Raw genomic sequence first — 112,996 nt, 5'->3', positions numbered from 1 at the left:
CGGCAGCCCGACGAGGCCCTCACCGACCCCTGGGTCGGCGAGCGCGTCACGCTCGTCGCCGAGCAGCGCCGCGCCGTCGTGGCCGCCGCCCACCTGCTGCGCTACCGCGACGGCCAGGAGGTCGGCGACACCTACCGGGACGCCGGGGAGATCGACTGGTTCGTCCACTGGCCGCCGGCCTCCTTCAGGCCGGACCCGGAGACGGCCGCGGACGGGCTGATGGCCGCGTGCCTGGCCCAGTTCGCGCGCTGGGACGTCCGGGTCCGCCGTGCCGACGGCGCTCTCCCGGCGCCCGGCGTCTACGGCCTGCCCCGCAACTGGCCCCACATCCGCGCCCTCTACGAACGCTCCGGCTTCCGGCACGTCGGCGACACGGAGGCGGTCCTGATCGCGCGGGTCGCCGACCTGCCGCGGCCCGAACACCTCGCGGGCCTGACGTTCACGCGCACGGTGGGGGAGTGCGGCACCCGTCTCACGGCGCACGACGGCACGGGCGCCGCCCTCGGCTTCATCGAGGTCGACACCGCCCTGGCGCGCCCCGAGCGGCATGTCCGCGCGACCGGTCTCGCCGACATCGGCAACCTGCACGTCGCCCCCGCCTCGTACGGAGCGGGTCTGGAGGGGCACCTCCTCGCCGAGGCCGCCGAGTGGCTCCGCCTGTGCGGCGTCGACCGCCTTCTCGCCTACGAGTCCGCCGGCGACGAGCGGGCGATCGGCCTGCTGCTGGCCGGCGGCTTCCGGGAGCTGACCCGCACCGACCGCCGCTGGGAGCATCAGACGCCGGGCCGGTAGCGGATCGGATGGTCCTCCGGCACCTCCACGAGCACGATCCGCGTCCCGTCCGGGTCCGCGATCCACATCTCGACCAGCCCCCAGGGCTCCCGCACGGGCTCCCGCACGATCTCGACGCCCCTGGCCAGGAGCTCCTCGTGCGCCGCGCCGGCGTCCGCGACCTGCAGCCACAGCCGCACGGCCGGGGAGGGTCCGGCCGCCGACCGTCCGGAGACCTCCAGGAAGCCACCGCCCAGGAAGTACACGGTTCCGCGTTCGGGTCCGGTACCGAACTCGCGGTACACGGCGAGGCCGAGCTGCTCGCCGTAGAACCGGCGCGAGCGCTCGGGGTCGGTGGGCTGGAGAAGGGTCCGGCTGCTCAGCACATGCACCATGCGTCCGGAGCCTAGCCGCGGCGTTACCCTCTACGGTGCCCGCGCCGCGCCGGAGAACGTGCCGGAGAACGCGCCAGAGATCGGAGAGCCGCCCCATGGACACCGCCGCCACCGGACTGACCTTCCGCGACGCCGCCGACGCCGACGTGGACGTCCTGGTCGCGCTGATCGAGTCGGCGTACCGCGGCGACGCGAGCCGGGCCGGCTGGACCACCGAGGCGGACATCCTGCAGGGGCAGCGCACCGACGCGGAGGGCGTGCTGGCCGTCATCAAGTCGCCCGACAGCCGGCTGCTGACCGTGGAGCGGGACGGCGTCGTGATCGCCTGCTGCCAGCTCGAACACCGCGGCGAGTACGCCTACTTCGGGATGTTCGCCGTCAGCCCCCGGCAGCAGGGGACGGGCCTCGGCAAGGTGATCATCGCGGAGGCGGAGCGGGCGGCGCGCGAGGCGTGGGGCGTGCGCGAGATGCACATGACCGTGATCTCCGTGCGCGAGGACCTCATCGCCTGGTACGAGCGCCGCGGCTACCGCCGTACGGGAAGGATGACGCCGTTCCCGTACGGCGACGAGCGCTTCGGCATTCCGCAGCGCCCCGATCTGCAGTTCGAGCTGCTGGTCAAGGAACTGGTGTGACGCCCTGGCGGCCGGTCACGCGGTGAAGCGGCCGGTGCGCTTGATCTCCGGGAAGTCGGTGGTCGCGCCGTCCAGCTGCAACGCCCGTACGAGACGGAGATGGTCCTGGGTGTTCACCACCCAGCCGATGACCCGCAGATCCGCCGCGCGGGCCATGTCGACGATCTCCAGCGTGAGGCGGCGGATGTTGAGACAGAGGGCCGAGGCGCCGGCCTCGCCGGCGCGTTCCACGATGTCGGTGCCGTATCTGCTGCCGATCAGCGCGGTGCGCACGCCGGGCACCAGCCGGGCGATCTCGGCGATCGCCTCGTCGTGGAAGGAGGAGACCTCCACCCGGGAGACCAGGTCCCGCGCGAGCATGACCTCGGCGAGCGCCCTGGCCGCCTGCACGTCCTTGATCTCGGCCTGGAGCGGAGAGTCCACCGCCTCCAGGACCTCCTCGAAGACCGGTACGTGCTCCCCGCGGCCCGCGTCCAGGGAGCGCAGCTCGGCGAGGGTCTTCTCGGCGATGGGGCCGGTGCCGTCGGTCGTGCGGTCGACGTCGGAGTCGTGCATGACGACGAGAGCGCCGTCCTTGCTCAGGTGCAGATCGAGTTCGATCACGTCGAGCCCTGCGTGCTGGGCGGCGACGAAGGAACGGAGGGTGTTCTCGGGTTCGACACCCATGACCCCGCGGTGACCGATGGTAAGGAAGTTCAAGGTTCAACTCGCTTCCGTCGACGGCGGCTCGGCCTGCGCGCGGACCGGAGCGGACGGCCACACGGGCAGAGCCGCAGCCTAACGGCCCGGTCTCGCGATGAACCCGCTCCTACACGGGCGGATCGGCGTGGCGCGCGGGGCGGATCCGGCCCGTGCGGCCGGGCGCGGTCACCCCGGCGTGGGCGAGTCCCGCGGGTGTTGACCCCAGGGACGTGCCCACGGGACACCGCGTATACCCGGAATCGCGGCCTTCACCGCATCCGGCAGCAAAAACTTCGGTGACCATGCGATAGCACAGGATAATCTCCCGAGGGGCCCCTTGCTGGAAGGAAGCTCGTATGTATACGGTCGCGTTACGCGAGCTTCTCCGGTGGAGGATGGGACATGACGGAAATTCTTGTGCAGGCGGCCTCGGAGGAGCAGGTTCCTCCCGCGACCAGGGTGGTCGAGCACCCGGCGTGGCCGGTGCTCAAGGATGCCGTGGAGCGGATCCGGCCATGGCAGTCCAAGGACGGGTCGATCGGCTTCGGGGCCGAGGGCGCCCCCGCGCGCGCCGACGCCGAGGCCGCCGTGCGGCGTGTCGTCGAGGCGGTGCGGGAGCTCTCCCCGCTGCTTCCGCACGACCGCGACTACCACGAGGCCCTGGCCAAGGACCTGGACCGGTGGGCGGAGGGCGGCTTCGAGGTGCCCGACTTCCTCGACTCCCTGCTGGCCTTCCAGCCGGCGGCGCACCGCGCGGACGGCCTGCAGCACCTGGTCGTCTTCCCGATGTACACGCAGAACGGCAACCCCGACCGCAACCTGGAGGCGGTCGTGCTGCGCATGGTGTGGCCCGACTGGCTGGCCGAGCTGGAGCGCACCCGCTACGACAACCCGCTGTTCTGCGGCATCACGTTCGAGGACTTCACGGCCGGCTACGACACCAACTCCGCCGTCCTCTTCCCCGAGACCATCGCCGTGCGCGAGGCGCCGGAACGATTCTCCTGGGGCGGCATCTTCTGCGACCGCGAGGCCGCCCGCTTCCGCCGGGTCACCGGGGCCGCCGTCGACATCCTGGGCGTCGAGCTGCCCGAGGACGTCGCCGCGATGGTCCACGACCAGACGCGCTGCGAGGAGGCGTTCGTACTGTGGGACATGGTCCACGACCGCACCCACAGCCACGGCGACCTGCCCTTCGACCCCTTCATGATCAAGCAGCGGCAGCCGTTCTGGATGTACGGCCTCGAGGAGCTGCGCTGCGACCTCACCGCCTTCCGGGAGGCCGTGAAGCTGGAGGCCGACGGTGTGCCGCAGGCGCGTGACGTGCAGTACGCGGTGCTCTTCGACCGTATGTTCCGCTTCCCGGTCACCGGCGAGCGGGTGCGCAACTACGACGGCCTCGGCGGTCAGCTGCTCTTCGCCTACCTGCACAGGCACGACGTCGTCCGCTGGACCGACAACAAGCTGTTCATCGACTGGCAGCGCGCCCCGCAGGTCACCAACCAGCTGTGCGCCGAGATCGAGACGCTCTACCGCGACGGCATCGACCGGCCGAAGCTGGTGCACTGGTTCGCCGGGTACGAGCTGGTCTCCGCCTACCTCGCGCCGCACCCCGGCTCCCGCTGGGCCAAGGGCCCCGACGCCCTGGACCTGACGTTGCCGCCGCGAAAACTCGTCGACGACGTGCTTCCTGACGAGTTTCCGCTGAGCATGTTCTATGAAGCCCTCTCCAAGAAGCTGAAGAACGTGATCGCCTCCACCAGGGGCATCACCGCGGAGAGTGCCGAGCGGGTCGCCGCGTGAGCGACCGCACCACCGAGAACCTGGCTCAGGAGGCGAAGACCATGGCGGGGAACGGAGCTCTCAGCGGTGCGGTGATCGCGGTCGCCGGCGGAGGCGGACCCGCCGGACGCGCGGCACTGCTCAGGCTGGCGGAGGCGGGGGCGACCGTGGTCGCCGCCGACAACGATCCCGAGCGGCTCGCGGAGGCCGTGGACGCGGCCCGGTACGCCTCGGGCGGTGCCACCGTCACCGGCGAGCCCGTCGATCTGCTGGACCTGGACGCCACCAAGGAGTGGGCCCAGAACATCGAGAAGGAGTTCGGGCACGTCGACGGGCTGGTCCACCTCGTCGGCGGCTGGCGCGGCAGCGAGACCTTCATCAAGACCAGCCTCGACGACTGGGACTTCCTCGAGCTGCTGCTCATCCGCACGGTGCAGAACACCTCGCTGGCCTTCTCCGAGGCACTGCAGCGCAGCGACCGCGGCCGCTACGTCCTGATCAGCGCGGCCGGCGCGAGCAGGCCGACCGCGGGCAACGCCGCGTACGCCGCCGCCAAGGCCGCCGCCGAGGCGTGGACGCTGGCCCTGGCCGACTTCTTCCGCAAGGCGGGAGGCGCCGAGGGGCCGACATCCGCGGCTGCGATCCTGGTGGTGAAGGCGTTGGTGCACGAGGCCATGCGGGCCGAGCGCCCCAACGCGAAGTTCGCGGGCTTCACGGACGTCGAGGACCTGGCCGAGGCCATCGTCGGCGTCTGGAGCAAGCCCGCCGCCGATGTGAACGGAAGGCGTCTGTGGCTGACCGAGAAGCCGTGAACCCCCCGAAGACCGACGCGCGTCGCCACCACGACCCGGAGGTCCGCGGTTTCGCCAGTGACAACTACGCCGGGGCTCACCCGGAGGTGCTCGCCGCGCTGGCCCTGGCCAACGGCGGGCACCAGGTCGCGTACGGCGAGGACGACTACACCGAGAACCTCCAGAACGTCGTCCGCAGCCACTTCGGCGCCACGGCGGAGGCGTTCCCGGTCTTCAACGGCACCGGCGCGAACGTCGTCGCGCTGCAGGCCGTCACCGACCGCTGGGGCGCGGTGATCTGTGCCGAGAGCGCGCACATCAACGTCGACGAGGGCGGGGCGCCCGAGCGCATGGGCGGCCTGAAGCTGCTCACCGTGCCCACCCCCGACGGCAAGCTCACGCCCGAGCTGATCGACCGGCAGGCGTACGGCTTCGACGACGAGCACCGTGCGATGCCGCAGGCCGTCTCGATCACCCAGAGCACGGAGCTCGGCACGCTCTACACGCCGGAGGAGATCCGGGCGATCTGCGAGCACGCCCACGCGCACGGCATGAAGGTGCACCTGGACGGCTCCCGGATCGCCAACGCGGCCGCGTCGCTCGACGTCCCGATGCGGACGTTCACCAACGCGGCCGGCGTCGACATCCTCTCCCTGGGAGGGACGAAGAACGGCGCGATCTTCGGCGAGGCGGTCGTCGTCATCAACCAGGACGCCGTCAGCCACATGAAGCACCTGCGCAAGCTGTCGATGCAGCTCGCCTCCAAGATGCGTTTCGTGTCGGTGCAGTTGGAGGCGCTGCTCGCCAAGGACCTGTGGCTGCGCAACGCCCGCCACGCCAACGAGATGGCGCAGCGGCTGGCCGAGGGCGTGCGGGCCGTGCACGGGGTGGAGATCCTCTACCCGGTGCAGGCCAACGGTGTCTTCGCCAAGCTCCCGCACGAGGTCAGCGAGCGGCTGCAGAAGCGGTTCCGGTTCTACTTCTGGGACGAGACGGCCGGCGTCGTGCGCTGGATGTGCGCCTTCGACACGACCGAGGACGATGTGGACGCGTTCGTGGCGGCGGTCAAGGAGGAGATGGCCCGGCCGTAGGCATCGATGCATAGTTATGCGATCATTCGAAAAGTCATTGCCCGTCGAGTGATCGCATTCCTATGCTCTGCGGGCATGGAGCTGATCCAGAACAACCCCGACCTGTCCGCATATCTGGCCGCCGACGAGGTCATCGACCATCACCACCCGCTGGTGCGGCAGACAGCCGCCGAGCTGGCCGGTAAGGCAGCGGATTCGTATGCCTATGCGCGCCTTGCCTTCGAGTTCGTGCGCGACACGATCCCGCACTCGCAGGATTCGGGGGATCCGCGGGTCACCTGGCGCGCCTCCGACGTCCTGGAGCGGCGCACGGGCATCTGCCACGCCAAGGCGCACGCGCTGACGGCGCTGCTGCGGGCCGAGGACATCCCGACCGCGCTCTGCTACCAGAAGTTCGACGTGCTGCACGGCCTGGTCGCCGTGCGCTTCGACGGCGCCTGGCACCGGCAGGACCCCCGGGGCAACAAGCCGGGCGTGGACGCCCGCTTCTCCCTGGACGGCGAGCGGCTGGCCCGGACGCCCGACCCGCGCTGCGGCGAGCTGGACCATCCGGTCCTCCACGCCGCACCGCACCCTGCCGTCCTGAGCGCTCTGCGTGCGGCGCGGGACCTCGAGCACCTCTGGCGAACGCTCCCCACCGGCTTCTGAGGCCGCCCGGCGTGACGATTCAGCCCCCGGCCGCCTTCAGCTGCTCCGGCGTCGGTGCCGTGCCGCCGAGGTGGGCCGGCATCCACCAGGTGTCGCCGGGGCCCTTGGGGCGTACGGGATAGGCGCGCTGCGCGGCCTCCAGCAGTTCCTGGACGCGCTCGCGCAGCCGCCGGGTGATGGCGCCCGCGTACTGGTCCTGCGGCGCCTGCATCGGCTCGCCGACCCGGATGGTGATGGGGGTGTGACTGCGTTTGAAGTTGCGCGGGTGGCCCTTGGTCCACAGTCGCTGCGTGCCCCACAGGGCCATCGGGACGAGCGGGACGCCCGCCTCCTGCGCCATGCGCGCGGCACCCGACTTGAAGCTCTTCAGGGTGAAGGACTGCGAGATGGTGGCCTCGGGGAAGACGCCGACGATCTCGCCCGACCGCAGCGAGTCCAGCGCGTGGTTGTACGCCTGCTCACCCTGCTTGCGGTCCACCGGGATGTGCTTCATGCCGCGCATCAGCGGGCCGGAGATCCGGTGCCGGAAGACGGACTCCTTGGCCATGAAACGCACCAGGCGCTTCTGCGGCAGCGCCGCGAGCCCGTCGAAGATGAAGTCCAGGTAGCTGATGTGGTTGCTCACCAGTACGGCGCCGCCCGAGCGCGGGATGTTCTCCGACCCCTTGCAGTCGATCTTGAGGTCCCAGATCTTGAACATGGTCTTGGCGAGGCCGATGACGGGACGGTAGACAAGCTCAGCCATGGGCGGGTCGGGCCCTTCTCTCTGCCTGGGCAGGGTTCTCCCGGCGCGGAAGTTACGCAGCCGTAGGTTTACGGCATTGCGCAGATCGTGCCCCAAGTAACGAGCGGGTGGCCAGTCCTGGTGCCGCGGAGTGGCGAGATCCTCATCACGTGGTGAGGCGGCGCACCACCAGGCGTATCTCGCGCCCCAGGGGTATCCGGAAGGCGGCGCGGGGGAACGGGGCGGCCGGCGCGGCAGGTCCGCCGCCGGTCCCGGCCGGATCACTTCGCCGCGTGCTTGTGCGGCGGCCGGCCGGTCTGGTGGTGTGGGGAAGGGCGCACGCGGCCGCGTGCGCGAACGGAGTGCCGCGTCGGCGGCGAAGCGGAGGGCGAGCGTGGGCGGGCGCGAGGACGGCAGGCGGCTCGGGGCGGCCGAGCTGGGCGGCGAGCTCGGCGGGCGCGCCACGCTCGTGCAGTTCTCCAGCGCCTTCTGCGCCCCCTGCCGGGCCACCCGGCACGTCCTCGGCGAGGTGGCGGACATGGTGCCGGGCGTGACCCACGTCGAGATCGACGCGGAGGACCACCTGGACCTCGTACGCGAACTCGAGATCCTCACAACACCGACCGTGCTCGTCCTCGACGCCGACGGCCGGGTCGTCCGGCGCGCCACCGGCCGGCCGCGCAAGGCCGACGTGATCGCCGCACTCGGAGAGGCGGTCCGGGGGGCCGCCGGAGCGGGGTGAGGCATCTCCCAGATGCCGGGACGTACTTGACTGTGCGCGCCACGTATCGTCAATCTGACTGTATGTCTACGGAACTCCTTCTCCACGGGCGGGCCCACGTCGATCCGGCGCGTACCGCGAGCGCGTGCTGTCCGGGCTGTTGAGCAGCCACGGACCAGCTCGCCCCACTCCTCAGAAGGACAACTCCATGACGGCCCCCTCCGACCTCGCCACCCGTACCCCCCAGCTCGCCTCCCCCGACCTGCTGCGCTCCGTCTTCCGCCGGCACGCCGCGGGCGTCGCCGTGATCACGGCGCGCGGCGACGCCGGGCCCGCCGGGTTCACCGCCACGTCCCTCACCTCGGTCTCCGCCGAGCCCCCGCTGCTCTCCTTCGGCGTCAGCACCGGCGCCTCGAGCTGGCCGGCGATCTCCTCGGCCGAGCACATCGGCGTGCACATACTCGGTGAGCACCAGCAGGAGCTGGCCGCCACCTTTGCCCGCAGCGGCGCCGACCGCTTCGGCGCGCCCACGAGCTGGCGCGAGGGCCCCGAGGGGGTGCCCGTCCTCGACGACGTCCCCGCCTGGCTGGTGTGCCGGGTGGTCGGACGCGTGCCCGCGGCGGACCAGCGCATCGTGGTGGCCGAGGTGGTGCTCGGCGATCCCTCCGGTCCCGGCCGTCCGCTCCTCTACCACCAGGGCGGCTATCACGGCCTGCGTGACTGACCGGGTGCCCGCTCCCGCTGCGAAGCGGTCGAGTTCCGATTACGCTGCGTTGCAAAGGTCACAGTTCAAAGCGCTTGCTTAGCGGGAACGTACTGGGTGTACTGACGAGTAATATTTCGCTCGGAGCGCGGGTCGCCCCGATCGGGATCGGCCGCTTGAGGCGCCTATGCTGCCTGAACATAGGCAGCACCGAAATGACGATTGCAGTAGGAGAGCCGGCGTGAGCTTGAGGATCGTTGTCACTGTGAAGTACGTGCCCGACGCCACTGGCGACCGGCACTTCGCCGATGACCTGACCGTCGACCGGGACGACGTGGACGGTCTGCTCTCCGAACTCGACGAGTACGCCGTCGAGCAGGCGCTGCAGATCTCCGAGAACTCCGACGACGACGTGGAGATCACCGTCCTGACCATCGGCCCCGAGGACGCCAAGGACGCGCTGCGCAAGGCGCTGTCGATGGGTGCGGACAAGGCCGTCCACGTCGAGGACGACGACCTGCACGGCACGGACGCGATCGGCACCTCGCTGGTGCTGGCCAAGGCGATCGAGAAGGCCGGCTACGACCTGGTGGTCTCCGGCATGGCCTCCACCGACGGCACGATGGGTGTCGTGCCCGCGCTGGTCGCCGAGCGGCTGGGCGTGCCGCAGGTGACGCTGCTGTCCGAGGTCTCGGTCGAGGACGGCACCGTCAGGGGCCGCCGGGACGGCGACTCCGCCACCGAGCAGCTCGAGGCCTCCCTCCCGGCGGTGGTGTCGGTCACCGACCAGTCGGGCGAGGCGCGTTACCCGTCCTTCAAGGGCATCATGGCGGCGAAGAAGAAGCCGGTGGAGTCCTGGGACCTCTCCGACCTGGAGATCGACGCCGAGGAGATCGGTCTCGAGGGCGCCTGGACCAAGGTCGAGGCCGCGAACGAGCGTCCGGCCCGGACCGCGGGCACGATCGTCAAGGACGAGGGCGAGGGCGGCAAGCAGCTCGCCGAGTTCCTCGCGAGCCAGAAGTTCATCTGAGCCGCGCGGCTCAACTCGCTCACCGCCGCTTACGACTTCGCACATCCGCAAGGAGTTCTCTTCCCATGGCTGAAGTTCTCGTCTACGTCGACCACGTGGACGGTGCCGTCCGCAAGCCCACCCTGGAGCTGCTGACCCTGGCCCGCCGCGTCGGCGAGCCGGTCGCCGTCGCCCTCGGCAACGGCGCGGGCGACACCGCCGCCACCCTCGCCGAGCACGGCGCGGTCAAGGTCCTCACCCACGAGGCGTCCGAGTACGCCGACTACCTGGTCGTGCCGAAGGTCGACGCGCTGCAGGCCGCCGTCGAGGCCGTGTCCCCGGCCGCCGTCCTCGTCCCTTCCTCCGCGGAGGGCAAGGAGATCGCCGCCCGCCTCGCGCTGCGCATCGGCTCGGGCATCATCACCGACGCCGTCGACCTGGAGGCCGGCGACGAGGGCCCGGTGGCCACGCAGTCGGTGTTCGCCGCCTCCTTCACCACCAAGTCCCGCGTCTCCAGGGGCACCCCGGTCATCACGGTCAAGCCCAACAGCGCGGCCGTCGAGGCCGCCCCGGCCGCGGGCGCGGTCGAGGCGCTGTCGGTGTCCTTCTCGGAGAAGGCGACCGGCACCAAGGTCACCGGCCGCACCCCGCGCGAGTCGACGGGCCGTCCGGAGCTGACCGAGGCCGCGATCGTGGTCTCCGGTGGCCGCGGTGTCAACGGCGCGGAGAACTTCGCGATCATCGAGGCGCTCGCCGACTCCCTCGGCGCCGCTGTCGGTGCCTCGCGTGCCGCGGTGGACGCCGGCTGGTACCCGCACACCAACCAGGTCGGCCAGACCGGCAAGTCGGTCTCCCCGCAGCTGTACATCGCCTCCGGCATCTCCGGCGCGATCCAGCACCGGGCCGGCATGCAGACCTCCAAGACCATCGTGGCCATCAACAAGGACGCCGAGGCCCCGATCTTCGAGCTGGTCGACTACGGCGTGGTCGGCGACCTCTTCGACGTCGTCCCCGCCCTGACCGAGGAGGTCAAGGCCCGCAAGGGCTGACCGCCGCACGGCCGTCCGGGGCCCCCGCGACCGCACGAACGGCCGCGGGGGCCCCGGCTCGTCCGGGAGCGCTCACGCCAGGCTCAGGGAGACCTGTACGGGCAGGTGGTCGCTGGGGAACCGGCCGTGCTCGGAGAAGGTGTCGATCGACGCGCGGTGCGTGGTCACCCACGGCGTGGTCAGGATCCAGTCGATGCGCTCGCCGTCCGGTGTGAGCCCCTTGTAGCCGTGGAACGTCCCGTACAGGGGCCCGCGCCGCCCGGCCGCGTCCCAGGTGTCGACCAGACCCGAGTTCACCAGGGTGTCGTGGACCGGGTTCCAGTGCGCGGGCACGTTGAAGTCGCCGGTCACCACCGCCGGCAGCGAGCGGTCGAGCTGCCCGATCCGCTCGGTCAGCAGCTGGGCGCTGCGCTCGCGCGCGTACTGGGCGGCGTGGTCGAAGTGCGTGTTGAGGACGTAGAACTCCCGTCCGCCGTCGGCGAGGTCGCGGAAGCGGACCCAGGTGACGATGCGCGGGAAGGCGGCGCCCCAGGTGTTGGAGCCGATGACCTCCGGGGTGTCGGAGAGCCAGAAGGTGTAGTGCTCGACCGGGGCCAGGCGCCGGGTGTCGTGGAAGACGGCCGTGGCCTCGTCGCGGCTGCCGCCCTCGCGGCCGGTGCCGATCCACGCGTAGTGCGGGCCGAGGTCGGACGCGATGTCACGCAGCTGCTGGTACAGGCCCTCCTGCGTGCCGATGACGTGGGGGTGCGCCCGGCGCAGCAACGCGCGCATCACGGGTCTGCGCTCGCGCCAGCTGTTCGGCTCGGCGGTGCCGGCGAAGCGCAGGTTGAAGGTCATGACCTCCAGACGGGGTGCCCGGCCCGAGGCCGGCGCCGACGAGGCGGACGAGGCGGAGACCGCGGCGCCGGAGAGCGGCACGGCGACCGCCGCGGCCAGCGCCGCCTGCAGACCCAGACGGCGGGTGACTCGGTGGTGGTTCGGCACGGAGACTCCTTGGTGGCGGCCGGACGAGTCCTGCGTGGGGCGAGTCGTGCGTCGGGAAGTGTCCTACCCGGTGGTGAGATGGGCGTGAACATGCCGGGATCACGGGGTCGCTCCCCGTGGACAGGGTGTTGACCTTCCCGAAGGAGCCCGGATAACTTCATTCTACGGATTGTTGATTCCGTAGTGCGGAAAATCGGAGGGTGTGGGATGGGCCAGGGCCGGCAGGAGAAGGTCACGAGGAGCCTCGCGGGCGCCGTCAGCGAGGAGATCAGCGCCTCCCTCGCCCCGGTCGACGCCGAGCTGGAGCGCCGCTACCCGGGCGACCCGGGCACCCGTCAGCCCGTCCACACCGTGTACGTACCCGGTGACGTCTTCGCCGCCGACACCGTCCGCTCCTGGGGCGGGAAGGCCCTCGCCGCCCTCGACGAACACGCCCCCGACGCCGCCGCCTTCGCGGCCGTCCTCGGACTGTCCGACGAACTCGCCGAGCCCGTCCACGCGCGCGTGCGGGCCAAGCTGGAGCGCGAGCCCGTCGAGGACCTGCGGGTCGACTTCGAGGACGGCTACGGCCCCCGGCCCGACGCCGAGGAGGACGAGTCGGCCGCCCGCGCGGCCCGGCTGATCGCCGAGGCGTACGGGAGGGGGACCGCGGCCCCGTACATGGGCATCCGCATGAAGTGCATGGAGGCCGCCGTGCGCGACCGCGGCATCCGCACCCTGGACATCTTCCTCAGCGGTCTGATGGAGGCCGGCGGACTGCCCGGCGGACTGGTGCTGACCCTGCCGAAGGTCACCTACCCCGAGCAGGTCACCGCCATGGTGCGGCTGCTGGAGGAGTTCGAGAAGGCGCGCGGGCTCGAGCCCGGCCGGATCGGCTTCGAGATCCAGATCGAGACCAGCCAGGCCATCCTCGCCGCCGACGGCACCGCCACCGTCGCCCGCATGATCCAGGCCGCGGAGGGGCGCGCCACCGGACTGCACTACGGCACCTTCGACTACAGCGCCTGCCTCGGCGTCTCGGCCGCCCACCAGGCCGGCGACCACCCGGCCGCCGACCACGCCAAGGCCGTGATGCAGGTCGCCGCGGCCGGGACGGGGGTGCGGGTGTCGGACGGTTCGACCAACGTGCTGCCGGTGGGCCCGACCGAGAAGGTGCACGAGGCCTGGCGCCTGCACTACGGCCTCACCCGCCGCGCCCTCGCCCGCGCCTACTACCAGGGCTGGGACATGCACCCCGGCCACCTGCCCACCCGCTACGCGGCCGTCTTCGCCTTCTACCGCGAGGGGTTCGAGCAGGCCGCGGCCCGGCTCGCCCGGTACGCCGGCCGCAGCGGCGGCGACGTCATGGACGAGCCCGCCACCGCCAAGGCGCTCAGCGGCTACCTGCTGCGCGGCCTGGACTGCGGCGCCCTCGACCTCGCGGAGGTCACCCGCCCCACCGGGCTGAGCCGGGCGGATCTGGAACGCTTCGCCTCGCCCCGGCGCGGGGACCTGACGGCGTCCGCCACGTAGCGGGGCCGTGCCAGCCGTCCCGACGGCCGGCGCCGCCACCCCGTCCCGGGGCGCCCGGCACACGCAGAGGAGTGTGCCGGGGCGCGCGTCCACGTCGGCGACGTCTACCGCAGGGGCGGCGGCACCGGCGGGCCCGTGCCGGGGCCGCCGGTGGGCCGACCGCGCACGAACCGCTCCAGACCGGACGTCGTGACCAGCTTCTCCTCGGCCAGCACCCGGGTGCCCAGCTCGCACAACCGGGCATCGGCGCTCGCCCGTGCGCAGAACTCCCCGGGCGTCACGCCGAACAGCTGCCGCAGCCGCGGCACGGACGTGAGCAGTTCGGTGAGCAGCTCCCGCTGACCGGGATGCCCGCGCGGGACGTCCGAGCCGTCGTGCAGCACCCCGCGCCGGTTGACATAGGTGTACGCGCCGGGCAGCTCCGTGCCGTCCGGCAGCTCGATCCGCACCACCGGCGCCGGCAGCCAGGCCCGCCGGTAGTTGCCGTACGGCAGCGGCACGCCCTCGCTCGCGTCGATCACCGCGAGCTGTTCGGCGTCGAACCAGGTCACGAACAGCTCCCGTACGGCGCCGGGCGCCTCGACCGGTGAGGCGGAGATGTAGCCGAGGCGGCTGACATGGGCGGAGACGCCCACCGCGAGGCCGGTGACCCGGGTGCGCACCATCGGGACGGGCGAGCCGATCCCGCTCCGGCGCATCTTGTGGCGCAGCTGTCCCGGGCAGGCGTTGGAGCCCACGGCGAGCACCGGGACGCGGTCCTCGTACACCAGGCGGTCCAGGGGCAGCAGCAGGTCGCCGTCGAGCAGCCCGGACTCGGCGGGCCAGGCGCCCGGGTAGCGCAGCGGGTCCGTGGCCGGGGCCTCTCCCAGGCCGAGCGCCTCCAGGGTGCGTTCCGTGGGGCCGTCCACGGGCAGCTCAGTCCGCGGGCGGCAGCTCACCCGAACCGCGGGTGATCAGCCGGGTCGGCAGCTCGATGCGTTCCGGCTGCAGCTGGGAGCCGTCGAGCTGGCGGAAGAGGCGGTCGGCGGCGGTGCGGCCCAGGGCCGCCGCGTCCTGGGCGACGACGGTGACACCCGGCTGCAGCAGGTCGGCGAGTTCGATGTCGTCGAAGCCGACCAGGGCGACCGGGCGCTGCTGCTCGGCCAGGACGCGGACCACGGTGACCGTCACACGGTTGTTGCCCGCGAAGATGGCGGTGACGGCGGCGGGGCCGGAGAGCATCTCCTCCGTCGCCCGGCGCACCCGCTGGGGATCGGTGACACCGAGGGACATCCAGGAGTCCTCCACCGTGATGCCCGCGTCCTCCATGGCCGCCCGGTAGCCGCGCAGCCGCTCGGCGGCCGTGTGGATGCGGGGCATGTCGCCGACGAAGCCGATGCGGCGGTGACCGTGGGCGATGAGGTGGGCCACGCCGTCGCGGGCGCCGCCGTAGTTGTCCGACAGGACCACGTCGGCGTCGATCCTCCCGGCCGGGCGGTCCACGAACACCGTGGCGACGCCCGCCCTGATCTCGGGCTCCAGATAGCGGTGGTCGTCGCCGGCCGGGATGATCACCAGCCCGTCCACCCGCCGGGCGCACAGCGCCAGGGCCAGCTCCTGCTCGCGGTCCGGGTCCTCCGCGCTGGAGCCGTTGATCAGCAGGGCGCCGTGCGCGCGGGCCACCTCCTCGACCGCGCGGCTGAGGGGGCCGTAGAACGGGTCGGCGAGATCCTCCAGGACCAGGCCGATGCTGGCGGTGCGGCCCTTGCGCAGCACACGCGCACTGTCGTTGCGCCGGAAGCCCAGCGCGTCGATGGCCTCCTGGACGCGGCGCTCGGTCTCCGGCGTGACACCGGGCTCGCCGTTGACCACGCGGGAGACGGTCTTGAGGCCGACTCCGGCGCGCGCCGCCACGTCCTTCATGGTCGGACGGTTGCCGTAACGCGTTCCTGGAAGGGGGTTTGTCCGGCGTGCGGTCTCGGGCACGATGCGCTGTCCTGTCCTGTCTCGTCCACGGGGATGCGTCGACCATGAGTTTGTATGAGGATGTGGCGTCGAGCATAGGGCCTGGACAACGTTGTCATATGCACGAGAGACTGTCCACCGCAATCTCCGGCCCCCGCCCCCACTGCGGGACCGGCTCAGTCTTCTCCACGGTTGAAGGGGGAACTTCCCCCGGATGTCCGGAGAACCGATGGTTTGACGGGGAGATCCGACACAGATGCACACCGACCTCGTGGCCGCGCTGGACATCGGCGGCACCAAGATCGCCGGGGCGCTGGTGGACGACCACGGCCAGATCCTGGTGCGTGCACAGCGTGCCACGCCCGCGCAGCAGGACGGCGAGACCGTGATGGGCGCGGTGGAGGAGGTCCTCGGCGAGCTCACCGCCTCGCCCCTCTGGGGCCGCGCCACCGTGCTCGGCATCGGCAGCGCCGGCCCGGTGGACGCCTCCGCGGGCACGGTGAGCCCGGTGAACGTGCCCGGCTGGCGCGACTACCCGCTGGTGCGGCGGGTGCGGGCAGCGGCCGGGGGACTGCCCGTCGAGCTGATCGGGGACGGTGTGGCGATCACGGCGGCCGAGCACTGGCAGGGCGCCGCCCGCGGCCACGACAACGCGCTGTGCATGGTGGTCTCCACGGGGGTGGGCGGCGGACTGGTCCTGAACGGCTCGCTGCACCCCGGTCCCACGGGCAACGCGGGCCACATCGGCCACATCAGTGTCGACCTGGACGGCGACCTGTGTCCGTGCGGCTCACGCGGCTGTGTCGAGCGCATCGCGAGCGGCCCCAACATCGCCCGCCGCGCGCTGGAGAACGGCTGGCTGCCCGGCCCCGACGGCGACACCTCCGCCGCCGCGGTGGCCGCCGCCGCCCGCGCCGGCGACCCGGTCGCCGTGGCCTCCTTCGAGCGGGCCGCGCAGGCGCTGGCCGCCGGCATCGCGGCCACCGCCACGCTCGTCGAGATAGACATCGCCGTGATCGGCGGGGGAGTGGGCAAGGCCGGCGACGTCCTGTTCACGCCGCTGCGCAAGGCCCTCGGCCAGTACGCGACGCTCTCCTTCGTGCAGCGGCTGGAGATCACCCCGGCCCAGATGGGTACGGACGCCGGACTGGTCGGTGCGGCCGCGGCCGCGCTCGCCAGGAGGGCGGACGCGGCCGCGGTCTGAGGGGCGGGGGAACGGGGAAGGAACGTTCAGCCGGGTGGCCGGGCCGCGCACCGGAACGTTCACCCCTGGCGCCGGTCCGGCGCGGGCTCAGCAGGTCAGCTGCGCGTCCGCCCAGTCCGCGTGGTCGGAGTCGATGCCGTCGCCGCCGTCGGTGACGACCAGGCGGACCACCTGGGCGCCGGTCACGTCCGCGGTGATCGGCTGCGCCGGCATCGCGTTCGTCAGGACGCCGGTGGAGGCGACCTCGGTGCCGTCGGCCCAGATCTCGAAGGCGACGCTCCCGTTCGCGCCCTTCTCGTCGTCGACGCCCACGTCCGCGCCGACCTTCTCGCACGCCCCGCCGGTGTAGTACTCGACGGCGCTCGGCGCGTGGACGCCCAGTCCCCTGCCGTAGACGACTCCGCCGATGGTGAGGGGGTGGCCGTCGCCCGCGGCGCTCTCGCCGTTGCTGGTGTTGCGCTCGACCGGCCCGTAGCCGTTCGTGGCCGACAGCCAGGGCAGGTCGCCGAGGCCGGAGGTGCCCGCGGGCGGCGGTACGACGACGGACGCCGTCAGCGCCGTCGTGACGGCGGCACGGACACCCGTCGGCGAGCGGTAGGCGGCCCTGAGCGTGAGGTCGTAGGAGCCGGTCGGCGTCCCGGGCGGAGCGGTGACCGACCAGGTGGTGCGCAGGGAGCGGCCCGTCGGCACGGCGGCGGAGGCGCTCGGCGACGTCGCCCTGACCGTCCAGCCGGCGGGTCCCCGCAGCCGCACCGAGACGTGCTCGGCGGGCGTACGGCCGAGATCGGTGACGGCGGAGGTCAGCGTCGTCGCCTTGCCGGCCACCGTCAGCGGGCGGCCGTCCACGCCGAGTTCGACGGCGGGCGGATGCGCCGCCCAGCGGCGGTCGGTGCCGACGCGCACCAGGACCGTTCCGTGTGCCGGGACGGTCGCCGCGATGCTGCCCGCGGTGTTGTAGGCGCGGTGCCGCCACAGGTCGCGCAGGGTGTAGGCGGGCGCCCGGGGCAGGCCCACGGCCCTGGCGGTCGTGGCGATGCGCTGGGCGGTGCCGGACTCGTTGAAGAGGGCGACCGCGCGGCTGCCGTCCTTCATCCGCTTGGCGACGACCCAGCGTCCGCCCTCGGACGAGACGACCCTGCCCTGCTCGCCCAGCGGGTCCTGGTCGACGGCGATGACCTCCTTGTTGTCCAGGATGTCGAAGGTCGCCGGGGAGGCCTTGCGCAGGTCGGAGCCGATGAGCAGCGGAGCGGCCATGACCGACCACATCGAGAAGTGGGAGCGGTACTCGGTGTCGGTCATCCCGCCGTTGCCGACCTCCAGCATGTCGGGGTCGTTCCAGTGGCCGGGGCCGGCGTAGGGGGCGAGGGGCAGGTTCTGCTTCAGGATCCCCAGCATGGAGCCCCAGCTGTCGCTGATGTCACCGGTCGTGCGCCACAGGTGGCCCACGTCGGACGCCCACTCCCAGGGCTTGTTCTGGCCCCATTCGCAGATGCTGTAGACGATCGGCCGGCCGGTCGCCCTGAGGGCGTCGCGCATGGTCGTGTAGCGCAGTCTGGCGTCCACGCCCTGGTTGTTGCAGTTGTCGTACTTGAGGTAGTCGACGCCCCAGTCCGCGAACTGCCGGGCGTCGCTGTACTCGTGACCGAGCGCCCCGGGGAACCCGGCGCTGTTGCACGTCTTGGTGCCCGCGCTGGTGTAGATGCCCAGCTTGAGGCCCTTGGAGTGCACGTAGTCGGCGACCGCCTTGATCCCGTGGGGGAAGCGGACCGGGTCCGGTACGAGCTTGCCGTCCGCGTCCCGGTCCGGCAGGGCCCAGCAGTCGTCGAGGTTGACGTACCGGTATCCGGCGTCCTTGAGGCCCTTGTCGACGAAGAGGTCGGCGATGCCCTTGACCATGGACTCGTTGAACTCGGCACGGCAGTGCGTGGAGTTCCAGTTGTTGAAGCCCATGGGCGGGGTGAGCGCGAGGCCGTCGGCCAGGGCGGGCGCGGCGGGCTGTGCGGCGGGCGCCGCCACGGCCGGCGCGGCGAGTCCCGCCGTGCCCAGCAGCCCCGCGGCGAGCGCGCCGAGGACTCTTCGGCGGGAGGTGCGGGTGTGAAGGTGACGCATCGTTACGTTCCTCCGAACACACGTGAAGTGGGGGGTGGCGTCATGACGTCATGTCCGCGTCATTACTGCGCGTTTACGGTAAGACGTGTCGGAGTGTGTTGGAAGAGGGGCGGTAGCGGTTGTTCGGTTGTGTCGATTCTCCGTGGCGGGCCGGTCCGGCGCGGAGTGTGTCCGGCGCGCGTGACCCCCTGGCGGGTCCGGCAGTTGAACGGGGCATGAAGAAGCGCAGCATGATGGCCATCGCCTCCCTCGCCACCGGGTTCGTCGTGGCGGCGATCACTCCCTCGCACGGTGCGGACCACCGGGTCCTGGGGGATCAGCGGTCGCAGAGCGACCTCGGGGTCGACGACACGCTCGGCACCGTCGCCCAGACCGTCGGCGACGGCGCCCTGCCCGGCGCCGACCAGGCTCTCGACTAGACCGGACGGCAAGGTTCCGGCCCGGCGGGCGCCGGTGCCCCGCGCCCGGCGGGCACCGGCGCCCCCTTTTTGTGCGCCCTCAACTGGGGCTGGTTTCCGTGGCAGGGTGGAACGGGCAAGCCACAGGGGGCCAACAGAAGAGGGGGAGTCCGTGATCGTCTGGATCAACGGCGCGTTCGGTGCGGGGAAGACCACCACCGCACGGGAACTGATCGAACTGATCCCGAACAGCACGCTCTTCGACCCCGAGGTCATCGGCGCGGCGCTCACGCACCTGCTGCCGCCCAAGCACCTCGCCGAGGTCGGCGACTTCCAGGACCTGCCGATCTGGCGGCGGCTCGTGATCGACACGGCGGCCGCGATGCTCGCGGAGCTCGGCGGGACCCTCGTGATCCCCATGACGCTGCTGCGCCAGGAGTACCGCGACGAGATCTTCGGCGGCCTCGCGGCGCGCCGCATCCCCGTCCGGCACGTCCTCCTCGCCCCGGCGGAAACGATCCTGCGCGAGCGAATAGCGGGCCGGGAGGTACCGCCGGACCTGCCGGACGGCGAGATGCGGGTACGGCAGTGGTCCTACGACCACATCGAGCCCTACCGCGCCGCCCTCGGAACCTGGCTGACCGCCGACGCCTACCTCGTCGACACCGGCGCGCTGACGGCGTATCAGGCGGCCCTGCGCATCGCGGAGGCCGTCGGCAGCGGTGAGGCCGCCGTACGCGACATCGTGCAGACGCCCGAGCCCACCGCCGAGACGCTCGCCTCCGGCGTCCTGCTCTTCGACGAACAGGACCGGGTCCTGCTGGTCGACCCCACGTACAAGGCCGGCTGGGAGTTCCCCGGCGGCGTCGTCGAGCCCGGTGAGGCGCCCGCCCGCGCCGGCATGCGCGAGGTCGCCGAGGAGACCGGGATCGAACTCGCCGAGGTGCCGCGGCTCCTCGTCGTCGACTGGGAGGCGCCCGTACCGCCGGGCTACGGCGGCCTGCGCCTGCTCTTCGACGGAGGCCGGGTCGGCGCCGCCCGGGCGGCCCGGCTGCTGCTGCCCGGACCGGAACTGCGCGACTGGCGCTTCGTCACCGAGGAGGAGGCCGCGGACCTGCTGCCGCCGGTGCGCTATGAACGGCTGCGCTGGGCGCTGCGGGCGCGCGAGGACGGGGCGGCGCTGTATCTGGAACAAGGCGTTCCGGTCGGCTGACACCCCGTCAAGGCGTTCCGGTCGGCTGACACCCCGTCGCACGGGTCCGGGCGGGAGGCGTTGGCGTGAAGCCGTCGCTTGCTGACTCGCCATCAGCTCACTTTGCCCCGGCTAGACCTTCCCTGGGGGAAACCGAGGGGCAATCGTCGCCGTCCCGGTATCAACGGGAGTCCGAACGCGGGGCACTCAAGTCCTACGGTCGGTGCGCAGCCCAGTTCTCTCGCGGCCGATCGGCCGCCTCGTCACACGCCGCGGGATCTCCGGCGGCCGAAGGAGGGACATGCGCGCGCAATCATCCGCCCTCACAAGGGGCTTCACCCTCTCAGCCGGGCTCGTGCTGGTCCTGGCCGCCTGCAGCGGCGGCGGGGGCGGCAATTCGGACAACGGCGGCTCGGCGGGACTCTCGGCCTGCAACACCCAGGGCAAGGCCAACACCTGCAACTCCGGTGCCACAAAACCCGGAGGGACGCTCACCTACACGCTGGAGAAGAACATCCAGCAGTGGAACATCCAGGACACCAACGGCAACACCTTCGAGAACGCCGAGGCCATCGAGCCCGTCCTGCCGATGGTCTTCGTCCCGCAGCCGGACTTCAGCGTCTCGCTCAACAAGGACCTGGTGACCTCGGCGGCCCAGACCGGCACCAGCCCGCAGACCCTCGTCTACAAGATCAACCCGAAGGCGGCGTGGAACGACGGGACCCCCATCACCGCCGACGACTTCGTCTACTACTGGCGCACCAACAACGGCAAGGACTGCCCGCCGCCCCCGGCCGGCGACAGCACGCAGACCAAGGGCTGCCTGCCGCAGAGCACCGCCGGCTACGACCGCGTCAAGTCCGTCACCGGTTCCGACGGCGGCAAGACGGTCACCGTCGTGATGGCCAAGCCCTTCTCGGACTGGAAGCAGCTCTTCGGCGCGGGCTATCCGCTGTACCCGGCGCACGTCGCCGAGAAGGTCTCCGGAGCGAAGTCCGGTGACGCCGCCCATATGACGGCCGCTCAGATGGCCAAGGGCTGGCAGTACTTCCAGAAGAACCCGCCGAGCAAGTACCCGACGGCGGGCCCGTACAAGATGAAGGACTGGGTCGACAACGACCACGCCACCTACGTGCCCGACCCCAAGTGGTGGGGTGCCCACAAGGCCTCGCTGAACCGGCTGGTCTTCCGGGTGATCACGGACGCCACCCAGGAGCCGGTCGCCCTGCAGAACAACGAGGTCCAGGGGATCTACCCGCAGCCCGAGGTGGACCTGGTCAACCAGGTCAAGAACATCCCGAACGTCACCTACAGCATCGGCAACGGGCTGACCTGGGAGCACTTCGACCTCAACCTGCACAACCCCGTCATCGGCAGGTACAAGGCCCTGCGCCTCGCGATGTTCACGGCGATCGACATCAAGGACATCGTGGCGAAGACGGTCGGCCAGTTCGACCCGAAGGTCAAGCAGCTCGGCAACCACAACTTCGTACCCGGCCAGAACGGCTACCAGGATCTCGTGACCTCCACCGGGCAGGGATCGGGCGACCTGGCCAAGGCGAAGAAGTATCTGACGGACGCGAAGTTCACCGGTGTGGGCACGGCCCTGAAGACCCCTGACGGCAAGGCCGTCGGCCCCTTCGACTGCCGCTACACCACCGGCAACCAGATCCGCCAGAACGAGTGCCAGATCCTGCAGAGCGCCCTGCGCGGCCTCGGCATCAAGGTCGGCATCAAGCCCATCGGGGCGGCCGACCTCGGCACGGTGCTGGTCGGGCACCAGTACGACATCATCGTGTTCGCCTGGGTGGCCTCGCCGTTCCCCAGCGCCAACGCCCAGCAGACCTGGACCACCGGAGGCGGCGGCAACTACGGCGGTTACAGCAACAAGCAGGTCGACTCCCTGATCAACCGGGCCCTGGGCGAGACGAGCCAGACGAAGGCCGCCTCGCTGCTGAACCAGGCCGACAAGATCATGGTCGGGGACGCCTACGTCCTGCCGCTGTACCAGAAGCCCACCTTCCTCGCGGTGCAGAAGCGGTTCGTGAACATACGCAACAACTCCACCAACGTCGGACCGCCCTACAACGTGGGTGAGTGGGGCCTGCGGAAGTAGCCCCGGCAGCCGCTCCGACGCGCGCCCGGTCCCGGCGATCCCGGGCCGGGCCCGCCCCGGCACCAGTCCGTCGGCCCCCGAGAGAAGACCGCATGCTCGCCTACACCGTGCGCCGCATCCTCGTCTCCATACCCGTCCTCATCGCCTCGACGTTCATCGTGTTCCTGGTCGTCGTCGACTCCGGCGACCCGGTGGCGAACTACGCCACCTCCCGCCAGCCTCCGCCCAGCAAGGCCGCCGTCGCCGCGTTCGCCCGGCACATCCACGCCGACCAGCCGGTCGTGGAGCGCTACTGGAACTGGATCACCGGAGTGCTGCACGGCGACTTCGGCCCCTCCGTACAGCCCAACCTCGACATCGGGCACGACCTGTTCAGCCGCTTCCAGGTCACCGTCACGCTGGTCGCCTCCGCCATGGTCATCGCCCTGGTGCTGGCCGTCCTGTTCGGCGTCTTCAGCGCGATCCGCCAGTACTCGGCCGCCGACTACACCATCACCTTCCTCGGCTTCCTGTTCCTGTCGATGCCGGTGTTCTGGTTCGCGGTCCTGCTCAAACAGGCCGGGATCTGGGTCAACAACGCGACCGGCAGCGACTTCCTCGGCACGATCGGCGAGAAGTCGACCTACCTCAACAACGACACCCTGTGGAACGAGTTCACCGACCGCGTCGGCCATCTCGTCCTGCCCACCATCACCCTCGCCCTGGTCTCGTTCGCCTCCTGGACCCGCTACACCCGCGCCTCGATGCTGGAGGTGCTCAACAGCGACTACGTACGCCTCGCCCGGGCCAAGGGGCTGCGCCGCGCCCGGGTGATGACGCGCCACGCCCTGCGCACCGCGCTGATCCCGCTCGCCACGGTCACCGCACTCGACGTCGCGATCATCCTCGGCGGAGCGGTCATCACAGAGACGATCTTCCAGTGGCACGGCATGGGCGAGATGCTGGTGCAGGCGGCGACGACACTCGACGTCTACCGCACCATGGCCTGGCTGCTGCTGTCCGCCGTCATCGTCATCGGATTCAACCTGGTCGCCGATCTGCTGTACGCCGTACTCGACCCGAGGATCCGCTATGACTGACACCAGGCCGCACGGCTCCTCCGGCACCGAAGCGCCCGGCACCGAGCACGAGTTCACGGTGCGGCAGCGCACCCAGACCCAGCTGATCCTGCGCCGGTTCCTGCGCCACCGCGCGGCCATGGCCAGCCTCGCGGTGTTCGTCCTGATCGTGCTGTGGGCGTTCATCGGCCCCCACCTGTGGCACTACTCGTACCGCAAGTACACCTCCGACAACTCCCAGCCGCCGTCCTTCAAGCACCCGTTCGGCACCGACTCCTCCGGCTACGACGCCTACGCACAGGTCATGCGCGGCACCCAGACCTCGGTGAAGATCGCCATCATGATCGCGCTGGGGTCCACCGTGGTCGGTTCGGTCTGGGGCGCCGTCGCCGGTTTCTACCGCGGTGTCTTCGACGCCGTCATGATGCGTGTCGCCGACCTCGTCCTGACCCTGCCGCTGTTCGCCATCGCCCTGGTCATCTCCTCGCACAGCGGCGGCTCGTGGTACTGGATCGCGGTCGTCGTCGCGGGACTGACCTGGGCGTACGTCTCCCGCGTGGTGCGCTCCACCGTCCTGTCGCTGCGGGAGAAGGAGTTCATCGAGGCGGCCAGGGCGCTCGGTGCCTCCGACGCGCGGATCATCTTCCGGCACCTGCTGCCCAACTCGCTGGGGCCGATCATCGTGAACGCCACCGTGCTGGTGGCCACCGGCATCCTGACCGAGACGGCCCTGTCCTTCCTCGGCTTCGGCGTCCAGCCGCCCGACACCTCCCTGGGGCTGCTGGTCTCGCACGCGAGGACCGCGGTCGACACCCGGCCCTGGCTCTTCTACATCCCCGGCGCGTTCATCATCGCCATCGCCCTGACCATCAACTTCATCGGCGACGGACTGCGCGACGCCTTCGACCCCCGGCAGCAAAGGGTGCGACAGTGACGGTCACAGCAAAGGGAGAAGGCTCGGGGGCCGTCCTCGAAGTCGAGGACCTCAACGTCGAGTTCCCGACGGAGGACGGGATCGTACGGGCCGTGCGCGGTGCCGGCTACCGCCTCGAGCGCGGCGAGTCGCTCGGCATCGTCGGCGAGTCCGGCTCCGGCAAGTCCGTCACCGCGCTCGCCGTGATGGGCCTGCTGCCGGCCACCGCACGCGTGCGCGGCTCGGTCCGCTTCGACGGCGGCGAACTCCTCGGGCTGTCCGACGCGCGGCTGTCGGAGGTACGGGGCAGCGGCATCGCGATGATCTTCCAGGACCCCATGACCTCCCTCAACCCGGTGTACACCGTCGGCTACCAGATCGCGGAGACACTCCGGCGCCACCACCCCGGCCTGAAGGCCCGCGCCGCCCGCGACCGGGCCGTGGACCTGCTCGGCAGGGTCGGGATCCCCGGCCCGGAGCGCCGCGTCGACACCTACCCGCACGAACTGTCCGGCGGCATGCGCCAGCGCGTGGTCATCGCCATCGCCATGGCCAACGACCCGGAGGTGATCATCGCCGACGAGCCGACCACCGCTCTCGACGTCACCGTCCAGGCGCAGATCCTCGACGCCCTGGAGGCCGCCCGGGCCGAGACCGGCGCCGCGCTCGTGCTGATCACCCACGATCTGGGAGTGGTCGCCGGCCACACCGACCGGGTCGCCGTCATGTACGCGGGACGGATCGTGGAGACGGGCTCCGTGGGCGACATCTTCTACACCCCGCGCATGCCCTACACCCTCGGGCTGCTCGGCTCCATGCCCCGTCTCGACCGCGAGGAGGAGCGGCTCATCCCGATCAGCGGATCACCGCCCTCGCTGCTGAACCTCCCGCCGGGCTGCCCGTTCGCCCCGCGGTGCCCGCTGCGCCGGGAGGTCTGCGACCGGGTGGAACCGCCGCTCCGGCCCTCGGACCACGCACACCACCTCAGCGCCTGCCACTTCGCCGGCGAACTCGTCGACGCCCGCGCCGAGGACCTGTTCGCCGTGGCGGGCGCCGACTCCGAGCTGCTGGCCCGCTTCGCCGACACGGCACCCGGGAGCGACACCGAGGAGGACTCCGCATGAGCGCCCCCGCGCGGGCCGCCGCCCCGCTGCCCCCGCTGCCCGGTCACGGCGGCACCGGCGAACCGGTCCTGCAGGTCCGCGACCTCGTCAAGCACTTCCCGGTCATGTCCCACGGCGTCGTACGCCGCCGGGTCGGCGACGTGCACGCCGTGTGCGGGGTCTCCTTCGATCTGTTCGAGCACGAGACCCTCGGCCTGGTCGGCGAGTCCGGCTCCGGCAAGACGACCACCGCGCGCACCGTGCTGGGCCTGGAGACCGCGACCTCCGGCCAGGTCCGCTACGGCGGCCACGAACTGACCGCGCTGTCCCGGCGCCGGATGCGGCCGCTGCGCCGCGAGCTCCAGATCGTCTTCCAGGACCCGTACGCCTCCCTGGACCCGCGCATGTCCGTCCACGAGATCGTCGCCGAACCGCTGCGCATCCACGGCCGCTACGACGCCGGCGGCGCCGGCGAGGTGCGCCGGCTGCTGCGGCTGGTGGGCCTCAACCCCGAGCACGGCAACCGCTACGCCCACGAGTTCTCCGGCGGGCAGCGCCAACGCATCGGCGTCGCGCGGGCGCTGGCCCTGCACCCCAAGGTGCTCGTGCTCGACGAGCCGGTGTCGGCGCTCGACGTGTCGATCCAGGCGGGCGTCCTGAACCTGCTGATGGACCTGCAGAGCGAGCTGGGTCTGTCGTTCCTGTTCGTCGCCCACGACCTGTCGGTGATGCGCCATGTCGCGGGCCGGGTGGCGGTCATGTACCTGGGCCGCCTGGTCGAGGTCGCCCCCGCGCGCCGTCTGTTCGCCGCCCCGGCCCACCCCTACACCCAGGCCCTCGTGTCCGCCATCCCGCTCCCCGACCCGCGCAAGGAACGCGCCCGCAGGCGGATCCTCGTCCAGGGCGACGTGCCCAGCCCGGTCCACCCGCCCAGCGGCTGCCGCTTCCGCACCCGTTGCCCCAAGTTCGCGAACCAGCTGACGGACAGCGAACGCACGGCCTGCGTCGAGGACGTCCCCGCGCTGGTCGACCGGGGCGGCGGCAACCCGGTCGCCTGCCACTACGCGGAGAGCGTGGAACTGTTGTAGGCCAGCCGCAGCTCCTCGTACGGGTAGGCCGTCCGCCTGCTCTCCTGCCGCAGCCTGCCGAAGAAGCGGTTCAGCACCGCGGTCAGGGGGGCGTCACGGGAGATGATCGCGGCGGCGGTCTCCGGGACGCCGTCCGCGTGCGCGCCGATCGCGCAGGCCCGCACGAACGCCTCGCGCTCCTGGCGGTCGTAGCCGTACAGGGCCGTGACGAGCCAGTTGACCAGGTGCGCCCGGGTGTAGACCAGGTCGAAGTCGCGGTGCCGGTCGAAGAAGGCGCGCTCCTGCCGGGTGAGGCGGAACCGGGGACTGAGCGCGAGGCCGTAGTCGGCGAGGAAGAACTCCTCGCCGTCGGTGAGGACGTTCTGGAAGTGGGCGTCGCAGTGCAGCAGCCCGCGGTCGCGCAGGAAGGGGGTCAGCGCGCCCAGCCACCGCTCCACCCGCGCGCAGGTCCCGTCCGGGTCACCGGTGCGCAACTGGGCGCCGAACCAGTCGTGGAGGGTGTGCGGGAAGTACTCCAGGAAGAGGGTCAGGCTCGCCGAGGCGGTCCGCAGGGCCTCGACGCGCTCGCGCACCTGCGGGGCGCCGCCCCAGTACGCCACCACCTCCTCCACGTCGGCCAGTTCGCCGGGCAGGGGCTGCGCGGTGTCCGGCAGGACCCGCCAGTGGTGCATCAGCGGGAAGCCCGGGAAGCGGTCGGCCAGCACCCAGTTCGTGGTCATCGTGTGCGCGGCCAGCTCGCGCCAGGCGCCGAAGCCCGGGCCGCCGATGCCGTAGTGGCAGAAGGACGGCAGCTCGAAGACGTTCGCCGTCGATCCCGTGTTCCCGGGCAGCCGCTCGACGTCCGTCAGCGGCACCCGTTTCACGAAGACCCGGTGGCCGTCCACGTCGATCAGCACCGAACGCCCGCCGATCCCGGCGCCTGCGGGCGTCCCCTTCGCCAGCAGGTCCGCCAGCTCCAGGTCGCTGAGCAGGCCCAGGGAGACGGCGAGGTCGGTGTGCGTGGCGCGGCGCGCGGCGGAGGACATGACCTCCATGCTCAGGGCGGAAGCGGGTGCGTGTCTGCCGATCGGCGAAGTGCGGCGTCCGCGTCCCCGACCACCGGGTCGCCGTGCCCGAAGCAGGCGATGTCCGTGCGCAGCGCCGCGAGCAGGTGGAAGGAGGCGAGGCGCCGCTCCCGGTCGACGTTGAACACGCCCGGCAGCACACGGCCGTCGACCGGCGACGCCGCCACCGTGTCACCCGTGAACAGCACGCCGTGACGAGGGAGGTGCACCGCGATGCTGCCGGGGGCGTGACCGGGGGTGTGGATCACCCGTGCTCCCTCGCCGAGTCCGAGGACGTCGCCGCCGGCGAGTGCGGTGACCCGCGACGGCCGTACGAGGCCGCCCGCGGGGAGCCGCCGGACGGCCTCGGCGTGGACGGGGCGCTCCCAGTCCTCGAACACCGGGGGCGGGCCCGGGACTTCGCCCGTCACCGCGGGGGCGTCCAGGTGATGGGCCAGCACCTCGGCGCCGGTCAGGGCGGCGAGCTCGCCCGCCCCGCCCGCGTGGTCCTCGTGGAAATGGGTGAGCACGATGCGGCGGACGGTCCCCAGCCGTGCCGCCACGGCGGCGACGGGGGCTCCCGAGCCCTTGGGGCCCGCGTCGATCAGCGTCAGTTCCTCGCCGTCGCGCCACACGTACGCCTGGCCGACGTCGAAGCGCAGGAGGTGCAGACGGGGGTGCAGTTCCACGATGTCCATGGCAGCGACCGTAGAAGGGCCCCCGTCCCGGGACGAGGGCCCTTCGCCGACGGCAGAGCCGTCAGCTCGCGGCGTAGTTCTGCAGGAAGAGCGCCTCCGCCACCGACAGCCGCTCCAGCTCCTCGGGTGAGACGCTCTCGTTCACCGCGTGGATCTGCGCCTCCGGCTCGCTCAGGCCGATGAGCAGGATCTCCGCGCGCGGGTAGAGCGCGGCGAGGGTATTGCACAGCGGGATGGAGCCGCCCTGGCCGGCGTACTGCATCTCCTGGCCCGGGTAGGCGACCGCCATCGCCTCGGCCATCGCCGTGTAGGCCGGGCTGGTGGTGTCGGCGCTGAACGCCTGGCCCTGGCCGGTCTGCTCGGTGCGGACCCGGGCGCCCCACGGCGTGTGCGCCTCCAGGTGGGCCTGGAGCAGCTTGGTCGCCTCGATCGCGTCGACGCCCGGCGGGACGCGCAGGCTGACCAGCGCGCGGGCGCTCGCCTGCACGGACGGGGTGGCGCCGACGACGGGCGGGCAGTCGATGCCGAGGACGGTGACGGCCGGACGCGCCCAGATGCGGTCGGCGACGGTGCCCGAGCCGATCAGCCGGACGCCTTCGAGGACCTTGGCGTCCTGGCGGAACTGCTCCTCGTCGTACTGCAGGCCCTCCCAGCCGGTCTCCGGGGCCAGCCCGTCGACGGTCGTCGAGCCGTCCTCGGCGCGCAGTGAGTCCAGGACGCGGATCAGCGCGCCCAGCGCGTCGGGGGCGGCGCCGCCGAACTGGCCCGAGTGCAGGTTGCCTTCGAGGGTGTCGACCTGGACGCGGACCAGGGTCATGCCGCGCAGGGTGGTGGTCACCGTCGGCAGGCCGGCGCGGAAGTTGCCCGCGTCGCCGATGACGACGGTGTCGGCGGTGAGCAGGTCCGGGTGCTCCTCGGCGTAGCGCTCCAGGCCGCCCGTGCCCATCTCCTCCGAGCCCTCGGCGATGACCTTGACGTGCACCGGCACGCCGCCGTTGGCCTTCAGGGCGCGCAGCGCCAGCAGGTGCATGATGACGCCGCCCTTGCAGTCGGCGGCGCCGCGCCCGTACCAGCGGCCGTCCCGCTCGGTCAGCTCGAACGGCGGTGTCGTCCAGGCGGCCTCGTCGAGCGGCGGCTGGACGTCGTAGTGGGCGTAGAGCAGAACGGTCCTGGCGCCCTCGGGGCCGGGCAGGTAGCCGTAGACGGACTGCGTGCCGTCGGGGGTGTCGAGCAGCGCGACGTCCTGGAACCCCTCGGCGGTCAGCGCGTCGGCGACCCACCGCGCGGCGCCCTCGCTCTCGCTCCGGGGGAACTGGTCGAAGTCCGCCACCGACTTGAAGGCCACCAGTTCGGCGAGCTCCGCCCGCGCTCTCGGCATCAGAGAGGCGACGGTCCCGGCGACCGGGTTCGACGACATGGGCACGCTCCTTGTGGGTGCGACGTTGAACGTGGATATCCGGATCCTCCCACAGTGGCCTGCGGCGACGTCCGCCGTAGGATGCCTGGGACAGGTGTGGCAGCGGCGTGATCGGGAGCGGCAGACCATCGTGAGCAGCGAGAACTCTTCGGCGGACGACGTGCAGCGGGTGTGGGACGTCGTCGTGGTGGGCGCGGGACCCGCGGGGGCCTCGGCCGCCTACGCGGCGGCGGTCGCGGGACGCAGGGTCCTGCTGCTGGAGAAGGCGGAGCTGCCGCGGTACAAGACGTGCGGTGGCGGGATCATCGGCCCCTCCCGGGACGCGCTGCCGCCCGGCTTCGACCTGCCGCTGCGCGACCGGGTGCACGCGGTGACCTTCTCCAGCAACGGCCGCTTCACCCGCACCCGGCGCTCCCGGCAGACCCTGTTCGGGCTGATCAACCGGCCCGAGTTCGACCAGCAGCTGGTCGAGCACGCGCAGAAGGCGGGCGCCGAGCTGCGCACGGGGGTCGGCGTGCAGCGCGTCGAGCAGCACGGCTCGGCGGTGCCGGACCGGCGCACGGTCGCGGTCGTCACGCAGGGCGGCGAGACGCTGCTGGCCCGTGCGGTCGTGGGCGCCGACGGCAGCGCCGGCCGCATAGGAGCGCACGTCGGGGTCAAGCTCGATCAGGTGGATCTCGGCCTGGAGGCGGAGATCCCGGTGCCGGACACCGTCGCCGAGGACTGGCGGGGCCGGGTGCTCATCGACTGGGGGCCGATGCCCGGCAGCTACGGCTGGGTGTTCCCCAAGGGCGACACACTGACCGTCGGCGTCATCTCGGCGCGCGGGGAGGGCGCGGCCACCAAGCGGTATCTGGAGGAGTTCATCGGCCGGCTCGGCCTCGCCGGCTTCGAACCGAGCATCTCCTCCGGCCACCTGACCCGCTGCCGCGCCGACGACTCGCCGCTCTCCCGCGGGCGGGTGCTGGTGTGCGGGGACGCGGCGGGGCTGCTGGAGCCGTGGACCCGCGAGGGCATCTCCTTCGCGCTGCGCTCCGGGCGGCTCGCGGGGGAGTGGGCCGTGCGGATCGCCGAGGCGCACGACGCCGTGGACGCCCGGCGCCAGGCGCTGAACTACGCCTTCGCGGTCAAGGCGGGACTCGGCGTGGAGATGAGCATCGGCAGGCGCATGCTGGCGGTGTTCGAGCGCCGTCCCGGGCTCTTCCACGCGGCGCTGACGGGGTTCCGGCCCGCGTGGAACGCGTTCAGGGACATCACCCGGGGCTCGACCAGCCTCGCCGAGATCGTGCGCACCCACCCGATGGCCCAGCGCGCCCTGACCGTGCTGGACCGGCGGCAGGACGGCGACCGGTCCACCGTGAGCGGCGAGTCTCCGGCCGGCGGGTCTCCGGTCGGCGGGTCCGCGGCGGGCGGCGACGTCACTTCGTGACGGTGACGCGGAAGACGGGGTGGTCGGGGGCGATGCGGCGCAGGTCGGCGTCGGGGGAGTCGGGTCCGACGCCGTTGAAGAAGACGCCGACCTCGGCCTTCCAACGCTTGAGGTAGGCCCGCAGCAGCGGCACCTTGTCGTCGTCGGGGACCTCGGTGGCGGTGAAGACCTCGACGGTCCTGCCGAGGCGCAGCTCGCCGCCGCCCGCCGCCCGCATGTTGTGCGTCCACTGCACGTGACCGCGCGGGGCGAGCAGGTACTGCCGCCCGTCCACCGTCAGCAGGTTCACGGGAGTGGTCCGCCACTCGCCGCTCTTGCGCCCGCGGACCGCCAGGACCCGGGAGCCCCAGACGCTGATGCCGCGGCGGGTCATCCAGGCGACGGCGCGGTTGAAGACGTTGACGGTGAACCAGCCGGGCTTCTGCACGTGCGTGGACATGGGGACCCCTGTCGTTGGGAGAGCGCTGCCCGTTTTTGTGAGCACTGCTCTCGCTTGGTGGAGAGTCTGCACCGGATCGCCGCCCGGCGCAAGAGCGGTGCTCTCTTTTCAGTGCGCCGATCTCTTTTCGGTTCCCTGCTCTCTTCTGTGTGCACCGCTCTCGTTTCATGGGAGACTGCCCTCCATGAGCACCGCACACAGCGCCCGCGCCCGCGCCCGGATCGAGGTCACCGCCGCCATCAAGGACGAGGCGCGCAGACGGCTCGCGTCCGAGGGTGCCGCGAAGCTCTCGCTGCGGGCCGTGGCGCGTGAGCTCGGGATGGTCTCCTCGGCGCTCTACCGCTACTTCCCCAGCCGTGACGACCTGCTGACCGCGCTCATCATCGATGCCTACGACTCCGTCGGGGAGGCGGCCGAGGCGGCCCTCGCCGCCGCGGGCGACGCCGGCCCCGTCGAGCGCTGGACCGCCATCTGCGCGGCCGTACGGGAGTGGGCCCTCGCGCACCCCCACGAGTACGCACTCATCTACGGATCGCCGGTCCCCGGTTACGTCGCGCCCGACACCACCGTCCGGGCCGCCTCCCGCGTCGCTCTCGTCCTGATCGGCATCGTCCGCGACGCCCACCAGGGCCCCGGCCTGACGCTGCCCCCGCTCCCCGCGGACCTGGAGGCCGAGGCGGACCGCATGGTCGCCGACTTCGCCTCCGACCTCCCGCCCGCCGTCGCACCGGCCCTCGTCGCTGCCTGGGCGCAGCTGTTCGGGCTGATCGGCTTCGAGGTGTTCGGCCAGTTCCACCGGGTCGTGGAGGAGCGGGAGGCGTTCTTCCGCCGTGCGGCCGGGCGGCTCGCGGGGGAGGTCGGGCTGACGTGAGCGCCGGTCGGGTGCCGTACTTCCCGGGGAGTACGCGTGATCACCCCGTCCGTGGGACGCCTCGCGGGCCCGGCCGCGTCTAGCGTGGCGGACATGGACGAGCAGGTTGCGCACGGCGGCGGGCCGCCCCGGTGGTGGCGGTACGGACCGCCGTGGAGGAACCGCTGGGGCGAGGAGCACCGCCCGCCCCGCTGGCCGTGGCGCTCCACCGTGCTGCTCACGGTCTTCGTGCTCGTCGGCTCCCACTGGGCGGCCCACCAGCAGGAGGGCCGGCGGGCCGCGCTGGACGCCTTCGCGCGCGTGCTGCTGCTGGCGGGCTCCGGGCTGCTGCTGTGGCGGCAGCGGTACCCGGTCCCCGTCGTGTTCGGCACCGCGGCGGCCGCGATGGTCTACCTGGGCGCCGGATATCCCTACGGGCCGGTCTTCCTCACCGTCGCGGTTGCCTGCTTCAGCGCCGTGGTCGCCGGACACCGGCGGGCCGCCTGGGGCGCCGTGGCCATGCTGTGGGCCGGGCACATGCTGGCGGCCCACTGGCTGTACCGCCGGCTGCCGCCCCCCGGGGACTCGGCACCCTCCTGGGGGCAGGAACTGTTCATCGCCGCCTGGGTGGTGGCGATCGTCGCGCTGGCGGAACTGACCCGGGCCCGGCGCGAGCAATGGAGCCGGGAACGCGCCGAGCGCGCCCAGGCGGCCCGGCGGCGCGCCGACGAGGAGCGGCTGCGGATCGCCCGCGAGCTGCACGACGTCCTCGCGCACAGCATCTCGGTGATCAACGTACAGGCGGGTGTCGGCCTCGCCCTGCTCGACACCGACCCCGAGCAGGCGCGCACCGCGCTCACCACCATCAAGGCGGCCAGCAAGGAGGCGCTCGGCGAGGTCCGTCAGGTCCTCGACACACTCCGCGCGCCGGGAGACCCGCCGCGCGCTCCGGCGCCCGGACTGGGCCGGCTGCCCGAACTCGTGGAGCAGGCGGCCGGCGCGGGTCTGACGGTGGAGGTCGAGGGGGAGCCGCCCCGGCTCGCGCCCGGCACCGACCTCGCCGCCTTCCGCATCGTGCAGGAGGCGCTGACCAACGTCGTGCGCCACTCCGGCTCGCGCCGGGCACGGGTGCGCCTGGGCCACGACGGGCAGACGCTGCGGCTGCGCGTCGACGACGACGGGCCCGCGACCGGTGCCGACGCGGGCGGCAGCGGCAACGGCCTGGCCGGAATGCGGGAGCGGGCCGCCGCGCTGGGTGGCACCATCGAGGCGGGCCCGCGCACGGACGGCGGGTTCCGGGTGCTCGCCGTTCTGCCGTTGCAGGTGAAGGCCAAGGAGGACGACCGGTGATCCGCGTACTGCTCGCCGACGACCAGTCGCTGGTGCGGGCCGGCTTCCGGGCGCTGCTGGACGCGCAGCCGGACATCGAGGTGGCCGGCGAGGCCGCCGACGGTGCGCAGGCGCTGAGCAAGGTGCGCGAACTGCGCCCGGACGTCGTCCTGATGGACATCCGCATGCCGGCGCTGGACGGGCTGGCGGCGACGCGCCGGATCACCGGCGAGGAGGAGCTGCGGAGCGTGAAGGTGGTCATGCTCACCACCTTCGAGCTCGACGAGTACGTCTTCGAGGCGATCCGCTCCGGTGCCTCCGGCTTCCTGGTCAAGGACACCGAGCCGGAGGAACTCCTGCGTGCGGTGCGGGCGGTGGTCGAGGGCGACGCGCTGCTCTCCCCCGGGGTGACCCGCCGCCTGATCGCCGAGTTCGCGGCCCGCTCCAAGGAACCCGCGGCCGCCGGCGTCCTCGGCGAACTCACCGAGCGGGAACGGGAGGTGATGGCGCTGGTCGGCATCGGCCTGTCCAACGAGGAGATCGCCCGGCGCCTGGTCGTCAGCCCTCTCACCGCGAAGACCCACGTCAGCCGTACGATGGTCAAGCTGGGCGCCCGCGACCGGGCCCAACTGGTCGTCCTCGCCTACGAGTCGGGGCTGGTCCGCCCCGGCTGGCTGGGCTGAGCGGGCCGCCGGTAACGGCGCAGAACGCTCACGACGCGGACCACGAACAGCACGGGCGCGAGCACCAGTCCGGTGTGCCGCAGCAGGTTCTCGACGAGGTGCGGCAGCCGGAAGAGGAGCGCGGGAGCGACGATCGCCCCGTAGACGACCAGGGCCGCGAACGCCGCGCTGCACAGCGCGTATCCCACCTCGACGGTGAACGCGTCCCGCTCGGCCTTGTTGCTGCGTCCCCCGCTGTCCGTCATGCCTTCCCCCGCTCTCCGTTCCCCCGTCATTTCACAGCGATACGCCCGGCGGGGCAACCAGCCCCGCCGGGCGCGCCGTCGGCGGACGCCCCTCAGTCGCGCACCCCCACGGGCTCCGCCTCCAGGGAGTCGGACCCGGCGACCACGATCGACCGCTGCGTACGGCGGGTCCGCAGGCCGGTGAGCGTGATCAGCAGCCCGGCGAGGGCGACACCGGTGACCACGATCAGCCCGGGACGGTAACTGTCCAGCACGGCCTGGGCACTCGCGTGCTCGGGGGCGTCGGCGGTCACCACCGCCGTCACGACGGCCAGGAAGATCGCGCCGCCCACCTGCACCGAGGTGTTGAGCAGACCGGAGACCATGCCCTGCTCGTGGTCCTCGACGCCGCTGGTGGCCTGGATGTTGAGCGAGGGGAAGACCAGCGCGCAGGCCGCGCCGATCAGCAGCATCGACGGCAGGACGACGGCGGCGTAGACCGGGTCGAGGTTCACCCGCAGGAACAGCGCGTAGCCGGCGACCATCAGCGCGAAACCCACGGCGATCAGCCGCTGCGTGCCGAACCGGTCGACGATCGAGCCGACCTTGGTCGAGGACACCGCCACCAGCGCGCCGGCCGGCAGGAAGGCGAGCGCGGTGTGCAGCGCCGACCAGCCCAGCAGCGACTGCATGTAGAGCGTGGTCAGGAACTGGAAGCCGACGTACGACCCGAAGAAGGCCAGCGCGCCGAGCTGGGCGCGGATCTGATTGCCGGAACGCAGCACGCCGAGCCGGATCAGCGGACCCGGCGAGCGGTGCTCCACCAGGACGAAGGCGGTCAGCAGCACCGCGACGGCCAGGAAGGACAGCAGGGTGCGGGCCGAGGCCCAGCCGGCCTGCGGGGCCTGGACGACGGTGAAGACCAGCAGCAGCATCGACGCGGTGCCGAGGACGGCGCCGGGGACGTCGTAGCCGTTGTGGTCCTTCTCGCGCTCGCTGCGCGGCAGCAGCCTCAGGCCCGCCAGCAGGGCGATCAGCGCGATGGGCGCGGGCAGCAGCATGGTCAGGCGCCAGCTGGCCTCGGTGAGCAGGCCGGAGAGGACCAGGCCCATCGAGAAGCCGGTGGCCGCGCAGGTGGTGTAGATGGAGAGGGCGCGATTGCGCAGCGGGCCCTCGGCGAAGGTCGTGGTGATGATGGACAGGCCCGCGGGCGCGGTGAAGGCTGCGCTCAGGCCCTTGACGAAACGGCTCGCGATCAGCAGCGGGCCGGAGTCGACCAGGCCGCCGAGCAGCGAGGCGAGCGCGAAGACGCCCAGCGCGACCAGGAAGACCCGGCGCCTGCCGAGCAGGTCGGCGGTGCGTCCCCCGAGCAGCAACAGGCCGCCGTAGCCCAGGATGTAGCCGCTGACGATCCATTGCAGCGCCGAGGTGGACAGGTCCAGGTCCGCGCCGATGGACGGCAGGGCGACGCCGACCATCGACACGTCGAGCGCGTCCAGGAACATCGCGGCGCAGAGCACCAGCAGGGTGCCCCACAGCCGTGGGGTCCAGCGGACCGCCGGGCCCGGGGCCGCGGAGGTGGTGAGCGGAGAGGTCATGGCGAAGAGACTACATGCGCATGCATGAAATGCAAGCGCATTTAATTCTGCTGCAATAATTTCGCCTCTCTGCTACGGTGCGTCCATGGCGGCGAAGAAGGCCGAGCGGGCCCTCGTGGACCAATGGCGGGACATCCTGGCGCTGCATGCGCGCACCCAGTGCGAACTGGACCGGGAACTGCACCGGCACGGCCTGTGCGGCAGTGACTTCGAGGTGCTGGACGTCCTGTCCGGGCAGTCGTGCGCCTACCGCGTGCAGGAGATCTCCGAGCGCGTCCATCTCAGCCAGAGCGCGCTGTCGCGGCTGGTCGCCAGACTGGAGAAGGACGGGCTCGTCGAGCGCACCATGTGCCCGGAGGACCGGCGCGGGGTCCGGGTGGCCCTGACCGGGAAGGGACGCGCGCTGCACCGCGAGGTGCTGCCGGTGCAGCGTGCGGTGCTGAGCCGGATGCTCGCGGACCCCGCCGGCCCCGAGTAGCCGGTCTCCCTCCGGCGGCCTCAGCTTCAGGTGACGGCGGACCGCTCGCGCCACAGGCCGGCGACCGCGGCGTCCCCGGTCACCCGCGGGAACGGCCGGCGGTTCCACAGTGCCAGGTACAACTCCGCCGCGGGACCGGCCACTTCGCAGTCCGTAGCGCCTTCCGCGCCCCGCGTCGCCGCCGGCGGCTCCTGGGACAGCCGTACGGTCCACACCGCGTCGTCCGTGTCCGTCGCCCGCACCCGCAGGCTCCGGGGCCCGTCGGTGCGGACCCTGCTCCTGGCGCGGGCGTGGAAGCCGAACAGCAGCTCTTCGATGCCGTCCGCCGCGAAGGCGGCGGGGATCGGGGACGGGGCCCCGCCCCGCGCCGACTCCGCGTCGAAGCGGTGCACCGCGGTCTCGTGCGCCTGCCGCCGCGCCCAGAAGGCCAGCGGCGAGGGCGCGGGCAGGAAGTGCCAGCACTCGAGGTCCGGCTCGGCGCGGGCGAGGGTGTCGACGAGATGCCGGTGCCCCTCGCGGAACCAGACCAGCAACTCCGGGCCGTCCAGGTCGGGCAGCCCGCCGTCCGGCCGGGGGGAGCTGTGCCCCTCGGCCACGAAGGCGGCCGCCCACCGGTGCACCGTCCCGGTGTGCCGCACCAGGTCGCGTACCTGCCAGCCCGGACACGTCGGAACCTTGGCGTCCGTCCCGGCCGCCTCGGCGGCCGCGGCCAGCAGTCGGCCCTCGCGGTCCAGGGTCTGCACGAACTCGGCTGTCTCCATGGGGTCGAGTCTGCCGGACGGAGTGCGGTCCGGGGAGGAGCGGGGTCCGTGCCGCCTCCCGGCCTCCGGTCCCCCGGGCACCGTGATCTCGCGGCCGCCGCGCGGCAGGGGCGCCCTCCCACGCGGCCGCTCCGGGGCCGACGGCGACGCCTTCCCGCCGGGCGTCAGCCGGGCCCGCGCCTTTGGTCGCGCACCCCGCCGGCCGTGCGCGCGCCGCCCGCCTGCCGGGGGAGCCAGACCTGGCCCGTCGCCGTGCCGGTCCGGCAGGAGCCGGTCGGGCAGTACGCGACGTACTGACGCACCGCCTCGTGGACGCGGTAGCGGGCCCGGCCGTCTTCGGTGGCTGTGTCGGCGTGGATCATCTGGCGGTCCAGGAGCTCGTCGAGGAGATCCGCCGCGAGCCCTCGCGACGGCGTCACGTGGGTCGTCATCTCCTCGACGCCGAACGCGCCGCGCACCGTCCTGAGCCGCTGCAGGGCGGCCCGGGCCGGGGCCGGCAGCACGCCGAAGCAGGCCGCCACGCTGGCCTGCAGCGACAGGTCCCCGATGTGCAGGAACCGGAGCCGGTCCTGCTCGGGCTCCAGGCGGTCCGCCAGATCGCGCAGTGAGCGGTGCGGTCGCGCCGAGAGCCAGAGCCCCGCGATGTGCAGGGCGAGCGGCAGCCGCGCGCAGGAGCGCACCACGCTCAGCGCGCAGTCCCGCTCCGCGCGGGTGCGCGCGGCTCCGAGCAGATCCTCCAGCACCTGGAAGGACTCCCACTCGCTCAGGGCGCCGATCCGCCGGCGCAACTGCCCTGTGAGCGCCGGGAGTTCCCGGCGGGCGGCCACCAGCACGGCGCTGCGGGCGCCGTCCACCAGCAGCGGCCGGACCTGTGCCTCACTGTCGACGTTGTCCAGCACGACCAGGACGCGCCGTCTGCTCAGCGCGTCCCGCAGCCGTGCGCCCGCCTCCTCCGGACGGTCCACGCCGGGCGCGGTCCCCAGGGAACGCAGCACGCGGCGGACGAGTTCGTCGGGGGTCAGCGGCGCGGCGGCGGAGCCGGGGTGGAGGTCGACGTGGACCTGCCCGTCCGGGAACCGTCCGCGCACGCCGTGCGCGGCCTCGAGGACCAGCGAGGTCTTTCCCGCGCCGGGCGGCCCGACGACGACCGCGGGCCTTCCGAGGCCGTCGGGCCGAGCGGCCGACAGGTGGGCGCGCAGGGAGCCGACGTGCGCCGCCCGGCCGGCGAGGCGCTGGCGGGGGGCCGCGGGGAGTTCGGCGGGCACGGGCCCGGGTGGTTCCCGGTGGCCGCCGGCGAGCGGGCGGCGCACCAGCCGGCCCACCTCGCCCGGCGGCAGCCCGAGGGCCCTGGCGATGAGCACCAGCGACTGCTTGCGGGGCCGCGAGGTGTGGCCGGTCTCCAGGTTGCGGATGGCCCGCACGCTGACGCCGGACCGTTCCGCGAGGTCCTCCTGGGTGAGGCAGGCCGCCTCGCGCGCGGTGATCACGGCCTCCGCGAGCGTCGCCGGCGACGTCGTCGTATCGGTCACGGCAGGCCTATCTCCGGGTCCGGGCCGGTGGCCCCTGCCCGGTCGGTCGTCCGGTCGGTCGTCCGCTCGGCAGTTCGGTCAACTGTCCTGTCGGCTGCTTTGTCGGCGTGGCCGCGGCGTGCGGGAACACCCTGTTGTGTCACGGCTTTTCCCAGGGTCGACGGTGCGGGCCGGGCCCGTGGGGCGCGGCGGTCATCGAGAGCAGAGGCGGGGACGGGACGTCCGGCGAGCCTGGGGGGAGGACTCACGTCGCCGGCCCCGGACCGCGGCACGGCCTGTCCGCGGTTCGGTCGCGCGATCGCCGGGCCGCGGTGACCGCGGCCGCCGTGAACGTGGGGGGCGCGAGGGGAGAACGGCCGTGGCCGGCCGGGGAGTCAGTCCGCCGTGGGCACCAAGGTCACCACGAACTTGTAGCGGGAGCCCCGGTACACGGAGCGGACCCACTCCACCGGCCTGCCCTGCGCGTCGAGCGAGTGGCGCGACAGCAGCATCACCGGCACGCCCACTTCCGTGGCGAGCAGCGCGGCCTGGTACGGGGTCGCGAGCGAGGTCTCGATGCCCTCCTCGGCCTCCGCGAGGCGCACGCCGTAGGCCTCGGCGAGCAGCGAGTACAGGGATCTGTGCCGGGCCAGCGACTCGCGCAGGCCGGGGAAGCGCCGTGCGGACAGGTGTGTCGTCTCGATCGCCATGGGTTCGCCGTTGGCCAGCCGCAGCCGCTCGATGCGCAGCACGCTCTCCCCGACATCGATGTCGAGCAGGCGCGAGAGCTTCCCGTCGGCCTCGACGTGGCCGACGTCCAGGACGCGCGAGGCCGGCTCGAGGCCCTGGGCCTGCATGTCCTCGGTGTGGGAGGTGAGCTGGAGCGTGCGGTAGAGCTTCGGCCGTGCAATGAACGTGCCCTTCCCCTGGATCCGGTCCAGCCGGCCCTCACCCACGAGCTCCTGCAGGGCCTGGCGGACGGTGGTGCGCGAGGTGTCGAGCAGGACGGCCAGCGACCGCTCGGCCGGCATCCGCGATCCGGGCGTCAGCGCCCGCGCGATGTCGAGGACCTGCTGCTTGACGCGGTAGTACTTCGGCACCCGCGCGAGGCCGCCGGGAAACCGGCTGCCGTACTGGGCGCTGCTGACGTCGGTGGTCATGACCTGCCTTCCGGGGCCGCCCGACACTGCTAAAAGTCTAGGCCAATCACCGTACAGGTCTACACCATTTGAAGGGGCTTGTGGAAGCGGTCTGCGGAAGCGGGCCGCGGAAGCCGCCTGTGCGGGCGGTGCGCCGGGCGGGTGTGCGGACGCCCTCGCCGCCGCGCTCAACGACCGGCAACTGACCGGCACTTGGCGGCAGCTTCGGCCGGTTCCGGTTGACATCGCGAATTGGTCCAGTCCAGTTTGAGGGAACCTCAGTTCGACCAAGGGCGACCTGGGGTTCCACTCGGCCACTCGAGCCTTGGAGTGACGCATGCCGACCCCTCCCCGCTACCTGTACCGGGCGCCGACCGAGCGCCCGTACTTCAGTGCCGACGGCGAGACCTACCTCGCGCAGACGCAACTGCGAGACATCGAGAAGTCACGACCGCTCCGGGTGCTGTCGGAGCAGGACTTCGCCTTCTGGAAGACCTACGGCTACGTCGTGGTGAGAAACGCCGTCTCACCGGGCGCGGCGAAGAGCCTGTACGAGTTCGCCTGGGAGTTCCAGGGACTCGACCCGGACCGGCCCGAGACCTGGTACCAGGAGCGCGAGTTCCGCTCCGACCTGGACCGCGACCTGCACGTGTACGGCTTCGTCGAGGCGTACCACCACCAGCTCATCTGGGACAACCGGCAGACCCGGCGGGTCCACGACGCCTTCGCCGACGTGTGGGACTGCGAGGAGCTGTGGGTCACGCTGGACCGGCTGAACCTCAACCCGCCCAACCGGGGCAGCCGTTCGCGCTCCCTCATCGAACCGACCGACGAGGGCTTCGACATCGAGCTGCACTGGGACGTCGACACCACACTGGGTGTGCTGCCGCAGCGGGTCCAGGGCATCCTGGCGCTCAACGACACCCGGCCGGAGCTCGGCGGGTTCCAGTGCGCGCCCGAACTGTTCCGGCAGTTCGAGGAGTGGCGGGTCGCCCAGCCGGCCGGCCGCGACCCCATCCGGCCGGCGATCGACCGCTCCGAGTTCCCGGTGGTGCGGCCCGACCTCCAGGCCGGGGACCTGCTCATCTTCAACGGGCTGCTGGCCCACGGCGTCGCGCCCAACGTCTCCGACAACGGTGTCCGCGCCGTGCAGTACCTGTCGATGATGCCGGCGCTGGAGGAGCACCGGGAACTGCGCCGCTCCCGCGTCGAGTCCTGGCGCACGCTCAGCACCCCGGACTGGAACGCGACGCTGCTCGGGGACGCCGAGCGGCCCGAGGCGCTGCGCTACGGCGCCGCCACGCTCAACGACCTCGGCGAGAGGCTTCTGGGGCTCACCTCCTGGAGCGGACAGGAGAGCACCACGTGAACCGAGAGACCGGCACCGACCGTATCTGCCTGGCCCTGCCCACCAACCGGGCCTGCTCCGCCGCCATCACGGGGATCGCGGAGGAGGCGGCCCACGCGGCCCGCGCCTTCCCGGTCGAGGTGCACCTGCTGATCCTCGACTCCTGCGACGAGAGCACCCGGGCCGAACACGCGCGCGTCGTGGGCGAGCTGCCCGTCACCCCGAACGTGACGGTGCACCACCTCGACGAGGCGCGGCAGCGCGACTTCCTGCGGCGTGCGATCGAGCGGTCCGGCCTCGCCGCGCAGGAGCGGATGCTCGAACTCATGCTGCCGTCCCGCCTCTCCTACGGGGCCTGCACCAACCGCGCTTTCCTGATCGCGAGCGCGCTCGGCTGCCGTTCCGTGCACCGCCGGGACTCGGACTGCACCTACCAGGTCCACGACGGCCGGCCGGTCTTCCCCATCCACCACGAGCTCGCCTCGCTGGGCAGGCCCGCCACCGAGGCGTCGGCCGTCGTGACGGAGACCGTCCTCGCCGCGGCCCACGCCCACCGGCCGGTGTCCATGGTCGGCTCCTCCTTCATCGGCGAACCGTCCGTGGACCTCGCCGAGATGGAGCGGCTCGACGCGGGCGTCCACCACGACGTCGTCAGCCTGTGGGGACCCGTGGACGGCTCGGAGGAGCAGAAGCGGCAGCTGGTCGAGGAGTCCTTCAAGGGCGCCGGCACGGCCCCCTTCACCGGCGACCACTCGACGCTCACCCTGGTCGACCCCATGCGGGTCGACATGAGCAACATCGGCTTCCACCACGAGGTCTACGAGCGGGTCCCGCTGCCACCGGCGACCGACACCATCGGCAGCGACTACTTCCTCATCCACCTGGTCCACGACGCCGCGCTGCCCGGCGTGCTCCACAACCGCAACATCGAGAACTTCTACACCCCCTTCCGCCGCACCGACGCCGGATTCCGGGCGTACCAGACGCGGTTCGTGAAGTTCCTGCTGTCCATGCTCTACCTCAACTTCGTCTACGACCGGATGGGTTCGGCCGGCTCCGCCCTGCTGGACGAGCGCGAGCACGTCCGCGGCGACACCGTCTCCGGCCTGCTGCGGCAGAGCGCGGATCTCGACCGGACGGAGAACACCTGGCGGCTGGACCGGGTGAGCACCGCCTACCGCAAACTCGGCGGCCGGTACGCGGAGTTCGCCGAGCTGATGGACGCGCGCCGCGGGCAGCTGCTCGACGAGGCCCAGCGGGACACCGAGGACTTCGCGCTGCTGATCGACGCCTGGCCCGCGCTGGTGCGCGCCGCACGGGACGCCGGCCTCGGGAGCGCGGACGGGTGAGCACGGACCTGGACACGCGGCTGGCCTCCGCCCTGGCCGCCGCGTCCGCGGACTGCGTCGTCTTCGACCTCGCGGGGATCGCGGGCCAGTACGACGCCCTGACACGTGAACTGCCCGGCGTCGCCGTCCGGTTCGCGATGAAGGCGTGCCCGGTCGACGAGGTGCTGAGCTGCCTCGCGGACCGGGGTGCCGGATGCGACGCGGCCAGCCCCGCCGAGATCGCCCAGGCGCTGCGGCTGGGCGTGCCCGCGGAGCGGATCCACTACGGCAACACCGTGAAGTCCGACGCGAGCATCGCCGAGGCCCACCGGCTCGGCGTGCGGACCTTCGCCACGGACAGCGTCCAGGACGTGGCGGCGATCGCCGCGCACGCGCCCGGCGCCCGCGTCTACTGCCGCCTCGCCACCAGCGGCGACGGGGCCCTGTGGGGGCTGAGCCGGAAGTTCGGCTGCTCGCGGGAGGACGCCGTCCGCGTGCTGACGGCGGCCCGGACCGCGGGCCTGACCCCGGCGGGACTGTCCGTGCACGTCGGCTCGCAGCAGATGACGTTCGAGGCATGGCGGCAGGCGGTCGACCTGCTGGCCGACGCACTGGTGGCGCTGCGCCGGCGGGGGATCGTCCTCGACCACGTCAACCTCGGCGGCGGCCTGCCCGCCCTGGGCTACCTCGACCGGCACGGCAGAAGGCTCGAGCCCCCGCTGGACAAGATGTTCGCCGTCCTGCGCGAGGGCATGGAACACCTGCGGGACCTCAACGGCGCGCCGCTGGACTTCGTCATGGAGCCCGGACGCCACCTGGTGGCCGACCACGGCGCCGTCCGCGCGCACGTCTACCGGCTGACCGAGCGGCGGCAGCCCGACGGCGAGCGCGCGCACTGGCTCTATCTGAGCTGCGGCAAGTTCAACGGCCTGTACGAGATGGACCAGCTCTGCCACCGGCTCGTCTTCCCCGGTCACGCGGAGGGGGAGTACGTGACGGCCGTCGTCGCGGGTCCGACCTGCGACAGCGACGACGCCTACGGCACCGCGCACCGGCTGGTGCCCAGGGCGCTGGCATCGGGCGACCCGGTCTGGATCCTGTCCGCCGGCGCCTACGCCACCAGCTACATGACCCAGGGCTTCAACGGCTTCGGCCCGCTGCCGCACACGTCCACCCACGACGGAGGCGGCCCCGCGGAGGCGGCGGCATGACGGAGACGGCAGCGGGTCGTGACACCCGCCCCGCGGCGCCCGGGGCCCGCATCCGGCCCGTGCGTGACGGCGACTGGCCGCGGATAGCCGCCCTGGAGGCCGACGCCTACGCGAGCTGCTCGCTGTCCGAAGGACAGGCGGCCCTGGAGGCCAAGGGGCGGGCCTCGCCCGGCACCTGCTTCGTGCTGGACCTCGACGGACGGGTCGCGGGATACCTGCTCGCCCTGCCCTACCCGAGGTTCCGCTACCCCGACCTGGCCCAGGAGGAGGAGCCCGTGCGCCGGGCGCGCAACCTCCATCTGCACGACGTGGTCGTCGCCGGGGACCAGCGGGGCAGGGGATGGGGCGGCAGGCTGCTGGCCCGGCTGACGGCCGCCGCGCGACCGGCGTACGACCACATCTCCCTGATAGCCGTCGGCGGCATGGCGTCCTTCTGGGCGGCGCGCGGCTACCGGGCCCATCCGGAGATCCCCCTTCCGCAGAGTTACGGCGACGACGCCGTCTACATGTCCCTCACGGTGCCCGGCAGCGGCACCGGCGTTCAGAAGGAGGTGGCCCGGTTCCCATGCCCCGTGTCCTCGACGAGTTCCGGCGTACCCAGCTGGCGATAGCGGCGCTGTTCTGCTTTCTCGGGTTCCAGTACGCCTCCTGGGCCTCCCGGCTCCCCGCCCTCAAGTCCCGGCTCGACCTGAACACGGGGGAGGTGGGCCTGCTGCTCATGGTCACCGGAGCGGGAGCGGCCGCCTCCTTCCCCCTGGTCGCGTACCTCATGAGGCGCCTGGGCGCGAGACGCCTCGCGCTCCTGTCCGGGCTCTGCCTGATCGCGATCCTGCTCGCGCTGTCCGCGGCCCCCGACTACCCGGTGGCGCTGGTGATCCTGTGCGCCGACGGCGTGGCGGTCGGCTGCCTGAACGTGGCCATGAACGCACAGGGCGCCGCCCTCGAGGCGGCCCACGGCCGTACCGCCATGACCCAGCTGCACGCCACCTTCAGCGGCGGGGCGTTCCTCGCCGCCCTGGTGTCGTCCGGCATGAACACCCTGACCTCGGGCCTCGCGCCGCACTTCGCCGTCGCGTCGGTGGTGCTCCTGCTGCTCCTGGCCTGCGCGCGGCCCCGGCTGCTGCCCGACGGCGCCGAGGACCGGCAGCCCGCCGGGCAGGCGGACGAGCGCAAGGGCGCCAAACGGCGTCGCAGGCCGGCCATGCCGTCGCGGGTCATGCTCTGGCTCGGCGTCGCGATGGCGTTCGGCGAGGTGGTCGAAGGCTCCATGAACGACTGGTCGGCGCTGTACCTGAAGGATGTCGCCGACGCCTCGTCGCAGGTCGCACCGCTGGGCATCGCGGTCATCTCGGCCACGATGGTCGTCGCGCGCCTCGTCGGCGACAGCTGGCGCAGCCGCTGGGGCGACGCCCGGGTGGTCCGGATCGGCAGCGCGGTCGCGGGCACGGGACTGGCGCTCGCGCTGCTGGCCGGGGGCGTGGTGCCCGCGCTCATCGGGTTCGCGTGCGTGGGGCTCGGCGTCTCGGCCGTGGCCCCGTGCCTCTACGTCGCGGCGGCGGCCGAAGGCCCGGAGGCGCTGTCCCTGGTCGCCTCGATGGGCACCACCGGCCTGCTGGCCGGCCCCGCGCTCATCGGTCTCGTGGCGAGCGCCGGCGGCCTGGCGTGGGGCATGGGCGTCGTCGCGGCCTCGGCGGTCGTCGTCGCGCTGTGCACCACCCGCCTGCGGTGGAGGTCCGGCGCGGCGGAACCCGGGCTGCCGGCCGCGGAGCGGGGCGCCGTGTGAATCACCGCGGCCCGGGTGTCAGCGTGCCGCCGCGTTGCGTGTCAGTACCGCGATGACGGCGGCCGTGGCCGCCAGGACCGCCACGCTCGTGAGGGCGGCGGGCAGGGAGAACCAGTCCGCCATGAACCCGATCGCGGGCGGCCCCAGCAGCATGCCGCCGTAGCCGAGGGTGGAGGCGATCGCCACTCCGTCCGGGCCGGCCAGCGCGCCGGCCCGCTCGACGGCGACCGGGAAGAGGTTGGCGAGCCCGAGCCCCGTGACCACGAAGCCGGCGAACGCCGCCCACAGGGAGGGGGCGAGCGCGCCGAGCAGCATGCCGGAGGCCGCCGTCGCGCCCCCGAACGCCATGGTGCGGGTCCGCCCCAGCCGTTCCAGCAGCCGGGTGCCGGTCAGCCGGCCGACGGTCATGGCCAGCGCGAAGCAGGAGTAGCCGACCGCCGCGGCGCCCGCCGTGGCGCCGAGGTCCTGCTGGAGGTGGAGCGCGCTCCAGTCCGCCAGCGCTCCCTCGCCGTACGCCGTGCACAGGGCGACCAGGCCGAAAGTGATCACCAGGCCCCGGGTGCGGGCGTCGAGACGGCGGGGCGCGACGGGCTCGCCGGGCGAGCTCTCGGGCGGCTCGGGCGGCCGCAGCCGCAGCAGCGCCGGGCCGGCGACGGCGGTGACGAGCAGACCGATCACGGTCAGGCCGAGCAGGTGCCACGTGGGCGTCAGCGCCCCGGCGACGAGTCCGCCCAGGCCGGCGCCGGCCATGCCACCGAGGCTGAACGCGGCGTGGAAGCTGGGCATGATGGGCCGCCGCATCGCTCTGACCAGGTCGACCGCCGCGCTGTTGAACGCCACGTTGATCCCGCCGTACGCGCTGCCGAAGACCAGCAGCACCGCGCCGAGGGCCGGGGCGGAGTGCGTGAGCGGGGGCAGCGCGACGCTGAGGGAGAGCAGTACGGCGCAGATGACGGTGACCTGGTGGCTGCCGTAGCGGCGGCAGAGGCGCCCGGTGAGCGTCATGGTGAGGACGGCGCCCGCGGAGACGCCGAGCAGCGCGAGCCCGAGGGCGCTGGCGGACGCGCCGGTCTGGTGCTTGATGGCGGGGATACGGACGACCCACCCGGCGAAGACGAAGCCGTCGAGGGCGAAGAAGGTGGTGATGACGGCGCGCAGCCGGGTGAGGTCGCTGCGCTCGTGGCCCGGCACGACACTGTGCGTTCGGGATTTGTTTATTGGCGGCACAAAAGCAGGCTAGGTGCCGTACCGAGCCGCGGCAAGGCCGCGCGGCGGGCTTGTGTCCCGGCCGCGCCGGCCCGGCCTGTGCGCCCGGCGCCGGGTGCCGGGTGCCGGATGGGCGCCTTTGTTGACCGGGGCGCTGTCCGGGCCTAGATTCTGTCTTCATATGTAGACGAGATCCTTCTACCGGGACGACCTGTCGTCGTCCCGTCCGGACTCACGAGAGCGGAACCGCCGTATGACCCAGCCCGTCGTCACCGAGTTCTCCGTGTACCCCGTCGCCGGGCGGGACTCCATGCTCCTGAACCTCTCCGGCGCGCACGCCCCGTACTTCACCCGCAACGTCCTCGTGCTGGAGGACTCCGAGGGGCGCACCGGCCTGGGCGAGGTGCCGGGCGGCGAGGACATCACGCGGACACTGCGCGACGCCGGGCCCCTCGTCACCGGCGCCCGCGTGGGCGACTACAAGCGCGTCCTGCGCACGCTCCGGGACGCCTTCGCCGGGCGCGACCAGGGCGGACGCGGCGCTCAGACCTTCGACCTGCGCACGACCGTGCACGCGGTCACCGCCGTCGAGTCGGCCCTTCTCGACCTGCTCGGCCAGCACCTGGAGGTGCCGGTCGCGGCCCTGCTCGGCGACGGCCGGCAGCGCGAGACCGTACGGGTCCTGGGCTACCTCTTCCACGTCGGCGACCCGGACCGCACCGACCTGGACTACGTCCGCGAACCCGACGCGGACGTGGAGTGGTACCGCGTCCGCCACGAGCAGGCGCTGACCCCCGAGGCGATCGTCCGCCAGGCCGAGGCCGCTCACGACCGGTACGGCTTCCGGGACTTCAAGCTCAAGGGCGGGGTCCTGCCGGGCAGCGAGGAGGTCGAGGCGGTCCGCGCGCTCAAGGAACGCTTCCCCGCGGCCCGCGTCACCCTGGACCCCAACGGCGCCTGGTCTCTGCGCGAGGCCGTCGAGCTGTGCCGTCCGCTCGTCGGCACGCTCGCCTACGCCGAGGATCCGTGCGGCGCCGAGCGCGGCTACTCGGGCCGGGAGATCCTCGCCGAGTTCCGCCGGGCCACCGGACTGCCCACGGCGACCAACATGATCGCCACCGACTGGCGCCAGCTGACCCACGCCCTCGCCCTGCAGTCGGTGTCCATCCCGCTCGCCGACCCCCACTTCTGGACGATGCAGGGATCGGTGCGGGTCGCGCAGCTGTGCCAGGCGACGGGACTGACGTGGGGCTGCCACTCCAACAACCACTTCGACATCTCCCTGGCGATGATGGCGCACTGCGGGGCGGCCGCACCGGGCGAGTACAACGCCCTCGACACGCACTGGATCTGGCAGGAGGGGCTGGAGCGGCTGACCGTGGAACCGCCGCGGATCACCGGCGGGGAGGTCGCCGTCCGGGACACACCCGGTCTCGGCGTCAGCCTGGACCGCGACCGGCTCCTCGCGGCCCACGAACTGTACGAGCGCAAGGCGCTGGGCGGCCGTGACGACTCCGTGGGGATGCGCTACCTGATCGAGGACTGGACCTTCGACGCCAAGCGTCCCTGCCTCGTGCGATGAGCCGTCCCCGGCCGGGATCACCGAAACTCCGGTGAACCCGCACACCTTTCACAGCCGGGGCGCAGCACATCCGAAGCTCCGTGAGGTTCGCGCCGCGGCCCGTCGGCCATGCCGGAAAAGCCGCCGATGGGCAGAGCGGTGGCAATGCGCGCGGGTGCAGTGCGGCGGTGAACCCTGTGAAGGAGTCGGTGGGCCCGGTCACCGCGCGCTCACGCCGGTGAAGCCGCACGTCGCAGTCGGTTCCGACGGACCCCGGCACGGGTGGCTGTGCCGTTGCGGCCATGCTTTGATCCTCCGCGTGGTGCAGCTCGCGGGAGAGGTTCTCCTTGCCGGGAATCGGGCGAACTCTGCCATTCCGTCATGGTCATTCGAAAGGAATCGCGCGTCATGAACCTTGTCCCCCAGGTCGAGACGACCGAGATGTCCGACGCCGAGCTGGAGAACGTCTCGGGCGGTCTCGGTCTCGGAGACCTCCCCCTCGGCGGCCTTCCGCTCGGTGGTCTCGCGGTCGGCGGCTCCGGCGGTCTCAGCCTGCAGACGCCGCTCGGCGAGGTCGCCGGCGGCCTCGTCGCCTCCGGGTCGCCGCAGGGCCTGACCGCGGGTGCGAGCCTGCAGACCCCGCTGTCGGCCTGACACCGGCCGCTTCGCGCCGTGGGCCCCGGATCGGCCGATCCGGGGCCCACGGCCGTGTCCGCTCAGGCGCGCCCGTGTGCCTCCTGCGAGCGGCGGGCCAGTGCGTCGATGACGACCGCGGCGAAGAGCACCCCGCCCGTGATGACGAACTGCACGGCCGTGGGGGTGTCCGTGATCGCCATGCCCGAGGAGATCGACTGGATGACCAGCATGCCGAGCACCGCCGACCAGGTCGTGCCCCGGCCCCCGAACAGGCTGGTACCGCCGATGACGGCTGCCGCGATGGCGTTGAGCAGCAGCAGGCCCGACCCGGAACTCTGGCTCACCGAGGTGATCCGCGAGGCCAGGAACAGACCGCCGACCGCGGCCATCGTCCCCGAGACCGCGAGCACTGCGGTCTGGATGGCCGTCACGTTGAGGCTGGCGCGGCGGGCCGCCTCGACGCCGCCGCCGAGCGCGTAGACCTGCCGGCCGTAGCGGGTGTGGCGCAGGACGATGTCGAGGCCGGCCACCACCACGAGGAAGATCAGCAAAGCGAGCGGCAGTCCCTGGAAGCGGTTGAGCAGGTAGGCCGACCCGAACGCGATCACCGCGAGTCCTCCGGTGCGCACCCCGATGTGACGCAGCGAGCGGTGCGGCATGCCGGCGCCCACACGGCGGCGCCGGTCCAGGTACGAGACGGTGAAGACCGCGGCCGCGCAGACCGCCGCCAGGCCGTAGGCGACCGCGTCGTCGGTGAAGTAGTAGCTGGTCAGCTCGGCGACGAGGCCGTTCTCGTCGAGGCTGACGGTGCCGTTCGTCCCGAGGACCGCGAGCATCACGCCGTTCCAGGTGAGCAGCCCCGCGAGGGTGAGGACGAAGGCCGGCACCCGGGTCTTGGCGCACGAGTACCCCTGGACGGCACCCGCCGCGGTGCCCGCGAGCACCGCGGCGACGAGGGCGATCCACTCCGGCACGCCGTTGGTCACGTTCAGGACGGCGAAGATCGCCGCGGCGAGACCGCTGACCGAGCCGACCGACAGGTCCAGCTCACCGAGGAGCAGCACGAAGACGAGGCCGACCGCGATCATGCCCGTGCCCACGATGTCGACGCTGAGGTTCGACAGGTTCCGGGGCGAGAGGAAGTTCGCGTTGAGGGACTGGAAGGTGATCCAGACCGTGGCGAGCACCAGCACGACGGGGAACGAGCCCAGCTCGCCGGCGCGGAACCTGCGCCGCAGGGCCGCGCCCCCGCTGCGCAGGGCCGGGACCACGGCGTGCCCGCGCCGCGCCGGGCGGGCCGCGGCGACCGCTTCGGCCCCTTCGGCCCGCGGGTCCTCCGCCGTGTCACGCATCGCGATCACCACCTCGTCTCGTACGAAGCCGCCCGGCGCGGCGTGTTCTCGGTGGCGCCGGTGACGGAGGCGATGATCTGCTCCTGGGACGCGGTGTTGACGTTGAAGAACCCGTTGTTGCGGCCGAGCCGCAGCACCGCGGCCCGGTCCGCGAGCGCCTTGACGTCGCCCATGTTGTGGCTGATGAGCAGCACGCCCATGCCGCGCTCCCGCACCGCGTCGACGAGGTCCAGCACTTCGTTGGTCTGCTCGAAGCCCAGTGCCGCGGTCGGTTCGTCCAGCAGCAGGACCCGGGGGTCGCCGAGGAGGGAGCGTGCGATGGCCACCGCCTGGCGCTGGCCGCTGGAGAGGGAGACGACGGGGGCGCGCAGGTCGGGCACGGCCCGGGTCAGGCGTCCGAGCAGGTCGATGGTGCGGCTCTCCATCTCCATCTCGTCGAGGAAGCCGAACCTGCGGATCTCCCGGCCGAGGAAGAGGTTGCCGACGACGTCGAGGTTCCAGCACAGCGCGAGGTCCTGGTAGACGGTGGCGATGCCGAGGTCCCGCGCGTCGTGCGGACGTCTGATCTGCACCGTCCGGCCCTCCCACTCGATGACGCCCTTGTCGGCCGGGGCCACGCCGGAGATCACTTTGACCAGGGTGGACTTGCCGGCGCCGTTGTCGCCGAGGAGGGCGACGACCTGCCCGGCGTGGATCTCCAGCTCGACGTCCTTCAGGACCTCCACCACACCGAAGCGCTTGCACACCCCGCGCAGGGCCAGCAAGGGGGGAGCCGGCACGGAAACCATCTCCTTCCCGGGCCCGGCCGGGCCGAAGCGGGCGGGTCAGGTCAGCCCGGCCCGGCCGCAGGCGGCCTCGAGCCGGGGGACGCAGATCTGCCGGACGGTGTAGAAACCGTCCTTCACCAGGGTGTCCTTGATGGTGGCGGCGGTCACGGGCACCGGCGTCAGCAGCACGGCCGGGACCGAACGGCCCTGGCTGGTCCGCACCCTTTCCCCGCCCACCTCGGCGAGCGGGGTCCGGCGGGCCGCGGCCACGGCCATGGCGGCGCCGGCGGACGCCTCCGGGCCGAACGGCTTGTAGACGGTCATGTACTGGTCGCCGGCGACGATGCGCCGCACGGCCGAGAGCTCGGCGTCCTGCCCGGTGACCGGAGGCAGCGGAGCGACCTTGTTCGCCTTCAGGGCGGAGATGCTGCCGGCGGCGAGGCCGTCGTTGGCCGCGTAGACCCCCTGGATCCGGTCGGCGCCGAGGGCGGCGATGGCGCCGGACATGTTCGTGTACGCCCGCTCGGTCCGCCACTGCAGGGTGTCGTACGCCTTGCCGATCCTCACCCGCCCCGTGAGCACGGACAGAGCCCCCTTCTTGAACGACACCGCGTTGGGGTCGCTGGGATCGCCGTTCATCATCACGATCTGCGGGTTCTTCGCACGGCTGCCCATGGCCCTCAGCAGCGCCCTGCCCTGCAGCCTGCCGACCTCCTCGCCGTCGAAGGAGACGTAGCCGGCGATCGGGCCCTCGGAGAGGCGGTCGTAGGAGATCACCGGGACGCCCGCCCGGGCCGCCCTGGCGACCGCGGTGCCCAGTGACCGGGAGTCCACGGGCACCAGCAGGATGGCGTCGACGCCCGCGGTGATCACGGAGTCCATCTGTTCCTGCTGGATCGCCACGTCGCCCCGGGCGTTGGCGTGCTGGATGGTGCAGGCGGCGCACAGCCGCATGATCTTCTTCTCCAGCAGCGGCCTGTCCTGCGTCTCCCAGCGGGCCGTGGTGGCGTCCGGCAGCAGCACGGCGATCCTCGGCGTGTTCCCGCGGCCGGGGCCGGGCGCGGCGCCGGATCCGCAGGCCGCCAGGGCGACGACCGTCGAGGCCGCCGTCATGGCGACCGCCGCGCCCCGTACGCAGGCCCTCATGCCGGGGACCTCCCTCCGGACGGAGATCCTTCTGGGACGCCCACGTGCGGGTGGCGGGACGACCTTTCGTCAGTGTGGCACCGGCCACGGTGATCTGCGAACGCGGCGGCGCACCGCCGCGACGGGGCTGTGCCGCCGGGCGATCGGCCGGTTCGCGGCCGGCTGCCGAAGGGGCCGCTGCGATACGGCCGCGTGTGCGACTCTGGGGGATAGATGCCCGATCTCAGCCGCAGCCGCGGCGCGGACGGGAGGTACTGCCGACATGCCTCACGACGGCCGGGCCCGGACGGGAGTCTCTCCGCCGCGGGCATCCGCGGCCCACGCCGCGGACCCCGGTGCGGCGCCCCCGCCGCCCGAAGCGGCGGCGGGCGACCAGGTGCTGGCCTTCGCCGGGGTGGCCGTGGCGGCCGTCTACGTGCCGGCGGCCGGCGAGGCGGAGCTGTGGCGGGCCGAGACCGTCCGCCGGCAGGTGTCGGAGTACCGGCCGCCCGAGCGCCTGCCGCTGGCCGGGGACTCACCCGCGGCGCACGCCGTCCGCACCGGCCGGCCCCTGTGGCTGGGCCCCGCGGACCTGGCCGCCCACGGGCAGCCGCACGCCGACGCGCCGCTCGGGGCGCTGCCGCTCGCCGTGGACGGCGAGCGGCTCGGCTGCCTCGTCGTCGTGGGCGCCTCCGCGAGCGGATTCTTCGAGGCGGAGCAACGGCACTTCCTGGAGCGTTACGCCGGCGCCGTCGCCCGGGTCCTGGCGGCCGGCCCCCGCGGCCCGGCACCGGCGTCGGTACTGCGGCCCGCCCTGCGGAACCTGCATGCCGGCTCCTTCGTCCTGCTGCCCGGCACGGGCGCGGTCGAGGCGGACGAGACCCTGCTCGGCCTCCTCGGCATCGCGCCGGCCGACTTCGACGGCAAGGCGGACACCCTTCTCGCGCACGCCCTGCCCGAGGACATGCACGCCCTGGTGTCGGTCCTGGAACCGGCCGCGCAGCCGTCCGCCCGGCGGGAGCTCGAGTTCCGGGTCCGCGGTCCCACGGGGGAGATGCGCTGGCTGAGCCTGAGCTGCCGGGTGGTGGCGGGCGGCGACGGCCGGCCGGAGCGGGTCCTGGGCGTGGTGACGGCGACCCGGGTCCTGCGCCGCGGCTCCGACGACGTCTCCCGGATCCAGTGGCTGACCGCCGCGCTCGACGAGGCGACGACGGTCCGCGACGTCGGCCGCGTGGTGGTCACCGCGCTGCGCGAGCCGCTGGGTGCCGACCGGGTGGCGCTGGCCGAGTTGCGGGGCGACCGGCTGATGGTCACCGTGCTCGACCCGCCGCGGCCCGGCGCCTGGCCGGAGACCTGGCGCGCCCAGTGGCGCACGGAGTGGCCCGACGCGCCCCTCAGCTCCCTGCCCACCCTGCAACTGGCGCTGCGCGACGGCCGGCTGGACCTGTGGCCCGCCGGCTCGTCCTTCGAGCCCGGGCTCGAAGGCATCGGTGACGGAGGGCTGGCCGTCCTGCCGCTGCCCGCCCGGGGACGGATCGCCGGCGTGTGCCTGCTCGGCTGGGACCGGCCGCACGCCTTCCTGCCCGACGAGCGGTCCCTGCTGACCGCCACCGCGGCGCTGGTCGGCCAGGCCCTCCAGCGCGCGCACGAGCACGACGCCGAGCAGGAACTCGCCACCATGCTCCAGCGCAGCCTGCTGCCCCGGCGGCTGCCCGAACTGCCCGGCGCGACGGCCGTGGCGCGCTATCTGCCCGCACGCCGGGGCCTGCAGGTGGGCGGTGACTGGTACGACGTCATCGCCCTGTCCGAGGACCGGGTGGCGCTGGTCATCGGCGATGTGCAGGGGCACAGCGCGGGCGCCGCGACCATCATGGGCCAGATGCGTACGGCGGTCCGGGCCTACGCAGTGGAGGGCCACCCGCCCGACGTGGTCGTCTCGCACGCCAACCGCCTCCTCGTCGGCATGGAGACCGACCTGTTCGCGACCTGCTGCTACGCCGAACTGGACCTGGAGGAGGGCAACATCCTCCTGGTCCGGGCCGGTCACCTCGCGCCGCTGGTGCGGCATCCCGGCGGCGGCACCGAGGAGATAGAGGTCGAGGGCGGACTGCCGCTGGGCGTCCTCGCGGAGGCGGACTTTCCCATGACCGCCGTCGAACTGACCCCCGGCACCGTGCTCGCCCTGCTCACCGACGGCCTGGTGGAGGCGGCCGACCTCCCCGTCGACGAGGGCATGCGCACAACGCGCACGGCACTCGCCGCCGCCGATCCGGGCGATCTGGGGCTCATGGCCGACCGCCTGCTCGGTGACGACGGCCGCCGCGAGGACGACGTGGCGCTGCTGCTGCTGCGCTACGACGGCATGCCGACCCGCCCGATCCGGGCCGGCTGGGTGGTGTGGCGGTTGCCGGACGCCGTGATGCACGCCCGCCGCTTCACCGCGCGCACGCTGCGCGGGTGGCAGGTCGGGGAGGTGGCCGACCCGGTGCTGCTGGTGGTGTCGGAGCTGGTCACCAACGCGCTGGTGCACACCCAGGGCCCGGTCCGCCTCGATCTCATGCTCCGCGGGGACCGGGTGCGGGTCTCCGTCAGCGACTCCTCGCCGCGTGCGCCCGCCAAGCCGGTGATCGTGGACTGGGAGTCGACCGGCGGCCGGGGACTGCTGCTGGTCGAGGCGATGTCGGAGGCCTTCGGCTCCATGCCGGTGGCCGGCGGCAAGCAGGTCTGGAGCGAGATCGCCGTGCCGCGGCGCGAGCGGCCGCCGGAGGATCCCGGACCCCGGACGTGACAGGGGGCCCCGCGCCGGACCGGCGCCGGAAACGCAGCTGGGTCCTGCCCGGCGACCCTCGCCTGCCCGACGTCCCCGCCTGTCCGACGTCCTCCTCGCCTGTCCGACGTCCCCGCCTGTCCGGCGGGGGGACGACGGGAATCGTCGGACAGGACCGGTGAGCCGTGTCCGCCGTGCCGCCGCGCTCGGCTCCGGCGGCGGTGCGAGGTGGTGCGCTCAGGCCTCGAACCGGGCGGCGTACGCGGCCAGGCAGTGGCCCCAGCCCTGCGGGGACTCCACGGCGCCGCGCACCGAGGGCGCGCCGGCCCCGTGCCGCTCGAAGTGCCGGTGCTCGAGCTCGACCCGGGTGCGCCCCTCGCCGTCCGCGACGAACCGCACCTCCACCTCGCTGGCGTGCGCCGGGTCCGGGTCGTAGCGCCACTCGCCGTTGAGGTGCCAGGCCAGTACGAGCCGGTCCGGCGGCTCGTAGGCCAGCACCCGCCCGGTCTCGCACTCGGAGCCGTCGACCCCGAGCTCGTACCAGCGGCCGCCGGCCCGCGGCTCGACGACGAAGTCGGCCATGTCCGCCTCGCCGATGGAGTACTCCTTCGGCCACCAGCTGCCGAACTGCTCGGTGAACACCTTGAACGCGCGCTCCCGTGGGGCGGCCACGGTGATCTGTTTGCGTACGGAGTCCTGTGTCCGCGTGGGCTCGCTCATGATTCCGGTCCTTCCTGCTCCCTGTCCGCTTCCGCTTCGCTGTCCTGCTCCACCGCTGCCGCGAACGCGGTCAGCGCGTCGCCCCACATCCGGTCCAGGTACTCGCGTATCGCCGCTATCCCGGCGGGCCGGACGCGGTACACCCGCCGGGTGCCGTCCGCGTGATCGGCCACCAGTCCGGCCTCCTTGAGCACCTTCAGATGCTGGGAGACGGCCGGGCGGCTGACGGGCAGCAGGCGCGCCAGCTCGCCCACCGGCCGGGGCGCGGCCACGAGGCTCTCGAAGATGGCGCGCCGGGTCGGATCGCCCAGTGCCTCCAGCGCACGCCCGCCGGCCAGTTGGTAAGTCTCCACTAACGGTAAGCTATCACTTACCGAGATGCCGCGCCACCGCCGGGGCGGACCGGGCGAGCCGGATCATCGGGTACTGCACACCGTCCGCAGAGCCGCCCGCCCGGTGTCCCTCGTCGACACGTCCTGCACCTGCTGCACGTCCCGCAGCAGGCCCCTGACATCGGGATCCTTTCCCGGTTTCGCCGCGACTCTGGCGATGGTCAGCAGGACCGCCTCGTAGAAGGCGTCCCGTACGGCCGGTGCCATCACGTCCGAGGCGTCCAGGCAGCGGGGGCCCTTCAGGAGCCGCTGGGCGATCTGGTGCTCGACCACCTCGTCCTTGGGGATCACCTCGCGGTTCGCCGAGAAGACGCCCGCCACTTCCGCCCACTTCTGCTGGGCCTTCCTCGAGGACAGCCGGCGGATCAGCTCACGGGCACGGGAGCTGTTGCTGAACAGTGCCGCGAAGTCGCCGGTCACCTCATGGGCGCGGACCCGGGTGCCGCCGCCGGGCAGCAGCGGGGCGGAGTCCATCAGACGCGCGTGCTCCGTGTCCTTCTTCCCGTAGAAGGAGCGTGCGAAGGAGCCCTGGTGCTCCAGGGAGCAGCCGGCCGCGCCGCCGCCGAACAGCAGGCCGTGGCCGCCCGGGGCGCCGCGGTGATCGGTGAGCAGAGCCGTCCTGGCCGCCCGTGGGTCCTGCCTGAGCAGATCCGCCCATGCCGTCCAGGCGGTGCGCACCGGATCGCTCGTCCACCACTTCTTCGCCGGACCGCCCGTGTTCAGCGCCCACTTCGTGTAGACGCCGGGGCCCGACCGCTGCAGGACCAGGTCCTCGATCCAGTCGGTGCCGGGCCAGCCGGAGGCGCCGTCGTCGCCCATGCCGATGCACCAACTCCTCATCGGTGCGGGCGAGTCGGCGGGCCGGTGGCCCTCGCGGTACCAGACGATGCTCTTCAGGTCCGCCTTGACCGGGACCCAGTACACATGGCCGGAGGCCGTGCCCGCCGCGTTCCACGGCGCGCCGTACTGCTTCGGGTCGTAGAGGCCGTCCAGCGGTTTGAGGCGGCCGTGGTGCTCGTACTCGGCGAGTTCGCCGATGCCCGGCATGATCACGACGTCCGGCGGCTCTCCCGACTGCACCTTGGAGAGCAGCACCTCACGCTGGGCGGCGGTGCCCTGGTAGCGGAACGGGATGCCCAGGCCCCGCAGCACCGTCTTGAACTGCTCCTCCTGCCGGCCGGTCCACGTCCCGAGGATGGTCACCGGCTCCTCGTCGTCGTGCTGCGTCCAGACCACCACCACGCCGGCGGCGGCGATCAGCAGCATGACCACGAGAAGGACCAGCAGTTTCAGCCGTCGGGTCACCGTCGCCTCCAGTAGTCGCCGTCGAGCCGGAGACCGAGCCCCAGGGCGGGCAGGACGACGATCAGCAGACCGCCGACGAAGGTGCCCTGGTACACCCGGTCGGCCCAGGCGTCGGTGGCCAGCCGCTGCCGGACCTGCTCCGACGTCTGGGTGACCTGCTGCTGTGCGTCGACCAGTTCCGAACCGCGGCGGGGCACCTCGGTGATCTGCTGGGACACCGTGGTGATCCGCCGGGACACGGTGGTGATCTGCCGCAGGTCCTTCAGCGCCCCGTCGAGGTGGTCCTCGGTGGCGGACGTCGTCAGCAGCGGGACCACCGCGAGCAGCACGGTCAGGGCGAAGGCCGCGAGCAGGTAGGGGTTCCAGTCGCGGCCGCAGCGGTCGCGCAGCACGAAGAGCGCGGACAGCAGGGTCGACGCGAGGGCGCCCAGGGCGAGTTCGGCGATCCACCAGCCCGCGCGCTGCCGGTCTCCCATGGTGGCCGTGGCCTCCGCGTGCCTCATCTGGACGGCCTGGAGCTCGTCCAGCCGGGAGGTGAGTCCCACCTTGTCGCGGACGAGCAGCGATCTCGCCTCGACGAACTTCTGCTGCTGCATGAGGGGCTGGTCCCGGTACACGGACATGCCCAGGTCGAGGGAGTTGCCGTAGCTGGCGAGCAGGCCGTCGACGGTGCCGAGGTCCTGGTCCGTGCGGTCGGCGATGCGGGACAGGCCCTGGTCGGCGGCCGAGAGCTGCGAGCGGTAGGTCTCACCCGAGCCCGCGACGTCGACGAGGCCGTCCTTCACGAGAGCGCCGGCCTCCTCGTACGAGCGCAGCGCCGCGAGCCGGGTGCCGGCGAGCCCCTGCACGGCCGGCGCCTCGCGGGAGGCGAGTGCCACGGCGCCGCGCTGGGTCTGACGGTAGGAGAAGAACAGGGCGGTCGCCGCCACGGCCGCGCACAGCAAGAGGAGCAGCAGGTGCGCCTCCAGCAGCCGGCGGGTGCGCCACGGGCTCAGCCGCCCGCGCCACGCGGCGGCCGGGGAGCGGGGGCGCCAGGGAACGGTGTGACCGGTCGTCACCGCAGCTCCTTTCCACAGCTGATGCAGTAACGGGCCTCGCTCCCGGCCGGGGTGCCGCACACCTGGCAGTGCGGCCCCGGCCGCGCCCCGACGGCCTCGGTCAGCGGTCCGCCGGGCCGGGATCCGGCACGCAGGATCATCGGGCCCAGCGTGCCGGCGTCGACGCTGCGCAGCCGGATCCGGCCCGCGGTGGCGTCCTCGATGTCGGCGACCGTGCGGATCTCGTCCAGCACCCATTCCTTGCCGAGCTGCGCCGCCAGGCGGGCGGCCTGCCCCAGGCAGTCCTCGGCGGTGTCCCGCCGGTGGGCGTCGAGCGCGACGAGCCCCTGCCGCAGGGCACTGCGCATCCGGGCGGTGACGTTGAGGCTGCGCACGCTGTCGGCGCCCGCCGGGGCGTGCGGCGGCGACCGGTCGGGAAGGTGCCAGCGGGCGACGACGGGGGCGTGGACCTCGCCGACGGAGACCATGGCGAACTGCAGCTCGGTCTCCAGCGGGTCGGCGTCGGCGTCGGCGACCAGGGTGAGCAGGTAGTCGCGCCGGCCCTGCTCCCACTGGTAGGTGGGGAAGCTCCAGCGGTGCGGCCGGCCGGGCCGCGGCAGCCCGCCGAGGCGGTGCGGCCGGGGTGCCTTCTCGCTCAGCGAGACCTGGCGGACCGAGGGCCGCACGGTCACCTCGATCGGCAGCTGGGGCGTGTGCACCCGGCGCAGCCGCTGGATGGCGCCGGTGATCGCCTGGGTGAGGGTGCCGTCGACGAACTCGGCGGTCCCGTGCAGCCGTTCGGCGAGGGTGAGCAGGGGGTCGGGGGGCCAGTCCGTGCCCACGGCGAACACGTCGCAGGTGAACTGCCCGGCGCAGGCCTGCAGTTCCTCCTCCAGCCGGCTCTCGCCGGCGGCGCTGCTGCCGTCGGTGATCAGCACCAGATGCTGTACGGACAGCGGGCGGCCGGCGAGCAGGGCGCGCGCGGCGGCCGCCCAGGCGGCGTACCCGGCGGGACGCGGCCGGTCCCGGTGCAGCGGCAGCGAGCCGGCGACGAAGGCGGCCCGGCGCCGCTCGTGCTGGCCGGCGACGGCCCAGTCGTCCGCGCCGCGCGGATAGCACCGGGCCGGCTCCGGGCCGCTGCCGAGCAGGCTGAAGGAGATACCGTCCGGCAGGGCGCGCAGCGCGGCGGCCAGACCGTCGATCGCCGCCCGGTTGGACTCGGCGACGTCCACCGCGACGATCACCGCGAGTTCGACCGCGGGCAGGTCGGTGGGGGCCCCGTCGGCGGCCACGTCGACCTGCAGGTGCGCCTCGATCTTCACATTGCGGCGCGGGCGCAGATCGCCGTCGAGATCGACACGCAGTCGGATGCCCGGCTGCGGCCGGGTGTGGCTGCTCATCTCCCGCTCATCTCCCGCGTCACCGCTCCTTTCCCCTTCGTCCTCGTCCCGTCCTCGTCGCCGCACCGCGCCGGTGCCGTGCCGACCGTCGTGCGGCTCTGCCGTGCGGTCAGAACACGGTCTGGGGCCGCACCGCGTGCAGCAGGTCCACGAGGTGCTCGTGGGCGGCGGCCGACTCCCGGTGGCGTGCCGCCAGTTGCCGGTAGCGGGACTCCAGCCGCCGGCGCAGTTCACGCTCCGGGCCGCTCAGCCGTCGCAGCCGCCGGGCGTCGAGCCGCCCGGCGCCTCCCGCCGGGCCGGGCCGGTCCTCGAGACTGTGCAGCGCGTCCAGCTTCCACTCGTGCAACTCGGTGCCCAGGCGCAGCGCCTCGTCCTCGGACAGGCTCGGTTCGCCGGCGCCCGGGCTGCGGCCGACGAGGCCGTGCATCTCCGCCAGTGCCGCGTCGACCTCGCCGGGCGCGGGCAGCGGAGCACCGTCCCCGGGCAGCCGGGCCGCCCGGACGCGCACCGAGGCGATACGGGCCACGGTGTGGTCCAGGGTGCCGGGCCCGACCCGGGCCAGCACGTCGAGGGCCGCCCGGCGATCACCCGCGCGAAGCGCCAGCCTGGCCAGGCCGAGCGCGGCGCCGCCGTGCGCGGGATTGCGGGCGAACACGGCCTCGTACAGCTCCTTGGCGGTGGGTCCGGCCGCGTCGTCGCCGAGCAGTTCCCCGCAGTAGGCCAGGGCCAGCTTGGGGGCGTACTCACCGGGCAGTTCGAAGTGGACCTGCATGAAGTGCTGCCTGGCCTGCACCACATGGTGATGGGCCCCGGCCGCCTGCCGCGGGTCGTCCGCGAGGCCGGCGCCGCGCAGCGCGAGCAGGGCGCGGTGCCACTCCAGCCGCCAGCGCCGCACGGCCGACGGCCCGGGGATGGAGTCGGCGATGTCCAGCTCCTCCTGGGCCCGTTCCAGGTCCGCGAGCGTGTTCCGGCGCAGCAGGACGCGTACGTTGTGCAGGCAGATCTCCACCGAGCGCGGCTTCTCGTCCTGCTGGTCGAGGAGTTGGCCCGGGTCGTAGCCGCTGCTCACCTCGAACCGCGCGGTCTGCGGGTCGCCCGGGAACCGCCTCGGCACCGGCAGGCAGCCGGCGATCTCGGTGGGCGTGGGGGTGCCGAGATCGAGGGCGGGGGCCACGGGCGGCTCGTACCGGTCGCGGCGCGGGCGCGCCAGCCAGTGCCCGATGTCCGGCACCGTGCCGAGCCGGGCGCCGAGCAGCTGAGCGGAGGGCCGGAAGTAGTCGGAGGGTTCGGGCGGGTCGCTCTTGCCGCGCAGGGCACGGATCTCCCGCAGGGCACCGCGCAGTTGACCGGCCATCTCCCTCGCGTCGGCGAAGCGCCGGCCCGGATCGGTCCGCACGGCGCGCTCGATGACCCGCCAGAAGGAGGCGCTGCCGAGTCCCGGCACCTCGTCGACGGCCCAGCGGGCGAGTTCGCGCAGCGTGACACCCACGGTGTGCAGGTCGTGTGCGACGGTCGGCATGGGCGAGGAGCCGGTCTCGGGCGCCATGTAGTCGGGCGTGACATGGGCGGGCGGCTGGCTCTGTCCCTCCTCGCGCATGCCGCCGAGGTCGATGACCTTCACCCCGTCGCCGTGGTGCACGACGTTCGAGGGCTTCATGTCCCCGTAGACGAAGACGCGTTCGCTGCCGTCGTGCAGATGGACGAAGGCCTCGAGGATCTGGCAGCCGTACGCGGCGACGTGCTCGATGTCGAGGACGCGTTCGCCGCGCCGGGTCTCCTCGACGACCTTGGCGAGGGTGCCGTCGCCGACGTCGTCCATGACGATGTAGCCGCCGGTGACCTCGCCGCCGTCGTCCCGGCGGGCGACGAAGTCGCGGATCTGGACGATGCGGGGATGGCGGATGGCGACGAGGTTGCGCCGTTCGACGTCGGCGAGCCGGGCGCCGTCGTGCTCGTAGCGGTTGAGCAGCCCCTTGACGGCGACGACGTCACCGAGGTGGGTGTCCTCGGCGAGGTAGACCCAGCCCTGGCCACCGTGCGCGATGGGGCCCATGATCCTGTACTGGTCGCGCAGCAGGTCGCCCTCGGCCAGTTCGGGCTCGTACGAGTAGCGCCGCCCGCACGCCGGGCAGAAGCCCTTCACCGGCACCGGGCCCTCGGTGTAGGGCGGGGCCAAGGGCCTGCCGCACGTGTCGGAGGAGCAGACCATGCGGATGCGCAGGGCCCCCTCGGGACGGATGAGGCGTTCCTCGGCGGGCCGCGGCGCGCGCTCGGGGAGGCCGAGCAGTTCGCGGGGCCCGCGTTGGCGCGGGTCGTCCGGCAGGGCGGGCAGCCCGGTTCCGTCCTGTGCGCGGCCGCACACGGCGCAGTGGCCGGTGGGCAGCACCGTGCCGCCGCAGGCGGCTCCGTCGAAGTGCCGGTGCGGGCAGGTGGTCATCCTCCGGTCGTCCTCCTCCCTCGCCCGGACCGGGCCGGGCACGTCGTCACGTCTCTGTGTGCCGGCTCAGGTCGGTGCGCAGGGTCCTGATCAGCTTGCGCAGCCGGCTCAGTTGCTGGTGGGGGTCCTTCACGCCGTCGATCCGGCGGCGCTCGGCCCGGCGCAGGTCGGCCCTCTCCGTCACGGAGCCGAGCGAGGCGCTGTCGACGACGTCACGGCGGACCGCGCTGCTGAACTCCGCCCGCTCCAGCCGGTCGATCAGCGTGTCCGCGTGGCCGAGCAGCGCGGGCAGCAGCAGTCTGTCGCGCGCCGCGCTCCAGCCGGTACCGCCCTCCCGACGGAAGACGAGCAGCAGACGGAACCTCAGCACCCGTAGCCTGAGCAGGAGTTCGATCAGCGGGCCGGGCTGGGGCTCGTCGTCCAGGCCGTCGACGAGGACCGTCGCCGGCCGGGCGGGGGCGCGGTCGGCCGCGTGCGCGGGCGGCGGCTTGGCGCCGCGCAGCCAGTCCCAGTACGCCAGGTACTCACCGGCCGTGCGGTCGATGTGGTCCAGCGCGTGGTCGGCCAGGTCCGGCCGGCTGCCCCCGCCGCGGTGGACGACATGGGCGCGGTGCAGCAGATGGCGCAGCGAGCGGTCCTTGCCGCTGTCCGGAGGCACCACGGTGATCTTCACCGGGTCCTCGTCCGGGTCGTCGAACCACCGGATCAGACGCTCCTCGAAGTCGTGGTCCCAGGCGCTCGGGCTGCTCAACTCCTTGATCACCGGCGAGAGTTCCGCGATGCGGTCGATGGGGAGCAGGTAGGAGAACGCGACCCGGCTGTCCTCGGGCAGGGGCCGGTTCGTGTCGCCGCGCCAGCTGACCACGATGCCGACCACGCGGGTGGGCCGGTCGTCGCGCGGCGGGGTGCACACCGCCGCGCCGCTGAAGCCGGCGCGGACCACCTCCGTCTTCGCGACGGCGTCGAACTGCACGGGCGTGCCGCTGGCGCCGCTGACGCGGCCCCACAGGGTCATGCCCTCGTCGAAGCCCTCGGCGTAGCCGGTCGTGAACACCTCCATGCCGGGCCGCAGTTCATGATGCAGCGGGGCGGGGCGCGCCTGCGGCCGCGGACTGTCCAGGCTCAGCACGGCGACGTCCTCGTCGCTCCCGCCGTCGCGCAGCCGCCCGCCGGGCATGACGCGTGCGGCCACCGGCTCCAGGCCGTCGTTCTCGGCGAACTCCAGCCACATGACGGCGTTCGGGTCATCGCCCACCACGTGTGCGCAGGTCAGCGCCGTGTGCTGGTCGACGAGCACGCCCGCGCCGCAGATGGGACCCTGAGCGCCCCCGCGCCGCAGCCTGAGCCTCCAGTCCGCACGCAGTTCCCCCATGCCGCCTCACACTACGCGCGGAGCATGGCGGGTCCCTAGACTTATGACCAGGATTGATCGGCCAATTTACGGTATTCGGCGGTGTGTTGACATGGGGGATACGGAACCTGTCGGTCTCGCGGAGGCCATCGGCACGGTGCGCGCGGAGCTGGCGCGGGCCCAGGCCGAAGGCGCCGAGAGCGACTGGCGGTTCAGCGTGGAGCAGGTCAGCCTCGAGTTCTCGGTGCAGTTCCACCGGGCCGGCGAGGGCGGCGCGGGACTGCGCCTCGGCGTGGTCGAGGCCCGGCTCGGCGGCTCGGTGAGCCGCGACAGCACGCACCGCGTCCAGGTGGACCTCAAACCGTTGCCGGGCCCCGACGGCCGGCACCACGAGGTCAGCCGCGAGAGCGGCACGGCCCGGGAGGGAGCGGCGCCGAACGACCACGGCGTCTCGCGTTAGGCGCGGCGGCGAACGGGAGGACGGCCGCGCGCCCGGCGACGGCGCACATGGCGCGGGGCGCCCGTACCGCGGCAGGAGCGGTGTGCCGTGCGGGCGCGCGTCGTGTCCTGCGCGTGTGTTGCGTCCCGTGCGTGCGTTGCGTCCCTTCGGGCACCCTGTGCCCTGCTCGCGCCCTCGCGTTCCGCGTGCGCCCCGCGTCCTGCGCGCGGCGCCGGGCGAAGGCGAAGGTCCTCAACCGCGCAGCGCGGTCGTCCGGTCCGTGCCGACGGTGCGCAGCGCGCGCTCGACGGTCTTCATCGACGTCACCACCGGGGCGGGCGTCGTGACGAAGGCTTCCAGACCGTCCTTGCGGCACCGGTTGATCAGCGCGGAGGCGATGAAGCTGTCGAGCTCGTTGAACCCGTCGAAGGTCACGACGGCTACCTGCATGGCGACTCCTCACGGCGCGGGAGCCGCAGCCTCTCAGCCGGGCCGGGTGCGTGTCGCGGGCCAATCCGCGGCCGGTGGCCCGTTCACGGGGAGGTCAGCCGGTAGCGCAGGACACCGCCCTCGCTGACGAAGCCGGCGGGAAGGAAGGGCGAGCCGACGGGGCGGCCGTCGAGGGTCAGCGAGCGTACGCGGGTGTGGGTCGCCGACGCGTCCGGGGCGAGGACGGTGAGGGTGACGCCGTTGCCGCGGCGCACCGTGACCGCGGGGAACAGCGGGCTGGCCAGGGCGAGCCGGGGGCTGCCGGGGACCTGCGGATACATGCCCAGAGCGGCCCAGACGGCCCAGGAGGACATCGCGCCCAGGTCGTCGTTGCCGACGAGGCCGTCGGGGCGGTCGGTGAACAGCGTGGTGAGGGCGCGCCGCACGGTGTCCTGGGTGCGGTCGGGGCGGCCCGCGGAGTCGTAGGCCCAGGGGGTGCCGAAGGACGGCTCGTTGCCGAGGTAGGCGTACGGCTTGTCGGAGCCCGCGTTGAGTTCGGTGAAGAAGGCGTCCAGGCGCGAGGTGACGGCGGCGTCGCCGCCCATGGCGGCGAACAGGGCGGGCAGGTCGTGCGGGACCATCCAGGTGTACTGGGCCGCGTTGCCCTCGACGTAGTCGGTGTGCTGGGCGGGCGTGAAGGCCGGCCAGGTCCCGTCGGCGGCGCGGGGCTGGAGGTAGCCGCTCGCCGGGTTGAACAGGTGGCGCCAGTTGCCGGCGGCGCGGGTGAGCGCCGCCCGGGTGCCGGTGTCACCGAGGCGTCCGGCCAGGCGGGCGAGCGCGCCGTCGGCGACCGCGTACTCCAGCGTGGTGGCAGCGCCGCCCCAGACGCCCTTGGTCCCGGCCGGGATGTAGCCCAGGGTGTCGTAGAGCTCGTGCCCCGGCCGCTGCCGGTCGTCGTCCCGGTCCGCCACGGCCGTGCGCAGCAGCGCCTCGGCGTCGAAGTCCGTGCCGCCGAAGGCGTGGATCGAGGCGGCGATGGCCGGCAGCGGGTCGCCGACCATGACGCGGGTGCCGCCGTTCGCCAGCGTCCAGCGGTCGAAGTACCCGGCCTGGCGGCCCTGTTCGAGGATGGACCGGGCGACGTCGGAGGCCTCGTGCGGAGCGAGCAGGGCGAGCAGCTGGACCTGGCAGCGGTAGACGTCCCAGCCGGAGAAGTCCGCGTACTGCACATGCCCGGCCCGGGTGTGGTGCACCCGGCCGTCCATGCCCCGGTAGCGGCCGTCGCTGTCGCTGAAGGCGCTGGGGTGCAGCAGGGCGTGGTAGAGCGCGGTGTAGAAGACCCGGCGCTGGCGGTCGGTGCCGCCGGTGACGGCGATCCGGCCCAGCCACGCGTTCCAGCGGTCGCGGGCGGCCTGCCGCAGGGCGTCGTAGGATCTCCCGCCCTGCTCCACGGCGGCGTTGCGGCGGGCGCCGTCGAGGTCGACGAAGGACACTCCCACCCGGGCGGTCACCGTACGGGTGCCGGGGGCGAAGGAGACGTAGGCTCCGGACGCCTTGCCGTCCAGGTGCTCGGCGTGGGCGAAGGGCCGGTCGAAGACGGCGTGGAAGTAGAGGCGGTAGCGGTTGGTGGAACCGCAGAAGGCGCCGCCGTCGGTGTGACCGGACAGGGTGCGGGTGCCGATGGTGATGTCTCCGGTGGCCTTGTTGAACGCCCGTCCGGCGTCCACCGTCAGCCCGGCGGGGCGCGCCTCGCCCGCGGGATAGGTGAAGCGGGCGATGCCGGAGCGCTGGGTGACCGCGATCCGCGTACGGATGCCGTTGTGGAACCTCACCCCGTAACTGCCGGGCGAGGCCCGCTCGTCGGCGTGGGAGAAGGTGGCGTACCGGGCCGCGGTGTCCGGGGCCGGGCGGCCGGTGAGCGGCATGAACGGCACGTTGCCGTAGTCGTCGCAGCCGGCCCCGGAGATGTGGGTGAGGCTGAAGCCGCGGATCCGGTCGTCCTGGTAGGCGTAACCGCCGTGCTGGTGCGTCACGGTGTCGGGGCTCCACTGGATCCCGCCCAGAGCCGCCGAGGCGCCGGGAAAGGTGTTCCCGGCGCCTCCGCCGTGACCGAAGTCGGTACCGCCCGGCGCCGTACCGACGAACGGATCGACGTAGGCGGCGGGATCGGTCACCGCGCGCGCGGCCCCGGCGGCCGGGGCGGTGGAGGACTCGGCCCGGACCGGCGAGGCCAGCAGGACGGACGAGGCCAGGGCGGCCGCGACGGGTTGCAGGCGCACGAAGCTCTCCTCACGACGGTGGGCCGCCGCCCTGCGTCGGGCGGCGGACTGCCCACCTTCCCGACCGGACCGCGTGGCGGTGCGGCGCCTTGCCGTGGGACGGGCCGCGGATCAGGCTCACGGGCGAACGCGCGGGAACGGAGGAGGAGGCTTCGCTGATGTCCCGGGGGCGCGGGTGCGGCCCGCTCACACCTCGCGGTGGTCGATGCCGAGCAGGCTCGCCGCGGCCCGGAAGTCGGCCCCGTGCCCGCCGACCGCGAGGGACCAGTGGTGGCCCACGCCCGTGGCGCTCCACGCGTCGACCCACTCGCCGGGGTCCCGGCCGAAGTCGACCCGGCTGGTGGTGTTGCCGATCTCCAGCAGGGGCCCGGGCACGACGGTGCCCTCGGACGTGACGAACGACAGACCGCCGTCGGCGTCCTGGCCCAGCCCGAGGAGGGTGACCGGGCCGTGCCGGACGTCGAGCTCCACGCTGACGCCCCAGCCGCGCTTGCCGTGGTAGACGCCCAGCCCGCGCAGCAGCGGGTCGCGGGCGCCGACGGCCAGATGAGCCGGCCCGTCGTGGCCCATCTCCACGACGCCGTCCTCGAAGTTCAGGGCCTGGATCTCGGTGAAGGACCCGCCGGCGCCGACGCTCTGCGAGGCCAGCTGGGCGACGCTGGTGCGCAGTTCGTACTCGCCGGCCGCGGGCACGCCCCGCGCCGTGAGCAGGGAGGCGCCCAGGATCATGCCCGCGCCGAGCCGCTCGTGCAGTTCGCCGTCGAGTCCGCGGTGGTAGTAGGCGAGCGTGTCGAGCCCGAAGTCCGCCACGAGCCGGTCCAGGGCGACGGAGACGGTCGCCCCCCAGGCGAAGTCCTCGTCGGCCACGCTGTCGTCGAGGCTGAAGACCTGGCGGGCGAGCGCCATGCGCTCGCGCGTCTCCGCCTCGGTCACCCGCTCCACCCGGTGGCGCAGGTCGTCGAACTCCAGCACCTCCACGTGCGAGCCGAACGTCGCGGGCAGCAGTGTCAGGTCGGTCGAGACGTCGAGCATGCCGGGATAGAGGTGCCCCATCAGACCGTGCCGGGCGTGCCTGAGCGCGGCGCGGACGTGCGCGGCGCGGATCCACTGCTCGATGCGCCGCCAGGCGCTCTCCTGGCGCAGCCAGCCCGAGACCGACCGGAAGGGGATGCCGGCCCGGCGGAAGACATTGCCGACCTCGGGCACGGGGCACTGGCCGCAGTAGGCCAGCCAGGCTCCGGTGTCGAAGGAGGCGTGGTCCATCCGCTCGGACGGCTGGAGGTCGATGACCAGCACGGGGGTGTGCGAGCGGCGGGCGATCGGCAGCACCATCGACGAGGTCAGATACGTCGTCAGGAACAGCACGATCAGATCGCAGTCGGCCTTGCGCAGCTCCTCGGCGGCGGCCGCCCCCTCCTCGGCGTCGGAGACGAATCCGGCGTCCGTCACCTCCGCGTCCATGCCTGCCAGCCGCTCGGCGACGTAGCGGGCCGACTCCCGCAACTGCGGCAGCAGCGCCGGGAACTGCGGCCAGTACGTCCCGAGTCCGCCGGCGACCAGACCGATCCGCGTGCGACGGCGGCGCACCGGCGGCAACAGGTCACCGAGAGGGGCGCGGTGTTCGGCGGTTGTCATGATGGGTGCTCCTAGTCGGTGCTCCTGGAGGTGCGCTCGGTTTCAGGTCGGGGCCACCCGCAGGTCCGTCGGGGTGTGCGGGGCGCCGAGGGTGCGCCGGACGAGGACGCGGACGATGTAGACGCCCGCGACCGCCGACGCCGCCATGCAGGCGGTGATCGACCAGAGCAGGGCGGACGCGCTGTACTCCATCAGGGCCGGCGTGACGAACGCGACGCCCGCGAAGACCCCGCGCGAGAGGGCGTAGGTGAGGCCCTGTGTGGTGCCACGGGTGTCGGGGGGCAGCGTGAGCTGCGACCACACCTTGTAACTGGCCTCTCCCGCGAAGGGGTTGGAGATCTGGTAGAGCACGAAGAAGACGAGCATGCCGACGAGCGCGCCGGCCGTGAGGGAGGCGATGCAGAAGGCGGCGATCTGCACGACGGTGAAGACGTAGAAGAGCCGGTCGCGCCAGGGGGTGTCGGCGATCCGGACGAAGACGAAGGTCAGCACCAGGGCGATCGGCAGGAAGGCCAGGTTGATCCCGGTGGCCAGGCTCTGCGAGGCGCCGCTGACCGTGACCAGCAGATAGGTGCCGAACTGGCCGAAGGTGTTGGCGCCGATGCCCCAGGTGACGTAGTAGGCGAAGGTCGCGGCCATCGGCAGCAGGGCGGCACGGTTCCACACGTTCTTCAGTTCGATGCCGCGGGGCGCGTCGAGGGCGGCCGCCTCCTGGGCCACCTCCGTGTCCGGCGGCTCGTCGGTCAGGTCCAGGCGCGAGCGCAGCTGCCAGGTGACCAGCGCGGCGACGGCCAGATGGCCGGTGATGACGCGCGCCCCGGTCATGCCGGTGTCCGACAGGAGGTAGCCGAGGAAGATGACGACGACGATGCCCGCCACCCACATGACCTGGGTGAAGGAGACCAGACGCGCCCGGCCTTCGGCGGGTGCGGCGTCCGAGACGACGGCCAGGGAGGTCGGCAGGTCGGCACCGGCCGCCAGCCCCGCCACGAGCACGCCGGTGAAGAGCACGACGTCGTTGGGCGCCAGGGTGATGACGACCGCGCCCAGCGCGAAGCAGAAGATGTCCCAGTTGTAGACGCGGCGGCGCCCGAACAGGTCTGCCAGCCGGCCGCCGACGAGGGAGCCGACGGCGATGCAGCCCGTGACGATCGCGCTGATCGCACCGGCCATCCACACGCCCATGTGGTAACTGTCGCGGTAGATGGCCAGGTTGACGGCGATGCTGACGATGAGGGCGGCGTCGAGGTAGGAGGCCATGCCCGACAGGGCCGCGACCTTCCACAACCGCCAGGGGATGGGCTGTCCGGAGCGTTCGGGAGCAGTCGGGATTCGGACCATGATGCGACTCCGTCGTCTGGGGAGGGGCCGAGCGGAGGGGGACGTCGTGGCGCTGGGGCCGGTGCGCAGTGAATATAGGGTCGGAAAAACGTTCCAACAACCCCTCATGCGGCCATTTGCAGGAAGCCGTGACAGCCTCCTTCCCGCCCCCGTGATCCGGTGCCAACATGCCAGGTGGTCGATGTTCCGGCTGGTGTAAAACGTTTTTGATCCGCGAGCGTGCCTCAGCCGTACCCGGAAGGACCGTATCCGTGATCTCCTCCGCGCTGCAGCAGCTGTTCGACGACCCGCCCCGCGACTTCGGCCCCACTCCGCTGTGGTGGTGGTCGGGCGCGAGGGTCACCCGCGAGCGGCTCGCCTGGCAGATGGCCCGGTTCGCCGAGGGCGGCGTGCACAACCTCGTGGTGATCAACCTGGCGCCCGCCGGGCCCGGTTTCGGCGCCCGGGCCGACGAACCGGCGTGGTTCGGTGAGGAGTGGTGGGCACGGTTCACCGATGCCTGCGAGATCGCCCGGGACCTCGGCACCCGCCTGTGGTTCTACGACCAGATCGGCTTCTCCGGCGCCAACGTCCAGGGCGGCGTCACCCGCCGGCATCCCGAGGCGACCGGACTGGCCCTGCGCTCCCGCCGGGTGACGCTCCCCGGTGGCGCGCTCCGGCCGGGGAGCGGGGAGGCCCTGGTCGGCGCCTACGCGGCGGACGGCCGGCGCCTGCCCGTCTCCGGCACGCGGATCGAGGCCGCCGACGGCAGCGAGGTCCAGCTCGTCACCGCCGTCCCCACGGCCTTCGACTACCTCGACCCGCGGGCCGTCGGCCTGCTGATGGACGCCGTCCACCACGAGTTCGACCGCCGCGTCCCCCAGTACCTGGGCAACGTCGTCGCGGGCAGCTTCCAGGACGAACTGCCCGGCACCAACGCCTTCGGCCGCGGCTTTTCCGAGGCCTTCCGCGCCCGTCGCGGCTACGACCTCCTGGACCACCTGCCGGCGCTCTTCCAGGGGGCCGCCGGGGCCGTGGACGGCGCTCGGTCGGCGAAGATCCGCGCCGACTACTACGCGGTCCGCGCCGAACTCACCGAGGAGGCCCTCTTCCGGCCCCTGGCCGCCTGGCACGAGGAACGCGGCATGCTCCTGGGCTGCGACCAGAGCCACCCGGCGCGCTCCGGCCACCCGGCCCAGTCCACGCAGATCTACTCGGACTACTTCCGCACCCACCGCTGGTACGGCGCCGCGGGCAGCGACCACCACGGCGACTCCAAGGTGCACTCCTCCATGGCCCACCTCTACGGGCACGAGCGGGTCTGGATCGAGGCGTTCCACTCCTCCGGCTGGGACGGCACCCTGGAGGACACCTACGACTGGCTCCTGCCCTTCCTGCGCAGCGGCGCCAACCTCTACAACCCGCACGCCAGTTACTTCGGCACCGCGGGCGGCTGGTTCGAGTGGGCGCCGCCCTCCACCGACTGGCGCCAGCCCTACTGGCGGCAGTACCCGGCCTTCTCCCGGGCCGTCGCCCGGATCTGCTCCCTGATGTCCTGGGGCACCTACAGCGCCGACGTCGCGGTCCTGCACCCCACGGCCACCATGCAGGCGCTCATCCCGCTGGACGCCCCGGTCAGGCACTTCGGCGACGGCCGCCTCGGCGACGGCCACGCCGAGGCCGACGAGACGCAGCGGCACTACCTGGACCTGTGCGGCACCGACAACTGGCTGCGGCCGCACGCCGGCGCCCTGGACCGGCACCGGATCTCCTTCGACGTCGTCGACGACGCCTCGGTGCAGCGGGGCACGGCCGCGGACGGCGCCCTGCGGATCGGGGACCTGGCCTACACCGCCGTCCTGCTGCCCTCGGCGAGCGTGCTGGAGGAGGACACCGCGCGCCGGCTGACCGAACTGCTCGACGCCGGTGGCCGCGTGGTCGCCGTGGGCCGTCCGCCCGCCACCGCGGCCGGACTCGCCGGTGACGACTCGGCCGTGGCGGCGCTGCGCGCCCATCCGGGACTGGAGCGGGCCGGCGACGCCGAGGCCGGGGCGGCCGCGGTGGCCGATGCCGCCGGGCACGCCACCGGCGACGTGCCGCTGCTGGTGAGGCGGCGGGGCGAGAACGGGATCGCCCTGGTGACGGGTGCCTATCCCGACGCCCGTACGCATCCGCCCGGGGGCCGCCACGACGTCGATCCCGCGCGCTACGCCCGCGCCAGGTCCGTCACCGTGCGCGCCCCGGTGGCCGAGGCGGAGGTCTGGGACCCGGCCACCGGCAGCCGGCGCCCGGCGCCCGTCACCGTGGCCGACGGCGTGTCGACGCTCGAGGTGCCGCTGGACGGCGCCCCCGCCGTCCTCCTCGTCTGGCGTGAGGGCGCCCCGCCGCCCCCGGCGACCGCACCACCGGCCGAGCCGGTCCGCACGCTCGACCTGTCGACCGGCTGGCAGGGCCGCCTCGTCCCCACCATGGACAACACCTGGGGCGACCTCGCGCTGCCCGCCGGGACGTCCGTCGAGGAGCCGCAGATCTGGACCATGCGGTGGACCGAGTCCGGCGCCCCCCACGCGCCCTGGGAGCAGGCGCGCGCCACCTACGGCAACCGGGTGCGCGTCCTGCCTCCGGTGCCCGCCGCGAAGGCCCCCGACCCGCTGGACCCCGCGTCCGCCGCACGCGTCCTGGCCGGCGAGCTGCCCCTCGTCCCCGGCGGCGAGGGCTGGGGCGTGGCGCTGTTCTCGTCGAGCCGCGGCACCCCCCGGCCCGAAGGGCTGCTGGGCAACAAGGGCCTGGTGAACGAGGAGTTCGTCCGCTCCCCGGTCCCCGGTCCCGGAGCCGTCGTCCGGGTCCGCACCGTCGTCGAGACGGACCACCGCGGACCCGCCGACCTGCACGTCGGCGCGGAGGCGGCCAAGCGCGTGTGGTGGAACGGCGAGCGGCGGACCACCGGCACCGGCCACCTGGCGACCGCCCGGGTGGAGGTGGAGCGCCGGCGCAACGTCCTGGAGTACGAGCTGTCCGACGCCGAGGACCGCCCGTCCGCCATCTCGGCCGAGGCCCACACCCCGCTGGGCAGTTGGTTCTGCCTGACCCTCCCGGACCGGTTCGTACCCCGCCCCCGCCCCATGTGCCTGCCCGAGGGCGTACGGCCGGACGGCCGCGTGACCTACCGGGGCAGGCTGAGCCTCGCCGCCGACGCGCGGGCGGTGCTCGTGGTCGGTGCCGCGGCCGGGGTCACCGTGCTGCTGGACGATGCCGTCGTGGCACGGCAGGAGAAGACCGAGTACTACGAGTCCGACTGGGGCGCGGTGCCGATGTTCTTCCGGCACGAACCGGCCCTCCCGGCCGGCGAGCACGTGCTCGCCGTCGTGGCCGACGGCGTCCGCGCCCGGGACGCGGTGTTCGTCGACCTCGTAGCCGTCACGGCGTCGGGGGCGACCGCGCTCGTCAGCGGAGCCGGCTGGCAGGCCGAGACGGGTGGATGGCGCGGACGCACGGCCGAACACCGTGGCAGGTGGGGGGAGTTGCAGCACTGCCACGCCGCCGTACGGCCGCACCCGCTGCCGGACACCGAATGGCTCACCGGCGCCCCGGTGCTCGGCGGCCGCGTCCTGCCGCTGCGCTGCACCGACGACGTCCGCGAGAGCGCGCAGCGCTTCCGCTTCACCGTCCCGCCCGGCACCGTCTCGCTCGACCTGCCGCTGGAGCCGCCCGCGCGGGTGCGGATCGCGGGCGGAGCCGAACGGCGGCTGGACGAACCGGTGCTGACGCTCGATGAGCCCCTGCCGGAGCCGGCGGAGATCGAGGTCGTCACCGGTCCCACGGCCGTGCTGCGGGGAGGTTCCGCCTGGCGCGGACCGGCGCGGGTGCGCACCGTGCCGGCGCCGCTGGCGCTCGGGGAGTGGCGGTCACAGGGGCTGGGCGGCTGGAGCGGCGCCGTCACCTACACGCGCGAGGTGGAGGTGCCCGGCGGACCCGACCCGGTGCTCGACCTGGGGCGGGTGCGCGGCAGCGTCACGGTCGCCGCGGACGGCGCACCCGTGGGGGAGGCGTTCTGCGCGCCGTACCGTTTCCCGCTGCCGGGTGCCGCCGGGCGCACCGTGCGGATCGAGGTGACCGTCCACAACACCCTGGCCCCCTACCTCGCCGAAGCCACCCCGACCGCCTGGGCGCTGCCCCACCGGCCCGCCGCCGGGCTGCTGGGACCGGTGACGCTCCGGGTGCCGGGCTCAGGCGACGGGCAGTGACCCGGTGGAGTCCCGCACCACCAGGTCGGGCGCGAACACCCTGGTCTCATGGGTGTGTTCGGCGTGTGCCTCCACCTCGTCGAGCAGCATCTGCACGGCGGCCCGGCCGAGATCCTCGACCGGCTGCCGGACCGTCGTGAGGGTCGTGCCGACGAAACTCGCGATGTCCAGGTCGCCGTAGCCCACCACCTGCACGTCCTCGGGGACCTTCACCCCCCGCTCGGCCAGGCCGCGGCACAGCCCCGCGGCGAGGAAGTCGTTGGTGCAGAACACCCCGTCGGGCAGCCCGTCGAGACCGCGGGCGATCCGCAGGCCGTACGCCACCGTCATCTCCTCGGCGACCACCTGGCCCAGCCGTGCCGCACGCCGGCTGCGCACCGCCTGCCGGGCGCCCTGGTAGCGGTCGGCGCACTGCCGTATGGAGCGGTCGCCGTTGACCACGAGGATGTCGCACGCCCCGCGGTCCAGCAGGTGCTGCACGGCGGTGCGGCCGCCGCCGATGTCGTCGACGGAGACCGAGCAGCCCTCCTGGGCCGGCAGCGCGCGGTCGGCCAGGACCAGCGGGATGCCGCGCTCCCGCAGCCGGGTCAGCCGGGTGGGGTCGGCGCTGAGCGGGACGACGACGGCGCCGACGGCCCGCTGCTCGACCAGCATGGTGAAGTAGCCCTGCTCGCGCTCCGGCGCGTCCCCGCTGTGGCACAGCACGAGTGCGTAGCCGTGCTCGTAGGCGGCGTCGGCGGCACCCCGCGCGATGCGCGCGTAGAAGGAGTTGGTGACGTCGGGCAGCACCAGGCCGATCGACGACGAGTGCCCGGTGCGCAGTCCGGCGGCGCCCGGATGGGGCACGTAGTCGAGCGCGGCCACCGCGTCGCGGACCCGCTCGGCGGTGCGCGCGTTGACACGCTCGGGACGGTTGAGCACGTTCGACACCGTCGACACCGAGACGCCGGCGGCGGCCGCGACGTCCTGGATGCGGGCGGGGCGAGCCGGAATGGCGTCCACCCCCCTCGCTGTGGCAGCCGTGCGACCAGGCACGACGTGGTCCTCAAAGGCGAGGTCAGTCTACCCCGGCTGCGCCTGCAACGTTTTTCGCGCCGGTGCCGCGGCGGGCTCAGCGGGCGAGCAGGTGCCTGAGCTCCCCGGCGACCCGCTCGGGGGCCTCCTCGGCCATGAAGTGGCCGAAGCCGACGGTGCGGTGGACCAGTCGCGGCGCCCAGCCGGACCACAGGTCACGGGCGTCGAAGCCGAGGGCCGCGCCCCAGTCCTGCTGGAGCACCGTCACCGGCATCCCCAGCACCCTGCCCGCCTCCCGGTCGGCCCGGTCGTGCTCCAGGTCGGGGCCGGCGGAGGCCCGGTAGTCGGCCACGATCGACGGCACCGCAGCCCGGCAGGCGTCCAGGTACGCGGTGCGGACGCCGTCCGGAATCGCCCCGGGGTCACGGGCCCACAGATCCAGGAAGTGGCCGAAGAAGAGGTCCGGATCGGCGGCGATCATCCGCTCGGGCAGACCCGGCGGCTGGGCCATCAGGTAGAGGTGGAACCCCACGGCCGCGTCCGCGCCGCGCATCACCTGCCACATGTCCAGCGTCGGCAGCACGTCCAGGCAGGCCAGGTGGGTGACGGCGGCCGGGTGGTCGACCCCGGCCCGGAAGGCGACCAGGGCCCCGCGGTCGTGCCCGGCCAGCGCGAACCGCTCGTGGCCGAGCGCGCGGGCCAGCCGCACCACGTCGGCGGCCATGGTGCGCTTGCTGTAGGCCGTGCCGTCGGTGTCGGCGGGCTTGTCGCTGGCGCCGTAGCCGCGCAGGTCGGGGCAGATCACGGTGTGGTCGGCCGCGAGGTCGGCGGCGACGTGCCGCCACATCAGGTGCGTCTGCGGGAAGCCGTGCAGGAGCACGATCGGGCTGCCCGAGCCCCCGACGGCGGTGTGGAGGGCGACGCCGTCGGCGACCTGGACGCGATGGTGCTCGAAGCCGGGGAGGGTGGGGGCCGCGGTGTGCCGGGCGGGCGGCACGGCCGGCCCGGCGCAGGTCTCGGTCCGCCCGCTGGACGGCACGGTGTGCTGGCTGGAGGTCACGGTCGCTGCTTTCGTCGGTGCTGAGGGTGTCCGCAGGTCTGCGGACACGACGAGCGTCCCGCGCGCGGATCAGCATCCGGTCAGCACGTACTGTGGCGGTGGAGCGGGCACGGGAGGTGAGGATGGAACCGGTCACCTTCGGTGTGCTCGGACCGGTGGCGGCCTGGGACGGCGCCGGTGGCCCGCTGCCGCTGAAGGGCCCACGGCACCGGGCGGTGCTGGCCCGGCTGCTCGTGGCGCGCCGGCGGGTGGTCCCGGTCGCCCGCCTCGTCACGGACCTGTGGGACGAGCCCGGGGCGGGCTCCGCCGGGGCCGTGCGGACCTTCGTCGCCGACCTGCGCCGCGCCCTGGAGCCGCAGCGCCCGGCCCGCGCACCGGCCCGGCTGCTGGTGACCGAGGGCCCCGGATACGCCCTGCGCGCCGCGCCCAACGGCGTCGACGCGTGGCGGTTCGAGGCGGCCCTCACCGACGCGGCCGGGCTGCCGCCCGCGCGGGCGCTCCAGCGGCTCGACGCCGCGCTGGAGTTGTGGCGCGGCCCCGCCTACGCCGAGTTCGCCGACGAGGACTGGGCCCGCGGCGAGCGTTCCCGGCTGGCCGAGCTGCGCCTCGGCGCGGTGGAGCGCCGGGCCAGGACCCGGCTGGAGCTGGGGCAGGCGGCCGAGGCGGTACCCGACCTGCACGCCCACGTGGCCGAGCACCCCTGGCGGGAGGAGGGCTGGCGGCTGCTGGCCCTCGGGCTGTACCGCACCGGCCGCCAGGCGGACGCGCTCGCCGTGCTGCGCCGCGCCCGGACCATGCTGGCCGAGCAGCTGGGCGTGGACCCCGGGCCGGGGCTGCGGCGCCTGGAGAGGGACATCCTCACGCAGGACCCGGGCCTCACCGTCCCGGCCGCACCTCCCACGGCCGCGGCCCGGCTGTGGACCCGGGTGGCCACGGACTACGACCGTACGGTCGCGGCGGACGCCAGAGCACGGCTGGAGTCCACCGTCCAGCTGGTCCGCAACCTCGCGGTGACCGGGGGCGGCGGCCTGCGGGCGGCCCAGGAGCACCGCCTCGCGGCCGTCACCGCGGCCGAGGAGTTCGGCGACCCGGCCCTGACCGCACGGGTGATCGGCGCCTACGACGTCCCCGCGATCTGGACCCGCAGCGACGACCCCGAGCAGGCCCGGCGGATCGTCGCGGCCGCCGAGCGCACCCTGGCCGCGCTGCCGGAGGACGGCACCCACACGGCGGCGCGCGGCAGGCTGCTGGCCACCGTCGCCCTGGAGATGCGCGGCACCCGTTCCCCGCGCGGTCCGCGGGCCGCGCGTGAGGCGCAGGACCTGGCCCGCCGGCTGGACGACCCCACCCTGCTGGCGTTCGCCCTCAACGGCGCGTTCATGCAGTCCTGCACCCGCGCCGGGCTCGCGGCGCGGCGCGACGCCCTCGGCGCGCGACTGGTCGGCCTGGCCGCACGCCACGGCCTGGAGGACTTCGAGGTGCTCGGCCGGCTGATCCGCCTGCAGGCCCGCGGCGCGCTCGGCGACTTCGCGGCGGCGGACGGCCACGCCGCCGCCGCGGACCGGCTGGCCGAGCGCCACGAGCGGCCCCTGGTGGGCGTCTTCACCCGGTGGTACGGCGCACTGCGCCTCGCCGCCGCCGGGCGGACGCCCGAGGCCGAGGACGCCTACGAGGCCGCCGCGGTGCGGCTGCGGGGCTGCGGCATGCCGGGCCTGGAGCACGGTCTGGTGCCGCTGACCCGGCTCTGTCTGCGCCTGGCGGACGGCCGCGCCTGCGCCCGGCAGGCCGCCGCGCACGTCGACCCGGACGACGACTGGGGCCCGTACCGCCCGTGGATCGAGCCCTTCGTCCCGCTGCGCGAGGGCGACCCGAAGGAGGCCGCGGAGCTGCTGCGCGCCGCGCCGGAACCACCGGCCGACCTGCTCTACGAGGCACTGTGCTGCCTCCAGGCGGCACTCGCGCTGGAACTGGACGACCGCCCGGTGCTGGCCCGGCTGCACACCCGCCTGGCCCCGGCCGCGGGCGAGCTCGCGGGAGCGGGCAGCGGGTTGCTCACCCTCGGCCCGGTCGGCCACTGGCTCACCGCGATCGGTGAGCGGCTCGGTCACGGAGGGCTGTGAGCACGCGCCCGGCACGGCGGCCGTGAACGCCGTGGCGGACCGGCCGGGGCGGCGTCGGCACGGTGGGGCGCCGACTGTGCGGGAACCGTACGACGTGCGACTCTGGGACCGGAGGTGTCCGCCGAGGGGACTCGGGAGGGCCCATGGGACGTGACGTACCCGCCCTGGTGTTCACGCGGGAGGACCGCCGCCGGTACCGGGAGAAGATGCACACCTGCCTGGACGTGCTGGCGCGGATGCTGCGCGAGTCGGGATTCGAGAGCGAGCGTCCGCGGGTCGGGCTGGAGATCGAGCTCAACCTGGTCGACGGCGACGGGCGGCCGGCGATGCGGAACGCCGAGGTCCTCCAGGCGATCGCCGACCCCGCCTGGTCGAGCGAGCTGGGCCGCTTCAACCTGGAGATCGACATTCCGCCGCGGCAGCTGACCGCGGGCGGCCCCGGAGCGTGGGAGCAGGCGATCCGCGACGCCCTCAACCACGCCGAGGAGCGCGCGGCGGCGCTGGGCACGCACTTGATCATGATCGGCATCCTGCCGACCCTGGGCGAGGAGGACGTGGGGGAGGCCGCCCTGTCCGGCGATCCGCGCTACCGGCTGCTCAACGAGCAGATCTTCGCGGCACGCGGCGAGGACCTGCGTATCCGGGTGGACGGCGTGGAGCGGCTGTCGATGTACGCCGATGCCATCACCCCGGAGGCCGCCTGCACCAGCACCCAGTTCCATCTCCAGGTCGAGCCGAAGGAGTTCGCGGACTACTGGAACGCGGCCCAGGCCGTCGCGGGCGTCCAGACCGCCCTGGCCGCCAACTCCCCCTTCCTCTTCGGCAGGGAGCTGTGGCGCGAGACCCGCGTCCCCCTCTTCGAGCAGGCCACCGACACCCGCCCGCAGGAGATCAAGGCCCAGGGCGTACGGCCCCGCGTGTGGTTCGGGGAGCGGTGGATCACCAGTGTCTTCGACCTCTTCGAGGAGAACGTGCGCTACTTCCCGGCGCTGCTGCCGCTGTGCGACGACGAGGACCCGCAGCGCGCCCTCGACGCCGGCGGCGTTCCGGAGCTGGGCGAACTCACCCTGCACAACGGCACGATCTACCGCTGGAACCGGCCCGTCTACGCCGTCACCGGCAGCGGACCGCACCTGCGCATCGAGAACCGGGTGCTGCCCGCCGGCCCCACCGTCGCCGACATCATCGCCAACGGCGCCTTCTACTACGGCCTGACGCGCGCCCTGGTCGACGACGACCGGCCGGTGTGGACGCGGATGTCGTTCGCCGTCGCCGAGGAGAACCTGCACGCCGCGGCCCGCGACGGCATCGACGCCCGGCTCTACTGGCCCGGCAGCGGCGAAGTGCCGGTCACCGAGCTCGTGCTGCGGCGCCTGCTGCCCCTGGCCCACCGGGGCCTGGAACTCGCCGGCATGGACGCGGCCTGGCGCGAACCCCTGCTGGGCATCGTCGAGCAGCGCTGCGTCACCGCCCGCAACGGCGCCCTGTGGCAGGCCGAGACCGTCCATCACCTGCAGGACTCCGCCGGCTGCGACCGCCGGGAGGCCCTGCGGCGGATGACCACGACGTACATGGACTACATGCACCTGAACGCGCCCGCGCACACCTGGCCCGTGGACTGAGGGGCGCCCGGGCCCGCACCTTCGACCACGGCAGGCGGACACGCGACGTCTTCACCTCACTCGCCGTGGACCGTACCGGCCACCTCTCCGGGGCCTGCCCCTGCTGTGCGGACTGCTCGCCGTCACGGCGGCGGGCCTCGGGCTCGTACGCCGGACACGTGCTGCTCGAAGTGGGCGTTCCCAGGTCCGTCCCCCAGGTCCAGCCCCTCGATCCGTCCGTCTCACGTTGACCCCTCCGTGCGCCTGCCGCACGCTTGAGACATGGGTGCGCACGACGGCCCCACGCTGATCACGTCGGTCCAGCGGGCCTTCCGGCTGCTGGAGGCGGTGAGCGCGCACGAGAACGGCGCGCCGGCGAAACAGCTGGCACGTGAGACGGGCCTGCCCCTGGCCACGGCCTACCATCTGCTGCGGACCCTGGTCCACGACGGATACCTGCGCAAGCTCGGTGACGGCGGGTTCGTCCTCGGGGACCGGATACAGACGCTGCGGGCCACGGGCCGCGGTCAGACGCTGCTCAGCCGGGTCCGCCCCGCGCTGGCCGCGCTGCGGGACGAACTCGCGAGCGCCGCCTACCTCACGTTCTACGAGGACGGCGAGATCCGTGTCGCCGAGATCGTCGACAGCCCCCGGGCGCCCCGCGTCGACCTCTGGGTGGGTTTCGAGGACGCCGGCCACGCCACCGCCCTCGGCAAGTCCGTGCTCCGGGAGCTGGACGAGGAGGCCCGCATGGACTATCTCTCCCGCCACCCCCTGGCCGACCTCACCCCGCGGACGGTCACCAGCCTGCCCGAACTCCTGCGGCGGCTGGACTCCTCGTCCGAGGCACCGGCCGTCACGGACCTGGAGGAGTACAGCCTGGGCACCGTCTGCGTCGCCGTGCCCGTCCGCAGCGGGGAGACACTCGGCTCCCTCGGCGTCTCGCTGCCGGTGCAGCGGCTCGCCCGGGTGCCGGGGATCCGGGACCGGCTGATCCCGGCCGCGGGGCGCCTGACCCGGGCGCTGTCGCTCACTATCTGAAAATCCTCTTCTTGTGGGGCCCGGGGCGAGGCCGTTTCCTGGGGGAAACAGACATTCCGCCGCCGCGCCCCCAGCCCTTGTGCGCCCTACACGGAACAGGACAGCGAAGAGCACATGAGCCAGGTCCGCCAGCCCGACGACGGCCGTCGGCCCACAGGGGCGCACGGATACCGAGCCGCCGGTCGCGGGGCCTCGGCCCGCAGACGTGCCCTCGCGCAGCTGACGTCGACGGCGCCCGTCCTGCCCGCGCTGGTCGTCACCGTGGTCGTGCTCGCCGATCTGGCGGGCGGAGCGGGAATGTACTGGCTGCCGCTGCTGGCCGCCGGGCCCGCGCTGGCCGCGACCACCAACGGGCCGCGTGGTGTCCTGTGCGTCGGGCTGCTCGCCGTGGCGCTGGGCGCGTCCCTCGGCGCCTGGGACGGCTATCCGCGCAGGGAGCTGGTGGCCGTGCTGTCCGCCCTGGTGGCGGTCACCCTGGCGAGCGCCCTGGCCAGCGGGCTGCGGGCCGGCCGCGAACGGGTGCTCGCCGCCGTGCGCTCGGTGGCGGAGACGGCCCAGCACGCACTGCTCAAGCCCGTACCGGCGACCGTCGGCCCCTTCCAGGTGGCCGTCCGCTACAGCGCGGCGGCGGCCGAGGCCCGGATCGGCGGTGACCTGTACGCGCTGATCCCCACGCCGTACGGGGTCCGGCTGATCGTCGGTGACGTGCGCGGCAAGGGGCTGCCCGCCGTGGGCACCGCCGCGCTGGTCCTCGGCGTCTTCCGCGAGGCCGCCTGGGACGAGCCCGATCTCCTCGCCGTCGTGGACCGGATCGAGCGCAGCCTCGCGCGCAACCTCGGCAGCGACGACTTCGTCACCGCCGTGATCGCCGGTCACCCTGGTGAGGGGCGCCTGGAGATGGTCAACTGCGGGCACGCGCCACCGCTGCTGGTGCGCGCGTCCGGAGACGTGGAGGCCGTGGAGCCCCCGCAGCCGGCCCCGCCCCTCGGGCTGCGCGGCCTCACCGATCACGCCCCCGGCCTCCAGGTGCTGCCCTTCACCGACGGGGACCAGCTGCTGCTGTACACGGACGGGGTCACCGAGGCCCGGGACGGCGGCCGCGCGTTCTACCCGCTCGACGAGGGACTGGCCCGCCACGTCTGCCACGACCCGGACCGCACCCTCGACGCGCTCCACGGCGAACTGCTGGAGCACGTGGGCGGGCGGCTCGACGACGACGCGGCGCTGCTCCTCGTCCGCAAGCCCACCGCCGCCGAGGCGGCGGCGCCCGCCGGGGCGGACGGAAGGGACGTGGCCGCTGAAGCCGCGTGAGTGCCTTTCCGGTGGTGGTGAGCGGGGCGGGGGAGGACGGAGAGGGCGGGGCCGGCCGTGGTGCGGGGGTTCGTCGCGTCGTGCTGCTCAGCGTGGTGCGGGGCGGGCCCGAGCCCGCCACCTCCCGGCGGGCGTGAGCGGGACGGCGGCGGGCCGCGGTGCCGTCGTCGTCAGCTCGATCCGTCGCCCCTCGGCCGACGAGCGCAGCAGGGCGGTCATCGCCTCCAGCACGTGCAGGGCGAGATCACCGCTCGCCCGCGGCGCCCGCAGCCCGTCGGCGGTGACGAAGTCGAGCAGGCCGACACCTCGTGCGCCCTCGGCGTACCCGGCCGACGGCGGGAGCGTGCGCCACCCGGTGCCGCCGAGCGCGAAGAGCCGTACCTCGCCGTCGAAGTGGTTCGGGTCCGGCACCGAGAGCGTCCCCGCGTCACCGTGGACCTCGATCGGCGCGGCGGTGGTGGCCGCGCCGTCGAAGCTCGTCGTGATCGTCGTCAGGGCTCCGCCCGCGTGCTCCAGCACACCGGAGACGTGACTGTCCACCTCCACCGGTATCCGCTCGCCCGCGCGCGGCCCGGAACCGATGACGCGCTCGGTGCGCAGCCTGCTGGACGCCCCGGTCACGGAACGCACCGGACCCAGCAGGTGGACCAGGGACGCGAGGTAGTACGGCCCCATGTCGAGCAGGGGGCCGCCGCCGGGGGCGTAGTAGAAGTCGGGCTGGGGATGCCAGCGCTCGTGTCCGGGTGTGACCATCACGGCCGTGGCGAACTGCGGACGCCCGATGGTCCCCGCCTCCACGGCCGCCCGCGCCGTCTGGATCCCGGTGCCCAGGACGGTGTCCGGCGCGCACCCCACACCGACGCCCGCCGCCGCGGCCGCCGAGAGGACGGCACGGGCGTCGTCGACCGTGGTGGCCAGCGGTTTCTCCCCGTACACGTGCTTGCCGCGGGTCACGGCGCCGAGGGCGATCCCGGCATGGGCCGCCGGGATCGTGAGGTTCAGCACCGTGTCCACGTCCGGGCTGCTCAGCAACTCCTCCACGGTGAGCGCCCGCGCGCCGGGCAGCCCGGCGGCGACGGAGGCCGACCGGCCGGCGTCGAGATCGGCGACCGCGGTGACGCGCACGCCGGGATGCCCGGCGAGGGTGTCCAGGTACGCCCGGGAGATGACGCCGAGCCCTACGACGCCGATGCGGTGCGCGTCGCCCACAGCATGCCCCTCTCGATGACCGTGCGGACGCTCGGGTCCGCCAGGACGTCCAGGCTGTGCCCCGGGGTCGTCACCACGATCCGGCCGGCGCCCCACCGGCGGGTCCAGATCGCGGGAACGGTGACGGGCCGGTGCCACGGCTGCCACGGCCGGGCCGGGTGGGTGGTGGTGGCCAGAACCTCGATCAGGTCGTCGTGCAGCACCCAGTACTGCTCGGTGCACAGCTCGAAGTCCCCGATGCCCGCGGTGACGGGGTGCTCACGGCCCAGTTCGGTGATGCTGACGACGTACGGCAGGAAGTAGTCCTCACCCTCGCCCCGCCGCTCGCACGGTTCCTTGCCCGGATGGGTCGCGAACTGCCCGCCCACCAGGTGGAGATAGTCGGAGGAGGCGCGGAAGGAGTCGACGATGCCGCCGTGCCAGCCGGTGAGGCCCGTGCCGGCCGCGACCGCCGAGGCCAGCCCCGACACCTGCGCGCCGGTGATCTCGCTCATCGAGACGCACTGCACCACGAGGTCCGTGCCGGCCATCTCGTCGGCGTCGGCGTACACCTCCGTCGACTCCTCGATCCGCACCGTGAAGCCGCTCTTGTCGAGGAAGGGCAGGAACATCTCCGTCGCCTCGACCGGCCGGTGCCCCTCCCATCCGCCGCGAACGATCAGAGCCTTCTTGCGCGTCATCTTGTTCCTCACCCCGGACAGCGGAGTCCTCACTATGCGCCAGGCGCCCGCGCCGGGGGAAGGGTGCCTGGATCAACGAAAGATTTCGAGGCCGGAGCCCGCTCGGCGGCCGGACGCGCCTGCGCCGCTCACCTGCCGGCGAGCGCGGACGAGGCCCGGGCGTCGATGACCCAGCAGGCCGCGGTGAACCGGATGTCCGGGCCCTGTACGAAGGTGTCGAAGGCGGCGCGGACCTTCTCGACGACCCGGCGGCGCGTCGGTCCGTCCAGTTCGCCCATGACCTGGCTCAGCGGGCCCAGCCGGGTGAAGTAGCGTTCCAGCGCCGCCTCGGGCAGGACGCACTCCACGTCGGCGGGCCGGATGCCGATCCCGGACCAGCCGCTCTCCGCCAGGATGCGGTGGACCCGGTCGGCGTCCGCGAAGGCGAACTGGCCCGGCCCGCCGGGGCTGCGGGGCGGAAGGTCCGGCAGCAGCGGCGCGGCGGCGCGTTCGGCCGTCGTCATGAACGGATTCTCCTCGGAGCCGCGCCAGGCGACGAGCCGCAGCCGGGCGTCGTCCGTCGCGGCCCGCCGGAGGTTGGCGAAGGCCCGGACGGGGTCGCTGAAGAACATGACGCCGAATCGTGAGACGACGGCGTCGAAGACGGCGGGTTCGAAGGGGTGGTCCTGTGCGTCGGCGCGGATGAACGACGCCGGCGTGCCCTCCCGTTCGGCGCGCTCGCGGGCGGCCGTGACCAGCGGCTCGGAGATGTCGACGCCGACGCAGCTGCCCGCGGGGCCGAGCCGCCCGGCGACGGCCAGCGTGACGCCGCCGGTGCCGCAGCCGACGTCGAGCACGCGGCCGGGCCGTTCGGCGGACACGGCATCGACGAGCAGGGCCTCGAGACGGCGGAACATTCCGTCCAGCACCGGCTGCAACTCGACCCAGGCGTGACCGCCGGGCCCGTTCCAGCGGTCGCCGTAGGTCTCAGGTGTGGCGTCCATGCCCGTCTCCCTCTCCTCGCGGTCGTCCGGTCCTCCCCGCGCTCGACCGGCCTGGATGACACCGTGCCACTCCCGGCGCACCCGGGTACAGAGAATGACAGAACTGGGCATATCCGACGTGTCGCGGTCCACGAACACGCGATCATGCACGGACGCGCGATCACGGACATGCGATCACGCCGGGTCGGCGTCGTACTCCCGCCGGGCCCGCTCGACCCTGTCGAGGTTCTCGGTGGCCCACTCCGAGAGCTGCGCGAACAGCGGAGCGAGGCTGCGGCCGAGTTCGCTGATCTCGTACTCGACCCGGGGAGGCACCTCCGGGTGATACGTGCGCACGACGAGACCGTCCCGCTCCAGCTGCCTCAGCCGCTGGGTGAGCACCTTCGGCGTGATCCTCGCGATGCGCCGCTCCAGCTCGACGAAGCGCTGCCGGCCGTAGGTGTGGAGACTCCACAGGATGGGTGTCGTCCACCGGCTGAAGACGATGTCCACGACCGGACTGATCGGGCAGGCGACTTCCGGATCGGCCCCGGTGGCCGTCGACCGGGCCCCTGTGTCGGACACACGCTCCCCCTCGGGATAGCCACTTTCCTGTAGGTACCTACTATACCGGCGGTGTTAGCGTCCACGAGGCGCCCGGACGGCAGGTCCTCGCGGCGCTCTCCGCCCCCTTGGGGTACCGACGACAGCACGCCGAGACAGGGGAGTTCTTCATGATCGTAGTGACGGGGGCGACCGGCAACGTGGGCCGATCGCTCGTGCGGACGCTCGCGGCAGCCGGCGAGCGGGTGACCGCGACCTCCCGCGGCGTCTCGGCCGCCGACGTGCCGCGGGGAACGCGCCATCACCGGGCGGACCTGACCGAGCCGGAGACCCTCCGCCCCGCTTTCGACGGCGCGGACGCGCTGTTCCTCCAGAACGGCGGACCCAGCGCCCTTCTGCTCGACCCGCACGCCATCCTCGGCCTCGCGAAGGCCGGCGGCATCACCCGCGTCGTGCTGCTCTCCTCCCAGGGGGCGGCGACCCGGCCCGAGTCCGCCTCCCACGGAGGCACGGTTCGCGCCATCGAGGACGCCGTGCGGCAGTCGGGCCTGGACTGGACGATCCTGCGCCCCGGCGGCTTCCACTCCAACGCCTACGCCTGGGCCGAGTCCGTCCGCACCCGGCGCGTCGTCGCCGCGCCCTTCGCCGACGTCGGTCTGCCCATGATCGACCCGGCCGACGTCGCCGACGCCGCCGCCGCGACCCTGCGCCGGGACGGCCACACCGGGCGGATCTACGACCTCACCGGTCCCGCCCTCGTCACGCCCCGCCGGGCGGCCCGGGAGATCGGCGACGCCCTGGGCGAACCCGTCCGCCTCGAGGAGCTGAGCCGCGCCGAGGCCCGCGCCCTGATGACGCGCTTCATGCCCGAGCCCGTGGCCGACACGACCCTCGACATCCTCGGCTCGCCGACCCCGGCCGAGCGGCGCGTCAGCCCCGACGCCGAGCGGCTGCTCGGCCGCGAGCCGGCCACGTTCGCCGACTGGGCGCACCGCCACGCCGCCGCGTTCCGGTAGGCGCCGCGCACCCGCCGCCCTCCGTGATGCGCCGCGGTGGCGGCGCGTGCCCGGCGGGCTTCGCCGGCCCTTGCCCGGCGAAGCCCGCCCGGCCGCGGAAGGGCGGTGTCACGCGGTGTGCAGCGTCAGCCCGTAGCGGTTGAGGATCTCGTTGATCGGCTGGTACCAGGTCTCGCCGCCGGAGCTGCAGTCGCCCCAGCCGCCCGAGGTGACGCCCTGCGCCTGGTCGCCGCTGATGAAGGAGCCGCCGGAGTCACCGGGTTCGGCGCAGACGTTCGTCTTCGTCATCTGGTGGACGGCGCCCTGGCTGTAGTTGACCGTCTCGTTCTTGGCCAGGACCGTGCCGCAGTGCCAGTGCGAGGTGGAACCGGAGCGGCAGATGGACGCGCCGACGGGGGCTTCGTTGGAGCCGCGGACGAGCTGGTCGGACACCGTGCCCCAGCCGAGCACCACCGGCACGGTCCACCAGCCGCTGCCGACGTTGACCCAGGAGTAGTCGTTGTCCGGGAACGACGACCCCTGGAAGTTGCCGATGTAGGAGTGGTCCCAGCCGTACACCGCGCCGGTGTGCTGGTCGCAGTGCCCGGCGGAGACGAAGCCGCCGTACACCGAGAAGCCGATGGAGCAGCGGACGTTGCCGGTGTAGTACGGGTCGCCGCCCACGGTGCCGGCCGCGAGGGTCCGCGGTGTGTGGGCCGTCTGCTGCACGGTGACCGGGCCCGCCTTGCGCGCCCGCGTCAGGAAGGCCCGGACATCGTTGTCATCACGGTGTGCGGTGACGACGTCCACGACGACCTTGTTCGCCTTGGTGTCGACGTACCAGTTGCTGACGCCCGCGGGTGCGGACAGGGCGTCGATGCGCGCCTTCACGGCGTCGAGCTGCCGTGCGCTGTGCCGCACGAGGCGCACGGTCGCGCCGGTCGCCCGTACGGCGCTGGTGTCGGCGCCGCGGGTGACGGCCACGGTCAGCCTGCCGCTCGAGGCGTCGAACCAGGAGCCGCCGTAGGAGGCCCCGGCGGCGCGCTTCGCCTTGCGTTCGACGGCCGTGGCCGTCTTCTCGGCGGCCAGGCGCGCCTCGGCCTGGCTCTTCGTCAGGCCGAAGTCGTGCTGCATCGCGGACAGGAGCGAGGCGGAGGCGGGGGCTTCGGCGGCGGGTGCGGGAGAGCCGGCGGCGGAGGCCGACCGGGCGCCTGCGGTCGCCCAGGTGCCCAGCAGGAGGAGTGCGGACAGGGCTGTGCGCGTCGCTGTTGTGCGTCTCAAGGCGGTGCCCCTTCGTTGTTCCGGCAGAGGTGGGGGTGGAACAGCAGGATCATGAGAGCGCTCTCAGGCGTGCTCGCCCGAGCATAGCGGGGGATCATGGACAGGTCCATGCCAATGGAGACCCTTGATGCCTGCCGGTGAACGTCCTTGGCGGACGCCGCCCGATCGCGTCCCCGGGGTGTCGTCGACCGCGTCAGGAGGGTGGGCGGTGACGGCGGGAAAGCCGTCCGCTGTGCGCCCCCGGGAGGCGTGATGTGCCCCCGACCTGCTCCGTCGGCTCCCGGAACTTGCCGCAGGGGGGTTGTCCTGACATGCACCCGCACCTAGGGTCGCTCCGAGTGCAAGCGCTTTCTCGCTTGACCGTTCGCCGTATGCCCGAGGAGCGCCCCGTATGCCCCAACGCCCCCATCGCCGCTCAGTCGCCGTCGTCGGCACCGGCGCCATCGTCAGCGGCAGTCACCTGTCCGCGCTGAGGGCCCACGCGGACCGGGTGGAGCTGGTCGCCGCCGTCGACGTGGACGAAGGCCGGCTGGAGGCCTTCCGGCAGCTGGCGGGCGGCGAGGTCGCCGGGTACACCTCGATGGACGCGATGCTGGACGCCGTACGGCCGGAGCTCGTTCTCATCGGTACGCCGCCGTCCCTGCACCGGGAGCAGACGACCGCGGCGCTCAAGTCGGGCGCCTGGGTGCTGTGCGAGAAGCCGCTGTGCCTGTCGCTGGCCGAGTACGACGAGATCGCGGCGGCCGAGGAGTCGTCGGGCGCCTACGCCTCGGTCGTCTTCCAGCACCGCTACGGCTCCGGCGCCGTGCACGCGCGCGAGCTGATCGCCGGCGGCCGGGTGGGCGCGCCGCTGGTCGCGCACTGCCAGACCACCTGGCACCGTGACGCCGCCTACTACGCGGTGCCGTGGCGCGGGCGCTGGGCCACCGAGGGCGGCGGCCCGACCATGGGCCACGGCATCCACCAGTACGACCTGCTGCTGCACCTGCTCGGCCCCTGGGCGGAGGTGCGGGCCATGGCGGCGCGGCTGGTCCACGACACCGAGAGCGAGGACGTCTCGACGGCCCTGGTCCGGTTCGGCAGCGGCGCCCTCGCCACCGTCGTCAACAGCGTGCTCTCCCCGGACGAGGTGAGCCGCATCCGCATCGACTGCGCCGACGCGACGATCGAGCTCACCCACCTGTACGGCCACCGCAACGACGACTGGGTCTACACCCCCGCCCCGCACGTCGCCGCCGGGTACGCCGCGGCCTGGCACCCGCCCGCCGCGGACGTCCCCAGCTCGCACGCCGCCCAGCTCGGCGCCCTCCTCGACGCCTACGACAGCGGCGTACGGCCGCCGGGCAGCGGCCCGGACGCACGCGCCACGCTGGAGTTCGCGGCCGCCCTCTACAAGTCCGCCTTCACCGGACCGCCCGTGCTCGCGGGCGAGATCGGCCCGGGGGACCCGTTCTACCCGGCCATGCACGGCGACCACCCCGACTGGGCCCCGAAGGAGCGCGCATGAGCATCCGCGTCAGTCACGCGTACGGCGACCACATCGCGGTGGCGGCGGCGGACGGCACCGAGATCCTCCGCTACGTCTACCGTCCCGACCCCGACGCCTTCGAGTCGCGCAAGCCCTACGCCCACCCCGTGCGCACCCTCGCGGGACGCACGGTGACCGGATACCGCCCGAGCGACCACCGCTGGCACAAGGGCCTGCAGATGACGGCGAGCCATCTGTCCGGGCAGAACTTCTGGGGCGGTAACTGCTACGTCCACGGCGAGGGCTATCTGCGGCTGCCCGAGCGGATCGGCTCGATGCGGCACGACGGCTTCCCCGCGTTCACGGCCGAGGACGACCGGCTCGCCTTCACCGAGGCGCTGACCTGGGTGGAGAACGGCGGTGCGGAGTGGGCGCGCGAGAGGCGCACGATCACCGTCCACTCGGTCGACGAGGGGGCCGGAGCCTGGGCCCTGGACTGGTCGATCGAGCTCACCAACCTCCGCGACCGGCCGCTGGCCTTCGGCTCGCCCACCACCCACGGGCGCGAGCTGGCCGGCTACACCGGACTGCAGTGGCGCGGCCCCCGCGACTTCACCGGCGGCACCGCCTTCGGCCCCGACATCGACGGGGGAGCGGGCCCGGACGCGGGCAAGCTGATGGGCACCCAGGGCCCCTGGCTGGCCTTCACCACCGAGCACGACGAGGTCGACGCGCACTCCACGCTCGTCTTCGCGCACGCGCCCGAGAACCTCGACGAGTCGGCGGCGGTCCACGCCTCGCACTGGTTCGTGCGCTCCGAGCCGATCCCCACGGTCGCCTTCTCCTGGGCCTTCTTCGAGGAGTTCGAGCTGGCGCCCGGCGCGTCCTTCGGCTACCGCTACCGGGTCGTCGTCGCCGACGGGGCCTGGGACCGCGACCGCGTCACCACCCACCTGGCGGGCCTGCCGTGGTGAGCGCCCCCGGCCCTGCCCTGCCCCACCCGCTGCCCGGCGCGGTCGGACTGTCCCACCTCAGTGCCTACGACTGGGAGGCCGCCGACGGCGTGTGCGGCGGCAGCCCGCACCTGCACCTGGTGTGCACGGAGGCGTACGTCGTCACCGGCGGCCGGGGAGCCGTGCAGACGCTGAGCCCCGACGGTTACCGGGACATCCCGCTCCGGCCGGGCTCGGTCGCCTGGTTCACGCCGGGCACCGTGCACCGCATGGTGCAGGGCGGCGGCCTGCGGATCACCGTGCTGATGCAGAACAGCGGCCTGCCCGAGGCCGGGGACGCCGTCTTCACCTTCCCGCCCGAGGTGCTCGCCGACCCCCGCACGTACGAGGCCGCGGCCACACTGCCGCCCGGTGGGGGAGCCGGGACGGAGGCGGCCGCGCTCCGCCGCAGGGACCTCGCCGTGGAGGGCTACCTTCTGCTGCGTCAGGCGCTGGTCGCCGGGGACGCCGGACCGCTCCGGGAGTTCCAGCGGGCGGCCGCCCGGCTGGTGCGCGAGAAGGTACCGCGCTGGCGGGAGTTGTGGCGGTGCGGAGCGCTGGCCGCCGCCGAACGCACCGGCGCCCAGCTCGACGCGCTCGCGGCGGGCGGGGACGACTACCTCGCCGACGCGACCGCGCACCGGAGCGAACCCACCCGGCTCGGAGGTTTCGGCATGTGCGGCCGCCGTGACGAGTACGCGCTGCCGGGGGCCACACTGCCGTACGAGGACCGGTAGCCCGCGACGCGAAGCAGCCGCCCGGGCAGCCTGCCGGGCCGCGGCGGCGCGCGGCCCGGCCGTCCGAGAGCGGCCGGCGGCGGTCGGCCGGATCGTCCCCGACCGCCCCGGACGCCCCGTCCGGCGGTGCTCAGCGCGGCTCCCCGGCGTACGTGCCGAAGTACCACCGGTTGCCCTCCGGGTCGCGGGCCGTGAAGTCGCGCGAGCCGTAGTCGGTGACGTGGAGGTCCGTGATGATCTCGGCACCGGTGGCCTTGGCCCGGGCGTGCACGGCGTCCGGGTCGGCGGTGACGACATAGGCGCTGAAGGCCCCGGGGGGCGTCGGGCCGGTGCCCGGCCGCGTGCCCCCGCGTTCGGAGCCCAGCATGACGCCGCCGCCCTCGGGCCAGTTGAGCTGGGCGTGTTCGACCAGGTCGCCGTCGCCGTACACCACGCTCTCCTCGAAGCCGAAGGCGTCGACGAGGAAGCGGATCAGCGCCCGGGCGTCGTGGGCGCGCAGGGTGGGCCACACCTGCGGGGCAGTCGGCTGCTCGGCGTTGTCGGGCGTGGTGGTCATGGTGATGAGCCTCCGTGTCGCGGATGGTCGCCCGGTCCGGGCGGTTGCCCGGTTCGGGCGGTTGACGTCACCAGCCTCACGCGGGCGGGTAGTGCCCGGATTGGATGTTTCGGAACTCCTGCGCCAGCCAGTCGCTGGGCGTGCAGGCGGCCAGCGCGGCGAACTCGCGGTCCAGATGGGACTGGTCGGCGTAGCCGCAGTCGGCGGCCAGGCCCGCGAGGTCCGGGGCGCCGGGGTGGCCGGCCAGGCGGCGGCGTGCCAGGTCGAAGCGGATGACCCGGGCGGCCGCCTTGGGGGTGAGGCCGATCTCCGCGCGGAAGCGGTTGCGCAGGTGCCGTTCGCTGACCGCGGTCTCGGCCGCGAGCCGGTCGACGCGCAGGCGCCCGCCGGCCGACAGCAGCCGCTGCCAGGCACCCGCCACCGGGGCGGCGCAGGCGGTGCGCGCGCCGTCGTGGCGGGCCGTGCGGCGCAGCAGCCAGTCGTCCACGGCGGCGAAGCGGGCGTTCCAGCCGGACGCCTCACGCACCTTGTCGTGGACCTCGCGGACGTCCGCGCCCAGCACGTCGTCGGCATGGACGTCGGTCCCGGCGAGCTCGCCCGCGGGCAGTCCCAGCAGCACGCGCGCGCCGAGCGGGCTGATCGCGACCTGGATGCCGGACTGCCGCCCGGGCATGTCGATGAGGGCGGGGGCGAGGTGCAGGCCGCCGAGCAGCGTCGGGTAGTCGCCGGGGGGCGCGCCCGGATCGGGGTGGGCGGCGACGCTCAGCGGCTCGTGGAGGGTGATGATCAGCGTCAGCCACGGGGACGGCAGCCCCCGGTGCCGGCTGGGCGGGACCCCGCGCTGGCGGTAGCCGGAGTACCAGCCGACCAGCCCCCGCAGAGCGGGCGCGGGCGCCACCCGCACCGCCTCGTCCACGCTGTCACCCGCCATACGGTTCATTGTCCCGCGGGCGGGACGGACGGCACCATGGGCGGCCGGGTCGGTCCGGCCGGTCCGGCCCGGACCAGCACCGCAGCGCCGGTCTCCGGAGGGGGCCGCGACGCCCGTGGAGTGCGCCGCCGCGGGACGGATGCCCGGCGGGCGATCCCGTGGCCGGCCGCCACCCCCGCCGGAGCGGCCGCCACCCCCGCCGGAGCGGCCGCCACCCCCGCCGGGGCGGCGGCCGGCCACGGGAAGTGCGCCGCCCCGGTCAGGCGCCGATGTACTTCGCGAGGTGCCGGGCGGTGAGCGTGGTGCGGGCGGCGACGAGGTCGGCGGGGGTGCCCTCGAAGACGACGCGGCCACCGTCGTGGCCGGCCCCGGGCCCCAGGTCGATGATCCAGTCGGCGTGCGCCATGACCGCCTGGTGGTGCTCGATGACGATCACGGACTTGCCGGAGTCGACCAACCGGTCGAGCAGGCCGAGGAGTTGCTCCACGTCGGCCAGGTGCAGACCCGTCGTCGGCTCGTCGAGGACGTAGACGCCGCCCTTGTCCGCCATGTGCGTGGCCAGCTTCAGGCGCTGGCGTTCGCCGCCGGAGAGGGTGGTGAGGGGCTGGCCGAGGGTGAGGTAGCCGAGGCCGACGTCCGCGAGGCGCTCGAGGACCCGGTGCGCGGCCGGCGTGCGCGCCTCGCCCTCGGCGAAGAAGTCCAGGGCCTGCGCGACGGGCATGGCGAGGACCTCGGAGATGTCCCGACCGCCGAGGCGGTATTCGAGGACCGAGGCGTCGAACCGCTTGCCCTCGCAGTCCTCGCAGGTGCTGGCGACCCCGGCCATCATCGCCAGGTCGGTGTAGATGACGCCGGCGCCGTTGCAGGTCGGGCAGGCGCCTTCGGAGTTGGCGCTGAACAGGGCGGGCTTGACGCCGTTGGCCTTGGCGAACGCCTTGCGGATCGGCTCGAGGAGACCGGTGTACGTCGCCGGGTTGCTGCGCCGCGAACCCCGGATCGGGCTCTGGTCGACCGAGACGACCCCGAGGTCCTGCGGGATCGACCGGTGCACCAGCGAGCTCTTGCCGGACCCCGCGACACCGGTGACCACGGTGAGCACGCCGAGCGGGACGTCCACGTCGACGTCCCGGAGGTTGTTCGCCGAGGCGCCGCGGATCGGAAGGACCCCGGTGGACGCGCGCACCGCGTCCTTGAGCGTGGCGCGGTCGTCGAGGTGGTGTCCGGTGACGGTGCCGCTGCCGCGCAGTCCGCCGACGGTGCCCTCGAAGCAGACGGTGCCGCCCGCCGTACCGGCGCCGGGTCCCAGGTCGACGACGTGGTCGGCGATCTCGATGACCTCCGGCTTGTGCTCCACCACCAGCACCGTGTTGCCCTTGTCCCGCAGCCGCAGGAGCAGGTCGTTCATCCGCTGGATGTCGTGCGGGTGCAGGCCCGCGGTCGGCTCGTCGAAGACGTACGTGACGTCGGTGAGCGAGGAGCCGAGGTGGCGGATCATCTTGACGCGCTGCGCCTCGCCGCCGGACAGCGTGCCCGCGGCCCGGTCGAGGGAGAGGTAGCCGAGGCCGATCTCCACGAAGGAGTCGAGGGTCCGGCGCAGCGCGGTCAGCAGGGGCGCCACGGACGGCTCGGCGAGGGCGCGCACCCAGTCGGCCAGGTCCCTGATCTCCATGCGGCAGGCGTCCGCGATGGAGATCTCGTCGATCTTCGAGGTGCGGGCGTGCTCGGCCAGCCGGGTACCGTCGCAGTCCGGGCAGGTGGCGAAGGTGACGGCGCGTTCCACGAACGCCCGCACGTGCGGCTGCATCGCCTCCTTGTCCTTGGACAGCATCGACTTCTGGATGCGCGGGATCAGACCCTCGTAGGTCATGTTGATGCCCGCGATCTTCATTCGGGTGGGCTCGTGGTGCAGCAGGTCGTGCAGTTCCTTCTCGGTGAACTCGCCGATCGGCTTGTCCGGGTCGAAGAAGCCGGACTCGGCGTACAGACGGGAGTTCCAGCCGCCGCCGGTGTAGCCGGGGATGGTGAAGGCGCCCTCGTTGATGGACCTGCCGGCGTCGTAGAGCTGGGACAGGTCGAGGTCGGAGACCGTGCCGCGGCCCTCGCAGCGCGGGCACATGCCGCCGACCTTGTTGAAGGTGACCTTCTCCGCCTTCTCGGCGTTCCCCACCTTGATCGCGCCGGCCGCCGAGACCGAGGGCACGTTGAAGGCGAAGGCCCCGGGCGGGCCGACGTGGGGCGTGCCGAGCCGGCTGAAGAGGATCCGCAGCATGGCGTTGGCGTCGGTGGCGGTGCCGACCGTGGAGCGCGGGTCGGCGCCCATCCGCTGCTGGTCGACGCTGATGGCGGTGGTCAGGCCGTCGAGTACGTCGACCTCGGGCCGCGACAGGTTCGGCATGAAGCCCTGCACGAAGGCGCTGTAGGTCTCGTTGATCAGCCGCTGCGACTCCGCGGCGATCGTGTCGAACACCAGGGAGCTCTTGCCCGAGCCGGAGACGCCGGTGAACACGGTCAGCCGCCGCTTCGGGATCTCGATGCTGACGTCCTTGAGGTTGTTCTCGCGCGCGCCGTGCACGCGGATCAGGTCGTGGCTGTCGGCGGCGTGCTGCGCGGACGACTGCGAGTCCGTCCTCTGGGCCGTGGTCATCGTCTCTCCATCTGTCGGGCCGGGCGGGAGCGTGGCGCCGGTGGCCGGCGGGTGGTCGTGCGGCCACGTTAGCCGTGGCGTGCGGGCTGGGGCTTCTCGATTCCTGACGGGTCGCGGTGCCGGTTGCCGCGGCGGGCCGCCAGGAGCAGGGCCGCGAGCGTGCCCAGTGCCGCGGTGGCCAGTCCGGAGCCGCCGATCGTGGCCCGGGGGCCCAGCGCGGCGGTGAGCGGGCCGCCGAGCGCCGTGCCGAGCGGCGACGCCGTGAGCAGCACCGCGTTGTCGGCGGCGAGCATCACGACCAGGTGCCGCGGCGGGGACTTCGCCTGCATCAGCGTCACCGACAGGGCGACGAAGGGACCGTAGATCACGCCGCCGAGGGTGAGGCACGCGACGGTGACGGCGGTCGGCGCGCCCAGTCCGAACGGCAGCAGCGACAGCCCCCAGGCGATCACGATGCCGACCGTCACCGGCCACAGCGGCAGCTGCCGCAGCGCGCCGACGGCCAGCGAACCGAGCACCGCGCCGACGCCGAACAGCCCCCAGTACAGGCCCAGCAGCGTGCCCGGTGCGTGCAGGTCGTCGGTCACGTGCAGCGGCAGGGCGACCTCGAGGGGGCCGTAGAGGAAGTTGAAGAACCAGGTGAGGGTGAGCAGCCCGAGCAGTTCGGGGCGGGAGCGCAGCAGGGCGAGTCCGCCGCGGGTGGCCGCCTGGTCCACGGGGTCCACGGGGTCGGCGCGGGAGGCGGCCGCCGGTTCCGGCAGCCGGGTGCGCGCGACGAGCACCGCGAGGAACACGTAGGTCAGGGCGTCCAGGGCGAGGACCAGGGCGGAACTCGCGTACGTCACCAGCACACCGGCGGCGGCGGGTCCGGCGATCGTGGCGGCGAAGTTCAGCGAGCCGACGAAGGTGTTCGCGGCCAGCCGCTGCTCCTCGGGCAGCAGCTGGGCGAGCAGGGTGTACTTGCCCGCGCCGCCCCACGCGTGCAGCAGCGACGAGACGGCGAGCAGCACCACGTACAGGGGCGGCGTGAGCAGCCCGGCGAGCCAGGCCAGGGGCACGGCGCCGAGGAACACACCGCGTACCACGCTGTCCGCCACCAGCAGCCGCCTGGCCGGCACGCGGCGCAGCCGGCGTCCGAGGACCAGCGCGCCGGCCACGCCCGGCAGGGTGTACGCGGCGACCGCGCCGCCGACCCACAGCCCCCGCGCCGACTCGGGCGCGAGCTCGACGGCGAGCCAGGCCACGGCGACGAAGCTCATGCCGTCGCCGAGGCCCGAGACCCCGAGGCCGAGGACGAGCCGCCGGAAGACCCGGTTGGCGAGGACGGGCCGGTAGGCGGAGGGCAGGAGACGTCGGATCACGCGGATCACGCTAAGGGCGGCGCGGGGCCCGGCGCTTCTCCATTACTGACCTCTGCCACCGACCTCCGGGCAGCCGTGGTGTTCCCGGTCGGGGCCGCACGACGGAGGGCGCCCCGAACCGGACCGGGACACCCGGTGAGTACAGCGCGCTGACCGGCGCACCCGTCATCGGCGGCAGACCGGCCGCGGTGATCAACTCGCCGTCCAGGGACAGGAGTTCGGCCCGGTGCAGTGGCCAGGGGGCGGGTGGTCGTTGGGCAGGTGCGCCGTGCGGCCGTGCCACGGGACGTGCATGCCCCACCGGGCGGTGAGGAAGTGCTCCAGCGGCGTGGGCCGCTCCGAGCAGGTGGGTCACGGCCCTGCGGGCGCCGTCGGCCTGGTCGGGGTCCACCACCGGGTAGCGGTCGCCGGCGTCGGAATCCACGACGACGACGTGCACGCCGGGCGGCAGCCGCAGCGTGCCGGTGTCGAGCGGATGGACCTCCATGATGACGATGACGGCGTCCACGGCCGACTCGCCCATGCGCGTGAAGGCGCCCAGGACGTTGTCCTGGGCCGGGACGCCGATGGGGATCAGGGTGATCGCGTAGCCCTCGGCCGCGGCGTGCGTGGCGATCGCCTCCACGGTGCGGCTGCTGCCTGTCGGGGCGAGGCTGAAGAGGATCACGCCGATGGTGTTGAACCGGCCGTGACGCAGGGCGCGCGCCGGGCGACGCCGCGCGCCCCTGGCCGGCCACCACCAACCGGTCCGGCGCCGACCGCCTCGCCCGGGCCTGGGGCCGCGGCAGGCCCGTGCGGCACTGAGGCCGGTGCCCCGCCCCGGCCGGCCCGGGGCGCCGCTCCCCTGCGGGACCGGCGCCCTGCGGCACCCCCTGCCGCCGCACCGTTACGGCTTGATGCCCACGCCGGTCCACAGGCTGACCTCGGCGTCCGTGGCGTCGGACTCGGCGTCCGGGCGCCAGCGGTGGCCGACCGAGATACCGGGGTCGAGCAGATCGAGGCCGGTGAAGAACCGGGCCACGTCCTGCCGCGAGCGGAACTGCACCGGCGTGCCGGCGTTGTTGTAGATGTCGGTGACCTTCTGCCAGGTGGCCGGGTCGAAGTCGGGCGTGCAGTGGCTCAGGGCCAGGGCGCTGCCCGAGGGGAGGACGGCCAGCAGACGCTCCACGATGCCGTACGGGTCCTGCGCGTCCGTCACGAAGTGCATCAGGGCGTTCAGCGACAGGGCCACGGGCCGGTCCAGGTCCAGGACCTCGGCCAGTTCCGCGGAGTCCAGCAGCGTGGACGGGTCGTTGACGTCCGCCTCGATGTACGTGGTGCGGCCCTGGGTGGTGCTGCGCATCAGGCGCTCGGCGTACTTGAGGACCAGCGGGTCGTTGTCGGCGTAGACCACCCGCGCCTCGGGGACCACGGACTGGGCCACCTGGTGCAGGTTCGGCTCGGTGGGAATGCCGGTGCCGATGTCCAGCCACTGGCGGATGCCGTGCTCCCGGGCGAGGACCCGGGTGGCGCGGTGCATGAACGCCCGGTTCTCGCGGGCGCACACGAAGATGGCCGGGTAGGCCTCGGCGACCGTCTCCGCGGCCTGCTTGTCGACCTCGAAGTGGTCCTTGCCGCCGAGGTAGTAGTCGTACATCCGGGCGGAGTGCGGCCTGCTGGTGTCGATCTCCCGCGCGGCGTGCGAGTTGGTCATCCTGTCCCTTTCGGTGGTGTGCGTGTGGGGGTGCCGGGCAGGGACGGCCGGGGTGGGCCCGGGTTCCTCCCGCCGGTTCGGTGGCGTCAGCCGGCCGTCAGATGATCGGCGAGGCCTCGTTTGACTCCCGCGACGAACGCGGTGATCTCCTCGGGGGTGTAGATCAGCGCGGGTCCGGCGGGGTCGGTCGACTGCCTCAGCGCCACACGGCCGTCGGCGAGTTGCTTGGTCTGCACGCACTGGCCCCCGTTGGGCCCGCTCCACGGAGACTCCCAGCCCTGATCACCGAGGTCCGACGCCGGCATTCCGTTGTAGACGTGGCAGACACGGCCGCCGGTAGCGGTCATGAGTACTCCTTTCGCATCCGGTTCAGGAGCGCCTTGCTGTCCGCGTCCGAGGTCAGCAGGGACATGCGGTTGTGCGCTTCCAGGTGGGCCGCCACGTCCGAACGCTGGTCCAGGTACATGGAGCCGGTGAGAACCTCGCTGTAGACGACGTCGGGCAGTTCCGGCTCCTCGAACCGGAAGTAGGTGAAGGGCGCGCAGGCCCCGACGTGGGCGCCCGCCGTGAAGGGCACGACGTCGACGCTGACGTGCTCCAGGTCCGAGACCTCCAGGAGCCGGTCGATCTGCTCCCGCATCACCTCGGGGCCGCCCACCACCCGGTGCAGCACGGCTTCTTCCATCACCACCCACAGCGTGGGGGCGTCCTTCTTCTCCAGCAGGCTCTGCCGGCGCAGCCGCACGTCCACCCGCCGGTCCAGGTCCTCCTCGCTGCCGTTGGGCAGTCCGCCGCGCAGCACGGCACGCGCGTACCGAGGGGTCTGTAACAGACCGGTCACGTAGTGCGGCTCGTACGTACGCAGCGTCGTCGCGCCGGTCTCCAGGCTGACGTAGGCGCTGAACCAGCTGGGCAGCGCGTCGCGGTACAGGTGCCACCAGCCGGGCTCGTTGGCCCGCTCGGCGAGGGGGACGAACTCGTCGATCTCCTGCCGGTCGGCGCCGTAGGTCTGCAGCAGCTTCTCCACGTAGAGCGGCTTGAGCGCGACCTCCGCCTTCTCCAGCCGGCGGATGGTCAGGGACGTCACCCGCAGCGCCCTGGCCGCGTCGTCCAGGGAGAAACCCGCGTCCTGGCGCCGCTCCTGCAGCCGTCGGCCGAGGATCATGCGGAGAACGGTGGGAGCACTGGGGCTGTTGTTGCCCGCGCCCGACCGGCCTTCGTTCACGCCCTACCTCCTGAGGAACCGTCACCGGCACGGATGCGCAAGCGACTTGATGAAGCCACCAGAACGATACCGGCTAAATGAAAATAACAGGCAGCTGGTTGCAGGTTGAACTCGCCTGTGAGCATAGTTACTTGCGCACCTCCTTGCGACGATCACAGCGCGCCCGCTCTCCCCCGGAAGGCAACTGCCGTGTCCCCCCACATGACTTCCTCCCCGCAGCTGTTAGACGCTGCGAGCCAGGAACGAACGCACTGGCTCGAACTGCCGCCGCACCGCTCCAGCATCAAGATCGCCCGCCGCTCGGTGACCGCGCGGCTGGGTGCCTGGCGGGTACCCGCCGACCTGTGCGCCGACGCCGTCCTGCTCGTGTCCGAGCTCGCCACCAACGCCCTGCGGCACACCCTCAGCGCGCGGATCCTGTGCGGCATCGGGCTCGTCAGCGACGACTGCCTCCGCCTCGAGGTGCACGATCACGACCGCACGGGGCGCGGACTGCCCCGCTGCGAGCCGGGCCCCGACGACGAGGGCGGCCGCGGACTGCTGCTGGTGGAGGCGATCGCGGACATCTGGGGGGTCGACCGGTCCCGGCTCACCGGCGGCAACGCCGTCTGGGCCACCCTGACGGTCTGAGGCCGTCCGGCACGGGGAGTTCAGTCCTTCCCGGGCGTCAGCTCGGCGAGCAGCAGCGTGCGGTCGTCCGCGCCCGCGGCGGCGGACGGGGCGCGCAGCAGCCGTCCGCACAGGGACTGCAGCCGGTCCTGGTCGTCGGCCGCCGCGGGCTCGAGTGCCGCGGTGTCCAGGGCGAGGGCGAGGCGGGTGATCTCCTGGTCGATGTCGGCGTCGCGGGACTCGACCAGGCCGTCGCTGTAGAGCACGAGCAAGGACGGTTCGTCCACGGTCAGCACGGTGGCCTCGTAGCTGCCCGTGCCCAGCCCGAGGGGCAGGCCGGGACTGGCCAGCGTCACCGGCGCGGTCCGGCCGCCGGGGCCGCGCAGCAGTGGGGGAGGGTGGCCCGCGCCCACCAGGGTGCAGGTGTGTCCGTGTGCGTCCCACTCGGCGTAGATGCAGGTCGCGAAGGAGGCGCCCGGGGTGTCGCAGGCGAGCGCGTCGAGCCGCCGTACGAGCTCCGCGGCGGGGATGTCCAGGCCCGCCAGCGTGCGCAGCGCCGTGCGCAGCTGGATCATGGCCACGGCCGACTCCGGGCCGTGCCCCATGGCGTCCCCGACCACCAGGCCGGCCCGGTCGCCCGGCCGTTCGAGCACGTCGAACCAGTCGCCGCCGATGATGTTGCCCTGCCCGGCCGGCAGGCAGCCGTGCGCGATGCGGCACCCCTCGAACTCCCGCGCGGAGCCGGGCAGCAGGCTGTTGCGGATGGCCAGGGCGGTGCGGCGCTCGCGTTCGTAGCGGCGCGCGTTGTCCAGGGCCGTCGCGGCCCGTGCGGCCAGCGCCGTCACGGCCGCGACCTCGCCGGCCCCGAAAGGGGCCTGGTCCGGGCCGCGGGTGCAGGCGATGAAACCGACCGCGGTGCCGCGCAGGTGGAGCGGGACGACGAGGAAGGCCGACGCGCGCAGCAGCGCCTGGATCCGCGCGTCGCCGCCCCCGGAGGCGGTCAGCCGCTCGGCGGTGTGGGAGTCCACCGCGTCGAGCAGCTGTGCGTGCCCGTCGGCCAGGGCGCGCGCGTACGGCGTCTCGCGCGGGAAGACGATCACCTCGCCGTCCGGCAGCAGGCCCGCCCAGTCCTCCACCGCGTCCGTGCCCACCCGCAGGGCCAGCCGGCGCGCTTCTATCTGGGGCGGGTCCGCGGCCGGGTAGACGTTCTCCTCGCGCAGCCAGCGCTCCAGCAGATAGACCGAGGCCGCGTCGCAGAATCCGGGCGTGAGCGCGTGCACGACGTGGGTGCCGGTCAGCCGCAGGTCCAGCTCCGAGCCGATGACGTCGGCGGCGGGGGAGAAGGCCGAACGCCGGGGCGGGGGCTGGGCGGCGGGGGCGTCGTCGATGCGGCTGCGCGGTTCGTTCCGCAGGGGTCGTGCCTTTCCGGGTGGGGTGGTCCGGGCGCACGGCGATGAGGGTGGCTCGCCGGTCGTCGTCGGCAACTATATGATGTCGCGTCAAGGCCCCTGGTCGAAGAGGGAGTTGACGTGCCGGACAACGCTGGAACGCCGCCGGGGACCGATCCCGGCAAGGCGAGTGTCGCCCGTATGTACGACGCCATGCTGGGTGGGCGTCACAACTTCGCCATCGACCGCGAGGCCCTGGCGGCCTTCACCGCCATCGACCCCCAGGTGCGCACCCTGGCCCGGGCCAACCGCGCCTTCCTCGGCCGCGCCGTGCGCTTCCTGGTCGAGTCCGGGGTACGGCAGTTCATCGATCTCGGCTCGGGCATCCCCACCCAGGGCAACGTCCACGAGGTGGCGCAGGCGGCCAGCCCCGGAGCCCGGGTCGTCTACGTCGACAACGACCCGGTGGCCGTGGCCCACAGCGCCTCCCTGCTCGCCGACAACCCGGACGCGGACATCGTCGACGGCGACATCCGGCGGCCGGCCGACGTGCTGGCCGCCCCGCAGGTGCGCAAGCTGATCGACTTCGACCGGCCCGTCGCCGTACTGATGATCACGATCCTGCACTTCGTCTCGCCGGAGGAGAACCCGGCGGCCATCGTGGCCGCCTTCCGCGACGCCCTGCCCGACGGCGGCTGGCTGGCCCTGACCCACGCCACCAACGAGGACCGCCCGGACACGGCCGACGCCGTCGGCAAGCTCTACCGCTCCCGCGCCACGTCACCCGTGACCGCCCGCTCCCACGACGAGATCCTCGGCCTCTTCGACGGCTTCGACCTGGTGGACCCCGGCCTGGTCTACGTACCCCTCTGGCGCCCCGAGAGCGGCGACCGGATCCCCGACAACCCCTCCGAGTACTGGGTGTACGCGGGAGTCGGCCGCAAGGGCCGGTAGCCTCCACGCGCGCGCCGGCGATGCCGGGTCCGTGATGCCCGGGTGCCCGGCCCGGCGATTTCCGGTCAACCGGCCGACCGGGATCGATCCGGCCGGATCCGGGACCTCGTCACAGTGCCGTCTCCGATGCGGCGGGCACTCTTGACAACATGCGTACTGTTTCGCGAGCTTTGATCCGCGGCGGACAGCGCGCCGCGGGGGGACATCACGGGGGGAGCGGTCGCCGATGCGATCGATGTACAGGGGCCACACGCTCTGCCGGCCCGCGCCGCGGTCGGGACGTCCCTCGCGGAGCCTGCGGAAGGGCGGATGATCTGACGTGGACGTCACGATCCACAGAGCCGACGAGCTGACCGCCGCACTGCGCGCGGCGTGGCACACGGCGATGGACCAGTCCCCGGAGTACGCCAATCCTTTTCTGGCGCCGGAGTTCGCGGCCGGGGTCGGCAGATACCGCGCCGGGACGCGGATCGCCGTCCTGCGCGAGGGCGGCGAGCCGGTCGGCTTCTTCCCGTACGAGCGCAACGCCTTCGGTGTCGGCCGCGCCGTCGGCCTCGGCCTCTCCGACTGCCAGGCGCTCGTGCACCGCCCCGGCCTCACCTGGGACGCGCAGGAACTGCTGAAGGCCAGCGGGCTGTCCGTCTTCGAGTTCGACCATCTCGTGGCGGAGCAGAAGCCGTTCGGCCGGTACGTCACGGGCCTGTTCGCCTCCCCGGTGATCGATCTCAAGCCCGACGAGAGCGGATACGCCCCGTGGCTGCGCGGCGCCTATCCCGGCCTGGCCAAGACCACGCTGAAGAAGGAGCGCCGCCTCGGGCGCGACGTGGGCGAGGTGCGCTTCGAGTTCGACGAGCGCGATCCGCGGATGCTGCGCCGGCTCATGCGCTGGAAGTCCGCCCAGTACCGCAGAACGGGCCGGATGGACCGGTTCGCACGTCCGTGGATCGTCGATCTCGTGCACCATCTGCACCAGGTCCGCGAGGAGTACTTCACCGGTGTGCTGTCGGTGCTCTACGCCGGTGACCGCCCCGTGGCAGCGCACTTCGGCCCCCGCTCGCGCACCGTGCTGGCCGCGTGGTTCACCGCCTACGACCCCGAGTTCCACCGCTACTCGCCCGGGCTGATGATGCACCTGCGCACCGCCGAGGCCGCGGCCCGGCACGGCGTGACGCTGCTGGACCTGGGGCGCGGCGACAAGGAGTACAAGGACTGGCTGAAGACCCGTGAGCTGCGTGTCGCGGAGGGATTCGCCAGCCGGCCCCACCCGGTCGCGGCGGCCCACCAGCTCTGGCGCAGACCCGTGCGGGGCCTGCGGAACACGGTGAACGCCCATCCCGAGCTGCGCGCACCCGCCGACCGGCTGCTGAAGACGGTCGGCACGCTGCGGACGTCGAGACGGCCGGACACCGGTACCGGAGAGCCCCGGGCCCGCTGAACGCGCATCGGCGTCCGCCCGCAGCGAAGTCCCCGCCGCCTGTCCGCGCAAGGGTGTAAGCATGTAATGCACGCCCTTGGGCAAGCGGAAAGGTCGACTCGTGGCCACCACACTCTCCGGGCCCGACCGCTCCGGCAGGGAGCAGGCCGCGCTCGACGCCTACTCGCGGATCGTCACTGCCGTCGCCGCCGAACTCACGCCGAAGGTGGCGGCGCTGAACGTCGCGCACCGCCGCTCCGGGGGGCGATTCGTCAGGGGAACCGGCTCCGCGGTGGTCTTCACCGACGACGGTTTCCTGCTCACGAACGCCCATGTCGTCGGTCACTCCGACGCCGGTACGGCCTCCTTCGCCGACGGCACGACCACCCCCTTCCACGTCATCGGCGCCGACCCGCTCTCCGATCTCGCCGTGGTCCGCGCCGACGGACCCACTCCGCCGCCTGCCACGCTCGGCGAGGCCGACACGCTGCGGGTGGGCCAGCTGGTCGTGGCGGTCGGCAACCCGCTGGGACTGACCGGCAGCGTCACCGCCGGTGTGGTGAGCGCGCTGGGCCGCTCGCTGCCGGCGAGCGCGGGCCGGGCGACGCGCGTCATCGACGACGTCGTCCAGACCGACGCCACCCTCCACCCGGGCAGCTCGGGCGGGGCGCTCGCCACGGCGGACGGCAGGGTGGTCGGCATCAACACCGCCATCGCCGATGTCGGCCTGGGTCTGGCCGTCCCGGTGAACGGCACCAGCCGTCAGATCATCACGACCCTGCTCTCCGAGGGCCGGGTCCGCCGCGCCTACCTCGGACTCGCCGGCATCCCCGCGCCGCTGCCGCCACCGCTGCGGGCCCGCACCGAGCGGTCCACGGGCCTGAGGATCATCGAGGTCGTGCCCGCCTCGCCCGCCGACCGCGCGGGCCTCAGGGACGGCGACCTGCTGCTCACCGCCGGCGGCGCCCCGGTGACCGGCGCGCAGGCACTGCAGCGCTTGATGCTCGAGGACGCCATAGGGCGGCCGCTGCCCCTGACGGCTCTGCGCGGCGACGCGCTCGTGGACGTCATCGCCGTGCCGGTGGAGCTGGTCGCGGACGAGTGAGGCCGAAGGGGCCCACGCGGGCCCGGGCGCACCGGTGCGCGCCGTGCTCCCGCGGGACGAGGCCCGCCGTGCCGACGGCCGCACGGCGCCCGGGAACACCGATCGCTCATGCGCCCACCGCGGCCTCGCCGGCCCGCCCACGCCCCGCCCTCGGCCCGGGCGGAGTCGCGCCGGGGAGCGCGGCCATTCCGCCCCGGATGGTGTGGCGGGGCTGGTTCGGACCGTGGAGCGTGGTGATGGCCGGATCCTGTCCCTTTTTCCGGAGCGGCGGGCCTCGTCTCCCGGAGCGGTGGACCTCGTCTCCCGGAGCGGCCGACAACGTCTCCCGGACCGGCGGACATCGCCGGACCCGCCGCGTCGGTCACGTCGCGGACCCGGCCGGGAGCGCGGGGGTCACCCGGGCGGGAGGCGCCCCCTTCGGACGGCGCCCGCGCCGCTGTCAGACCGCGGTCACCCTCAGGCCCGCCTCCTCGAAGCGGCGCACCTCGTCCGGCGCCGCCGCCGCGTCGGTCACGAGGGTGTCCACCGCGTCCGCCCCGCAGATCCGCGCGAACGCGCGCTGCCCCAGCTTGCTGGAGTCCGCGGCGACGACCACGCGCTCGGCCCGCTCGCACAGCAGCCGGTTGATCGCGGCCTCCGCCTCGTCGTGCGCGGCGGCTCCGTGCGTGGCGTCGAAGGCGACCACGCCGAGCACGGCCACGTCGAGGGTGATCTGGCCGAGCACGCCGTCCGCGAGCGGCCCGATGAGCTCGTACGACTGCGGGCGTGCCACCCCGCCGGTCACCACGATCTTGAACTGGGGCCGTACGGCGAGCTCGTTGGCGATGTTGAGCGCGTTCGTGACGACGGTGAGCGCGGGTGAGCCGGAGGCGAGATCGCCGCGCACGGCCAGGGCGCGGGCCACTTCGGTGGTGGTCGTGCCGCCGGTCAGCCCCACCGCCTCGCCGGGCGCGACGAGGCCGGCCACCGCCTCGGCGATCCGCTGCTTCTCGGAGGCGTGCCGGGCCGTCTTGTAGCGCAGCGGCAGCTCGTACGACACCCCGTGCACCACCGCGCCGCCCCGGGTGCGTACGAGCATCTGCTGCTCGGCGAGCTGGTCGAAGTCGCGCCGGATCGTCGCCGCGGAGACCTCCAGTTCGGCGGCCGCCTCCTCGACGTCCAGCCGGCCGCGCTCGACGAGCAGTTCCAGCAGCGCCTTCCAGCGGGCGTCCCGCGACATGCGCGCCTCCGATCCTCGATCTCCCGGCGACCCTAACGCACACGCTCGCTGCCGGAATGCTTGAAGATGCTCGAAACCGCGCTGTATCTTGCAGGAAAGAGCAAATGGTCGGGAACGCAAGCGATGCAGGGAGGGACCGGCATGACCCATGTGGAGGACGAGCTGACCAGCCAGCCGGAGTGCTGGGCACGGGCCGCGGCGGAGGCGGAGCGGCACCGCGGGGCGCTGCCGGAGCCGGGCGAGCGGGTCGCGGTCGTCGGGTGCGGCACCTCGTACTTCATGGCACAGGCGGCCGCCGTGCTGCGCGAGGGCGCGGGGCAGGGCGAGACGGACGCCTTCGCCGCCTCCGAGTTCCCCCACGGCCGCGGCTACGACCGCGTGGTGGCCCTCACCCGGTCCGGCACGACCACCGAAGTCCTCGATCTGCTCGGGCAGGTCAAGGGACGCACCCGCACGGTCGCGATCACCGCCGACCCGGACACACCCGTCATGCGGGCGGCCGACGACGTCGTCGTGCTCGACTTCGCGGACGAACGGTCCGTCGTGCAGACGCGGTTCGCCACCACCGCCCTCACCCTGCTCCGCGCCCACGCCGGCCTGCACACCGACGCCGCCGTCGACGACGCCCGCACCGCGCTCGCCACCCCGCTGCCCGAAGGGCTCGTCGACTGCACGCAGTTCACCTTCCTGGGCCGGGGCTGGACGGTGGGCCTGGCCAACGAGGCGGGCCTGAAGATGCGCGAGGCCGCGCTCGCCTGGACGGAGTCCTACCCGGCGATGGAGTACCGGCACGGCCCGATCAGCGTCACCACCGAGGGCACGGCGGCCTGGATGCTCGGCGACGCCCCCGAGGGCCTGGCCGAGCAGGTGCGCGCCACCGGCGGACGGTGGATCGCGGGCGGGCTCGACCCGCTCGCCGAACTGGTCCGTGTCCACCGTCTCGCGGTCGCCGTCGCCGCGTCCCGCGGCCTCGACCCCGACCGGCCCCGCCACCTCACCCGCTCGGTGATCCTCGCGCCCTGACGCGTCCCGACGCGCCCTTCCGAAGGGAGAAGCCGTGCCCCTCGTCACCACCGGCGAGCTCGTCACCCGGGCCGCCGCCGAGCGCTCCGCCGTCGCCGCCTTCAACATCATCACCCTGGAGCACGTCGAGGCGGTCGTCGCGGGGGCCGAGTCGGCGCGGGCCCCCGTCGTCCTCCAGGTCAGCCAGAACGCGGTGAAGTTCCGCCTCGGACGGCTGCTGCCGCTCGCCCGCGCGGCCGTCGCCGCCGCCGAACGCGCCGCCGTCCCCGTCGCGTTGCACCTCGACCACGTCCACAGCGACGACCTGCTGCGCCAGGCCGCGGACGCCGGCTTCAGCTCCGTGATGTACGACGCGGCCCGCCTGCCCTACGAGCAGAACCTCGCCGCCACCCGGACCGCCGCCGACTGGGCGCACTCCCAGGGCCTGTGGATCGAGGCCGAGTTGGGGCAGGTCGGCGGCAAGGCCGGCCAACCCGCGCTGGACGCCCACGCCCCCGGCGCCCGCACCGACCCCGCCGAGGCCCGCGCCTTCGTCGGCGACTCCGGAGTGGACGCCCTCGCGGTCGCCATCGGCACCGCACACGCCATGACCACCCGCACCGCCACCCTCGATCACGACCTGCTCAAACGGCTCGCCGCCGGCCTGGACGTGCCGCTCGTCCTGCACGGCTCCTCGGGAGTGCCGGACGGCGAACTCGCCGCGGCGGTCGCGGGCGGCATCGCCAAGGTGAACGTCGGCACCGCCCTCAACATGGCCATGACCGGCGCGATCCGGGAGTTCCTGGCCGCCGATCCCGAGGTGGTCGACTCGCGTGCGTACCTGGGCGCGGCAAGGGAGGCGATGGCGCGCGCGGTGACCGGGATCATCAGGACACTCGCCCGGCCCGCCGACGTAGTCTGAGCCGCTCGGGCGAACCGCGGTCCGCCGGCGCCCGTAAGGGGCGCGGCGCGACGGCCACGAGGGCCGCAGGAGCGGGCCGCACGCGGCCGGCCACGGCGCCACCGCAGCCGGCGGCCGGCGCGCCGCGGCACTTCAGGCGTCGCGGCGGCACGCTCCTTCCGGCGTCGCGACGGCACGCTCCGGCGCGGGACGCTCAGCGCTTGACGGCCTTCAGCACCACGAACTTCGGGCCGCCGGCGATCAGTTCGCTGTCACCGAAGACCTTGCGCAGCTTCACGTGGTGGCCCAGGTGCCGGTTGCCGATCACCCACAGCTCGCCCCCGGGGCGCAGCACGCGCCGCGCCCCGGTGAACATCCGCCACGCGGTCGCGTCGGTCGTCGCCTGGTGCGAGTGGAACGGCGGGTTGTTCAGGACCAGGTCGGCGCTCCCGGCCGGCACCCCCGCCAGCCCGTCGCCGACCCGGAACTCCGCGCGCCCCGGCATCCCGTTGGCCCGGTACGTCGCCTCCGCCGAGGCCACCGCCTGGAACGACTCGTCCACGAACAGCACCTCCGCCGCCGGGTCGGCCAGCGCCGCCGCCGTACCGACCACGCCGTTGCCGCAGCCCAGGTCCACCACGCGCGCGCCGGTGCGCCCGGCCGGAAGGTGCTGGAGGAAGAAGCGGGTGCCGATGTCGAGCCGGTCCGCGCAGAAGACGCCCGCGTGGCCCACGACCGTGCGTCCCGAGACCGCGCCGATGCCGTCGGGAAGCGCGTAGCTGCGGGGCCACGGATTCGCGGGCCGGTCGGGCGCCGGCCGAGGCGTGCAGAAGATCAGCCGGGCCTTCTTCTCGGCGAGCGAGGTGCGCGTCGGTCCCAGGATCCGCTCGAAGAGCCGGAGCGTGGAGGTGTGGATCTCCTTCACCATGCCCGTGCCCACGACCACCGTGCCCTCGTGCACCGCCGGCGCCAGCCGCAGCAGCTGGTCCTCCAGCAGCGCCAGGCTCTTGGGCACCCGGACGAGAAGGACGTCGACGCGCTCGGGCGGCGGGTCCTGCGTGGTGAGCAGGCGCACGGCACCGGTCTCGGCCCCGGCCCGCGCCAGATTCGCCCGGGTCGCCTGCTGTGTGAGGAAGGAGTCGGTGATCTGCGTGGGCCGGTGCGCCGCGAGCGCCGTGACCAGCGCGCCCCAGCGGTCCCCGAGGACGACGACCGTGCCGGACGGCGGGACGTCCTGCGCCGCGAGATGGCGCAGCAGGTACTCGTCGGAGGCGTCCCAGGCGCGCAGCCGGTCGCGCGGGTCCTCGGGGAAGCGGGTGAGCGCGAACTCGCCCCACGGCGTCGTCATACGGTCGTTCATCGTGTGCCAAGGCTAGCCGAGCCGCAGCTCACGGCCGGTGGGGGAGGACGGCAGGCATGGGCGCCGAGCCCTTTCCCGCGAGCCCACAGAGAGCGCGCCGGGCACGGTGCACGTGCCCTGCCGGTCGTCCGCCGGGAGCCGGCGCGACCTGCCGGACCGCCGGGCCTGCCGGTGGAGCCCCTCCGGGGGAGGACCGGTCCACCGGTCGGCCTCCTGCGCACGGTCCGCCCCTGCGGCGGCAGGACGAGCGCCCGGGAGGTCTGCCTCGACCGGCAGCGGGAACATGTCCCCGTAGGCCCGTAGGCCCGTAGGCCCGTAGGCCCGTAGGCCCGTAGGCCCGTAGGCCCGTAGGCCCGTACGCCCGTACGCCCGTACGCCCGTACGCCCGGCGACCGGCCGGCGCCGCACGGACGTGGAACCGCTCGGCGGCGACCTGTTCGTCCCCGGCGGCCCTCCGTGGCCCGCCCACCACCGCGGGCCGAGGGCGTGGCCAGCCCGGCGCCGCGCCGCCCGAGCCGGGCCTGACGGGACGTCCGGACGTCACGCTCCGAGTCGGCGGCCGGTAGCCGGCGCACCCGCGGATCATGGGAGACTCGCCCTCATGAGCGGCAAGGCGGACCCCCGGACGGCGGGGGAAGGGACCACCTCGAGGACGCGGCTGGACCGCGGGCGCGGAGCGCTCGGGCCCGCGTTGGAGCTCGTGCACACCGGGCGCGCGCCCACCCGGGCCGTACTGACGGCCGAACTCGGGGTGACCCGGGCGACCGCCGGCGCGGTCGCCGCCGAACTGGAGGCGCTCGGGCTGATCCAGGTCGACGCCCGGCCCGGCGCGGCGGCAGGCTCGCAGGGCAGGCCCTCGCACCGGCTGGCGGTCGCGGAGGACGGGCCGGTCGTCCTGGCGGCCCAGGTGCACGCCGACGGCTTCCGCGCGGCGCTCGTCGGCCTCGGCGGCCGGATCGTCGCCACCGCGCCGGGCTGCGAGACCGTCGACGCCGACCCGGCGAAGGTCCTCGGCTCGGTCGTGGAGGCGGGCGCTGAGCTGCTGCGCTCGACGGGACGGCGCTGCGTGGGCGCGGGACTCGCCGTGCCCTCGGCGGTCGCCGAACCCGACGGCCTGGCCCTCAACCCGCTGCACCTGGCGTGGCCGGTGGGCGCGCCGGTCCGCCGGCTCTTCGCGGAGTGCGTCCGTGGCGCGGGGATCGGCGGGCCCGCCTTCGCGGCCAACGACGTCAACCTCGCCGCCCTCGCCGAGCACCGGCACGGGGCCGGGCGCGGCGCCCGGGACCTGCTGTGCGTGGCCACCGGGCACCGCGGCGTGGGCGGTGCGCTCGTACTGGACGGCCGCCTGCACACCGGGAGTTCGGGCCTGGCCCTGGAGGTCGGCCACCTCACCGTCAACCCCGAGGGCCGGCCCTGCCACTGCGGCAGCCGCGGCTGCCTGGACGTCGAGGCCGACCCGCTGGCCCTGCTCAGGGCGGCAGGCCGTGACCCCGGTCCCGAGGTCTCCCTCCTTCAGCAGGCCATCGACCTGATCCGCAGCCACTACGACGACCCGGCCGTCCGTACCGCCACCGAGGCGCTCATCGACCGCCTCGGCCTCGGCCTCGCGGGCCTGGTCAATATCCTCAACCCCGACCGCATCATCCTCGGCGGCCTCCACCGCACCCTTCTGGACGCGGACCCCGAACGCCTGCGCGCCGTCGTCGCCGACCGCAGCCTGTGGGGCCAGAGCGGCGGCGTCCCCATCCTGGCCTGCACCCTCGACCACAACAGCCTGGTGGGCGCCGCGGAGCTGGCGTGGCAGCCGGTGCTGGACGATCCGCTGGGCGCGCTCACCTGACCCCCGGCCGAGAGGCGGTCCCGCTCTGGGGGGCGGGCGCCGAGCGGCGTTAGTCTGCGAGGCATGCGGATCTCCGTCTCCTCCGACATGGACGAACCCGTGGCGCGCCTGCTCGTCGCGGAGCTGCGCAGGCGCGGCCACGAGGTCGTGCCCCACGGGGCGCTGAGCCCCGGCGACGACCCCCGGTGGGCCGCGTGCTCGGAGGCGGCCGCCCGCGAGGTCGCCGAGGGCGCCGCGGACCAGGCGGTCGTCTGCTGCTGGACCGGTACGGGGGCGTCCATCGCGGCGAACAAGGTGCCCGGCGTGCGGGCGGCCCTGTGCACGGACGCCTACACGGCGGACGGCGCCCGCCGCTGGAACGACGCGAACGCGCTGGCGCTGAGCCTGCGCCTGACCTCCGAGCCGTTGCTGAAGGAGATCCTGGACGCGTGGTTCGCGGCGGCGGCCGGCGACGACGCCGAGGACCGGGAGAACGTGGAGCGGGTGGGGCGGCTGGACGCCGCGAGGGGCGCGGGCTGACGGCCCCGTCCCGGGCGCGACGCCGCCGACCACCTCTTGCTTACTCCGATAAAGCCCCTTTAGTTTGGTCGGCATGATGCTGACCCAGCGGGAGCGCGAGATCATCGCGTTGCTGCGCCGCGACCCGCTGGCGGGCCCGCAGGCGATCGCCGACGCGCTCGGCAGCACCCGGGCAGCGGTGAACGTGCACCTGTCCAACCTGGGCAAGAAGGGCGCCATCCTCGGCCGCGGCTACATCCTCCGCGAGGAGAACGCGGTCGTGGTCGTCGGCGGGGCCAACACCGACGTCAAGGTGCGCAGCCTGGCGCCCGTACGGCAGCGGACGAGCAACCCCGGCCGGGCCGGCACCACCGCGGGCGGCGTCGGCCGCAACATCGCCGAGAACCTCGCACGGCTGGGCACCCCGACGCACCTCGTCGCCGCCGTCGGCCGGGACGCCGCGGGCGAGCGGCTGCTCGCCGAGACCGCCGCGGCCGGGGTCCGCCTGGACCACGTGCACCGCAGCGCGCACCCGACAGGGACGTACACCGCCGTCCTCGACGCCGACGGAGACCTGGTCGTGGCGGTCGCGGACATGGCCGCCACCGAGGCGCTGGCGCCGGCGGACCTGCACCCGGCCCGCGAACTCATCGCCCACGCCGACACGCTGGTCCTGGACGGCAACCTGCCGGCCGCCGTGCTGGCGCACGCGATGGACGTCGCGCACCCCGCCGGCGTACCGGTGGTCATCGACCCGGTCAGCGCCCCCAAGGCGGCCCTCCTCGCCCCGCTGCTCACCCCACGGCGCCCGGTCTTCGCCCTGACCCCCAATCTCGACGAGCTGCGGGCCCTCGCCGGTGATGCCCTCGGCGACGGCGAGGCCGGCGTCCTGGCGGCGGCCGACGCGCTGCACGCCCGGGGGGTGCGCCATGTGTGGGTCCGGCTCGGCGCCCGGGGCAGTGTGCTGAGCTCCCC

97 protein-coding genes and 4 pseudogenes (2 of these 101 only partly in view) are annotated in these 112,996 nt (G+C 73.4%); 51 read left to right on the top strand and 50 right to left on the bottom strand.

Annotation, left to right across the window (positions count from 1 at the left end; all coding sequences use genetic code 11):
• A protein-coding gene (locus ACJ9NR_RS04665) for an N-acetyltransferase (protein ID WP_412489616.1) crosses the window boundary here: on the top strand, positions 1-792 show its 3' portion. The gene continues 132 nt to the left of window position 1, outside the view; 792 of the gene's 924 nt are visible here — the last part of the coding sequence; the start codon falls outside the window, past its left edge; the stop codon is at positions 790-792.
• Here the strand turns inward: ACJ9NR_RS04665 and ACJ9NR_RS04660 are convergent.
• Positions 774-1,166, bottom strand: coding sequence for a VOC family protein (locus tag ACJ9NR_RS04660; protein ID WP_412489617.1), 393 nt, complete (start codon positions 1,164-1,166; stop codon positions 774-776). The two genes, ACJ9NR_RS04665 and ACJ9NR_RS04660, sit on opposite strands and share 19 nt — an antisense overlap.
• 95 nt (positions 1,167-1,261) lie before the next feature.
• On the opposite strand from ACJ9NR_RS04660, the gene ACJ9NR_RS04655 reads away from it, so the two are divergent.
• Positions 1,262-1,801: a GNAT family N-acetyltransferase gene (locus tag ACJ9NR_RS04655; RefSeq protein WP_412489618.1), complete on the top strand. Its 540-nt coding sequence runs from the start codon at positions 1,262-1,264 to the stop codon at positions 1,799-1,801.
• Between the two features lie 15 nt (positions 1,802-1,816).
• Here the strand turns inward: ACJ9NR_RS04655 and ACJ9NR_RS04650 are convergent, their stop codons facing one another.
• A complete protein-coding gene (locus ACJ9NR_RS04650) occupies positions 1,817-2,500 on the bottom strand; it encodes a glycerophosphodiester phosphodiesterase (protein WP_412489619.1) in 684 nt (227 codons plus the stop codon).
• 384 nt (positions 2,501-2,884) lie between these two features.
• On the opposite strand from ACJ9NR_RS04650, the gene ACJ9NR_RS04645 reads away from it, so the two are divergent.
• From ACJ9NR_RS04645 to ACJ9NR_RS04630, 4 genes are all read left to right on the top strand, one after another.
• On the top strand, positions 2,885-4,282 hold the full coding sequence (locus ACJ9NR_RS04645; protein WP_412489620.1) for a DUF6421 family protein: 1,398 nt from the start codon (positions 2,885-2,887) through the stop codon (positions 4,280-4,282).
• 41 nt (positions 4,283-4,323) lie between these two features.
• Positions 4,324-5,073 carry an SDR family NAD(P)-dependent oxidoreductase gene (locus tag ACJ9NR_RS04640; protein WP_412490514.1) on the top strand — a complete coding sequence of 250 codons (750 nt, stop codon included), beginning with the start codon at positions 4,324-4,326 and terminating at the stop codon, positions 5,071-5,073.
• Positions 5,070-6,143, top strand: a complete 1,074-nt coding sequence (locus tag ACJ9NR_RS04635) for a threonine aldolase family protein (protein ID WP_412489621.1) — start codon at positions 5,070-5,072, stop codon at positions 6,141-6,143. Before ACJ9NR_RS04640 ends, ACJ9NR_RS04635 begins: the two co-directional genes overlap by 4 nt.
• A 75-nt stretch (positions 6,144-6,218) precedes the next feature.
• Positions 6,219-6,791, top strand: a complete 573-nt coding sequence (locus ACJ9NR_RS04630) for a transglutaminase-like domain-containing protein (protein ID WP_412489622.1) — start codon at positions 6,219-6,221, stop codon at positions 6,789-6,791.
• Positions 6,792-6,810: 19 nt separating this feature from the next.
• Here ACJ9NR_RS04630 and ACJ9NR_RS04625 read toward each other — a convergent pair whose 3' ends face one another.
• A complete protein-coding gene (locus ACJ9NR_RS04625; protein WP_412489623.1) occupies positions 6,811-7,536 on the bottom strand; it encodes a lysophospholipid acyltransferase family protein in 726 nt (241 codons plus the stop codon).
• A gap of 278 nt (positions 7,537-7,814) precedes the next feature.
• Between ACJ9NR_RS04625 and ACJ9NR_RS04620 the strand changes: the two are divergent.
• The 4 genes and pseudogenes from ACJ9NR_RS04620 to ACJ9NR_RS04605 all read left to right on the top strand — a co-directional run bounded on the left by ACJ9NR_RS04620 (position 7,815) and on the right by ACJ9NR_RS04605 (position 10,997).
• Positions 7,815-8,257: pseudogene (locus tag ACJ9NR_RS04620) on the top strand (TlpA family protein disulfide reductase).
• A gap of 187 nt (positions 8,258-8,444) precedes the next feature.
• A complete protein-coding gene (locus tag ACJ9NR_RS04615; protein ID WP_412489624.1) occupies positions 8,445-8,960 on the top strand; it encodes a flavin reductase family protein in 516 nt (171 codons plus the stop codon).
• Positions 8,961-9,180: 220 nt separating this feature from the next.
• Positions 9,181-9,969: an electron transfer flavoprotein subunit beta/FixA family protein gene (locus ACJ9NR_RS04610; RefSeq protein WP_412489625.1), complete on the top strand. Its 789-nt coding sequence runs from the start codon at positions 9,181-9,183 to the stop codon at positions 9,967-9,969.
• A 65-nt stretch (positions 9,970-10,034) separates the two neighbouring features.
• Positions 10,035-10,997 carry an electron transfer flavoprotein subunit alpha/FixB family protein gene (locus ACJ9NR_RS04605; protein ID WP_412489626.1) on the top strand — a complete coding sequence of 321 codons (963 nt, stop codon included), beginning with the start codon at positions 10,035-10,037 and terminating at the stop codon, positions 10,995-10,997.
• Positions 10,998-11,069: 72 nt separating this feature from the next.
• Here ACJ9NR_RS04605 and ACJ9NR_RS04600 read toward each other — a convergent pair whose 3' ends face one another.
• Positions 11,070-11,981: an endonuclease/exonuclease/phosphatase family protein gene (locus tag ACJ9NR_RS04600; protein WP_412489627.1), complete on the bottom strand. Its 912-nt coding sequence runs from the start codon at positions 11,979-11,981 to the stop codon at positions 11,070-11,072.
• Positions 11,982-12,188: 207 nt separating this feature from the next.
• Between ACJ9NR_RS04600 and ACJ9NR_RS04595 the strand changes: the two genes are divergently transcribed.
• Positions 12,189-13,493, top strand: coding sequence for a DUF6986 family protein (locus tag ACJ9NR_RS04595; RefSeq protein ID WP_412489628.1), 1,305 nt, complete (start codon positions 12,189-12,191; stop codon positions 13,491-13,493).
• A gap of 104 nt (positions 13,494-13,597) precedes the next feature.
• Here ACJ9NR_RS04595 and ACJ9NR_RS04590 read toward each other — a convergent pair whose 3' ends face one another.
• Both ACJ9NR_RS04590 and ACJ9NR_RS04585 read right to left on the bottom strand, forming a co-directional pair.
• Positions 13,598-14,401 carry a hypothetical protein gene (locus ACJ9NR_RS04590; RefSeq protein WP_412489629.1) on the bottom strand — a complete coding sequence of 268 codons (804 nt, stop codon included), beginning with the start codon at positions 14,399-14,401 and terminating at the stop codon, positions 13,598-13,600.
• A gap of 7 nt (positions 14,402-14,408) precedes the next feature.
• Positions 14,409-15,458, bottom strand: coding sequence for a LacI family DNA-binding transcriptional regulator (locus ACJ9NR_RS04585; protein ID WP_412489630.1), 1,050 nt, complete (start codon positions 15,456-15,458; stop codon positions 14,409-14,411).
• A gap of 235 nt (positions 15,459-15,693) precedes the next feature.
• Here ACJ9NR_RS04585 and ACJ9NR_RS04580 point away from each other — a divergent pair, with 235 nt between their 5' ends.
• Entirely contained in the window at positions 15,694-16,641 is a 948-nt protein-coding gene (locus tag ACJ9NR_RS04580) for an ROK family protein (protein WP_412512679.1), read from the top strand.
• Positions 16,642-16,728: 87 nt separating this feature from the next.
• Here the strand turns inward: ACJ9NR_RS04580 and ACJ9NR_RS04575 are convergent, their stop codons facing one another.
• Positions 16,729-18,750, bottom strand: a complete 2,022-nt coding sequence (locus tag ACJ9NR_RS04575) for an NPCBM/NEW2 domain-containing protein (protein ID WP_412489632.1) — start codon at positions 18,748-18,750, stop codon at positions 16,729-16,731.
• A 215-nt stretch (positions 18,751-18,965) separates the two neighbouring features.
• Between ACJ9NR_RS04575 and ACJ9NR_RS04570 the strand changes: the two genes are divergently transcribed.
• From ACJ9NR_RS04570 to ACJ9NR_RS04540, 7 genes are all read left to right on the top strand, one after another.
• The gene (locus ACJ9NR_RS04570; protein WP_412489633.1) at positions 18,966-19,169 is read left to right on the top strand and encodes a hypothetical protein; all 204 of its coding nucleotides are present in this window, start codon (positions 18,966-18,968) and stop codon (positions 19,167-19,169) included.
• Positions 19,170-19,320: 151 nt separating this feature from the next.
• On the top strand, positions 19,321-20,361 hold the full coding sequence (locus tag ACJ9NR_RS04565) for an NUDIX hydrolase (RefSeq protein WP_412489634.1): 1,041 nt from the start codon (positions 19,321-19,323) through the stop codon (positions 20,359-20,361).
• Between the two features lie 280 nt (positions 20,362-20,641).
• Positions 20,642-22,456 carry an ABC transporter family substrate-binding protein gene (locus tag ACJ9NR_RS04560; RefSeq protein ID WP_412489635.1) on the top strand — a complete coding sequence of 605 codons (1,815 nt, stop codon included), beginning with the start codon at positions 20,642-20,644 and terminating at the stop codon, positions 22,454-22,456.
• A 92-nt stretch (positions 22,457-22,548) separates the two neighbouring features.
• Entirely contained in the window at positions 22,549-23,535 is a 987-nt protein-coding gene (locus ACJ9NR_RS04555; RefSeq protein WP_412489636.1) for an ABC transporter permease, read from the top strand.
• Positions 23,528-24,448: an ABC transporter permease gene (locus tag ACJ9NR_RS04550; protein WP_412489637.1), complete on the top strand. Its 921-nt coding sequence runs from the start codon at positions 23,528-23,530 to the stop codon at positions 24,446-24,448. Before ACJ9NR_RS04555 ends, ACJ9NR_RS04550 begins: the two co-directional genes overlap by 8 nt.
• A complete protein-coding gene (locus ACJ9NR_RS04545; RefSeq protein WP_412489638.1) occupies positions 24,445-25,551 on the top strand; it encodes an ABC transporter ATP-binding protein in 1,107 nt (368 codons plus the stop codon). The genes ACJ9NR_RS04550 and ACJ9NR_RS04545 overlap by 4 nt, the downstream gene beginning before the upstream one ends.
• Positions 25,548-26,618 (top strand): ABC transporter ATP-binding protein, encoded by a 1,071-nt coding sequence (locus tag ACJ9NR_RS04540; RefSeq protein WP_412489639.1) that lies wholly within the window; start codon positions 25,548-25,550, stop codon positions 26,616-26,618. The genes ACJ9NR_RS04545 and ACJ9NR_RS04540 overlap by 4 nt, the downstream gene beginning before the upstream one ends.
• Here ACJ9NR_RS04540 and ACJ9NR_RS04535 read toward each other — a convergent pair.
• The 3 genes from ACJ9NR_RS04535 to ACJ9NR_RS04525 all read right to left on the bottom strand — a co-directional run bounded on the left by ACJ9NR_RS04535 (position 26,591) and on the right by ACJ9NR_RS04525 (position 29,776).
• Positions 26,591-27,643 carry a protein kinase family protein gene (locus tag ACJ9NR_RS04535; protein ID WP_412489640.1) on the bottom strand — a complete coding sequence of 351 codons (1,053 nt, stop codon included), beginning with the start codon at positions 27,641-27,643 and terminating at the stop codon, positions 26,591-26,593. The genes ACJ9NR_RS04540 and ACJ9NR_RS04535 overlap by 28 nt on opposite strands.
• Before the next feature lie 11 nt (positions 27,644-27,654).
• Entirely contained in the window at positions 27,655-28,359 is a 705-nt protein-coding gene (locus ACJ9NR_RS04530; RefSeq protein WP_412489641.1) for an MBL fold metallo-hydrolase, read from the bottom strand.
• Positions 28,360-28,420: 61 nt separating this feature from the next.
• Positions 28,421-29,776, bottom strand: a complete 1,356-nt coding sequence (locus ACJ9NR_RS04525; RefSeq protein WP_412489642.1) for a dipeptidase — start codon at positions 29,774-29,776, stop codon at positions 28,421-28,423.
• Between the two features lie 130 nt (positions 29,777-29,906).
• Between ACJ9NR_RS04525 and ACJ9NR_RS04520 the strand changes: the two genes are divergently transcribed.
• Positions 29,907-31,205 carry a geranylgeranyl reductase family protein gene (locus ACJ9NR_RS04520; RefSeq protein WP_412489643.1) on the top strand — a complete coding sequence of 433 codons (1,299 nt, stop codon included), beginning with the start codon at positions 29,907-29,909 and terminating at the stop codon, positions 31,203-31,205.
• Here the strand turns inward: ACJ9NR_RS04520 and ACJ9NR_RS04515 are convergent.
• Complete coding sequence (locus tag ACJ9NR_RS04515; protein WP_412489644.1) at positions 31,195-31,644, bottom strand: nitroreductase family deazaflavin-dependent oxidoreductase; 450 nt, start codon at positions 31,642-31,644, stop codon at positions 31,195-31,197. The genes ACJ9NR_RS04520 and ACJ9NR_RS04515 overlap by 11 nt on opposite strands.
• A 184-nt stretch (positions 31,645-31,828) precedes the next feature.
• Here ACJ9NR_RS04515 and ACJ9NR_RS04510 point away from each other — a divergent pair, with 184 nt between their 5' ends.
• From ACJ9NR_RS04510 to ACJ9NR_RS04500, 3 genes are all read left to right on the top strand, one after another.
• Positions 31,829-32,515 (top strand): TetR/AcrR family transcriptional regulator, encoded by a 687-nt coding sequence (locus tag ACJ9NR_RS04510; RefSeq protein ID WP_412489645.1) that lies wholly within the window; start codon positions 31,829-31,831, stop codon positions 32,513-32,515.
• Positions 32,516-32,608: 93 nt separating this feature from the next.
• Complete coding sequence (locus tag ACJ9NR_RS04505; RefSeq protein WP_412489646.1) at positions 32,609-33,844, top strand: sensor histidine kinase; 1,236 nt, start codon at positions 32,609-32,611, stop codon at positions 33,842-33,844.
• A complete protein-coding gene (locus tag ACJ9NR_RS04500; protein WP_412489647.1) occupies positions 33,841-34,506 on the top strand; it encodes a response regulator transcription factor in 666 nt (221 codons plus the stop codon). The genes ACJ9NR_RS04505 and ACJ9NR_RS04500 overlap by 4 nt, the downstream gene beginning before the upstream one ends.
• Here ACJ9NR_RS04500 and ACJ9NR_RS04495 read toward each other — a convergent pair.
• Entirely contained in the window at positions 34,467-34,751 is a 285-nt protein-coding gene (locus tag ACJ9NR_RS04495; protein WP_412489648.1) for a DUF6332 family protein, read from the bottom strand. The genes ACJ9NR_RS04500 and ACJ9NR_RS04495 overlap by 40 nt on opposite strands.
• A 92-nt stretch (positions 34,752-34,843) precedes the next feature.
• On the bottom strand, positions 34,844-36,328 hold the full coding sequence (locus ACJ9NR_RS04490; RefSeq protein WP_412489649.1) for an MFS transporter: 1,485 nt from the start codon (positions 36,326-36,328) through the stop codon (positions 34,844-34,846).
• 85 nt (positions 36,329-36,413) lie between these two features.
• Here ACJ9NR_RS04490 and ACJ9NR_RS04485 point away from each other — a divergent pair, with 85 nt between their 5' ends.
• Positions 36,414-36,806 carry a MarR family winged helix-turn-helix transcriptional regulator gene (locus ACJ9NR_RS04485; protein WP_412489650.1) on the top strand — a complete coding sequence of 131 codons (393 nt, stop codon included), beginning with the start codon at positions 36,414-36,416 and terminating at the stop codon, positions 36,804-36,806.
• Positions 36,807-36,832: 26 nt separating this feature from the next.
• On the opposite strand, the gene ACJ9NR_RS04480 is transcribed toward ACJ9NR_RS04485, so the two are convergent.
• The 3 genes from ACJ9NR_RS04480 to ACJ9NR_RS04470 form a co-directional block, all read right to left on the bottom strand.
• A complete protein-coding gene (locus ACJ9NR_RS04480) occupies positions 36,833-37,567 on the bottom strand; it encodes a maleylpyruvate isomerase family mycothiol-dependent enzyme (protein WP_412489651.1) in 735 nt (244 codons plus the stop codon).
• Positions 37,568-37,731: 164 nt separating this feature from the next.
• Positions 37,732-39,096 carry a helix-turn-helix domain-containing protein gene (locus tag ACJ9NR_RS04475; protein ID WP_412489652.1) on the bottom strand — a complete coding sequence of 455 codons (1,365 nt, stop codon included), beginning with the start codon at positions 39,094-39,096 and terminating at the stop codon, positions 37,732-37,734.
• A 374-nt stretch (positions 39,097-39,470) separates the two neighbouring features.
• The gene (locus ACJ9NR_RS04470; RefSeq protein ID WP_412489653.1) at positions 39,471-40,235 is read right to left on the bottom strand and encodes a GntR family transcriptional regulator; all 765 of its coding nucleotides are present in this window, start codon (positions 40,233-40,235) and stop codon (positions 39,471-39,473) included.
• Between the two features lie 316 nt (positions 40,236-40,551).
• Here ACJ9NR_RS04470 and ACJ9NR_RS04465 point away from each other — a divergent pair, with 316 nt between their 5' ends.
• The 5 genes from ACJ9NR_RS04465 to ACJ9NR_RS04445 are packed head-to-tail and all read left to right on the top strand — an operon-like array spanning position 40,552 to position 45,884.
• A complete protein-coding gene (locus ACJ9NR_RS04465) occupies positions 40,552-41,583 on the top strand; it encodes a phytanoyl-CoA dioxygenase family protein (RefSeq protein ID WP_412489654.1) in 1,032 nt (343 codons plus the stop codon).
• Positions 41,580-42,911 (top strand): DUF6271 family protein, encoded by a 1,332-nt coding sequence (locus ACJ9NR_RS04460; RefSeq protein ID WP_412489655.1) that lies wholly within the window; start codon positions 41,580-41,582, stop codon positions 42,909-42,911. The genes ACJ9NR_RS04465 and ACJ9NR_RS04460 overlap by 4 nt, the downstream gene beginning before the upstream one ends.
• On the top strand, positions 42,908-44,101 hold the full coding sequence (locus ACJ9NR_RS04455; RefSeq protein ID WP_412489656.1) for a type III PLP-dependent enzyme domain-containing protein: 1,194 nt from the start codon (positions 42,908-42,910) through the stop codon (positions 44,099-44,101). The genes ACJ9NR_RS04460 and ACJ9NR_RS04455 overlap by 4 nt, the downstream gene beginning before the upstream one ends.
• Positions 44,098-44,712, top strand: coding sequence for a GNAT family N-acetyltransferase (locus tag ACJ9NR_RS04450; RefSeq protein WP_412489657.1), 615 nt, complete (start codon positions 44,098-44,100; stop codon positions 44,710-44,712). Before ACJ9NR_RS04455 ends, ACJ9NR_RS04450 begins: the two co-directional genes overlap by 4 nt.
• Positions 44,667-45,884: an MFS transporter gene (locus ACJ9NR_RS04445; protein ID WP_412489658.1), complete on the top strand. Its 1,218-nt coding sequence runs from the start codon at positions 44,667-44,669 to the stop codon at positions 45,882-45,884. Before ACJ9NR_RS04450 ends, ACJ9NR_RS04445 begins: the two co-directional genes overlap by 46 nt.
• A gap of 18 nt (positions 45,885-45,902) precedes the next feature.
• On the opposite strand, the gene ACJ9NR_RS04440 is transcribed toward ACJ9NR_RS04445, so the two are convergent.
• Positions 45,903-47,075 (bottom strand): MFS transporter, encoded by a 1,173-nt coding sequence (locus ACJ9NR_RS04440; protein ID WP_412489659.1) that lies wholly within the window; start codon positions 47,073-47,075, stop codon positions 45,903-45,905.
• Positions 47,076-47,343: 268 nt separating this feature from the next.
• Here ACJ9NR_RS04440 and ACJ9NR_RS04435 point away from each other — a divergent pair, with 268 nt between their 5' ends.
• Both ACJ9NR_RS04435 and ACJ9NR_RS04430 read left to right on the top strand, forming a co-directional pair.
• Positions 47,344-48,672, top strand: coding sequence for an enolase C-terminal domain-like protein (locus ACJ9NR_RS04435; protein WP_412489660.1), 1,329 nt, complete (start codon positions 47,344-47,346; stop codon positions 48,670-48,672).
• 387 nt (positions 48,673-49,059) lie between these two features.
• Entirely contained in the window at positions 49,060-49,305 is a 246-nt protein-coding gene (locus tag ACJ9NR_RS04430; RefSeq protein WP_412489661.1) for a hypothetical protein, read from the top strand.
• Positions 49,306-49,367: 62 nt separating this feature from the next.
• Here ACJ9NR_RS04430 and ACJ9NR_RS04425 read toward each other — a convergent pair whose 3' ends face one another.
• From ACJ9NR_RS04425 to ACJ9NR_RS04415, 3 genes are read right to left on the bottom strand one after another with little or no spacing between them, the layout of a single operon-like run.
• A complete protein-coding gene (locus ACJ9NR_RS04425) occupies positions 49,368-50,639 on the bottom strand; it encodes a sugar ABC transporter permease (RefSeq protein ID WP_412489662.1) in 1,272 nt (423 codons plus the stop codon).
• A gap of 5 nt (positions 50,640-50,644) precedes the next feature.
• The gene (locus tag ACJ9NR_RS04420) at positions 50,645-51,427 is read right to left on the bottom strand and encodes an ATP-binding cassette domain-containing protein (protein WP_412489663.1); all 783 of its coding nucleotides are present in this window, start codon (positions 51,425-51,427) and stop codon (positions 50,645-50,647) included.
• A gap of 36 nt (positions 51,428-51,463) precedes the next feature.
• Positions 51,464-52,552: a substrate-binding domain-containing protein gene (locus tag ACJ9NR_RS04415; RefSeq protein ID WP_412489664.1), complete on the bottom strand. Its 1,089-nt coding sequence runs from the start codon at positions 52,550-52,552 to the stop codon at positions 51,464-51,466.
• A gap of 262 nt (positions 52,553-52,814) precedes the next feature.
• On the opposite strand from ACJ9NR_RS04415, the gene ACJ9NR_RS04410 reads away from it, so the two are divergent.
• Positions 52,815-55,319: a SpoIIE family protein phosphatase gene (locus ACJ9NR_RS04410; protein WP_412489665.1), complete on the top strand. Its 2,505-nt coding sequence runs from the start codon at positions 52,815-52,817 to the stop codon at positions 55,317-55,319.
• A 216-nt stretch (positions 55,320-55,535) separates the two neighbouring features.
• On the opposite strand, the gene ACJ9NR_RS04405 is transcribed toward ACJ9NR_RS04410, so the two are convergent.
• The 7 genes from ACJ9NR_RS04405 to ACJ9NR_RS04375 all read right to left on the bottom strand — a co-directional run bounded on the left by ACJ9NR_RS04405 (position 55,536) and on the right by ACJ9NR_RS04375 (position 63,961).
• Positions 55,536-56,018: an SRPBCC family protein gene (locus tag ACJ9NR_RS04405; RefSeq protein ID WP_412489666.1), complete on the bottom strand. Its 483-nt coding sequence runs from the start codon at positions 56,016-56,018 to the stop codon at positions 55,536-55,538.
• Positions 56,015-56,371, bottom strand: a complete 357-nt coding sequence (locus tag ACJ9NR_RS04400; protein WP_412489667.1) for an ArsR/SmtB family transcription factor — start codon at positions 56,369-56,371, stop codon at positions 56,015-56,017. Before ACJ9NR_RS04400 ends, ACJ9NR_RS04405 begins: the two co-directional genes overlap by 4 nt.
• 63 nt (positions 56,372-56,434) lie before the next feature.
• Positions 56,435-57,715 carry an extracellular solute-binding protein gene (locus ACJ9NR_RS04395; protein ID WP_412489668.1) on the bottom strand — a complete coding sequence of 427 codons (1,281 nt, stop codon included), beginning with the start codon at positions 57,713-57,715 and terminating at the stop codon, positions 56,435-56,437.
• Positions 57,712-58,773, bottom strand: a complete 1,062-nt coding sequence (locus ACJ9NR_RS04390) for a hypothetical protein (RefSeq protein ID WP_412489669.1) — start codon at positions 58,771-58,773, stop codon at positions 57,712-57,714. The genes ACJ9NR_RS04395 and ACJ9NR_RS04390 overlap by 4 nt, the downstream gene beginning before the upstream one ends.
• Positions 58,770-60,152: a vWA domain-containing protein gene (locus tag ACJ9NR_RS04385; RefSeq protein ID WP_412489670.1), complete on the bottom strand. Its 1,383-nt coding sequence runs from the start codon at positions 60,150-60,152 to the stop codon at positions 58,770-58,772. Before ACJ9NR_RS04385 ends, ACJ9NR_RS04390 begins: the two co-directional genes overlap by 4 nt.
• A 109-nt stretch (positions 60,153-60,261) precedes the next feature.
• Positions 60,262-62,589 carry a tetratricopeptide repeat protein gene (locus ACJ9NR_RS04380; protein WP_412489671.1) on the bottom strand — a complete coding sequence of 776 codons (2,328 nt, stop codon included), beginning with the start codon at positions 62,587-62,589 and terminating at the stop codon, positions 60,262-60,264.
• A 46-nt stretch (positions 62,590-62,635) separates the two neighbouring features.
• A complete protein-coding gene (locus ACJ9NR_RS04375) occupies positions 62,636-63,961 on the bottom strand; it encodes a S1 family peptidase (protein ID WP_412489672.1) in 1,326 nt (441 codons plus the stop codon).
• 91 nt (positions 63,962-64,052) lie between these two features.
• Between ACJ9NR_RS04375 and ACJ9NR_RS04370 the strand changes: the two genes are divergently transcribed.
• Positions 64,053-64,400: a trypco2 family protein gene (locus ACJ9NR_RS04370; protein ID WP_412489673.1), complete on the top strand. Its 348-nt coding sequence runs from the start codon at positions 64,053-64,055 to the stop codon at positions 64,398-64,400.
• 282 nt (positions 64,401-64,682) lie between these two features.
• Here ACJ9NR_RS04370 and ACJ9NR_RS04365 read toward each other — a convergent pair.
• The 4 genes and pseudogenes from ACJ9NR_RS04365 to ACJ9NR_RS04350 all read right to left on the bottom strand — a co-directional run.
• Positions 64,683-64,829 (bottom strand): annotated as a pseudogene (locus ACJ9NR_RS04365) (AraC family transcriptional regulator); the annotation flags it as partial.
• Positions 64,830-64,912: 83 nt separating this feature from the next.
• Positions 64,913-67,087, bottom strand: coding sequence for a GH92 family glycosyl hydrolase (locus ACJ9NR_RS04360; RefSeq protein WP_412489674.1), 2,175 nt, complete (start codon positions 67,085-67,087; stop codon positions 64,913-64,915).
• 186 nt (positions 67,088-67,273) lie between these two features.
• The gene (locus tag ACJ9NR_RS04355; protein ID WP_412489675.1) at positions 67,274-68,722 is read right to left on the bottom strand and encodes an arabinose isomerase; all 1,449 of its coding nucleotides are present in this window, start codon (positions 68,720-68,722) and stop codon (positions 67,274-67,276) included.
• 42 nt (positions 68,723-68,764) lie between these two features.
• On the bottom strand, positions 68,765-70,063 hold the full coding sequence (locus tag ACJ9NR_RS04350; RefSeq protein ID WP_412489676.1) for an MFS transporter: 1,299 nt from the start codon (positions 70,061-70,063) through the stop codon (positions 68,765-68,767).
• A gap of 251 nt (positions 70,064-70,314) precedes the next feature.
• Here ACJ9NR_RS04350 and ACJ9NR_RS04345 point away from each other — a divergent pair, with 251 nt between their 5' ends.
• Positions 70,315-74,286 carry a glycosyl hydrolase gene (locus tag ACJ9NR_RS04345; RefSeq protein WP_412489677.1) on the top strand — a complete coding sequence of 1,324 codons (3,972 nt, stop codon included), beginning with the start codon at positions 70,315-70,317 and terminating at the stop codon, positions 74,284-74,286.
• Here ACJ9NR_RS04345 and ACJ9NR_RS04340 read toward each other — a convergent pair.
• Positions 74,269-75,288 carry a LacI family DNA-binding transcriptional regulator gene (locus ACJ9NR_RS04340; protein ID WP_412489678.1) on the bottom strand — a complete coding sequence of 340 codons (1,020 nt, stop codon included), beginning with the start codon at positions 75,286-75,288 and terminating at the stop codon, positions 74,269-74,271. The genes ACJ9NR_RS04345 and ACJ9NR_RS04340 overlap by 18 nt on opposite strands.
• 109 nt (positions 75,289-75,397) lie before the next feature.
• Entirely contained in the window at positions 75,398-76,297 is a 900-nt protein-coding gene (locus tag ACJ9NR_RS04335; protein ID WP_412490515.1) for an alpha/beta hydrolase, read from the bottom strand.
• 185 nt (positions 76,298-76,482) lie between these two features.
• On the opposite strand from ACJ9NR_RS04335, the gene ACJ9NR_RS04330 reads away from it, so the two are divergent.
• The 4 genes from ACJ9NR_RS04330 (at position 76,483) to ACJ9NR_RS04315 (ending at position 82,433) form a co-directional block, all read left to right on the top strand.
• On the top strand, positions 76,483-78,480 hold the full coding sequence (locus ACJ9NR_RS04330) for an AfsR/SARP family transcriptional regulator (protein WP_412489679.1): 1,998 nt from the start codon (positions 76,483-76,485) through the stop codon (positions 78,478-78,480).
• Positions 78,481-78,623: 143 nt separating this feature from the next.
• Positions 78,624-80,102 (top strand): glutamate-cysteine ligase family protein, encoded by a 1,479-nt coding sequence (locus ACJ9NR_RS04325; RefSeq protein ID WP_412489680.1) that lies wholly within the window; start codon positions 78,624-78,626, stop codon positions 80,100-80,102.
• A 261-nt stretch (positions 80,103-80,363) separates the two neighbouring features.
• On the top strand, positions 80,364-81,122 hold the full coding sequence (locus ACJ9NR_RS04320) for an IclR family transcriptional regulator (RefSeq protein WP_412489681.1): 759 nt from the start codon (positions 80,364-80,366) through the stop codon (positions 81,120-81,122).
• A 114-nt stretch (positions 81,123-81,236) separates the two neighbouring features.
• Positions 81,237-82,433, top strand: a complete 1,197-nt coding sequence (locus tag ACJ9NR_RS04315) for a PP2C family protein-serine/threonine phosphatase (RefSeq protein WP_412489682.1) — start codon at positions 81,237-81,239, stop codon at positions 82,431-82,433.
• 87 nt (positions 82,434-82,520) lie between these two features.
• Here the strand turns inward: ACJ9NR_RS04315 and ACJ9NR_RS04310 are convergent, their stop codons facing one another.
• From ACJ9NR_RS04310 to ACJ9NR_RS04295, 4 genes are all read right to left on the bottom strand, one after another.
• On the bottom strand, positions 82,521-83,642 hold the full coding sequence (locus ACJ9NR_RS04310; RefSeq protein ID WP_412489683.1) for a Gfo/Idh/MocA family protein: 1,122 nt from the start codon (positions 83,640-83,642) through the stop codon (positions 82,521-82,523).
• A complete protein-coding gene (locus tag ACJ9NR_RS04305; RefSeq protein WP_412489684.1) occupies positions 83,612-84,322 on the bottom strand; it encodes a ThuA domain-containing protein in 711 nt (236 codons plus the stop codon). The genes ACJ9NR_RS04310 and ACJ9NR_RS04305 overlap by 31 nt, the downstream gene beginning before the upstream one ends.
• Positions 84,323-84,450: 128 nt before the next feature.
• Positions 84,451-85,305, bottom strand: coding sequence for a class I SAM-dependent methyltransferase (locus ACJ9NR_RS04300; RefSeq protein WP_412489685.1), 855 nt, complete (start codon positions 85,303-85,305; stop codon positions 84,451-84,453).
• A gap of 174 nt (positions 85,306-85,479) precedes the next feature.
• On the bottom strand, positions 85,480-85,869 hold the full coding sequence (locus ACJ9NR_RS04295) for a winged helix-turn-helix transcriptional regulator (RefSeq protein ID WP_412489686.1): 390 nt from the start codon (positions 85,867-85,869) through the stop codon (positions 85,480-85,482).
• A 149-nt stretch (positions 85,870-86,018) separates the two neighbouring features.
• On the opposite strand from ACJ9NR_RS04295, the gene ACJ9NR_RS04290 reads away from it, so the two are divergent.
• Positions 86,019-86,864 (top strand): SDR family oxidoreductase, encoded by an 846-nt coding sequence (locus ACJ9NR_RS04290; protein WP_412489687.1) that lies wholly within the window; start codon positions 86,019-86,021, stop codon positions 86,862-86,864.
• Between the two features lie 108 nt (positions 86,865-86,972).
• On the opposite strand, the gene ACJ9NR_RS04285 is transcribed toward ACJ9NR_RS04290, so the two are convergent.
• Positions 86,973-88,124 carry a S1 family peptidase gene (locus ACJ9NR_RS04285; protein ID WP_412489688.1) on the bottom strand — a complete coding sequence of 384 codons (1,152 nt, stop codon included), beginning with the start codon at positions 88,122-88,124 and terminating at the stop codon, positions 86,973-86,975.
• Positions 88,125-88,515: 391 nt separating this feature from the next.
• Here ACJ9NR_RS04285 and ACJ9NR_RS04280 point away from each other — a divergent pair, with 391 nt between their 5' ends.
• The 3 genes from ACJ9NR_RS04280 to ACJ9NR_RS04270 are packed head-to-tail and all read left to right on the top strand — an operon-like array spanning position 88,516 to position 91,321.
• Positions 88,516-89,631 carry a Gfo/Idh/MocA family protein gene (locus tag ACJ9NR_RS04280; protein ID WP_412489689.1) on the top strand — a complete coding sequence of 372 codons (1,116 nt, stop codon included), beginning with the start codon at positions 88,516-88,518 and terminating at the stop codon, positions 89,629-89,631.
• A complete protein-coding gene (locus ACJ9NR_RS04275; protein ID WP_412489690.1) occupies positions 89,628-90,566 on the top strand; it encodes a DUF6807 domain-containing protein in 939 nt (312 codons plus the stop codon). Before ACJ9NR_RS04280 ends, ACJ9NR_RS04275 begins: the two co-directional genes overlap by 4 nt.
• Positions 90,560-91,321 (top strand): cupin domain-containing protein, encoded by a 762-nt coding sequence (locus tag ACJ9NR_RS04270; protein WP_412489691.1) that lies wholly within the window; start codon positions 90,560-90,562, stop codon positions 91,319-91,321. The genes ACJ9NR_RS04275 and ACJ9NR_RS04270 overlap by 7 nt, the downstream gene beginning before the upstream one ends.
• A gap of 130 nt (positions 91,322-91,451) precedes the next feature.
• Here the strand turns inward: ACJ9NR_RS04270 and ACJ9NR_RS04265 are convergent, their stop codons facing one another.
• From ACJ9NR_RS04265 to ACJ9NR_RS04225, 9 genes and pseudogenes are all read right to left on the bottom strand, one after another.
• Positions 91,452-91,877: a VOC family protein gene (locus ACJ9NR_RS04265; RefSeq protein ID WP_412489692.1), complete on the bottom strand. Its 426-nt coding sequence runs from the start codon at positions 91,875-91,877 to the stop codon at positions 91,452-91,454.
• Between the two features lie 76 nt (positions 91,878-91,953).
• Complete coding sequence (locus ACJ9NR_RS04260; RefSeq protein WP_412489693.1) at positions 91,954-92,808, bottom strand: AraC family transcriptional regulator; 855 nt, start codon at positions 92,806-92,808, stop codon at positions 91,954-91,956.
• 259 nt (positions 92,809-93,067) lie between these two features.
• The gene (locus ACJ9NR_RS04255; protein ID WP_412489694.1) at positions 93,068-95,452 is read right to left on the bottom strand and encodes an ATP-binding cassette domain-containing protein; all 2,385 of its coding nucleotides are present in this window, start codon (positions 95,450-95,452) and stop codon (positions 93,068-93,070) included.
• Positions 95,453-95,520: 68 nt separating this feature from the next.
• Complete coding sequence (locus ACJ9NR_RS04250; RefSeq protein ID WP_412489695.1) at positions 95,521-96,813, bottom strand: MFS transporter; 1,293 nt, start codon at positions 96,811-96,813, stop codon at positions 95,521-95,523.
• A 10-nt stretch (positions 96,814-96,823) separates the two neighbouring features.
• Positions 96,824-97,146: pseudogene (locus ACJ9NR_RS04245) on the bottom strand (DUF2071 domain-containing protein); the annotation flags it as partial.
• Positions 97,142-97,519: pseudogene (locus ACJ9NR_RS04240) on the bottom strand (type 1 periplasmic-binding domain-containing protein); the annotation flags it as partial. The pseudogenes ACJ9NR_RS04240 and ACJ9NR_RS04245, both read right to left, overlap by 5 nt.
• A 180-nt stretch (positions 97,520-97,699) precedes the next feature.
• A complete protein-coding gene (locus tag ACJ9NR_RS04235) occupies positions 97,700-98,506 on the bottom strand; it encodes an SAM-dependent methyltransferase (protein ID WP_412489696.1) in 807 nt (268 codons plus the stop codon).
• A gap of 86 nt (positions 98,507-98,592) precedes the next feature.
• Positions 98,593-98,853, bottom strand: a complete 261-nt coding sequence (locus ACJ9NR_RS04230; RefSeq protein ID WP_412489697.1) for a DUF397 domain-containing protein — start codon at positions 98,851-98,853, stop codon at positions 98,593-98,595.
• Complete coding sequence (locus tag ACJ9NR_RS04225) at positions 98,850-99,731, bottom strand: Sco1979 family transcriptional regulator (protein WP_412489698.1); 882 nt, start codon at positions 99,729-99,731, stop codon at positions 98,850-98,852. The genes ACJ9NR_RS04230 and ACJ9NR_RS04225 overlap by 4 nt, the downstream gene beginning before the upstream one ends.
• Before the next feature lie 201 nt (positions 99,732-99,932).
• Between ACJ9NR_RS04225 and ACJ9NR_RS04220 the strand changes: the two genes are divergently transcribed.
• Positions 99,933-100,361, top strand: a complete 429-nt coding sequence (locus tag ACJ9NR_RS04220) for an ATP-binding protein (protein WP_412489699.1) — start codon at positions 99,933-99,935, stop codon at positions 100,359-100,361.
• A 20-nt stretch (positions 100,362-100,381) separates the two neighbouring features.
• On the opposite strand, the gene ACJ9NR_RS04215 is transcribed toward ACJ9NR_RS04220, so the two are convergent.
• Complete coding sequence (locus ACJ9NR_RS04215) at positions 100,382-101,824, bottom strand: PP2C family protein-serine/threonine phosphatase (RefSeq protein WP_412489700.1); 1,443 nt, start codon at positions 101,822-101,824, stop codon at positions 100,382-100,384.
• Between the two features lie 45 nt (positions 101,825-101,869).
• On the opposite strand from ACJ9NR_RS04215, the gene ACJ9NR_RS04210 reads away from it, so the two are divergent.
• From ACJ9NR_RS04210 to ACJ9NR_RS04200, 3 genes are all read left to right on the top strand, one after another.
• Positions 101,870-102,682, top strand: coding sequence for an SAM-dependent methyltransferase (locus tag ACJ9NR_RS04210; protein ID WP_412489701.1), 813 nt, complete (start codon positions 101,870-101,872; stop codon positions 102,680-102,682).
• A gap of 319 nt (positions 102,683-103,001) precedes the next feature.
• Entirely contained in the window at positions 103,002-104,117 is a 1,116-nt protein-coding gene (locus ACJ9NR_RS04205; RefSeq protein WP_412489702.1) for a GNAT family N-acetyltransferase, read from the top strand.
• A gap of 100 nt (positions 104,118-104,217) precedes the next feature.
• Positions 104,218-105,201 (top strand): S1C family serine protease, encoded by a 984-nt coding sequence (locus ACJ9NR_RS04200; RefSeq protein ID WP_412489703.1) that lies wholly within the window; start codon positions 104,218-104,220, stop codon positions 105,199-105,201.
• 439 nt (positions 105,202-105,640) lie between these two features.
• Here the strand turns inward: ACJ9NR_RS04200 and ACJ9NR_RS04195 are convergent, their stop codons facing one another.
• Positions 105,641-106,420 (bottom strand): DeoR/GlpR family DNA-binding transcription regulator, encoded by a 780-nt coding sequence (locus ACJ9NR_RS04195; RefSeq protein ID WP_412489704.1) that lies wholly within the window; start codon positions 106,418-106,420, stop codon positions 105,641-105,643.
• A 141-nt stretch (positions 106,421-106,561) separates the two neighbouring features.
• On the opposite strand from ACJ9NR_RS04195, the gene ACJ9NR_RS04190 reads away from it, so the two are divergent.
• Both ACJ9NR_RS04190 and ACJ9NR_RS04185 read left to right on the top strand, forming a co-directional pair.
• Complete coding sequence (locus ACJ9NR_RS04190; RefSeq protein ID WP_412489705.1) at positions 106,562-107,443, top strand: SIS domain-containing protein; 882 nt, start codon at positions 106,562-106,564, stop codon at positions 107,441-107,443.
• A 34-nt stretch (positions 107,444-107,477) separates the two neighbouring features.
• The gene (locus tag ACJ9NR_RS04185) at positions 107,478-108,344 is read left to right on the top strand and encodes a class II fructose-bisphosphate aldolase (RefSeq protein WP_412489706.1); all 867 of its coding nucleotides are present in this window, start codon (positions 107,478-107,480) and stop codon (positions 108,342-108,344) included.
• Positions 108,345-108,537: 193 nt separating this feature from the next.
• Here ACJ9NR_RS04185 and ACJ9NR_RS04180 read toward each other — a convergent pair whose 3' ends face one another.
• Positions 108,538-109,671 carry a methyltransferase gene (locus ACJ9NR_RS04180; protein ID WP_412490516.1) on the bottom strand — a complete coding sequence of 378 codons (1,134 nt, stop codon included), beginning with the start codon at positions 109,669-109,671 and terminating at the stop codon, positions 108,538-108,540.
• A gap of 613 nt (positions 109,672-110,284) precedes the next feature.
• On the opposite strand from ACJ9NR_RS04180, the gene ACJ9NR_RS04175 reads away from it, so the two are divergent.
• The 3 genes from ACJ9NR_RS04175 to ACJ9NR_RS04165 all read left to right on the top strand — a co-directional run.
• Positions 110,285-111,523: an ROK family protein gene (locus ACJ9NR_RS04175; protein ID WP_412489707.1), complete on the top strand. Its 1,239-nt coding sequence runs from the start codon at positions 110,285-110,287 to the stop codon at positions 111,521-111,523.
• Between the two features lie 63 nt (positions 111,524-111,586).
• Positions 111,587-112,042: an RpiB/LacA/LacB family sugar-phosphate isomerase gene (locus ACJ9NR_RS04170; protein ID WP_412489708.1), complete on the top strand. Its 456-nt coding sequence runs from the start codon at positions 111,587-111,589 to the stop codon at positions 112,040-112,042.
• Positions 112,043-112,115: 73 nt separating this feature from the next.
• On the top strand, positions 112,116-112,996 hold the 5' portion of the coding sequence (locus ACJ9NR_RS04165; RefSeq protein ID WP_412489709.1) for a PfkB family carbohydrate kinase. 247 nt of this gene lie beyond the right edge of the window; the window shows 881 of its 1,128 coding nt (coding positions 1-881); the start codon lies at positions 112,116-112,118; its stop codon lies off the right edge, out of view.

It is taken from the genome of Streptomyces sediminimaris (genome assembly GCF_047049295.1).
Classification (GTDB): domain Bacteria; phylum Actinomycetota; class Actinomycetes; order Streptomycetales; family Streptomycetaceae; genus Streptomyces; species Streptomyces sediminimaris.
Note: the sequence above shows the minus strand (reverse complement) of the source record. Positions and strands in the feature narration are given on the sequence as shown.

Coding starts and splice junctions, on each gene's coding strand:
- ACJ9NR_RS04660 (WP_412489617.1), bottom strand. CDS start 1,166: ATGGTGCATGTGCTGAGCAGCCGGACCCTTCTCCAGCCCACCGACCCC.
- ACJ9NR_RS04655 (WP_412489618.1), top strand. CDS start 1,262: ATGGACACCGCCGCCACCGGACTGACCTTCCGCGACGCCGCCGACGCC.
- ACJ9NR_RS04645 (WP_412489620.1), top strand. CDS start 2,885: ATGACGGAAATTCTTGTGCAGGCGGCCTCGGAGGAGCAGGTTCCTCCC.
- ACJ9NR_RS04640 (WP_412490514.1), top strand. CDS start 4,324: ATGGCGGGGAACGGAGCTCTCAGCGGTGCGGTGATCGCGGTCGCCGGC.
- ACJ9NR_RS04630 (WP_412489622.1), top strand. CDS start 6,219: ATGGAGCTGATCCAGAACAACCCCGACCTGTCCGCATATCTGGCCGCC.
- ACJ9NR_RS04625 (WP_412489623.1), bottom strand. CDS start 7,536: ATGGCTGAGCTTGTCTACCGTCCCGTCATCGGCCTCGCCAAGACCATG.
- ACJ9NR_RS04615 (WP_412489624.1), top strand. CDS start 8,445: ATGACGGCCCCCTCCGACCTCGCCACCCGTACCCCCCAGCTCGCCTCC.
- ACJ9NR_RS04605 (WP_412489626.1), top strand. CDS start 10,035: ATGGCTGAAGTTCTCGTCTACGTCGACCACGTGGACGGTGCCGTCCGC.
- ACJ9NR_RS04595 (WP_412489628.1), top strand. CDS start 12,189: ATGGGCCAGGGCCGGCAGGAGAAGGTCACGAGGAGCCTCGCGGGCGCC.
- ACJ9NR_RS04580 (WP_412512679.1), top strand. CDS start 15,694: ATGCACACCGACCTCGTGGCCGCGCTGGACATCGGCGGCACCAAGATC.
- ACJ9NR_RS04575 (WP_412489632.1), bottom strand. CDS start 18,750: ATGCGTCACCTTCACACCCGCACCTCCCGCCGAAGAGTCCTCGGCGCG.
- ACJ9NR_RS04570 (WP_412489633.1), top strand. CDS start 18,966: ATGAAGAAGCGCAGCATGATGGCCATCGCCTCCCTCGCCACCGGGTTC.
- ACJ9NR_RS04560 (WP_412489635.1), top strand. CDS start 20,642: ATGCGCGCGCAATCATCCGCCCTCACAAGGGGCTTCACCCTCTCAGCC.
- ACJ9NR_RS04555 (WP_412489636.1), top strand. CDS start 22,549: ATGCTCGCCTACACCGTGCGCCGCATCCTCGTCTCCATACCCGTCCTC.
- ACJ9NR_RS04550 (WP_412489637.1), top strand. CDS start 23,528: ATGACTGACACCAGGCCGCACGGCTCCTCCGGCACCGAAGCGCCCGGC.
- ACJ9NR_RS04540 (WP_412489639.1), top strand. CDS start 25,548: ATGAGCGCCCCCGCGCGGGCCGCCGCCCCGCTGCCCCCGCTGCCCGGT.
- ACJ9NR_RS04535 (WP_412489640.1), bottom strand. CDS start 27,643: ATGTCCTCCGCCGCGCGCCGCGCCACGCACACCGACCTCGCCGTCTCC.
- ACJ9NR_RS04530 (WP_412489641.1), bottom strand. CDS start 28,359: ATGGACATCGTGGAACTGCACCCCCGTCTGCACCTCCTGCGCTTCGAC.
- ACJ9NR_RS04525 (WP_412489642.1), bottom strand. CDS start 29,776: ATGTCGTCGAACCCGGTCGCCGGGACCGTCGCCTCTCTGATGCCGAGA.
- ACJ9NR_RS04515 (WP_412489644.1), bottom strand. CDS start 31,644: ATGTCCACGCACGTGCAGAAGCCCGGCTGGTTCACCGTCAACGTCTTC.
- ACJ9NR_RS04510 (WP_412489645.1), top strand. CDS start 31,829: ATGAGCACCGCACACAGCGCCCGCGCCCGCGCCCGGATCGAGGTCACC.
- ACJ9NR_RS04505 (WP_412489646.1), top strand. CDS start 32,609: ATGGACGAGCAGGTTGCGCACGGCGGCGGGCCGCCCCGGTGGTGGCGG.
- ACJ9NR_RS04495 (WP_412489648.1), bottom strand. CDS start 34,751: ATGACGGACAGCGGGGGACGCAGCAACAAGGCCGAGCGGGACGCGTTC.
- ACJ9NR_RS04490 (WP_412489649.1), bottom strand. CDS start 36,328: ATGACCTCTCCGCTCACCACCTCCGCGGCCCCGGGCCCGGCGGTCCGC.
- ACJ9NR_RS04485 (WP_412489650.1), top strand. CDS start 36,414: ATGGCGGCGAAGAAGGCCGAGCGGGCCCTCGTGGACCAATGGCGGGAC.
- ACJ9NR_RS04480 (WP_412489651.1), bottom strand. CDS start 37,567: ATGGAGACAGCCGAGTTCGTGCAGACCCTGGACCGCGAGGGCCGACTG.
- ACJ9NR_RS04470 (WP_412489653.1), bottom strand. CDS start 40,235: ATGACCACCGACGTCAGCAGCGCCCAGTACGGCAGCCGGTTTCCCGGC.
- ACJ9NR_RS04465 (WP_412489654.1), top strand. CDS start 40,552: ATGCCGACCCCTCCCCGCTACCTGTACCGGGCGCCGACCGAGCGCCCG.
- ACJ9NR_RS04450 (WP_412489657.1), top strand. CDS start 44,098: ATGACGGAGACGGCAGCGGGTCGTGACACCCGCCCCGCGGCGCCCGGG.
- ACJ9NR_RS04445 (WP_412489658.1), top strand. CDS start 44,667: ATGCCCCGTGTCCTCGACGAGTTCCGGCGTACCCAGCTGGCGATAGCG.
- ACJ9NR_RS04435 (WP_412489660.1), top strand. CDS start 47,344: ATGACCCAGCCCGTCGTCACCGAGTTCTCCGTGTACCCCGTCGCCGGG.
- ACJ9NR_RS04430 (WP_412489661.1), top strand. CDS start 49,060: ATGAACCTTGTCCCCCAGGTCGAGACGACCGAGATGTCCGACGCCGAG.
- ACJ9NR_RS04425 (WP_412489662.1), bottom strand. CDS start 50,639: ATGCGTGACACGGCGGAGGACCCGCGGGCCGAAGGGGCCGAAGCGGTC.
- ACJ9NR_RS04420 (WP_412489663.1), bottom strand. CDS start 51,427: ATGGTTTCCGTGCCGGCTCCCCCCTTGCTGGCCCTGCGCGGGGTGTGC.
- ACJ9NR_RS04415 (WP_412489664.1), bottom strand. CDS start 52,552: ATGAGGGCCTGCGTACGGGGCGCGGCGGTCGCCATGACGGCGGCCTCG.
- ACJ9NR_RS04410 (WP_412489665.1), top strand. CDS start 52,815: ATGCCTCACGACGGCCGGGCCCGGACGGGAGTCTCTCCGCCGCGGGCA.
- ACJ9NR_RS04405 (WP_412489666.1), bottom strand. CDS start 56,018: ATGAGCGAGCCCACGCGGACACAGGACTCCGTACGCAAACAGATCACC.
- ACJ9NR_RS04385 (WP_412489670.1), bottom strand. CDS start 60,152: ATGAGCAGCCACACCCGGCCGCAGCCGGGCATCCGACTGCGTGTCGAT.
- ACJ9NR_RS04380 (WP_412489671.1), bottom strand. CDS start 62,589: ATGACCACCTGCCCGCACCGGCACTTCGACGGAGCCGCCTGCGGCGGC.
- ACJ9NR_RS04375 (WP_412489672.1), bottom strand. CDS start 63,961: ATGGGGGAACTGCGTGCGGACTGGAGGCTCAGGCTGCGGCGCGGGGGC.
- ACJ9NR_RS04370 (WP_412489673.1), top strand. CDS start 64,053: ATGGGGGATACGGAACCTGTCGGTCTCGCGGAGGCCATCGGCACGGTG.
- ACJ9NR_RS04355 (WP_412489675.1), bottom strand. CDS start 68,722: ATGACAACCGCCGAACACCGCGCCCCTCTCGGTGACCTGTTGCCGCCG.
- ACJ9NR_RS04350 (WP_412489676.1), bottom strand. CDS start 70,063: ATGGTCCGAATCCCGACTGCTCCCGAACGCTCCGGACAGCCCATCCCC.
- ACJ9NR_RS04330 (WP_412489679.1), top strand. CDS start 76,483: ATGGAACCGGTCACCTTCGGTGTGCTCGGACCGGTGGCGGCCTGGGAC.
- ACJ9NR_RS04325 (WP_412489680.1), top strand. CDS start 78,624: ATGGGACGTGACGTACCCGCCCTGGTGTTCACGCGGGAGGACCGCCGC.
- ACJ9NR_RS04320 (WP_412489681.1), top strand. CDS start 80,364: ATGGGTGCGCACGACGGCCCCACGCTGATCACGTCGGTCCAGCGGGCC.
- ACJ9NR_RS04315 (WP_412489682.1), top strand. CDS start 81,237: ATGAGCCAGGTCCGCCAGCCCGACGACGGCCGTCGGCCCACAGGGGCG.
- ACJ9NR_RS04305 (WP_412489684.1), bottom strand. CDS start 84,322: ATGACGCGCAAGAAGGCTCTGATCGTTCGCGGCGGATGGGAGGGGCAC.
- ACJ9NR_RS04300 (WP_412489685.1), bottom strand. CDS start 85,305: ATGGACGCCACACCTGAGACCTACGGCGACCGCTGGAACGGGCCCGGC.
- ACJ9NR_RS04290 (WP_412489687.1), top strand. CDS start 86,019: ATGATCGTAGTGACGGGGGCGACCGGCAACGTGGGCCGATCGCTCGTG.
- ACJ9NR_RS04280 (WP_412489689.1), top strand. CDS start 88,516: ATGCCCCAACGCCCCCATCGCCGCTCAGTCGCCGTCGTCGGCACCGGC.
- ACJ9NR_RS04275 (WP_412489690.1), top strand. CDS start 89,628: ATGAGCATCCGCGTCAGTCACGCGTACGGCGACCACATCGCGGTGGCG.
- ACJ9NR_RS04265 (WP_412489692.1), bottom strand. CDS start 91,877: ATGACCACCACGCCCGACAACGCCGAGCAGCCGACTGCCCCGCAGGTG.
- ACJ9NR_RS04260 (WP_412489693.1), bottom strand. CDS start 92,808: ATGGCGGGTGACAGCGTGGACGAGGCGGTGCGGGTGGCGCCCGCGCCC.
- ACJ9NR_RS04255 (WP_412489694.1), bottom strand. CDS start 95,452: ATGACCACGGCCCAGAGGACGGACTCGCAGTCGTCCGCGCAGCACGCC.
- ACJ9NR_RS04235 (WP_412489696.1), bottom strand. CDS start 98,506: ATGACCAACTCGCACGCCGCGCGGGAGATCGACACCAGCAGGCCGCAC.
- ACJ9NR_RS04230 (WP_412489697.1), bottom strand. CDS start 98,853: ATGACCGCTACCGGCGGCCGTGTCTGCCACGTCTACAACGGAATGCCG.
- ACJ9NR_RS04220 (WP_412489699.1), top strand. CDS start 99,933: ATGACTTCCTCCCCGCAGCTGTTAGACGCTGCGAGCCAGGAACGAACG.
- ACJ9NR_RS04195 (WP_412489704.1), bottom strand. CDS start 106,420: ATGTCGCGGGACGCCCGCTGGAAGGCGCTGCTGGAACTGCTCGTCGAG.
- ACJ9NR_RS04190 (WP_412489705.1), top strand. CDS start 106,562: ATGACCCATGTGGAGGACGAGCTGACCAGCCAGCCGGAGTGCTGGGCA.
- ACJ9NR_RS04180 (WP_412490516.1), bottom strand. CDS start 109,671: ATGACGACGCCGTGGGGCGAGTTCGCGCTCACCCGCTTCCCCGAGGAC.
- ACJ9NR_RS04175 (WP_412489707.1), top strand. CDS start 110,285: ATGAGCGGCAAGGCGGACCCCCGGACGGCGGGGGAAGGGACCACCTCG.
- ACJ9NR_RS04170 (WP_412489708.1), top strand. CDS start 111,587: ATGCGGATCTCCGTCTCCTCCGACATGGACGAACCCGTGGCGCGCCTG.